General features: G+C 67.1%; 98 protein-coding genes, 6 tRNA genes and 3 pseudogenes (1 of these 107 running past the window's edge). 20 read left to right on the top strand and 87 right to left on the bottom strand.

From position 1 onward, the window contains the following. From B1A74_RS02655 to rpsO, 6 genes are all read right to left on the bottom strand, one after another. Window positions 1-3,229, bottom strand: partial view of a response regulator gene (locus B1A74_RS02655; protein ID WP_143592223.1) — the 5' portion only. 1,220 nt of this gene lie to the left of the window's left edge; the window shows 3,229 of its 4,449 coding nt (coding positions 1-3,229); the start codon lies at window positions 3,227-3,229; the stop codon falls past the left edge of the window. A gap of 15 nt (window positions 3,230-3,244) precedes the next feature. After that, window positions 3,245-4,165, bottom strand: coding sequence for a diguanylate cyclase (locus B1A74_RS02650; RefSeq protein WP_018946339.1), 921 nt, complete (start codon window positions 4,163-4,165; stop codon window positions 3,245-3,247). Further along, the gene (locus B1A74_RS02645) at window positions 4,162-7,422 is read right to left on the bottom strand and encodes a hybrid sensor histidine kinase/response regulator (protein ID WP_077243683.1); all 3,261 of its coding nucleotides are present in this window, start codon (window positions 7,420-7,422) and stop codon (window positions 4,162-4,164) included. Before B1A74_RS02645 ends, B1A74_RS02650 begins: the two co-directional genes overlap by 4 nt. 107 nt (window positions 7,423-7,529) lie before the next feature. Next, the gene (locus B1A74_RS02640) at window positions 7,530-8,147 is read right to left on the bottom strand and encodes a class I SAM-dependent methyltransferase (protein ID WP_077243682.1); all 618 of its coding nucleotides are present in this window, start codon (window positions 8,145-8,147) and stop codon (window positions 7,530-7,532) included. Between the two features lie 58 nt (window positions 8,148-8,205). Further along, complete coding sequence (pnp, locus tag B1A74_RS02635) at window positions 8,206-10,293, bottom strand: polyribonucleotide nucleotidyltransferase (RefSeq protein WP_077243681.1); 2,088 nt, start codon at window positions 10,291-10,293, stop codon at window positions 8,206-8,208. A gap of 127 nt (window positions 10,294-10,420) precedes the next feature. Continuing rightward, complete coding sequence (gene rpsO, locus B1A74_RS02630; protein WP_018934781.1) at window positions 10,421-10,690, bottom strand: 30S ribosomal protein S15; 270 nt, start codon at window positions 10,688-10,690, stop codon at window positions 10,421-10,423. Between the two features lie 172 nt (window positions 10,691-10,862). On the opposite strand from rpsO, the gene B1A74_RS02625 reads away from it, so the two are divergent. Then, entirely contained in the window at window positions 10,863-13,496 is a 2,634-nt protein-coding gene (locus B1A74_RS02625; RefSeq protein WP_018946343.1) for a bifunctional diguanylate cyclase/phosphodiesterase, read from the top strand. An 18-nt stretch (window positions 13,497-13,514) separates the two neighbouring features. On the opposite strand, the gene truB is transcribed toward B1A74_RS02625, so the two are convergent. From truB to rlmE, 28 genes and pseudogenes are all read right to left on the bottom strand, one after another. Further along, window positions 13,515-14,474: a tRNA pseudouridine(55) synthase TruB gene (gene truB, locus B1A74_RS02620; protein ID WP_077243680.1), complete on the bottom strand. Its 960-nt coding sequence runs from the start codon at window positions 14,472-14,474 to the stop codon at window positions 13,515-13,517. A gap of 11 nt (window positions 14,475-14,485) precedes the next feature. After that, window positions 14,486-14,938, bottom strand: coding sequence for a 30S ribosome-binding factor RbfA (gene rbfA / locus B1A74_RS02615; protein ID WP_018946345.1), 453 nt, complete (start codon window positions 14,936-14,938; stop codon window positions 14,486-14,488). After that, the gene (gene infB, locus B1A74_RS02610; protein ID WP_026288906.1) at window positions 14,938-17,769 is read right to left on the bottom strand and encodes a translation initiation factor IF-2; all 2,832 of its coding nucleotides are present in this window, start codon (window positions 17,767-17,769) and stop codon (window positions 14,938-14,940) included. Before infB ends, rbfA begins: the two co-directional genes overlap by 1 nt. A 66-nt stretch (window positions 17,770-17,835) precedes the next feature. Next, window positions 17,836-19,329, bottom strand: a complete 1,494-nt coding sequence (nusA, locus tag B1A74_RS02605) for a transcription termination factor NusA (protein WP_018946347.1) — start codon at window positions 19,327-19,329, stop codon at window positions 17,836-17,838. Window positions 19,330-19,377: 48 nt separating this feature from the next. Next, window positions 19,378-19,848: a ribosome maturation factor RimP gene (rimP, locus tag B1A74_RS02600; RefSeq protein WP_018946348.1), complete on the bottom strand. Its 471-nt coding sequence runs from the start codon at window positions 19,846-19,848 to the stop codon at window positions 19,378-19,380. Between the two features lie 174 nt (window positions 19,849-20,022). Beyond that, window positions 20,023-20,099: transfer RNA gene (locus B1A74_RS02595), tRNA-Met, on the bottom strand. A gap of 55 nt (window positions 20,100-20,154) precedes the next feature. After that, window positions 20,155-20,499, bottom strand: coding sequence for a DUF2818 family protein (locus B1A74_RS02590; protein WP_077243679.1), 345 nt, complete (start codon window positions 20,497-20,499; stop codon window positions 20,155-20,157). An 18-nt stretch (window positions 20,500-20,517) separates the two neighbouring features. Beyond that, complete coding sequence (gene nuoN, locus B1A74_RS02585; protein WP_018946349.1) at window positions 20,518-21,966, bottom strand: NADH-quinone oxidoreductase subunit NuoN; 1,449 nt, start codon at window positions 21,964-21,966, stop codon at window positions 20,518-20,520. A 13-nt stretch (window positions 21,967-21,979) separates the two neighbouring features. Beyond that, the gene (locus B1A74_RS02580; protein WP_018869951.1) at window positions 21,980-23,494 is read right to left on the bottom strand and encodes an NADH-quinone oxidoreductase subunit M; all 1,515 of its coding nucleotides are present in this window, start codon (window positions 23,492-23,494) and stop codon (window positions 21,980-21,982) included. Window positions 23,495-23,546: 52 nt separating this feature from the next. Further along, window positions 23,547-25,476, bottom strand: a pseudogene (gene nuoL, locus B1A74_RS02575) (NADH-quinone oxidoreductase subunit L). A gap of 6 nt (window positions 25,477-25,482) precedes the next feature. Further along, on the bottom strand, window positions 25,483-25,788 hold the full coding sequence (gene nuoK, locus B1A74_RS02570; RefSeq protein ID WP_018869953.1) for an NADH-quinone oxidoreductase subunit NuoK: 306 nt from the start codon (window positions 25,786-25,788) through the stop codon (window positions 25,483-25,485). Window positions 25,789-25,861: 73 nt separating this feature from the next. Beyond that, window positions 25,862-26,500 carry an NADH-quinone oxidoreductase subunit J gene (locus B1A74_RS02565; protein ID WP_018946351.1) on the bottom strand — a complete coding sequence of 213 codons (639 nt, stop codon included), beginning with the start codon at window positions 26,498-26,500 and terminating at the stop codon, window positions 25,862-25,864. A 14-nt stretch (window positions 26,501-26,514) separates the two neighbouring features. Further along, the gene (gene nuoI, locus B1A74_RS02560) at window positions 26,515-27,003 is read right to left on the bottom strand and encodes an NADH-quinone oxidoreductase subunit NuoI (protein ID WP_018946352.1); all 489 of its coding nucleotides are present in this window, start codon (window positions 27,001-27,003) and stop codon (window positions 26,515-26,517) included. Between the two features lie 10 nt (window positions 27,004-27,013). Next, complete coding sequence (nuoH, locus tag B1A74_RS02555) at window positions 27,014-28,078, bottom strand: NADH-quinone oxidoreductase subunit NuoH (protein ID WP_077243678.1); 1,065 nt, start codon at window positions 28,076-28,078, stop codon at window positions 27,014-27,016. Between the two features lie 14 nt (window positions 28,079-28,092). Then, window positions 28,093-30,498 (bottom strand): NADH-quinone oxidoreductase subunit NuoG, encoded by a 2,406-nt coding sequence (gene nuoG, locus B1A74_RS02550; protein WP_077243677.1) that lies wholly within the window; start codon window positions 30,496-30,498, stop codon window positions 28,093-28,095. Between the two features lie 34 nt (window positions 30,499-30,532). Beyond that, window positions 30,533-31,813 carry an NADH-quinone oxidoreductase subunit NuoF gene (nuoF, locus tag B1A74_RS02545; protein WP_077243676.1) on the bottom strand — a complete coding sequence of 427 codons (1,281 nt, stop codon included), beginning with the start codon at window positions 31,811-31,813 and terminating at the stop codon, window positions 30,533-30,535. Window positions 31,814-31,817: 4 nt separating this feature from the next. Further along, the gene (locus B1A74_RS02540; protein ID WP_018946356.1) at window positions 31,818-32,348 is read right to left on the bottom strand and encodes an NADH-quinone oxidoreductase subunit NuoE family protein; all 531 of its coding nucleotides are present in this window, start codon (window positions 32,346-32,348) and stop codon (window positions 31,818-31,820) included. Continuing rightward, entirely contained in the window at window positions 32,348-33,601 is a 1,254-nt protein-coding gene (locus tag B1A74_RS02535; RefSeq protein WP_018946357.1) for an NADH-quinone oxidoreductase subunit D, read from the bottom strand. Before B1A74_RS02535 ends, B1A74_RS02540 begins: the two co-directional genes overlap by 1 nt. Then, window positions 33,594-34,319, bottom strand: a complete 726-nt coding sequence (locus B1A74_RS02530) for an NADH-quinone oxidoreductase subunit C (RefSeq protein WP_018946358.1) — start codon at window positions 34,317-34,319, stop codon at window positions 33,594-33,596. The genes B1A74_RS02535 and B1A74_RS02530 overlap by 8 nt, the downstream gene beginning before the upstream one ends. A gap of 17 nt (window positions 34,320-34,336) precedes the next feature. Next, window positions 34,337-34,813, bottom strand: a complete 477-nt coding sequence (locus B1A74_RS02525) for a NuoB/complex I 20 kDa subunit family protein (RefSeq protein ID WP_018869962.1) — start codon at window positions 34,811-34,813, stop codon at window positions 34,337-34,339. Next, a complete protein-coding gene (locus tag B1A74_RS02520) occupies window positions 34,804-35,160 on the bottom strand; it encodes an NADH-quinone oxidoreductase subunit A (protein WP_018869963.1) in 357 nt (118 codons plus the stop codon). The genes B1A74_RS02525 and B1A74_RS02520 overlap by 10 nt, the downstream gene beginning before the upstream one ends. Before the next feature lie 266 nt (window positions 35,161-35,426). Further along, a tRNA-Leu gene (locus tag B1A74_RS02515) sits at window positions 35,427-35,511 on the bottom strand. Between the two features lie 18 nt (window positions 35,512-35,529). Further along, entirely contained in the window at window positions 35,530-35,916 is a 387-nt protein-coding gene (secG, locus tag B1A74_RS02510) for a preprotein translocase subunit SecG (RefSeq protein WP_018946359.1), read from the bottom strand. Next, on the bottom strand, window positions 35,913-36,677 hold the full coding sequence (tpiA, locus tag B1A74_RS02505; protein WP_018946360.1) for a triose-phosphate isomerase: 765 nt from the start codon (window positions 36,675-36,677) through the stop codon (window positions 35,913-35,915). The genes secG and tpiA overlap by 4 nt, the downstream gene beginning before the upstream one ends. Window positions 36,678-36,797: 120 nt before the next feature. Further along, window positions 36,798-38,138, bottom strand: a complete 1,341-nt coding sequence (glmM, locus tag B1A74_RS02500; protein ID WP_077243674.1) for a phosphoglucosamine mutase — start codon at window positions 38,136-38,138, stop codon at window positions 36,798-36,800. A gap of 11 nt (window positions 38,139-38,149) precedes the next feature. Next, the gene (gene folP / locus B1A74_RS02495) at window positions 38,150-39,034 is read right to left on the bottom strand and encodes a dihydropteroate synthase (protein WP_099049984.1); all 885 of its coding nucleotides are present in this window, start codon (window positions 39,032-39,034) and stop codon (window positions 38,150-38,152) included. A 113-nt stretch (window positions 39,035-39,147) separates the two neighbouring features. Next, complete coding sequence (ftsH, locus tag B1A74_RS02490) at window positions 39,148-41,112, bottom strand: ATP-dependent zinc metalloprotease FtsH (RefSeq protein WP_077243673.1); 1,965 nt, start codon at window positions 41,110-41,112, stop codon at window positions 39,148-39,150. Between the two features lie 58 nt (window positions 41,113-41,170). Then, window positions 41,171-41,797, bottom strand: a complete 627-nt coding sequence (gene rlmE / locus B1A74_RS02485) for a 23S rRNA (uridine(2552)-2'-O)-methyltransferase RlmE (RefSeq protein WP_018869969.1) — start codon at window positions 41,795-41,797, stop codon at window positions 41,171-41,173. Between the two features lie 72 nt (window positions 41,798-41,869). Between rlmE and yhbY the strand changes: the two genes are divergently transcribed. Further along, complete coding sequence (gene yhbY / locus B1A74_RS02480; RefSeq protein ID WP_018946365.1) at window positions 41,870-42,172, top strand: ribosome assembly RNA-binding protein YhbY; 303 nt, start codon at window positions 41,870-41,872, stop codon at window positions 42,170-42,172. Here the strand turns inward: yhbY and greA are convergent. From greA to aroC, 6 genes and pseudogenes are all read right to left on the bottom strand, one after another. Next, the gene (greA, locus tag B1A74_RS02475; RefSeq protein WP_018869971.1) at window positions 42,165-42,644 is read right to left on the bottom strand and encodes a transcription elongation factor GreA; all 480 of its coding nucleotides are present in this window, start codon (window positions 42,642-42,644) and stop codon (window positions 42,165-42,167) included. The genes yhbY and greA overlap by 8 nt on opposite strands. Next, on the bottom strand, window positions 42,641-45,877 hold the full coding sequence (carB, locus tag B1A74_RS02470; RefSeq protein ID WP_018946366.1) for a carbamoyl-phosphate synthase large subunit: 3,237 nt from the start codon (window positions 45,875-45,877) through the stop codon (window positions 42,641-42,643). Before carB ends, greA begins: the two co-directional genes overlap by 4 nt. Window positions 45,878-45,950: 73 nt before the next feature. Then, entirely contained in the window at window positions 45,951-47,084 is a 1,134-nt protein-coding gene (gene carA / locus B1A74_RS02465; RefSeq protein WP_077243672.1) for a glutamine-hydrolyzing carbamoyl-phosphate synthase small subunit, read from the bottom strand. Between the two features lie 79 nt (window positions 47,085-47,163). After that, a complete protein-coding gene (gene dapB, locus B1A74_RS02460; RefSeq protein WP_077243671.1) occupies window positions 47,164-47,958 on the bottom strand; it encodes a 4-hydroxy-tetrahydrodipicolinate reductase in 795 nt (264 codons plus the stop codon). Window positions 47,959-48,013: 55 nt separating this feature from the next. Beyond that, the gene (locus B1A74_RS02455) at window positions 48,014-49,180 is read right to left on the bottom strand and encodes an MFS transporter (RefSeq protein WP_026288908.1); all 1,167 of its coding nucleotides are present in this window, start codon (window positions 49,178-49,180) and stop codon (window positions 48,014-48,016) included. A gap of 128 nt (window positions 49,181-49,308) precedes the next feature. Then, a pseudogene (gene aroC, locus B1A74_RS02450) lies at window positions 49,309-50,400 on the bottom strand (chorismate synthase); the annotation flags it as partial. A gap of 94 nt (window positions 50,401-50,494) precedes the next feature. Here aroC and B1A74_RS02445 point away from each other — a divergent pair. Together B1A74_RS02445 and B1A74_RS02440 are read left to right on the top strand one after the other, a co-directional pair. After that, on the top strand, window positions 50,495-51,043 hold the full coding sequence (locus B1A74_RS02445) for a GlcG/HbpS family heme-binding protein (RefSeq protein ID WP_077243670.1): 549 nt from the start codon (window positions 50,495-50,497) through the stop codon (window positions 51,041-51,043). Window positions 51,044-51,065: 22 nt separating this feature from the next. Continuing rightward, entirely contained in the window at window positions 51,066-51,527 is a 462-nt protein-coding gene (locus B1A74_RS02440) for a rhodanese-like domain-containing protein (RefSeq protein WP_077243669.1), read from the top strand. Window positions 51,528-51,549: 22 nt separating this feature from the next. Here the strand turns inward: B1A74_RS02440 and prmB are convergent, their stop codons facing one another. Beyond that, window positions 51,550-52,443 carry a 50S ribosomal protein L3 N(5)-glutamine methyltransferase gene (prmB, locus tag B1A74_RS02435; protein ID WP_018946373.1) on the bottom strand — a complete coding sequence of 298 codons (894 nt, stop codon included), beginning with the start codon at window positions 52,441-52,443 and terminating at the stop codon, window positions 51,550-51,552. 84 nt (window positions 52,444-52,527) lie between these two features. Here prmB and asd point away from each other — a divergent pair, with 84 nt between their 5' ends. Next, window positions 52,528-53,391, top strand: a complete 864-nt coding sequence (asd, locus tag B1A74_RS02430) for an archaetidylserine decarboxylase (RefSeq protein ID WP_018946374.1) — start codon at window positions 52,528-52,530, stop codon at window positions 53,389-53,391. Between the two features lie 18 nt (window positions 53,392-53,409). Here asd and epmA read toward each other — a convergent pair whose 3' ends face one another. After that, window positions 53,410-54,390 carry an EF-P lysine aminoacylase EpmA gene (epmA, locus tag B1A74_RS02425; RefSeq protein WP_077243668.1) on the bottom strand — a complete coding sequence of 327 codons (981 nt, stop codon included), beginning with the start codon at window positions 54,388-54,390 and terminating at the stop codon, window positions 53,410-53,412. 10 nt (window positions 54,391-54,400) lie between these two features. After that, entirely contained in the window at window positions 54,401-54,964 is a 564-nt protein-coding gene (gene efp / locus B1A74_RS02420; protein WP_018869982.1) for an elongation factor P, read from the bottom strand. A gap of 100 nt (window positions 54,965-55,064) precedes the next feature. On the opposite strand from efp, the gene epmB reads away from it, so the two are divergent. The 3 genes from epmB to B1A74_RS02405 all read left to right on the top strand — a co-directional run bounded on the left by epmB (window position 55,065) and on the right by B1A74_RS02405 (window position 60,145). Beyond that, the gene (epmB, locus tag B1A74_RS02415; RefSeq protein ID WP_425274668.1) at window positions 55,065-56,087 is read left to right on the top strand and encodes an EF-P beta-lysylation protein EpmB; all 1,023 of its coding nucleotides are present in this window, start codon (window positions 55,065-55,067) and stop codon (window positions 56,085-56,087) included. 104 nt (window positions 56,088-56,191) lie between these two features. Continuing rightward, complete coding sequence (locus tag B1A74_RS02410; protein WP_077243666.1) at window positions 56,192-58,060, top strand: hypothetical protein; 1,869 nt, start codon at window positions 56,192-56,194, stop codon at window positions 58,058-58,060. Between the two features lie 18 nt (window positions 58,061-58,078). Further along, on the top strand, window positions 58,079-60,145 hold the full coding sequence (locus B1A74_RS02405) for an EAL domain-containing protein (protein WP_077243665.1): 2,067 nt from the start codon (window positions 58,079-58,081) through the stop codon (window positions 60,143-60,145). 24 nt (window positions 60,146-60,169) lie between these two features. On the opposite strand, the gene dnaJ is transcribed toward B1A74_RS02405, so the two are convergent. The 4 genes from dnaJ to hrcA all read right to left on the bottom strand — a co-directional run bounded on the left by dnaJ (window position 60,170) and on the right by hrcA (window position 65,250). Next, entirely contained in the window at window positions 60,170-61,315 is a 1,146-nt protein-coding gene (dnaJ, locus tag B1A74_RS02400) for a molecular chaperone DnaJ (protein ID WP_028491342.1), read from the bottom strand. Between the two features lie 137 nt (window positions 61,316-61,452). Further along, window positions 61,453-63,387, bottom strand: a complete 1,935-nt coding sequence (dnaK, locus tag B1A74_RS02395; RefSeq protein WP_077243664.1) for a molecular chaperone DnaK — start codon at window positions 63,385-63,387, stop codon at window positions 61,453-61,455. Between the two features lie 123 nt (window positions 63,388-63,510). After that, complete coding sequence (gene grpE, locus B1A74_RS02390; RefSeq protein ID WP_018869988.1) at window positions 63,511-64,089, bottom strand: nucleotide exchange factor GrpE; 579 nt, start codon at window positions 64,087-64,089, stop codon at window positions 63,511-63,513. Between the two features lie 99 nt (window positions 64,090-64,188). Then, window positions 64,189-65,250 (bottom strand): heat-inducible transcriptional repressor HrcA, encoded by a 1,062-nt coding sequence (gene hrcA, locus B1A74_RS02385; RefSeq protein ID WP_077243663.1) that lies wholly within the window; start codon window positions 65,248-65,250, stop codon window positions 64,189-64,191. Window positions 65,251-65,365: 115 nt separating this feature from the next. On the opposite strand from hrcA, the gene B1A74_RS02380 reads away from it, so the two are divergent. Both B1A74_RS02380 and recN read left to right on the top strand, forming a co-directional pair. Beyond that, entirely contained in the window at window positions 65,366-66,244 is an 879-nt protein-coding gene (locus B1A74_RS02380; protein ID WP_077243662.1) for an NAD(+) kinase, read from the top strand. 1 nt (window position 66,245) lies between these two features. Next, window positions 66,246-67,910 carry a DNA repair protein RecN gene (gene recN, locus B1A74_RS02375; RefSeq protein ID WP_018946384.1) on the top strand — a complete coding sequence of 555 codons (1,665 nt, stop codon included), beginning with the start codon at window positions 66,246-66,248 and terminating at the stop codon, window positions 67,908-67,910. Window positions 67,911-67,933: 23 nt separating this feature from the next. On the opposite strand, the gene fur is transcribed toward recN, so the two are convergent. Further along, on the bottom strand, window positions 67,934-68,359 hold the full coding sequence (fur, locus tag B1A74_RS02370; RefSeq protein WP_018946385.1) for a ferric iron uptake transcriptional regulator: 426 nt from the start codon (window positions 68,357-68,359) through the stop codon (window positions 67,934-67,936). A gap of 101 nt (window positions 68,360-68,460) precedes the next feature. Here fur and B1A74_RS02365 point away from each other — a divergent pair, with 101 nt between their 5' ends. Beyond that, window positions 68,461-68,820: an outer membrane protein assembly factor BamE gene (locus B1A74_RS02365; protein WP_018869993.1), complete on the top strand. Its 360-nt coding sequence runs from the start codon at window positions 68,461-68,463 to the stop codon at window positions 68,818-68,820. A 28-nt stretch (window positions 68,821-68,848) separates the two neighbouring features. On the opposite strand, the gene B1A74_RS02360 is transcribed toward B1A74_RS02365, so the two are convergent. The 3 genes from B1A74_RS02360 to B1A74_RS02350 are packed head-to-tail and all read right to left on the bottom strand — an operon-like array spanning window position 68,849 to window position 70,969. After that, window positions 68,849-69,178, bottom strand: a complete 330-nt coding sequence (locus tag B1A74_RS02360; protein WP_018946386.1) for an RnfH family protein — start codon at window positions 69,176-69,178, stop codon at window positions 68,849-68,851. Continuing rightward, entirely contained in the window at window positions 69,171-69,611 is a 441-nt protein-coding gene (locus B1A74_RS02355; protein ID WP_018946387.1) for a type II toxin-antitoxin system RatA family toxin, read from the bottom strand. The genes B1A74_RS02360 and B1A74_RS02355 overlap by 8 nt, the downstream gene beginning before the upstream one ends. Next, window positions 69,611-70,969, bottom strand: a complete 1,359-nt coding sequence (locus B1A74_RS02350) for a sodium-dependent transporter (protein WP_018946388.1) — start codon at window positions 70,967-70,969, stop codon at window positions 69,611-69,613. Before B1A74_RS02350 ends, B1A74_RS02355 begins: the two co-directional genes overlap by 1 nt. Window positions 70,970-71,079: 110 nt before the next feature. On the opposite strand from B1A74_RS02350, the gene smpB reads away from it, so the two are divergent. After that, entirely contained in the window at window positions 71,080-71,559 is a 480-nt protein-coding gene (smpB, locus tag B1A74_RS02345; RefSeq protein ID WP_024328995.1) for an SsrA-binding protein SmpB, read from the top strand. Between the two features lie 7 nt (window positions 71,560-71,566). On the opposite strand, the gene dnaQ is transcribed toward smpB, so the two are convergent. Genes dnaQ through B1A74_RS02330 form a run of 3 tightly spaced genes read right to left on the bottom strand, consistent with a single transcriptional unit; the run spans window position 71,567 to window position 73,449 of the window. Next, entirely contained in the window at window positions 71,567-72,283 is a 717-nt protein-coding gene (dnaQ, locus tag B1A74_RS02340) for a DNA polymerase III subunit epsilon (RefSeq protein ID WP_018946390.1), read from the bottom strand. A 37-nt stretch (window positions 72,284-72,320) separates the two neighbouring features. Further along, complete coding sequence (gene rnhA / locus B1A74_RS02335; RefSeq protein ID WP_018946391.1) at window positions 72,321-72,782, bottom strand: ribonuclease HI; 462 nt, start codon at window positions 72,780-72,782, stop codon at window positions 72,321-72,323. Further along, window positions 72,775-73,449, bottom strand: coding sequence for a hypothetical protein (locus B1A74_RS02330; protein WP_077243661.1), 675 nt, complete (start codon window positions 73,447-73,449; stop codon window positions 72,775-72,777). Before B1A74_RS02330 ends, rnhA begins: the two co-directional genes overlap by 8 nt. Window positions 73,450-73,540: 91 nt before the next feature. Between B1A74_RS02330 and B1A74_RS02325 the strand changes: the two genes are divergently transcribed. Both B1A74_RS02325 and B1A74_RS02320 read left to right on the top strand, forming a co-directional pair. Then, window positions 73,541-75,136 carry a lytic transglycosylase gene (locus tag B1A74_RS02325; RefSeq protein ID WP_077243660.1) on the top strand — a complete coding sequence of 532 codons (1,596 nt, stop codon included), beginning with the start codon at window positions 73,541-73,543 and terminating at the stop codon, window positions 75,134-75,136. Between the two features lie 88 nt (window positions 75,137-75,224). Continuing rightward, on the top strand, window positions 75,225-76,025 hold the full coding sequence (locus tag B1A74_RS02320) for an enoyl-ACP reductase FabI (RefSeq protein WP_018870002.1): 801 nt from the start codon (window positions 75,225-75,227) through the stop codon (window positions 76,023-76,025). Window positions 76,026-76,153: 128 nt separating this feature from the next. Here the strand turns inward: B1A74_RS02320 and B1A74_RS02315 are convergent, their stop codons facing one another. From B1A74_RS02315 to B1A74_RS02180, 28 genes are all read right to left on the bottom strand, one after another. Further along, window positions 76,154-78,043 carry a SurA N-terminal domain-containing protein gene (locus B1A74_RS02315; protein WP_077243659.1) on the bottom strand — a complete coding sequence of 630 codons (1,890 nt, stop codon included), beginning with the start codon at window positions 78,041-78,043 and terminating at the stop codon, window positions 76,154-76,156. A 118-nt stretch (window positions 78,044-78,161) separates the two neighbouring features. Next, window positions 78,162-78,238 (bottom strand) — tRNA-Asp (locus tag B1A74_RS02310). Window positions 78,239-78,278: 40 nt separating this feature from the next. Then, a tRNA-Val gene (locus B1A74_RS02305) sits at window positions 78,279-78,354 on the bottom strand. 11 nt (window positions 78,355-78,365) lie between these two features. Beyond that, entirely contained in the window at window positions 78,366-78,653 is a 288-nt protein-coding gene (locus B1A74_RS02300; RefSeq protein WP_255349426.1) for an HU family DNA-binding protein, read from the bottom strand. A 232-nt stretch (window positions 78,654-78,885) separates the two neighbouring features. Further along, window positions 78,886-81,366 carry an endopeptidase La gene (gene lon / locus B1A74_RS02295; RefSeq protein ID WP_018946395.1) on the bottom strand — a complete coding sequence of 827 codons (2,481 nt, stop codon included), beginning with the start codon at window positions 81,364-81,366 and terminating at the stop codon, window positions 78,886-78,888. Between the two features lie 87 nt (window positions 81,367-81,453). After that, window positions 81,454-82,734, bottom strand: a complete 1,281-nt coding sequence (clpX, locus tag B1A74_RS02290; RefSeq protein WP_077243658.1) for an ATP-dependent Clp protease ATP-binding subunit ClpX — start codon at window positions 82,732-82,734, stop codon at window positions 81,454-81,456. A 91-nt stretch (window positions 82,735-82,825) separates the two neighbouring features. Beyond that, window positions 82,826-83,479, bottom strand: coding sequence for an ATP-dependent Clp endopeptidase proteolytic subunit ClpP (gene clpP / locus B1A74_RS02285; protein WP_018946397.1), 654 nt, complete (start codon window positions 83,477-83,479; stop codon window positions 82,826-82,828). After that, window positions 83,476-84,783, bottom strand: a complete 1,308-nt coding sequence (tig, locus tag B1A74_RS02280; RefSeq protein WP_077243657.1) for a trigger factor — start codon at window positions 84,781-84,783, stop codon at window positions 83,476-83,478. The genes clpP and tig overlap by 4 nt, the downstream gene beginning before the upstream one ends. Window positions 84,784-84,859: 76 nt before the next feature. Beyond that, window positions 84,860-84,946 (bottom strand) — tRNA-Leu (locus tag B1A74_RS02275). Window positions 84,947-85,041: 95 nt separating this feature from the next. Then, window positions 85,042-85,117, bottom strand: a tRNA-Lys gene (locus B1A74_RS02270). Window positions 85,118-85,220: 103 nt separating this feature from the next. Beyond that, window positions 85,221-86,492, bottom strand: a complete 1,272-nt coding sequence (locus B1A74_RS02265; protein WP_019021230.1) for a YeeE/YedE family protein — start codon at window positions 86,490-86,492, stop codon at window positions 85,221-85,223. 168 nt (window positions 86,493-86,660) lie between these two features. Then, window positions 86,661-87,347, bottom strand: a complete 687-nt coding sequence (queC, locus tag B1A74_RS02260) for a 7-cyano-7-deazaguanine synthase QueC (protein ID WP_077243656.1) — start codon at window positions 87,345-87,347, stop codon at window positions 86,661-86,663. Then, window positions 87,347-88,045 (bottom strand): 7-carboxy-7-deazaguanine synthase QueE, encoded by a 699-nt coding sequence (gene queE, locus B1A74_RS02255; protein ID WP_077243655.1) that lies wholly within the window; start codon window positions 88,043-88,045, stop codon window positions 87,347-87,349. Before queE ends, queC begins: the two co-directional genes overlap by 1 nt. Beyond that, complete coding sequence (gene ybgF, locus B1A74_RS02250) at window positions 88,042-88,869, bottom strand: tol-pal system protein YbgF (protein ID WP_077243654.1); 828 nt, start codon at window positions 88,867-88,869, stop codon at window positions 88,042-88,044. The genes queE and ybgF overlap by 4 nt, the downstream gene beginning before the upstream one ends. Continuing rightward, window positions 88,869-89,438 carry a peptidoglycan-associated lipoprotein Pal gene (gene pal, locus B1A74_RS02245; RefSeq protein WP_077243653.1) on the bottom strand — a complete coding sequence of 190 codons (570 nt, stop codon included), beginning with the start codon at window positions 89,436-89,438 and terminating at the stop codon, window positions 88,869-88,871. The genes ybgF and pal overlap by 1 nt, the downstream gene beginning before the upstream one ends. Window positions 89,439-89,491: 53 nt before the next feature. After that, window positions 89,492-90,781 (bottom strand): Tol-Pal system beta propeller repeat protein TolB, encoded by a 1,290-nt coding sequence (gene tolB, locus B1A74_RS02240; RefSeq protein WP_077243727.1) that lies wholly within the window; start codon window positions 90,779-90,781, stop codon window positions 89,492-89,494. 43 nt (window positions 90,782-90,824) lie between these two features. Beyond that, the gene (gene tolA / locus B1A74_RS02235; RefSeq protein WP_077243652.1) at window positions 90,825-91,784 is read right to left on the bottom strand and encodes a cell envelope integrity protein TolA; all 960 of its coding nucleotides are present in this window, start codon (window positions 91,782-91,784) and stop codon (window positions 90,825-90,827) included. Window positions 91,785-91,794: 10 nt separating this feature from the next. Next, window positions 91,795-92,244, bottom strand: a complete 450-nt coding sequence (gene tolR, locus B1A74_RS02230; RefSeq protein ID WP_018946406.1) for a protein TolR — start codon at window positions 92,242-92,244, stop codon at window positions 91,795-91,797. Window positions 92,245-92,247: 3 nt separating this feature from the next. Next, window positions 92,248-92,925, bottom strand: coding sequence for a protein TolQ (gene tolQ / locus B1A74_RS02225; protein ID WP_026300757.1), 678 nt, complete (start codon window positions 92,923-92,925; stop codon window positions 92,248-92,250). A 30-nt stretch (window positions 92,926-92,955) separates the two neighbouring features. Beyond that, a complete protein-coding gene (ybgC, locus tag B1A74_RS02220; protein ID WP_077243651.1) occupies window positions 92,956-93,393 on the bottom strand; it encodes a tol-pal system-associated acyl-CoA thioesterase in 438 nt (145 codons plus the stop codon). Next, a complete protein-coding gene (ruvB, locus tag B1A74_RS02215) occupies window positions 93,390-94,418 on the bottom strand; it encodes a Holliday junction branch migration DNA helicase RuvB (protein WP_018946409.1) in 1,029 nt (342 codons plus the stop codon). Before ruvB ends, ybgC begins: the two co-directional genes overlap by 4 nt. A 98-nt stretch (window positions 94,419-94,516) precedes the next feature. Next, complete coding sequence (gene ruvA / locus B1A74_RS02210; protein WP_018946410.1) at window positions 94,517-95,128, bottom strand: Holliday junction branch migration protein RuvA; 612 nt, start codon at window positions 95,126-95,128, stop codon at window positions 94,517-94,519. Next, a complete protein-coding gene (gene ruvC, locus B1A74_RS02205) occupies window positions 95,125-95,637 on the bottom strand; it encodes a crossover junction endodeoxyribonuclease RuvC (RefSeq protein ID WP_018946411.1) in 513 nt (170 codons plus the stop codon). The genes ruvA and ruvC overlap by 4 nt, the downstream gene beginning before the upstream one ends. Before the next feature lie 29 nt (window positions 95,638-95,666). Beyond that, window positions 95,667-96,410: a YebC/PmpR family DNA-binding transcriptional regulator gene (locus B1A74_RS02200; RefSeq protein ID WP_018870022.1), complete on the bottom strand. Its 744-nt coding sequence runs from the start codon at window positions 96,408-96,410 to the stop codon at window positions 95,667-95,669. Between the two features lie 57 nt (window positions 96,411-96,467). After that, complete coding sequence (locus B1A74_RS02195) at window positions 96,468-97,097, bottom strand: esterase/lipase family protein (protein ID WP_077243650.1); 630 nt, start codon at window positions 97,095-97,097, stop codon at window positions 96,468-96,470. A gap of 19 nt (window positions 97,098-97,116) precedes the next feature. Continuing rightward, window positions 97,117-98,904: an aspartate--tRNA ligase gene (gene aspS, locus B1A74_RS02190; protein WP_077243649.1), complete on the bottom strand. Its 1,788-nt coding sequence runs from the start codon at window positions 98,902-98,904 to the stop codon at window positions 97,117-97,119. A gap of 100 nt (window positions 98,905-99,004) precedes the next feature. Next, complete coding sequence (locus B1A74_RS02185) at window positions 99,005-99,655, bottom strand: DUF502 domain-containing protein (RefSeq protein ID WP_077243648.1); 651 nt, start codon at window positions 99,653-99,655, stop codon at window positions 99,005-99,007. Window positions 99,656-99,660: 5 nt separating this feature from the next. Next, on the bottom strand, window positions 99,661-99,957 hold the full coding sequence (locus B1A74_RS02180; protein ID WP_018946415.1) for an FmdB family zinc ribbon protein: 297 nt from the start codon (window positions 99,955-99,957) through the stop codon (window positions 99,661-99,663). Window positions 99,958-100,127: 170 nt separating this feature from the next. On the opposite strand from B1A74_RS02180, the gene B1A74_RS02175 reads away from it, so the two are divergent. Genes B1A74_RS02175 through B1A74_RS02165 form a run of 3 tightly spaced genes read left to right on the top strand, consistent with a single transcriptional unit; the run spans window position 100,128 to window position 102,751 of the window. Beyond that, entirely contained in the window at window positions 100,128-100,505 is a 378-nt protein-coding gene (locus tag B1A74_RS02175) for a DsrE family protein (RefSeq protein WP_018946416.1), read from the top strand. A 16-nt stretch (window positions 100,506-100,521) separates the two neighbouring features. Beyond that, on the top strand, window positions 100,522-101,382 hold the full coding sequence (locus B1A74_RS02170) for an SDR family oxidoreductase (protein WP_077243647.1): 861 nt from the start codon (window positions 100,522-100,524) through the stop codon (window positions 101,380-101,382). Window positions 101,383-101,401: 19 nt separating this feature from the next. Continuing rightward, window positions 101,402-102,751 carry a nucleoside recognition domain-containing protein gene (locus tag B1A74_RS02165; RefSeq protein ID WP_077243646.1) on the top strand — a complete coding sequence of 450 codons (1,350 nt, stop codon included), beginning with the start codon at window positions 101,402-101,404 and terminating at the stop codon, window positions 102,749-102,751. Here B1A74_RS02165 and B1A74_RS02160 read toward each other — a convergent pair. The 5 genes from B1A74_RS02160 to B1A74_RS02140 all read right to left on the bottom strand — a co-directional run bounded on the left by B1A74_RS02160 (window position 102,742) and on the right by B1A74_RS02140 (window position 111,619). Next, a complete protein-coding gene (locus B1A74_RS02160; RefSeq protein WP_077243645.1) occupies window positions 102,742-106,602 on the bottom strand; it encodes a PAS domain-containing protein in 3,861 nt (1,286 codons plus the stop codon). The genes B1A74_RS02165 and B1A74_RS02160 overlap by 10 nt on opposite strands. Next, window positions 106,586-106,792, bottom strand: coding sequence for a hypothetical protein (locus tag B1A74_RS02155; protein WP_018870031.1), 207 nt, complete (start codon window positions 106,790-106,792; stop codon window positions 106,586-106,588). The genes B1A74_RS02160 and B1A74_RS02155 overlap by 17 nt, the downstream gene beginning before the upstream one ends. Window positions 106,793-106,811: 19 nt before the next feature. Next, a complete protein-coding gene (locus tag B1A74_RS02150) occupies window positions 106,812-107,030 on the bottom strand; it encodes a hypothetical protein (protein ID WP_018870032.1) in 219 nt (72 codons plus the stop codon). A gap of 243 nt (window positions 107,031-107,273) precedes the next feature. Then, on the bottom strand, window positions 107,274-110,573 hold the full coding sequence (locus tag B1A74_RS02145; RefSeq protein WP_077243644.1) for an efflux RND transporter permease subunit: 3,300 nt from the start codon (window positions 110,571-110,573) through the stop codon (window positions 107,274-107,276). Next, the gene (locus tag B1A74_RS02140; protein WP_018946421.1) at window positions 110,570-111,619 is read right to left on the bottom strand and encodes an efflux RND transporter periplasmic adaptor subunit; all 1,050 of its coding nucleotides are present in this window, start codon (window positions 111,617-111,619) and stop codon (window positions 110,570-110,572) included. Before B1A74_RS02140 ends, B1A74_RS02145 begins: the two co-directional genes overlap by 4 nt. Before the next feature lie 287 nt (window positions 111,620-111,906). On the opposite strand from B1A74_RS02140, the gene B1A74_RS02135 reads away from it, so the two are divergent. From B1A74_RS02135 to B1A74_RS14445, 3 genes and pseudogenes are all read left to right on the top strand, one after another. Beyond that, the gene (locus tag B1A74_RS02135) at window positions 111,907-112,248 is read left to right on the top strand and encodes a phenylpyruvate tautomerase MIF-related protein (RefSeq protein ID WP_018946422.1); all 342 of its coding nucleotides are present in this window, start codon (window positions 111,907-111,909) and stop codon (window positions 112,246-112,248) included. A 49-nt stretch (window positions 112,249-112,297) separates the two neighbouring features. After that, the gene (locus B1A74_RS02130) at window positions 112,298-114,016 is read left to right on the top strand and encodes a proline--tRNA ligase (RefSeq protein ID WP_077243643.1); all 1,719 of its coding nucleotides are present in this window, start codon (window positions 112,298-112,300) and stop codon (window positions 114,014-114,016) included. A 1,164-nt stretch (window positions 114,017-115,180) separates the two neighbouring features. After that, window positions 115,181-115,343, top strand: a pseudogene (locus B1A74_RS14445) (Hsp20/alpha crystallin family protein); the annotation flags it as partial.

Below are 115,343 nucleotides of genomic sequence, written 5' to 3'. Positions count from 1 at the left end.
CCGCACGCCCCAGAACCTCCTCGCGGGCAAAGCCGGTGACCATCAGAACCGCGGGCATTCGCGCCCCTTCGTGGGCCTTGATGCGCTGCGCCACTTCAATGCCGTCGACGCCCGGCATGCGCCAGTCGGTCAGCACAAGATCGTAGGGACGTCCCTCTTCCAGTGCCTGATCGATCTGCGCCAGTGCGGCAGCACCGGAGGGCACCACCTCCACCTCCATCCCGAGGTAACGGCACATCTCCTCCAGCGTCTCGCGCGCGCTGGCGTTGTCATCCACCACCAGCGCGCGGCGGCCGGCCAGCTCCGCGCCGGTAAGCCGTTCACCCAGGGTCTCGTGCGGATCCCCGGCGGCCGTATTCAGCCCCAGGCGCACACTGAAATGGAAGGTACTGCCCCGTCCCGGCTCGCTCTCGACACCGATTTCGCCCCCCATCATCTCCACCAGCTGCCTGGAGATCGCCAGACCCAGGCCCGTGCCCTCCTGCTGGCGGGTCACGGAGCCGTCGAGCTGGGTGAAGGACTGGAACAGCCGCCGGGTCTCCTCCCGGCTCATGCCGGGGCCAGTATCGCGCACTTCGAAACGCAGCACGGCTTCGTCCTCTTCCATGCGTTCGCAGGTCGCGCCCACCACCACCTCGCCTTCCTCGGTAAATTTCACCGCGTTGCCAACCAGGTTGGTGAGGATCTGTCCGAGCCGCAGGGCGTCCCCCGTCAGGTGGTGCGGAAGAGCGGGATCCACCCGGTGCACGAGCTCCAGCCCCTTGTCCTCGGCCTTCAGACCGACGATGTCCCAGACGTTGCGCAGCACGTCTTCCAGCGCGAACGGGCTTTCCTCCAGCTCCAGCTTTCCGGCCTCAATCTTGGAGAAATCCAGGATGTCGTTGATCAGTCCCAGCAGAGCCTGGGAAGCACTGTCAATACGGTCCAGATAGCCACGCTGCTTTGGAGTCAGCTCAGTGCGCCGAGCCAGGTGCGTCATGCCGATGATCGCGTTCATCGGCGTACGGATCTCGTGACTCATGTTGGCGAGAAATTCGCTCTTGGCCCGGGTGGCGGACTCGGCCTCGTCACGGGCCCGGGTCAGAGCCTCCTCGGCCCGGATACGATCGGTGATGTCGTAGTTGGCCGCCCGCTGCCCCATGTACAGCCCGCTTTCCGCATACACCGGGGTGCAGTGATGGCGCAGCCAGCGCTCCTCGCCCGCGCGCGTGACGATGCGGAAATCAAACGCGCCGTCCACATGCTTCTCGTGGATCTCGTACAAATGCTGATCGAACCCCTCGCGATCCTCCACGTGCACGATCTCGCGCAACAGGTCGGGGTTCCGGTAGAACTCGGCATCGCCGTAGCCGGTCACCGCCTGACAGGAAGGCGAGCAGTAGCGGAACTCGAACTCGGGAGTCAGCCAGTAGATCCAGTCAGTCGCCAGATCGCTGATCAGGCGAAAGCGCTCCTGACTCTCGCGCAGCTCGGCCTCGCTTTCGCGCCGGCGGGTCACATCCAGCATGGAGCCCACCGTCCCGCGCGCCCGACCCTGTCGATCCCGCAGCACCCGCGCGGTGACGTCCATCCAGCGCACCGCACCCTCGCTGGTCCGCACGCGCAACTCCTCGTTGTACTCGGCCAGCCGGTCACCCACGAAGGCGTCGCACTGGTTGCGACCGTACCCCTGATCCTCCGGGTGCAGCAGATCCATCCAGCTGTGCCCGATGAACGGCTCCCGCGCCAGGCCCGTAACTTCGCTCCACGACGGACTCAGATAGGTGATGCGATGCTCGAGATCCGTCTGGAACACCACCTCCTTGAGATTCTCGGCGATCACCCGGAAATGATAGTCGGCCGCGGCATCCTCTCCTCCGTCGCCCGGGATCACGGCATCACGCCCGGCCGGTCCGGCGGTGTCGGTGGCTGCGGGCGGGAGATCGCAGGTCACCGGCTGCGCGGACTCAATGGCGGCCCCGCCGGGACGGTTGCCCTGGCGCGGGACGGTGTCGCCATAGAGATCCAGGCTCGTGTCCCCGGTGATGGACTGAAAGGTCTCGACGATCTGGCCCAGACCGACCGGCAGCACGAACCCGGGGCTGCGTCCGTAACTCTTGCGCCCGAGCACGAAAAGCCCCGGCTCGGGATTGCCCACGGTGGACACCCCGAGGCTGTGCCACAGCTCGTGCGAATCCTCGACGGTCGCGAGCATGGCCGCAGCCAGCCCCATGGGCGCGCCGGTGGCATAACAGGCGTGGAACTGCAGCGTTTCCAGCCAGGCGTTGTCCGGGACATGGCCGGTCAGCGCGTGCACCCGGTCCACGCTCATGCGCCGGGTCCCGTCAGGTCCGCGGAGCTCCACATCCAGCCCGCCACGCACGCCCGGGCCGTGCTCCAGCCGTACCACCTGCGTCTGCGGCAGCCGCCGTGCGCCACGGTCACCGGCGGTCGCCTCCAGGACCCGCGCGAACCGAGCCCCGCGCTCGGGAAACGGATCCCGCTGCGGCCAGTCGGGCGGCAGGGGGACCGGTTCCTCGAAGGCCCACAGAAGCTCCACGGGCGGCGAGCCCGTCGGCGGATCCAGCCAGTATTCGACCGCCAGCGCGGCCTCGGCTCCGCCGCCGGCCACCAGGATGCATTCGGCGGGCGGCAGGGCTTGACCCTCCTCGCCCTCCGGCGCCCGGGGTCCGTACAGGATGCGTCCGCCCAGCTCGCGCTCCCCCGAGGCCGGCAACCCGCCGGGCCCCAGCCACTGTGGGTGTCCCGCCACGCCGGTGGTGTCGATCAGCAGATCGGCCTCCAGCTGGCGCTCACGTCCCTGCTCGTCCACCAGCACGCGGAACGGGTGACGGGCGCGTTCCGGATCGCCAATGCCGGTATTCGCCCGCATGCCGTCGCGACTTGCCGCCAGCACTCGCGTCTCGAGCAGAAGGTCGCAATCCCGGTGTGCCAGCACCCCGGCGAGCCGCTCGCAGTACTCGCGACGAAACTCGCCGGCGGTCGGGAAAGCATCCGGATCGGGAAGAGCGTGTCCCTGCCCGCGCAACGCGTCACGCCCCAGCGGCGAGGTGCACTGTTGCCAGGAGGTGAACATCCGTATCCCGGCCCAGTCGCGCAACGCGGGAGCGACCGCGCGGGAACGCTCGGCCAGCAGCACACGATAGCCCAGGCGCGTGGCATACAGGGCCGCTTCCAGCCCGACAGGGCCGGCTCCGGCAATCAGTACGGTCTTTCTGGAAGCCCCCACTTTGCGCTGCGTTGCTCAGCGCTCCGCGGAGCCGGCAGCACAGACCCGGTTCCGTCCCTCCGCCTTGGCGCGGTAGAGCTGCTCATCGGCCCGCGCCACCACCCGCAGGGCGGACTGGCGCGGCTGGCAATGCAGCGTGGCCACGCCAAGGCTGGCGGTCACGTGATCCGCCACTTCGGACGCCGGATGGGGGACACCGAGTTCGACGATCGCCTCCCGCACCCGCTCGGCCACTGCCGCGGCATCCTCCAGCGCGGTTTCCGGCAGGATGCAGCCGAACTCCTCCCCCCCGTAACGTGCGGCCAGGTCGGCGGGACGCGAGATGGTCTCGTCCAGCACCCGCGACACTTCGCGCAGACAGTCATCCCCGCGGACATGGCCCAGGGTGTCGTTGAAGGGCTTGAAATAATCGATGTCCATCAGGATCACCGAAAGGGCGTCCCCGGTCCGCGCCAGACGCGCATTTTCACGCTCCAGGGTCTCCTCGAACTGGCGCCGGTTGGCCAGGCCGGTCAGTCCGTCGGTCACCGCCATGCGGGTCAGTTGATCGCGGGCGCGCTTGAGCTCGATCTGATGCTGCACCCGCAACCGGACCACCGGCGGATTGATGGGCTTGTTCACGTAGTCGACCGCGCCCAGTTCCAGACCCCGGGCCTCGCCCTCGGTATCTCCCACCCCGGTAATGAAGATCACCGGGACGTTCGCCGTCGCGCGCTCGGACTTCAGCCATTCACAGACCTGAAAACCGTCCGTTCCCGGCATCATCACGTCGAGCAGGATCACGTCCGGACGCGCCGAGGCGGCAAGATCCAGCGCGCGTTTCCCGTTCGTGGCGAACAGCACCTCGTGTTCGTCCTCGAAGATCCCGGCCAGCAACTCGATGTTGGCAGGCTCGTCATCCACCACGAGGATACGTGCCCGATGGTCACTGTTCATAAGCCTTCTCCACTTTCCCTCAGCAGCCGGTCCACCGCCACCAGCGCCTGTTCGAAATCCAGTTCTTCAATGCGGGACCCCAGTTCCCGCACGAGGGCGTCCTGGCCGTGCCCGAGGAGCCGTCCGCTCAGCTCGCGGAAATGCGCCCGGGCACGCAGGTTGTTGCCTTCGATCAGCACACGCAGCTCGCGCAGCTCATCCTCTGGCAGGGGGCCGGTCTCCATATCGTGAAGGGGCCCGTCCCCGGAACCGCTCTCCGGGGCATCCTCCGCGTCCCCGTCGGCAACCAGACCACGGGCCGCTTCCAGTGCCGGCGCCAGGTGCTCGTCCAGCTCCGCAAGGCGCCCGAACGCGGCGCCCTCGTCTCCCTGCGCGAGTTCATTCTCGATCCGCTGCGCGCAGGCCTGCACTTCGCGCAACTCCAGGGAACCCGCGACGCCCTTGAGCGAGTGCGCCAGTCGATGCGCCTCGTCGCGGTGGCCGGTTTCCAGCAGCGACCGCAATTCCTCGACCACCCCGCTGTAACGCTCCTCCAGGCTGAGGATCATGCGCCGCAGCAGCGACGCCTTGCCGTTGCAGCGCGCCAGTGCCGCCGGGAGATCGAACGGCGGCAGCTCCTGCGGCAGCCCGTCGCCGCCCGACGCACCGGAACCGGTGGTCGCAGACGGCATTGGCGAGCCCGTACTGTCATCGCCCGCCCCCCCGGACGCGGCTCCCTGGTGCACGCATCCGATCCACTCGGAAAGTGTCCGGGCCAGGGCAGCGGGGTCGATCGGCTTGGTGACATGGTCGTTCATCCCCGCCTCCAGGCTCTTCTCGCGATCGCCGGCCATCGCATGGGCCGTCATCGCGATCACCGGAAGGTCCCGGAAACGCGCGTCCCACCGCAGCTCGCGCGTGGCACTCAGCCCGTCCATTTCGGGCATCTGGATGTCCATCAGCACCGCGTCGAAGGATGCGGCCTCAACGGCCGCCAGCGCCTCGCGACCGTCCTCCACCGTGGTGACGTCACAGCCCAGATCCTCCAGGAGCTCCACCGCCAGATCCCGATTGATGGCGTTGTCCTCCGCCAGCAGGATGCGGCAGCCGTCCAGGCGCGGCGTGTCGGCCGTCATGCCGGGGGCCGCTTCGCGCACCCGGTCGCCTTCATCATCCGCATTCAGGAGTTCGACCAGGGTGTCGTGCAGCGTGGATTCGGTCACCGGCTTGAGCAGGAGACCATCCACGGTCTCTTCCGCCTTCTGCAGGATTTCATCGCGGCTGAACCCGGTCACCATCAGAACCGAAGGGACCTGTCGCTTGCGTTCGGCATTGATGTTCTGCGCCACCTCCAGACCATCCATCCCCGGCATGCGCCAGTCGGTCAGCACCATATCGTAATGCACGCCCTTTTCCACCGCCCGGTCCAGCATGCCCAGGGCATCCGGGCCGGAGGGCGCCGTATCCGCCTCGATTCCCAGATCGCTCAGCATCGCGGCCAGGGTTTCCCGGGCCGCGTCCGAGTCATCGACCACCAGCACCCGGCGCCCGCGCAGTGATCGGGACACGACCGGACGCGCGGGCTGTACCTGCTCCGTCTCCACGCCCAGACGTGCGGTAAAGCTGAATGTCGCCCCCTCGCCGGGCGTGCTTTCCACCCCGATGTCGCCGTGCATCATTTCCACCAGCTGCTTGCTGATCGCCAGCCCGAGCCCGGTGCCTTCCTGGCGCCGGGTCACCGAGCTGTCCAGCTGCGTGAAAGAACGGAACAGCCTGCGGGCCTCCTCCTCGGACATCCCCGGTCCTGTGTCGCGCACCGAGAAGCGCAGGGTGGCATAGCCGTCGTCGATCGCCTCGGCCGAGACATGCACCACAACCTCGCCCTGCTCGGTGAACTTGACCGCATTGCCGGCGAGATTGGTCAGAATCTGCCCCAGCCGGAGGGCATCCCCTCGCAGCAGGCGCGGTGTACCCGGCGCGACGTGGTGCACCAGTTCCAGTCCCTTCTCCTCGGCCCGGTGGCCGACCACGTCGGTGACCCCGTTGAGCACGGAATCGAGGTGGAACGGAGCATCTTCCAGTTCGAGCTTGCCGGCCTCGATCTTGGAAAAGTCGAGGATGTCGTTGATCAGGCCGAGCAGGCGCTGGGCGGCGTTGTCGATCTTGTCCATGTACCCGCGCTGGCGCGGGGTCAGCTCGGTCCGCCGTGCCAGATGGCTCATGCCGATGATCGCGTTCATCGGGGTGCGGATCTCGTGGCTCATATTGGCAAGAAACTCGCTCTTGGCACGCGTCGCGCTTTCCGCCTGCTCGCGGGCGCGACGCATCTCGGCCTCGAGATCACGACGCACCCGCACCAGACGATTCAGGATCAGCGTGGTGACCCCGCCCACGATCAGGACCACCAGCACGGTCCAGGCCGCGAACTGGATCAGCAGATTGCGCAGGGGCTCGGTGACCGCCGCCCGATCCAGACTGAGCACCTGATGCCAGTCGGTTCCGGGGATCCGGGTGACGTGCAGCAGGCGCTGCTCTCCGTCAACCGTCACCTCCCGGAGCTCGCCCTCGCGATCGGGATCCAGCGGATCGAAGCCCCTGCCTTCGTCGATGCTGTCGACCAGCGGGCGGAGAACCCGCGAGGAGTCCGGATGGGCCACCACCATGCCATCCTCGTCTACCAGCACGATCTCGCCGTCCCAGCGCAGATCCAGACCGGTCACGCTTCGCGTCACTTCCTGCAGACCGATGTCCCCCGCGGCGACCCCGTAAAGCCCTCCGGTATCGCGATACACCGGCATGCCCATGGAGATGATCAGCCGATCCTGGGCGGCATCCTCGAAAGGCGCGGTGATGTAGAGATCATCCGCTTCCACCGATCCCTGGTACCAGGGGCGGGTGCGCGGATCGAAATCGTCCGGCAGGGTGGCCTCGGGGTCGGACATGATCATGCCGCCCTGCTGATCCCCGATGTAGGTCAGATCCACCTCGCCCATGCGTTCGAACTGCTGCAGGACGGGACGCGGATCCCGCCCCTGCGGGATCTCGCCGGCGAGCCCCCGGATCAGGCGCGCATTGGACGTGAACCAGTGAGAAACGTACAGGGCAGTGGAATCGGAGGTGGAGGCGACCTCCGAACGGACGGCCTCGCGGGTTTCGGTCTCCAGCATCTGGTAGGCGACGGCCGCCAGCACCGCGCCCAGCAGCACGATGGCGGCAAGCACCAGCAGCAGAAGCCGATAATGGAAGGACTGAAAGGAGGCCTGATCGCGCTGTGTCATCCGCGGTTCCCCGGGGTGGGCATGTCATGCTGCGGCCGTCGGATTATTCCAGCAAAACCCTAAGGGTCTTGCCCCTCGTACCGCAACCACCGCCGGATGGCCGGGAATCAGGCGGGTTTGCGGAAAGCCACCTGTTTCCAGTAACCGAACAGGCTGGCGGGTTCCACCGCCTCGGGCTCGCAGCCGGTCAGGTGCACGAAGTGGTCCAGCTCCATGTCCGGACGAAAGCCCACCGCCCGCGAAAGAGGCCGCAGGCTGCGTTCCACCCCGCGCAGCAGCCATTGCCGGGACGCGAAATGGTTGACCAGAAGGATCTGTCCGCCCGGGCGGCACACCCGCCACATCTCGGCGAACATGCGGTCGGGATTGGGGACCACGGACGCCACGTACATCCCGACCACGGCGTCGAAGCTGTCGTCGCGGAAACCGAGTGCTTCGGCGTCCATCTCGGCCACGCCGCGCACCCCCGGCAGACCGCCGTTGATGCGTTCCTGCGCGACCTGCAGCATCTCGCGCGACACGTCGATCCCGACCAGATCCACGCCGTCGGGGTATTCCGGAAACGAAATCCCGGTTCCGACCCCGACCTCGAGGACCCGTTTGCCTTCCAGCGGCGCGAGGGTCTTCTGCGCGCTGTGCCGCCCGGTGGCGAACACTCGCCCGAAGGTCGCGTCGTAATGCCGCGCATAGCGCCGATAGCTCTTGCGAATACTGACCAGATCCATGCCTGTCGCCCCCGAAGGAAACCGCCGCCCGGCCCGGGCCAGGCCCGCCGACCCGCCCTCAGGCGTCTTCTTCGACCGCCTTCATGCTCAGGCGGATACGGCCCTGCTTGTCGACCTCCAGCACCCGCACGGTGACCGAATCCCCCTCGGAGAGGAAATCACTCACGTTCTCCACGCGCTCGTCGGAGATCTGCGAGATATGCACCAGACCGTCACGCCCCGGAAGGATCGACACGAATGCGCCGAAGTCCATGATCTTGGCGACCTTTCCGGTGTACTGACGCCCCACCTCGATGTCCGCGGTCAGCTCCTCGATGCGGCGCTTCGCCTCGTTGCCGGCAGCCGCATCGGTGGAGGCGATCTTGACCGTGCCATCGTCACCGATGTCGATGGTGGTGCCGGTCTCCTCGGTCAGGGTACGGATGGTCGCCCCGCCCTTGCCGATCACGTCGCGGATCTTGTCCGGGTTGATCTTCAGGGTGATGAAGCGCGGCGCATGCTCGGACATCTCCTGGCGATGGGTGTCCAGTTCCGCGTTCATGCAACCCAGGATGTGCAGCCGGCCCTCGCGCGCCTGCTCCAGGGCCTTTTCCATGATCTCTCGGGTAATCCCGTCGATCTTGATGTCCATCTGCAGCGCGGTCACGCCGTCATGGGTGCCGGCCACTTTGAAGTCCATGTCGCCGAGGTGATCCTCGTCGCCGAGGATGTCGGAGAGCACGGCGAAGCGGTCGTCTTCCTTGATCAGGCCCATCGCGATGCCCGCGACCGGGGCCTTCAGCGGCACGCCGGCGTCCATCAGCGCCAGCGAGGTGCCGCACACCGAGGCCATGGAACTGGAACCGTTGGACTCGGTGATCTCGGAGACCACACGCACCACGTAGGGGAAGTCCTCGTCGTTCGGCATCACCGCGGCCACGCCGCGCTTGGCCAGACGGCCGTGGCCGATCTCGCGGCGCTTGGGCGAGCCGACGAAACCGGTCTCCCCGGTGCAGTATGGCGGGAAGTTGTAATGCAGCATGAAGCGGTCGCGGCGCTCGCCCTCGATCGCGTCGATCACCTGGGCGTCGCGGTCGGTGCCCAGGGTGGCCACCACCATCGCCTGGGTCTCGCCCCGGGTAAACAGCGCGGAGCCGTGGGCACGCGGCAACAGGCCGGTCTGCACGTCGATCGGACGGACAGTCTTCGTGTCACGTCCATCGATACGCGGATGCCCGTCAAGAATGCGATCACGCACTAGACGGTATTCCAGATCGTGCAGGGTGGTCTTGACCGCATCGGCATCGGGGCCGGAACCGTCGTCGCTCACCAGCGATTCAACCAGGCGGCTGCGCAGTTCGCTCAGGCGCTGGCTGCGGGTCTGCTTGTCGGCGATCTGGTAAATCTCGGTCAGCTCATCGCGCGCGGCCGCGGCCACGCGGTCTTCCACCAAGGCCTCGCTCTCCGGCGGCTGCCAGTCCCAGGCGGGTTCGCCCGCCTCGGCCGCCAGTTCGTTGATGGCGCGGATCGCAGCCTGCAGCTGTTCGTGGCCGTACATCACCGCGCCCAGCATGGTTTCCTCGGACAGCTCGCTTGCCTCCGACTCCACCATCAGGACCGCGTTTTCGGTCCCCGCCACGACCAGGTTCAGCTCGGATTCCTCCAGCGCGCTGAAGCTCGGATTCAACTGGTACTCACCGGCGCGGTACCCCACGCGGGCGGCGCCGATGGGCCCGCCGAACGGCACACCCGAGAGTGCCAGCGCCGCGGAAGCACCGATCATCGCGGGGATGTCGGGATCCACCTCGGGGTTGATCGAGACCACCGTCGCGATGACCTGGGTTTCGTTCTTGAAGCCTTCGGGAAACAGCGGCCGGATCGGACGGTCGATCAGGCGCGAGGTCAGGGTTTCCTTCTCGCTCGGACGCCCTTCACGCTTGAAGAAACCGCCCGGAATCTTGCCGGCGGCGTAGGTCCGTTCCTGGTAGTTGACGGTCAGGGGGAAGAAGTCGCGGCCCGGATCGGCTTCCTTGCGGGCGACCACGGTGACCAGGACCACGGTTTCGGCCATGTTCACCAGCACCGCGCCGCTGGCCTGGCGCGCGATGTCCCCGGTTTCGAGCGTGACGGTGTGATTTCCGTACTGGAACGACTTCTTGTATGACACGTTTTTTCCCGTTTCCCTTTGAATCCCGATGTGACTCGTCGGTGGACGAGCCGCTGAAAGTTCTCTCCGCAATCAATGCCCCAAACAAACAGGCCCGCACCAATGGCGCGGGCCCGGGGGGCGGGGCCTAGCGGCGCAGGCCCAGTTCCTTCACGATCGACTGATAGCGTTCGACGTCCTTGCGTTTGAGATAGGACAGCAGCTTGCGACGCTGGCTGACCATCTTCAGCAGGCCACGCCGGGAATGGTGGTCCTGCTTGTGCTTGTCGAAATGACCCATCAGATGCTGGATACGCGCCGTCAGGAGCGCAATCTGCACTTCGGGCGATCCGGTATCACTGGCATCGCGCTTGTGCTTCTCGACGATAGCCGATTTCTCTTCGGTAGTGAGCGACATGTAAGGCTGACTCCTGATTCCTGAACCGTCTGTCTGAGTGGCCAGTGGCGCTGGCGAACAGGCGCGTATGTTAGCACGCGCTCAAGCACCGTGAACAGCGAACGGACGAACGGCTGCCCCTGACCTGTTTCTGTTGTATTGTGAACTCCATCACTCCCCGACAGGGACAGTCATGACCACGCAGGAAACCCGCCGCCTCCAGGCCCGCATCCTGCTGCTGGCACTTGCGGTGCTGGTGCTGCTGGGCCTGATTGCGGCCAGTCTGACGGCCCACGCCTACTACCAGCAGGCGCGCGACCGCGCGGACCTGGCGCAGCAGGCCGCGCTGCAGCATCACGGGCAGGCGGTGGCGCAGTATTTCGACCGCCTGGAAGACATCGCCTGGCAGGTCGCCAGCCGCAGCCGCATCCGCGACGAACTGGCCGCCTACAATCGCGGCGCGACCGATCTCGAAGACCTGCAGGACTTCAGTCACGACAAGCTGGAAGATGCCCTGCGCCCCTCCGGCGCGGCCGGCATCATCCGCCTGGATGCGGAAGGCCGCCAGGTACTGGCGGTGGGCGACGCCAACCCGGACCCGATCTACTGGCCGGACATCGACCCGGCGATGCGCGAGACCCGCATGCGTGATCACCTGGCCTGGGAGGGCCGGGCCTGGATCATGATCGCGGTGCCGATCCTCTCCCGCGAGGACGAATGGCTGGGCGCCGACATCCTGGTGTTCCCCGCCGAGGCCCTGGTCGGCGTGCTGGAGTCCGCCGCCGAGGGCGGCAAGGCCGCCTGGCTGGAGGGCCCGCAGGGAGTGGTGCTGCGGGTGGACGACATCACCTGGAGCCTGAAGCCGACCGGCGCCGGGAACCTGGTGGCCCCGGCACTGCAGCAGGCCCGCGGAGGATCGCAGGCCCTGCAGCGCACGGACGGCGAGGTGGTCTTTGCGGTGCCGGTACGCCCGGGCTGGGGGCTGTCGATGGCCGTACCGGAGGAGGAACTCTACGCCGGCATGATGGCCCACCTGGCGCTGCCGGTCGGACTGGTCCTGGGCATGGCATTGCTGTCGGGACTGGGGCTGATCGGCGTGATCCGGCCGCTGTCACGCCAGGTGGTGGCGCAGTCCGAGGCCCTGGAGCGCGCGTCCGAGGAGCAGGAGGATCTGCTGGAGTACGCCAGCGGCTTCGTCTATCGCTTCGACCGCTCGGGTCGGGCGCGCTACATCTCGCCGGGCGTGGAACGGGTCCTCGGCCGCAGCATGGACCGCCTGCCAGAGACCACCCTGCGCGCCCTGGTCGAACCCTTCCTGCCCTATCTCGAGGGCACCGCCGTGCCCATCGACGGCGGCACCGATTCCGAGCTGCCACCGGCCCGCGCCGAGGTGACTGACAAGGCGGGCAACCCGGTGGTGCTGGAACTCAACGCCCGTGTCCGATACAACAGCGGCCACGTAGTGGATATCTTTGGCGTGGCCCGCGACGTCACCAGCCGCGAGGAGGCCCGGCGCCGGGTCAGTCACCTGGCCAACTACGACCCACTCACCGACCTGCCCAACCGCACCCAGCTCGACGAGCGCCTGGCGCGCGCGATTGAACGCTGCCGGCTCCACGACGAGCGCCTGGCGGTACTGTTCGTCGACCTGGACGGCTTCAAGTACGTGAACGACAGTCTGGGCCACCATCGCGGAGACGAGCTCCTGGAAGCGGTCGCCCGGCGCCTGCTGGGCGCCATCGACCGGCACTCCACCATCGCGCGCCACGGGGGCGACGAATTCGTGGTCCTGACCGAACACATTGCCGGCACCGACGATGCCGAACGGGTCGCCGATAATCTCCTGCGTGCGCTGGAGGCCCCCTTCCACGTGGCAGGTCAGGAACTGTTCATTGGGGCGAGTATCGGCATCAGCCTGTTTCCCGATGATGCGGCCTCCTCGGACATGCTGATCCGCAACGCGGACTCGGCGATGTACCGCGCCAAGGCTCGCGGACGCAATAACGTCCAGCTCTACACGGCGGACCTCACCGATGCCAGTCAGCGCCGGCTGGCGATCGAGGCCGGCCTGCGCCGCGCAATCGAGGGCAACGAGCTGGAGGTCGTGTATCAGCCACAATGGTATCTGCCTGGCGAAGGCCTGTCCGGCGCGGAGGCGCTGGTCCGCTGGCGGCATCCGGATTTCGGCATGATCAGCCCGGCCGAATTCATCCCGGTGGCGGAAGAGAACGGCACCATCGGACTGCTGGGGCGGTGGGTCCTGCGGGAGGCAGTCCGCAGGACCTGCGAATGGGGACCGCAACGACTGGGGCGAATCGGCGTCAACGTCTCCGGGCACCAGGTCCTGTTCGGCGACATCGCCGGGGACGTGCGGGCGGTGCTGGAAGAGACCGGCCTGGAGCCGTGGCGCCTGGAACTGGAGATCACCGAGGGCTTCGTAATGGACCATGCCGAACGCGGCATCGCGGTACTCGAAGAGCTGCGGGCCATGGGCGTGCAGCTGGCGATCGACGACTTCGGCACCGGCTATTCGTCGCTGAGTTATCTCAAGCGCCTGCCCGTCCAGCGCCTGAAGGTCGACGCCTCGTTCGTCCAGGGGGCCGACACCGACGCCGCCGACGCCGCGCTCACCGCGTCCATCATCGCCATGGGCCACAAACTTGGCCTGACGGTCATCGCCGAAGGTGTGGAAACCGCCACTCAGCGCGACATGATCATCCTGGACGGTTGCGACGAGGCTCAGGGTTATTACCTGGCCCGCCCGATGTCCACCGAGCAGATGGGGGCCTTGATCGAGGACCCCGTCCCGGCCTGTCGCCGGGACTGAACCCGGCTCGGACAAGCCTCAGGCCGTGGTGAACAGGCGCCGCGGCCGGACCGCCCCCTTCGCGTCCTGCAAACCCACGCCCAGGAACTCGCCTTCAGGGCCGTGCATGCGCACCAGTATCCCGGCCGGCCCGGCCTCGTCCGGCACCGGCGAGGCCCCCGTGACCTGCCGGTCCACCGTCTCCGCGTCCGCCGTATTCCCGTGACGCAGCGCCGCGGCGCCGGTTGCATTCAGGTGCACCTGCGGCCAGCCCGCCAGGGCTGCCTCGGCCGGCAGAAGACAGGCCTCGATCGCCGCCGGCCCACCGGCCTCGAATCGTTCCTCCAGGGCTTCGCGGGTCCACATCGCCTCGGCATCGAAGACGCCGTGCGCCGTACGCCGCAGCTCTTCCACCGCCGCCCCGCAACCCAGGGCATCCCCGATGTCGGCCACCAGCGACCGGATATAGGTGCCCTTGCTGCAATACACCTCCAGCCGCAGACGATCATCCGCCAGCCGTTCGATGTTCAGCGAATGGATCCGCACGGGCCGGGGCGGACGGTCCACTTCGACCCCTTCGCGCGCCAGTTCATACAGCCGCCGGCCGTCCTTCTTCAGGGCTGACACCATCGGGGGAACCTGCTCCAGATCGCCGGTGAAGTCGCGTTCCAGCCGCGCAAGATCCTCGTCCGTGATCACGGGGACCGGAGATTCGGCGAGAATCTCTCCGTCCATGTCCGCCGAGTCGGTCTCCACGCCCAGCCGCGCGACGGCGACGTAACGCTTGTCCGCGTCCAGCAGCCAGCCGGACACCTTGGTCGCCTGCCCGAAACACAGAGGAAGAAGCCCGGTCGCCCGTGGATCCAGGGCGCCGGTATGGCCCGCCTTGCGCGCACCGAGGAGGTATTTCACCCGACCCAGCGCCTGGCTCGAACTGAGCCCCTGCGGCTTGTCGAGCAGCAGGATGCCGTCGACGTTACGCCCCTTCCTGCGCGCCACGGGGAGTCGGTTTACCGGTCTTCCGGGACGTCGGGACCACCGGAGCCATCCGGATCCCCGCCGCCTTCCGGATCGGCCTCCCCATCGCTGTCGCCGTGCCGCTCGCGATCCTCCGCCAGCGCCTGACTGATCAGCGAAGACATGCGCGCGCCCCGTTCGGGCGTGTCATCGTAGATGAACCGCAGTTGCGGGATGCTGCGCATGCGAATCCGGCTACCCAGCGCCCGCCGCAGGAAGCCGGCCGCGTTGTTGAGGCCCTGCTGCGCCTCGCGGCCACCCTCCTCGCCACCCAGCCGGGTAAAATACACCCGGGCGTGGGCCAGGTCCTTCGAGACCTCCACCCCCGAGATGGTCACCATGCCGACCCGCGGGTCCTTCACCTCGACACGCACCAGCTCGGCGAGCTCGCGCTGGATCTGCTCGCCGACCCGATCACTACGCTGAAAGTCGCGGGGTCCGGGCATTACAGCGACCGCTGGACCTCGACGCGCTGGAAGACCTCGATCTGGTCTCCGGCCTTCACGTCGTTGTAGTTCTTCACCGCGATGCCGCACTCGGTACCGGCGCGAACCTCGTTCACGTCGTCCTTGAAGCGGCGCAGGCTTTCCAGCTCGCCCTCGTACACCACCACGTTGTCACGCAGCACGCGGATCGGGTTGCCCCGCTTGACCGAACCCTCGACCACCAGGCAGCCGGCCACCTGGCCGAAGCTCGAGGCCTTGAACACCTCGCGCACCTCGGCCAGGCCCACGATTTCCTCGCGGGTCTCCGGCGCCAGCAGCCCGGACAGGGCCTGCTTCACGTCCTCGATGGCCTCGTAGATGACCGAGTAGTAGCGGACGTCGATCCCGTTTTCCTGCGCCACACGCTTGGCGCCGGCGTCGGCACGCACGTTGAACGCGATCACGATCGCATCCGAAGCGGTCGCCAGGTTGATATCCGACTCGGAGATACCGCCGACCCCGGTGGAAATCACCTTGACCCGGACCTCCTCGTTGGACAGCTTGACCAGCGATTCGCGCAGCGCCTCGGCGGATCCCTGCACGTCGGCCTTGATCAGGATGTTGACCGTGCCGACGTCGCCTTCCTGCATCTGGTTGAAGATGTTTTCCAGCTTGGCCGCCTGCTGCGCCGCCAGCTTGCGCTCGCGCTGCTTGGTGTCGCGGTACTCGGCCACTTCGCGGGCAGTCTTTTCGTCCGCGACCACCAGCATCTCGTCGCCGGCCTCCGGCACCCCGGAGAGCCCCAGGATCTCCACCGGCATCGACGGACCGACTTCCTTTACCGCCGTGCCGGTGTCGTCGAACATCGCCCGCACACGGCCGTATTCCTTGCCGGTCAGCACGATGTCGCCATGTTTCAGGCTGCCGGACTGCACCAGCACCGTGGCCACCGGGCCACGGCCCTTGTCCAGCCGCGACTCGATCACCACGCCGCGCGCCGGCCCCTCGTCCGGGGCCATCAGCTCCATCAGCTCCGCCTGCAGACCCAGGCCTTCCAGCAGCTCGTCGATGCCTTCCCCGGAATGCGCCGAGACCCGGATGAACTGGGTGTCGCCACCCCATTCCTCGGGGATTACCTCGTGCTGGGCGAGATCGTTGATCACCCGGTCGGCATCCGCCTCCGGCTTGTCGATCTTGTTGACCGCGACCACGATCGGTACGCCGGCGGCCTTCGCATGGTTGATGGCTTCGAGCGTCTGCGGCATCACGCCGTCATCCGCCGCAACCACCAGGATCACGATGTCCGTGGACTGGGCACCCCGGGCACGCATCGCGGTGAACGCCGCATGTCCCGGCGTATCGAGGAACGTCACCCCGTCATGCCCGTTCTCGACGTGATAGGCCCCGATGTGCTGGGTGATCCCGCCGGCTTCTCCGGAGGCCACGCGCGTCTTGCGGATATGGTCCAGCAGCGACGTCTTGCCATGGTCCACGTGGCCCATCACGGTCACCACCGGCGGACGGGCCTTGGGCTCGGCGGTCTGCTCCTGGGCAACCTCGATCTGATCCTCGATGGTCTCTTCCCTTGCGGGCACCGCGGTGTGGCCCATTTCCTCGACCACCAGCATCGCCGTTTCCTGATCGATGGACTGGTTGATGGTGGCCATCACGCCCATGCCCATCAGGGTCTTGATCAGCTGCGGTGCCTTGATCGCCATCGCCTGCGCCAGATCGGCCACCGTGATGGTCTCCGGCACTTCCACCTCGCGCACCACCGGTGCGGTCGGCTTGGCGAAGCCGTGCTTGCCGGCCACGGCCTGGGCCGCCTGCGACTGCCCGGCGCCCTTGCCCTTGTCACCCTTCTTGCGCCGACCACGACGGTCGCCGGCGACATGCAGTTCCTTGCGGTCGTCCTTGCGGCCACCCTTGCGGCCCTTGCCGGACTTGGCGGGTTCCGCCGGTGCCGCGGCGGGGGCCGGTGCCTGGCGCTGCTGCGCGGCCTCGCGTTCCAGGCGCGCCTGTTCTTCCTTCTCGCGCTTCGCCTCCTGCTTCTCCTGCTCTTCCTGCTTGCGCTTCTGGCGCTCCTCGCGTTCGACCTCTTCCTGCTTGCGCGCTTCCACAGCCTTGCGCTGAGCTTCCCGCTCGGCTTCCAGCTGCATGGCCAGCTGCTGCGTGCGGCTCAGCGGCTTCTTCGGGGCGGCCGGCGCTTCTTCCGCGGCTGCGGCCGGCTCCTCGGCCGCCTCTTCCGCCTCGGGTGACTCCGGTGCCTCGGCTGCGGCCGCCTCCGCCGCTTCGGGCTCTTCCTCGACGTCCGCCGGTTCCTCCGCCGCGGCCTCGTCGGCCGCCGGTTCAGGTTCCGGTTCCGGCGTCTCGGCCACCACCGGCTCATCCGCCGGTGCTTCCGCCTCCGACGCCTCGCCGGCTGCGGCCTCCTCGACTTCCGGGGTCACCGGCGATTCTGCATCGGGACGGGTCTCTTCCGGTGCCGCAGCGGCTTCGGATTCCACATTCTCGGCCGCCTCCGGGCGATCCTCCGGCGCCGGTGTTGCATCCGCCGGCTTGCGCTTGAGGGTGCGCTTCTTGCGCACCTCCACGTTAACCGTCTTGGTCTTGCCCTGGCCCGAGCTGACCTTCAGCGTCTGCGCCTGGGAACGCCGCCGCAAAGTCACGCGGTCACTCGCCCCGCCGGAGGAACCCTGGCGCAGATGGTCCAGCAGCTGGCGCTTCTCGGCATCGGTGATGGGCGCCTCGGGCCCGGCCACCTCGACACCCGCCTCCTTGAGCTGCTCCAGGAGACGATCGACGGGCTTGCCCACCGATTCCGCGAATTGCTGCACTGTCATTTGCGCCATGGCGCTACCTCCATTCCAGATTCTGTTCCGGCGTGCCGCTGCCCGACCACCGCCGCTGCGTCGCGATCATTCCCCGGTTTCGAACCAGGGGGCGCGCGCGGTCATGATCAATTCGGACGCCTCCTGCTCGGAGATGCCCAGCATTTCCACCACGTCGTCCGCGGCCTGCTCGGCGAGGTCCTCCATGGTGCACACCCCGCTGGCTGCCAGCCGATTCGCCAGCGCCACGGTCATGCCATCCATGTTCAGCAGATCCTCGGCCGGCTCGCCACCCCCGCCGTCCTGTGCCGCGATCGCCCGCGTCAGGAGCGCGTCGCTGGCCCGGTTGCGAAGTTCCGCGACCACGTCCTCATCGAATTCCTCGATCGACAGCAGTTCCGCCTCGTCCACATAGGCCACCTCGTCCAGGGTGCTGAAGCCTTCCTGCACCAGGATCCCGGCCACCTCCTCGTCGACGTCCAGCGCCTCCATGAAGTAGGTCACCAGCTGCCGGGCCTCGGCCTCGCTCTTCTCCTCGGCCTGCTCCTCGGTCATCACGTTCAGCTCCCAGCCGGTCAGCTGCGAGGCCAGACGGATGTTCTGCCCCCCGCGACCGATCGCCAGCGAAAGCTTGTCCTCGGCCACCGCGATGTCCATCGACTGCTTCTCTTCGTCGACCACGATCGAGAGGACTTCCGCCGGCGACATCGCATTGATCACGAACTGGGCCGGATTCTCGTCCCATACGATGATATCGATGCGTTCGCCCGCGAGCTCGTTGGAGACCGACTGCACACGCGAACCGCGCATGCCCACGCAGGCCCCCACCGGATCCAGCCGCGGGTCATTCGAGCGCACCGCGATCTTCGCCCGCATGCCCGGATCGCGGGCCGCCCCGAGGATGTCGATGATCTCCTGTCCCACCTCCGGGACCTCGAGTTTGAACAGCTCGATGAGGAACTCCGGCGCGGTGCGGCTGAGGATCAGTTGCGGTCCGCGAGCGTCCGGCCGGATCTCCTTGAGATAGCCGCGCAGGCGATCATTGGTGCGTACCGTCTCGCGCGGAATCATGTGCTCGCGCGGGACCAGGGCCTCGGCGTTGTTGCCCAGGTCCACGTAGGTCCCGTTGCGGTCGGTACGCTTGACGATCCCCATCACCAGCGAACCGACCCGGTCCTCGTACTCCTCGACGACCTTCTGCCGCTCGGCATCACGCACCTTCTGCACGATCACCTGCTTGGCGGTCTGCGCGGCGATACGCCCGAAGTCCACGGCCTCGACCGGTTCCTCGATCACCTCTCCGATCTGAATCTCCGGGTATTTCTGCTGCGCGTAGGACAGCAGCATCTGATAGTCGGGAGACTCGAACTCGGGATCCTCGTCGTCCACCACCGTCCAGCGGCGATAGGCCTCGTAATCGCCGCTTTCGCGGTCGATGCTCACGCGCACATCCATGCGCCCACCGTGATACTTGCGCGTGGCCATCGCCAGGGCCGATTCCAGGGCCTCGAAGATAACGCCCTTCTCGACGCCCTTCTCGTTGGAAACGGCGTCGACGACCAGCAGGATCTCCTTGTTCATGTCATGCCTCTTCGCAGCCTCGACAGTCGCCTGTCGACATCAGGTTGTTCATGATTGCGTCCCCGGGTCTTCTTCCAGCACGCGCGCATTGTGAATCGCGGCCAGCGGCAACTCGTAGGCCGTGCCATCGACCGCCACCTCGATCATGGTGTCGTCCGCGGACAACAGCTGCCCACGGTAGTTCCGCCGCCCGTGCTCCGGCCAGGTCAGACGCACCTTGACCGCACGTCCGACGTACTCGCGGAACTGATCGGGAGTAAACAGGGGACGTTCGATGCCCGGACTGGACACCTCGAGCGTGTAGTCCGCGCGGATCGGCTCTTCCACATCGAGGACCGCGCTGACCTGCTCGCTGACGCGCGCACAGTCATCCACGGTCACGCCGGTCGAACGATCGATATAAATGCGCAGCATCTGCGGCTTCGAACCCGCATGGTGTTCGATACCCCAGAGCTCACAACCCTGGCCTTCGACCACGGGTCCCAGTAGCGCCTTCAGTTGTTCAACCTGCTCGGACAAATGCCTGTCGACCTCGATTCCACTGCACCGGTGCACGGAGCCCGGAAACAAAAAAAGGGCGTTGAACGCCCCTTTACACCTTCCGTCATGGAAACAGGCTGCAGCTCGAAGCCTGTCGGCGCGCGGGAGCGCGGCCCCAAGAAAAAGGCCCCGCGAAGGGGCCCTTTCGAAAACTGGTAGCGGGGGCAGGATTTGAACCTGCGACCTTCGGGTTATGAGCCCGACGAGCTGCCAGACTGCTCCACCCCGCATCCGAGAAAACGTACTTTACCAAGCCGCGGGCCGGCTTGCAAGCCCCGATCGGAATCAGCGAGAACGGCGCGCCCGCTGACGCAAATGCGGGCGAAGATCATGCCGCCAGATGAACCCGGGGATCGCGAACACCGCAAACATCGACAGCCCGATCACGTAGAACTCCCAGCCCTGTGCATGAACACTGCCCGTCGCCTGATGTTCGAGACCCTTGCCGATCAGCCCCACCAGCAGGAACAGCACCAGCCATTCGAAGACCCGGGTCCAGCCTCCCTTGGTCCCGGTCGCCGGGAGGAACATCAGCGCGATGCGATCGGTCAGCCACGGCAGGTTGGCGGCCACGAAGGCAAACGCCACAAACCCCCAGACCAGGACTTCAAACGGGACCAGTTGATTCAAGACATCCTCCGGGGCGGATCAGCCAGCAATGGCGTAGTGGGTAACGGACAGCAGAAGGCCCGGAAAAATTCCCAGCAACAGCACTGCCAGGCCATTGATGCTCAGCGCCGTGGCCAGCGCACCCGAAGGCTGCACCGGCTCGCTGGCCTCCTCCTTCGGCTCGTCGAAGAACATGATCTTCACCACCCGCAGGTAGTAGAACGCACCGATGATGCTGAAGATCACCGCGACCACACCCAGCCAGACCAGGCCCGCACCCACGGCCGCCTGAATCACGGCCAGCTTGGCGTAGAAACCGACGGTCGGCGGGACCCCGGCCATGGAGAACAGCAGCAGGAGCATGATGAAGGCGAACCACGGGTTGCGTTTCGCCAGCCCGGCGAAGTCGTCCAGGCGATCGGCCTCGTAACCCCGGCGCGACAGGAACACGATCATGCCGAACCCGCCGGCCGCAGTGAGGGCATACACGATCACGTAGAACATCGCCGAGGCGTAGCCCGAATCGGTCCCCGCGAGGATCCCCATGAACAGGAACCCGACATGCGCGATGGTCGAATACGCGAACATGCGCTTGATGCTGGTCTGCGCGATCGCAATCACGTTGCCCACCGCCAGCGACAGCACGGTCAGGATGATGAGCATGCCCTGCCAGTCGGCATGCATCGGTCCCATGCCCTCGACCAGCAGCCGCATCAGGAACGCGAAGGCCGCGATCTTCGGCGCGGTCGCGATGAACAGCGTCACCGCCGTCGGCGCCCCGTCATAGACGTCGGGCACCCACATGTGGAACGGCACCGCCCCCAGCTTGAACGCGATCGCCACCACCAGGAACACCAGACCGAACACCAGCGGGACGTTCAGGGCCTCGTCGGCCGTCGTCAGTTCGGAGGCGATCACCGCGATATCCAGCGAGCCGGTCATGCCGTAGATCATGGACATGCCGTACAGCAGCAGTCCGGACGCCAGCGCCCCCAGCACGAAGTACTTCATCGCGGCTTCGCTGGCCCGGGTGTTGTCGCGCCAGAACGCCACCAGCGCATACGAGGACAACGACAGCAGTTCCAGGCCCAGGTACAGGGTCAGCAGATTGTGCCCCGAGATCATGATCATCATCCCCAGGACCGCGAACAGCCCGAGGATGTAGAACTCCCCCTTGTGGATGTCGCGCGCCATCAGATACGGCCGCGAGTAGAGGAAGACGAAGAAGCTCGTGACGTACACCGCCAGCTTCAGCACGTCGCTCATCGGGTCCTTGATGAAGCTGTCGCTGAAGGTCAGCACCACTTCCGGACCGGCCAGCCACAGCGTCAGCACCGCGGCTCCCGCGAGCGTCGCCTGCACCAGGCCGTAGGTGATGTCGCGGCGCGAATCCGGCAGGAACGCATCCAGTATCAGGATGAAGCACGCCATCCCGAGGACGAACATCTCGGGAACGGCGGGCAGAAAGGCAGGAATCTCGAAATTCATGTCAGGCGTCCGTTCAGAGCTTCGAGTGCGCGATATGCGCCACGAGGTTGTCGATGGTCGCGTTCATCACTTCCAGCAGCGGTGCCGGCCACACGCCCAGCAGCAGCGTGAAAAACGCCAGCAGCCCCATCAGGAAGAATTCGCGCCGGTTCATATCGGACAGGCCGGCCACGTTCTCGTTGGCCACGGTGCCAAAGATCACGCGCTTGACCAGCCACAGGGTGTACCCCGCCGCCAGGATCAGCGTGGTCGCGGCGAGGAAGGCAATCCAGAAATCAGCCTTGAAGGCAGCCAGGATCACCATGAATTCCCCCACGAAGCCCGAGGTGCCCGGCAGACCGGTATTGGCCATCGCGAACAGCACAAAGAACGCGGCGAACCACGGCATGGTGTTGACGACGCCGCCATAATCCGCGATCTGCCGACTGTGCAGCCGGTCGTAAAGCACGCCCACCGCGAGGAACATCGCCGCAGAGATGAAGCCGTGCGAGATCATCTGCACCATGCCGCCGGCGATACCCAGCGACGCGCCCTGCCAGTCGCCGGTATTCGAGTAGATGTAGAACGCCAGGAAGAAGCCCAGAGTCACGAAGCCCATGTGGGCGATCGACGAGTACGCGATCAGCTTCTTCATGTCGCTCTGGATCAGCGCCACCACCCCGATGTACACCACCGCGATCAGCGACAGCACGATCATCAGCGTGTCCAGCACCGCGGACGCATCCGGCGTGATCGGCAGCGAGAAACGCAGGAAGCCGTAGCCGCCGATCTTCAGCATGATCGCCGCCAGGATCACCGACCCCCCCGTCGGCGCCTCGACGTGCGCGTCCGGCAGCCAGGTATGCACCGGGAACATCGGGATCTTGACCGCAAACGCCAGGAAGAACGCGAGGAAGATCAGTATCTGCGCGGTCATCCCGATCTGCAGGGCATGGAAGTCCTGGATCAGGAAGCTGCCGGACTGGATGTACATCCAGATCAGTGCGACCAGCATGAACACCGACCCGAGGAAGGTGTAGAGGAAGAACTTGATCGTTGCGTACACGCGGCGCGGCCCGCCCCAGATCCCGATGACAAGGAACATGGGGATCAGCATCGCCTCGAAGAACACATAGAACAGCACCGCGTCCATCGCCGCGAACATGCCGATCATCAGTCCTTCCATGACCAGCATCGCGGCGAGGTAGTAGGCGATGCGATCCTTCACCGACTCCCATGCGGCGATGACCACGACCACCGTGATCAGCGTGGTCAGGAGGATCAGGGGCATGGAGATGCCGTCGACCCCGAGGTGATAGTTCACGTTGAACGCAGGGATCCAGGAGGCCACCTCCTGGAACTGCATCTCCGCGGTGCCGCGCTCGAACATGAACCACAGCGGCAGGCTTGCCACGAAAGTGGCCACGGCCACGCTGAGGCCCAGGCGCCGGGCCACCACCGGCGCGTCGCGCCCGGCGGCAAGCGTCAGGAAGCCACCGAGGATCGGCAGCCAGATCAACAGACTCAGAATGGGCCAGTCAGCAAACATGGTCGTTCCTTGAAACAGCGGTGGGCTTCGCAGCGGTCATCGTCGAAACCCCTCAGATCACGAAGGCGAACATCAGGACCAGCAGGCCGATGATCATCACGAATGCATAGTGATAGAGGAAGCCGGACTGCACATGGCGCACCCGGGCCGACACCCAGCCCACCGAACGCGCGGCGCCGCGTGCCACCGGCGAAGAACCAGTCGTTGAAGCGGTCAAACCCGTACTTGTCCTCGAGGATGCGCACACCCGGCCGCAGACGGTCGGCGATCACCGCCGGCAGATCGGGCCGTTTGATGTAGAGGTACCAGGCGGTCGCCAGCCCGGCCATCGCGAACCAGAACGCCGGCGCCACGAGCCCGTGCAGCACGAACCCGAACACCCCGGTGTAGCTCTCGCCCTTCTGCGCCAGTACGTCCTTCGCCTCGCTGACGAAGATCGAATCGGCAAAGAAGTCGCCAAACAGCATCGGGCCGATGAAGTACCCGGCCACCACCGACGGGATCGCCAGCAGGATCAGCGGCAGCGTAACCACCCACGGGGTCTCGTGCGGATGCGGGGTACCGTGATGATGGTGATCTTCACCGTCCCCGTGATCCGGCATGTAGTGATGTGCCTGGTCGTAGCGTTCCTCCCCGTGGAACACCATGAAGAACATGCGGAAGGTGTACAGCGCGGTTACGAACACGCCCAGCAGAACCATCCAGTAGGCAAAAGTCGCCCCCGGAATCTCGGAGTACCCGACTGCTTCGATGATCGCGTCCTTGGAAAAGAACCCGGAGAAGAACGGGAACCCGATCAGCGCCAGCGACCCGATCAGCGCGGTCACGTAGGTGATGGGCATGTGCCGGCGCAGCCCGCCCATCGCGCGCATGTCCTGCAGATGGTGCATCGCAATGATCACAGAGCCGGCGGCCAGGAACAGAAGCGCCTTGAAGAACGCGTGGGTCATCAGGTGGAACACACCGGCCGCATACGCCGAGGCCCCCAGGGCGACGGTCATGTATCCGAGCTGCGACAGCGTCGAATACGCGACCACGCGCTTGATGTCGTTCTGCACCAGACCGATCAGACCCATGAAGAAGGCCGTGATCGCCCCGATCACCAGGATGAACGACAGAGCCGGCACGGAGAACTCGTACAGCGGCGACATGCGCGCCACCATGAAGATGCCCGCGGTCACCATGGTCGCCGCGTGGATCAGCGCCGAGATCGGGGTCGGGCCTTCCATGGAGTCCGGCAGCCACACGTGCAGCGGCACCTGGGCGGATTTACCCATCGCACCAATGAACAGGAAGATCAGCGCCAGATCCAGCAGACCGAAGGTCCAGCCCGGCCAGATGGTGATGGTCGCCTCGCTCATCGCCTGCCCTTCGGCGAACACCTCGGTGTAGTTGAGGCTGCCGGTGTAGAACACCAGCGCGGCGATCCCGATCAGGAATCCGAAGTCCCCGACGCGGTTGACGATGAACGCCTTCATGTTGGCGTAAATGGCCGTGGGGCGTTTGTACCAGAAGCCGATCAGCAGGTAGGAGACCAGCCCCACGGCCTCCCAGCCGAAGAACAGCTGCATGAAGTTGTTCGCCATCACCAGCATCAGCATGGAGAAGGTGAACAGCGAAATGTACGCGAAGAACCGCTGGTAGCCGGGATCGTCCTGCATATAGCCGATGGTGTAGATGTGCACCATCAGCGACACGAAGGTCACCACCAGCATCATCATGGCGGTCAGGTTGTCGACCAGGAAACCGACCTCGAACCGGATCCCGTCAGAAACCATCCAGGTGTACACCGATTCGTTGTACACCCCGACTCCGCCGAACACGTGCTGATAGAACACCACCACGGACAGCAGGAAGGAGATGGCCACCCCGGCGATCGTCACGCTGTGCGCGCCCACCCGGCCGATCTGACGCCCGAACAGACCGGCGACGATCGCGCCCGCCAGCGGCGCCAGGACAAGAAGGAGATAGATCGTATCCATGGCCCGTTATCCTTTCATTTCGTCCAGATCCTGGACGTTGATCGTCCCGCGATTACGGAACAGCAACACCAGGATGGCCAGCCCGATCGCGGCTTCCGCCGCGGCAACGGTGAGGATGAAGAACACGAAGACCTGCCCGGCCAGATCCTGCAGGAAGAACGAGAACGCAATGAAGTTGATGTTCACCGCCAGCAGCATCAGTTCGATGCACATCAGCAGCACGATCACGTTCTTTCGGTTCAGGAAGATCCCGGCCACGCTGATCGAAAACAACAGCGCGGCCAGCACCAGGTAGTGCTCTAGCGTAATCATTGTCTGGCCCTGAATTCCGTTGGGGGACGGTCATCCGCCCCGCGGTGGCTCGGCACCGGCGCTCCCGCCGGCGTCACTCTTGGTTCGGGTCGTCGTCGCGTTCGGCCCCGCGGGCCCGGCGCGCCTTGTCCTCCGACTTCATCGACACCATGCGCACGCGCCCCTCGCGCGAGACCTCGATCTGGCGCGCCGGGTCGATCCGCTTGTTGTCCGGCCGCCGGCGCATGGTCAGGGAGATCGCCGCGATGATCGCCACCAGCAGGATCACGGCGGCAATCTCGAACGGGTACACGTATTCGGTGTACAGAACCGCCCCCAGCGCCTCGGTGTTGGCGTACTCGGGGCCTGCCCGTTCCGGTGCATCCATGGTGATGTAACGCGTGATCACCAGCACCAGCACGGTCGCCATCGCGGCAGCGACCACCAGGCCAACCGGGAGGTATTCACTGAAGCCCTCCCGCAGCCGGGCGATGTTGATGTCCAGCATCATCACCACGAACAGGAACAGCACCATGACTGCGCCGACATAGACCAGCACGAGTACAAGTCCGAGGAACTCGGCCTCCGCCATCAACCACAGCGCCGCAGCCGAGACAAAGCACACCACCAGAAACAGCGCGGCATGCACCGGATTGCGCACACTGATCATCGCCAGCGCGGCACCCAGCAGGATGGCGCCAAAAAGATAGAACAGAAAGAGCTCGAAGGTCATCGTTGCGTCCCTGATTACCGGTACGGGGCGTCGATCGCACGGGCCTCGGCGATCTCCTTCTCGAAGCGATCACCGATCGCCAGGAGTTTGTCCTTGGTCATGATCTGCTCGCCCCGATTCTCGAAGTGGTATTCGAAGATGTGCGTCTCGACGATGGAATCCACCGGGCAGGCCTCTTCGCAGAACCCGCAGAAGATGCACTTGAACAGGTCGATGTCATACCGCGACGTCCGCCGCGTACCGTCCTCGCGCTCTTCCGAATGAATCGTGATCGCCAGCGCCGGGCACACCGCTTCGCACAGCTTGCAGGCGATGCAGCGCTCCTCGCCGTTGGGATAACGGCGCAGCGCGTGCAACCCGCGGAAACGCGGCGACATCGGGGTCTTCTCGTCCGGGTACTGCACGGTGAACTTGCGGCGGAACAGGTACCGGCCGGTCAGCCGCAAGCCCAGCAGCAGTTCGAAGAACAGGAAGCTCTTGAAGAAATGACGCACGGATTTCATGGCGAACTCCTTACGCGAACCACGGGCCGACGTCGAACGCGACGAACACGCCCAGCACGAACAGCCATACGATGGTGACCGGGATCAGCACCTTCCAGCCCAGCCGCATGATCTGGTCATAGCGATAGCGCGGGAAGGTGGCACGTAGCCACAGGAAGATGAACAGGAACAGCGCGGTCTTGATCAGAAACCAGTGCAGACCGTCGCCCAACAGGGTACCGATCACCGGCCAGTCGAACATCGCCGCCGGCAGGATGCCCTGGAACGGGGACAGCCAGCCGCCGAGGAACAGCACCGCGGTCAGCGCCGAGATCAGGATCATGTTGGCGTATTCGGCGAGGAAGAACACCGCGAAAGCCATCCCGGAGTATTCCACGTGGAAGCCGGCCACGATCTCGGATTCCCCTTCGGCCACGTCGAAAGGCGCCCGGTTGGTCTCGGCAACCCCGGAAATGAAATACACGAAGAACAACGGCAGCAGCGGCAGCAGGAACCAGTGGTAGACGCTGCCCGACTGGGCCTGGACGATGTCGCCGACGTTCATGGAACCCGCGGCCATCAGTACGCCCACCAGGGCGAAGCCCATCGCGATCTCGTACGAAACCAGCTGCGCCGCCGATCGCAGCGAGCCCATCAGGGCGTATTTCGAGTTGGATGCCCATCCCGCAATGATGATCCCGTAGGCGCCCAGCGACGTCAGCGCCAGGAGATAGAGAAGACCCGCATTCACGTCCGCCAGCGCACCGCCCTCGAAGAACGGAATCACGGCCCAGGCCGCCAGCGCCGGTGCGATCGTCAGCACCGGTGCGCTGAAGAACAGGAACCGGTTGGCATTCGACGGGACGATCACCTCCTTCATGAGGAGCTTCAGCGCGTCCGCGATCGGCTGCAGCCATCCGCGCGGTCCCACGCGATTGGGCCCGACGCGCACCTGGATATAGCCGATGATCTTGCGCTCGGCGAAGGTCAGATAGGCGACACCCAGCATCAACGGGATGATGATCAGCTGGATGCCGATCAGGATCTGCATCACCGTTGGCAGCGAATGGAACAGGTTGAGAATCCAGTCGAACATGGTTCAGTCCCTTGTCAGGCGCGTGCGAGCGTGACCGGCTCGCCCGGGGCACCAAGCGGGGCGGCGGCACCACCGGTGAGGGTGATGGCCAGGCCCGGCGGTACGGAATCGTCAAGCACAAGCGTCAGTTCGGCCTCGGCCCGTCCCTGCTGCACGCGAACCCGGCTGCCGTCGGGGATCCCGCCGGCCGAGTCGGGGTGCACCTGCACCGCGTTCGCCAGCTGCCCCTCGGGGCTGCGCTGCAGCGGTTCGGCCCGACGCACGAGCGGATCGGTGGCGTACAGCGAACGCGAGGCGACGCGCCGCAACCCTTGTTTGCCCGGGTCTGCGATTTCCGGTTCCTCAACGTGCACACGGTTCAGGTTGACCGTGTTGTCGAAGCTGACATCCGCGAGGAGGCCCTTCAGCTCGTCGCGCACTGCGGGCGAATCGAGGTAATCGAAGCCCTTCTGCGCGAACAGGTTGCCCAGCACGCGCCAGACCTTCCATCCCGGACGAGCCTCGCCCGGGGCGCGGCTCGCCGCGCGGAAGCTCTGCCAGCGTCCTTCGGCGTTCACGAAGGTCCCGGAGGATTCGAAGCTGGTCGCGACCGGCAGCAGAACGTCGGCCGATGCCTGCAATTCGGCGTCGGCAAACGCGGTCAGTGCGACCACGAATCCCGCGTCGCGCACTGCCTGCTGGAAAGCGACCGGATCATGTCCGTCGCGGCCGGGCTCGAGTCCGGCAACGACGAACGCGTCGCGGCCTTCGTTCAGCATCTCCGGCGCCGGGCGTCCGCTGGTCTCGAGCGCCTGACCGGCCACGCCGCGATGCGGCAGCACCCCGGCCAGCCAGGCACCGGCCGCATTCGCGCCCTCGGGCATGTACCCGAGACGGGCCCCGGTATGGCGGGCGATCCAGCCGGCCAGGGCCCGGAGGGTTGCAAACGCCGGGCTGGCCATGGCGTCCGCACCCAGCAGCACGTGGCCCTGTTCCCCGTCCAGCAGCGAGCGTGCGGCCCGCTCGAACGCTTCGCGGGTGTCCGGATCGTCGCTTTGGGCGGCCTTGACGATCTTTTCCAGGCGGGGCGGCAGCCCCTCGCCGGCCGCCGCGATACGCCCGGCAATCCCGGCCAGGGCCATGACCTGGTCGTGCTCGTTGCCGACCAGCTGGGCCGCCACCGGGTAGGTCAGGTCCAGCAGCTGGTTATGCACCAGGGTAACCCTGGCGTCGTGGTTGAGAGCCGCCTTGCGCAGGCGATGCGCCAGCAGCGGCTGCTCGCGCCGCGGATTGGTGCCGACCAGCAGGATCGCATCGGCGCGGTCCAGCTCGGCGATCGGGCTGCCCAGCCAGGGGAACAGGGGCGCGGCGTCGTCGTCGCGGAAATCCTGCTGGCTCATGCGATGGTCGATGTCGCGCACGCCCAGCCCGCGAAGTAGTTTCTGGCCGAGGTAGTGTTCCTCCAGCGACAGCGACGGAGAAAACAGCCCGCCGATCCGCTCGGGGGCCACCTTGCGCAGGCCTTCCACCGCATGCTGCAGGGCGGTCTCCCAGTCCACGTCCTGCCACTGCCCGTCGCGCCTGATGCGCGGCGTGGTCACGCGGTCCTCGGCATACAGCCCCGCGTAGGAGAAACGGTCCCGGTCCGAGATCCAGGTCTCGTTGACCGCTTCGTTGTCGCGCGGGACCATCCGCATCACGCGCCCGTCATAGGTATGGGCGGCAATGTTGGAACCCACCGCGTCGTGCGGGGCAATACTGGGGGCCTGGGCGTATTCCCAGGCACGTGCGCCGTAGCGCGACGGCTTGGCGGTGAGCGCGCCCACCGGACACAGATCGATCACGTTCCCGGAGAGCTCGTGCGCGACGGTCTTCTCGACATAGGTCCCGATCCGCATGTCTTCGCCGCGCCCGGTCGCACCCAGTTCGCGCACGCCCGCGATCTCCTCGCCAAAGCGCACGCAGCGGGTGCAGTGAATGCAGCGGGTCATCTCGGTTTCGATCAGCGGACCGATATCCTTGTCGTGCACGACCCGCTTGGCTTCGGTGTATTGCGAAACGGACTCGCCATACCCCATCGCCACGTCCTGCAGTTCACACTCGCCGCCCTGATCACAGATCGGACAATCCAGCGGGTGATTGATCAGCAGGAATTCCATCGTGCCCTTCTGTGCGGAAATGGCGAGGGGCGACTGCGTGTACACCTTCATGCCGTCCATCACCGGCGTGGCACAGGCCGGCAGCGGCTTGGGCGCTCGCTCGACCTCCACCAGGCACATCCGGCAATTGGCGGCCACGGACAGTTTCTTGTGATAGCAGAAGCGCGGAATCCGGATATCGGCCTCGTCCGCAACCTCGATGAGCATGGTGCCCTTGGGCGCCTGCAAGGTCTGCCCGTCGATCTCGACGGTGACCAGATCCTGTGGCTGATCCTGACTCATGTTCGATTCCTGCTGCGTGTGCGCGACGGGGCGATCAGGCGGCGCTGGCCACCGGGCTCCGGCCGTGCTGGATGTAGTGTTCGAATTCGTGACGGAAATGCTTCACGAAACTGCGCACCGGCATCGCGGCGGCATCCCCAAGGGCGCAGATGGTGTGCCCTTCGATCTTGCTCGCAACGTCGTCCAGGCGTTCGAGGTCCTCGGGACGACCCTTCCCTTCCACGATGCGGGTCAGCATGCGGTACAGCCACCCGGTGCCCTCACGGCACGGCGTGCACTGACCGCAGGATTCGGAATAATAGAAGCGCGAGATCGTCTGCAGCGCCTTCACCATGTCGGTGGTCTCGTCCATCACGATCACCGCGCCGGAGCCGAGCATGGATCCGGCCTGCGTGATGGAGTCGTAATCCATGTTGGTCTGCAGCATCGTGTCGCCCGGCACCACCGGCACGGACGAACCGCCCGGGATCACCGCCTTGAGCTGGCGGCCATCGAGCACGCCACCGGCCATCTCCAGCAGTTCCCGAAACGGCATGCCCAGGGGCACTTCGAAGTTGCCGGGTTTGTTGACGTGTCCGGAAACCGAAAACAGTTTCTCGCCCCCCGACTTGGGCACGCCCAGGTCCGCGAACCACTGGCCGCCGTTGCGGATGATCGACGGGATGGAAGCCAGCGACTCGGTGTTGTTGACCGTCGTCGGCTTCCCGTAGACGCCGAAGTTCGCCGGGAATGGCGGTTTGAAGCGCGGCTGCCCCTTCTTGCCCTCGAGCGACTCCAGCAGCGCGGTTTCCTCGCCGCAGATATAGGCGCCCGCGCCCAGCGTCGGATACAGCTCGAAGTCCACGCCCGAGCCAAGGATGTCACGCCCGAGGTAGCCGGCCTCGTAGGCCTCCTTCAGGGCGGCCTCGAAGCGTGTATTGACCTCGTCCATGAACTCGCCGCGCATGTAGTTGTATCCCACCGTCGCGCCGATCGCGTAGCCGGCGATCGCCATCCCCTCGATCAGCGCATGCGGGTTGTACATCAGGATCTCGCGATCCTTGCAGGTACCGGGCTCCGATTCGTCGGAGTTGCAGACGATGTATTTCTGCCCCGGGGAATTGCGCGGCATGAACGACCATTTCATCCCGGTCGGGAACCCCGCGCCTCCGCGGCCGCGGAGGTTGGAGGTCTTGACCTCCTCGATCACGTCTTCCGCGGCCATCTTGCCGCCGAACACCTTTTCCAGCGCCTGGTATCCGCCGACGCTACGATAGGTCTCGAGCGACGACGGGTCATCCAGGTAGCGGGTCGCGAAACAGATCTGGTTGGCCATCGTTTCAGGACTCCAGGCCGTCGAGAATCTCGTCCACGCGCTCCGGCGTCAGATTCTCGTAATAGACGTGGTTCACCTGCATCATCGGCGCCCCGCAACAGGCGGCGAGGCATTCTTCTTCCTTCTTCAGGTAGAACTTCCCGTCGGGCGTGGTTTCGCCCAGGGTGATGCCGAGCCGGTTTTCCAGATGCTCGATAATCCCGGCCGAGCCGCGCAGACTGCAGGAGATGTTGTTGCACACCGCGATGGTGTGCTTGCCCACCGGCTCGAGCTCGAACATCGAGTAGAACGAACCCACTTCGTAGACGGCGATCGCCGGGAGCCCCAGGTAGTCGGCAACCGCGTCCATCTTCGCGGTGGAAACGTAGCCGTCCTCGTGCTGGACCACCCGCAGCGCGGCGAGTACCGCCGAGCGCTTCTGGTCCTCCGGATAGCGGGCCAGCCAGTGATCGATCTCCTCGCGCTCGTGGTCGCTCAGGTCGACCTTGTGCTCGGCCGGCTTGTGAAAGGCAACGGGTTTGGGTTCGGCAGCCATCAGCGATCAATCTCCCCGAAGACGATATCCTGGGTTCCGATAATGGCCACGACGTCGGCCAGCATGTGGCCGCGCGCCATCTCGTCCAGGGCGGAAAGGTGGACAAAGCCCGGCGGGCGCACCTTGAGGCGATACGGTTTGTTGGCGCCATCCGACACCAGATAGCAGCCGAACTCGCCCTTGGGATGCTCGATGCCGGCGTAAGCTTCGCCCTCCGGCAGGCACATCCCTTCGGTAAACAGCTTGAAGTGATGGATCAGCGATTCCATGTCCGCCTTCATCTCTTCGCGCTTCGGCGGCGTGATCTTGTGATCCTCCAGCAGCACCGGGCCGGGATTCCTGCGCAGCCAGTCGACGCACTGCCGAATGATGCGGTTGGACTGGCGCATTTCTTCCATGCGCACCAGGTAACGGTCGTAGCAGTCCCCATTGACCCCGACCGGGATGTCGAAATCCAGCTGATCGTAGACCTCGTAGGGCTGCTTCTTGCGCAGGTCCCATTCCACTCCGGATCCGCGCAGCATCGGGCCGGTGAAACCGAGCTGTTTCGCCCGGTCGGCATCCACCACGCCGATACCGACCGTCCGCTGTTTCCAGATACGGTTGTCGGTCAGCAGGGTCTCGTATTCGTCCACGCACCCCGGGAACCGCTCGGTGAACGACTCGATGAAGTCCAGCAGCGAGCCCTGGCGATTGGCATTAAGCTCGTCGACCGTTTCCTGGGACTTCCAGGCCGATGGCTGGTATTTCGGCATGGTGCCGGGCAGGTCGCGGGCGACCCCTCCGGGCCGGTAGTAGGTGGCGTGCATGCGCGCGCCGGAGACCGCCTCGTAGCAGTCCATCAGGTCCTCGCGCTCGCGGAACGCGTACAGGAACACCGTCATCGCGCCGATGTCGAGAGCGTGCGCGCCCAGCCACATCAGGTGATTCAGGATTCGGGTGATCTCGTCGAACATCACCCGGATGTACTGCGCCCGCAGCGGCGCTTCGATACCAAGCAGACGCTCCATGGCGAGCACGTAACCGTGCTCGTTGCACATCATGGACACGTAGTCCAGACGATCCATGTAGCCGATCGACTGGTTATATGGCTTGCTCTCGGCAAGTTTCTCGGTCCCCCGATGCAGCAGGCCGATATGCGGATCGGCGCGCTGCACCACCTCGCCGTCCATCTCCAGGACCAGCCGCAGCACGCCGTGTGCAGACGGATGCTGGGGGCCGAAGTTCAGGGTGAAATTGCGAATCTCAGGCATGATCGGCTCCTTCCGCCGGCGCGTCGCCATCGGTGTAGCGATGGTCGTCGCGGATCACCTTCGGCACCAGCACGCGCGGCTCGATGGTCACCGGCTGGTACACCACGCGCGCCTGCTCGGTGTCGTAGCGCATCTCCACGTGCCCGATCAGCGGGAAGTCCTTGCGGAACGGATGGCCGACAAAACCGTAGTCGGTCAGGATGCGACGCAGGTCCGGATGCCCCGAAAACAGGATCCCGAACAGATCGAAGGCCTCGCGCTCGAACCAGTTGGCCGACGCCCAGACGTCCACCAGCGACTCCAGCTCCGGGAATTCGTCATCCGGCAGCCAGGCACGCATGCGCAGGCGACGATTGTTCTGCACCGACAGCAGATGCACCACCACGGCGAAGCGCGGACCGTCCCAGCACGATTCGCCGGGCGCATCATCGAACGTGAACCGGCCGGAGGTGGCGGACTGGACGCCCCGACTGAAACCCTCACTGGAGGCGTCATCGGTGGCCCATTCGGTCTGTCCGTACTCGAGATAGTCCACGCCGCACAGGTCGATCAGGATTTCGAATCCGAAATCCTCGTCGTCGCGCAGGGTCTCGGCGATCTCGCGCCAGGCGTCCGCCGGTACTTCAATGGTCGCCTCACCGTTGACCACCCGCACTCCGTCCAGGCGTTCGCCCAGCTTCGCGCGCAGCACGTCAATCCAGGTCTGTTGTTCAGCCATCTGCCACCCCGGGTCGCTCAGCGCGCGATCGTGTTCGTGCGCCGGATCTTGTTCTGAAGCTGGATGATGCCGTAAAGCAGAGCCTCGGCCGTCGGCGGACAGCCCGGCACGTAGATGTCCACCGGCACGATGCGGTCGCAACCCCGAACCACGGCATACGAATAGTGGTAGTACCCGCCGCCGTTGGCACAGGAGCCCATGGAGATCACCCAGCGCGGTTCCGACATCTGGTCGTACACCTTGCGCAGCGCCGGTGCCATCTTGTTGACCAGCGTACCCGCCACGATCATCACGTCGGACTGACGCGGACTCGGACGGAATACCACTCCGAACCGGTCCATGTCGTAGCGCGCGGCACCCGTGTGCATCATCTCCACCGCGCAGCAGGCCAGGCCGAAGGTCATCGGCCACAGGGAGCCGGTGCGGGCCCAGTTGATGAGCTTGTCAGCCGAGGTGGTGACGTAGCCCTTTTCCAGAACGCCTTCTATTCCCATTCCAGCGCCCCCTTCTTCCATTCGTAGACAAAGCCGACTACCAGAATCAGCAGAAACAGCGCCATCGCAAGAAGCCCGAACAGGCCTACGGCATCGAGGGAGACGGCCCAGGGAAACAGAAAGGCGATCTCGAGATCGAAGATGATGAAAAGGATGGCGACCAGATAGAACCGAACGTCGAACTTGAGGCGCGAATCCTCGAACGCCTCGAAGCCGCATTCATACGGCGAATCCTTGGCGGCATCCGCCTTGCGGGGCCCCACGGCCATGCCGATCACCAGCGGCACGATACCGATCACGATGCCTACTGCAATGAACAGCAGGATGGGCAGATATCCTTCCAGCATGTCTCTCTCCCGTACGCCGCCTCGGGCGGGCAGGTCCACGGGTCGGCCGAACAGGAGGGCCGGACCATGGGCGGTTCAGCGTTGCTGGGTGAATGCGCCGGGGCCGCGGCCCTCGGGCGATCGGGCCGGTGCGCTCACCGGTGAGGCAGTCTAGGTGAAGCCGGAAAACGGTGTCAAGCTCACATAAAACGCCAAGTTATTGTTTATAAAGGCTTTACAATAAAAAGGTTCCGCCCGGACCTCCGGACGGAACCTTCCCTGAAAAATGGTGCAGATGGTGGGACTCGAACCCACACGGCTTGCGCCACTACCCCCTCAAGATAGCGTGTCTACCAATTCCACCACATCTGCGTATTCCTGACTGAAGCCCTATTGTGGCACGTCCTGCGGCCGCGAGGGCGGATCCGCCGGCTCGTCGGCAGGGGAATCGTCCGGCGCCATGCCCGGAACATCCCCGATCGGGATATCGTCCTCGACCGCCTCTTCGGGCGTCGGTTCATCCATCAGGCTGCGCGCCTCGGGTTCCGACGCAGCGATATAGGCCAGCGCCAGCCCGTTGATGAAAAACACCGCGGCCAGAAAGGCCGTGGCGCGGCTCAGGAAGTTGGCCGACCCCTGGGCACCGAACACGGTGGCCGAAGCCCCGCTGCCAAATGCGGCCCCGGCATCCGCGCCCTTGCCGTGCTGCATCAGCACCAGCGCGATGATGGAGATCGACACCACCACCTGAACAACCAGGAGGATCCCGTAGATCATTCGCCCGCCCCGGTCGCGGCCCGCGCAATCCCGGCGAAATTCGCGGCATCCAGCGAGGCTCCGCCCACCAGGCCGCCATCGATGTCATCGTGCGCCAGCAGCCCCGCGGCGTTGTCGGCCTTCATCGAACCGCCATACAGGATGCGCAGGTCGGCAGCCACGCGCGGATCGCGGCCGGCGACCCGGTTACGGATGAAGGCATGCACCTCGGCCGCCTGCTCCGGGGTGGCCGTCAGGCCGGTGCCGATCGCCCAGACCGGCTCGTAGGCGATCACGGCGCGGTCCAGCGATTCGACTCCGGCGGCATCCAGCACGGCATCGAGCTGCTCGCCCACCACCGCTTCGGTGCGGCCGGCTTCGCGCTCTTCCTTCTGCTCGCCCACGCACAGGATCGGGGTCACGCCGGCGGCCAGGGCCGCCTGATACTTGGCCGCCACCCAGGCGCTGTCCTCGGCCTGGCGGTCGCGGCGCTCGGAGTGCCCCACGATCACGTAACGGCAGCCCACATCCTTGAGCATGGCCGCGGCGACCTCGCCGGTGTAAGCGCCGGAAGCCTGATCGGAGCAGTCCTGCCCCCCGACCTCAATGGGGCTGTCGGCCAGGGCCTCGACGACTTCGGGCAGATAGACCGCAGGCGGGCACACGGCCAGCTCGACGCCGGCCAGCCCGTCCAGCTCCGACTGGAGCGCGGACAGAAGCTCGCGATTGGCGTCGCGGGAGCCGTTCATTTTCCAGTTTCCGGCGACCAGCGGCTTGCGCATGCGGTGGTTCCTCCTGCGATGGCCAGGGTTCCATGATTGAGCGGCGGGATGTTACCGGCGCGTTCCCGGCAAATCAACCGACCACCCGGGCGCCGCGTCACGCGCACCGGGTGGCGGGAGTCAGGCGACCGCGCGGATCGCGTCCGCAATGCGTTCCGCGGCAGCCTGCGTGGCGCCTGCGTCTTCCGCCTCGACCATGACGCGGATCAGGGGTTCCGTGCCCGACGGTCGCAACAGCACCCGGCCGCGGCGACCCAGCTCGGATTCCACTTCGGCCACGGCGGCGCGGACCGGCGGCGCATCCAGACGCTCGTCTGCTCCCTCGTCCAGGCGCACGTTGACAAGGGCCTGCGGGAACTGCGGGATGGCCGCGGCCAGTTCGGCCAGGGACCGGCCGCTGCGCTGCATCAGGTGCGCGATCTGCAGTCCGGCCACGGTGCCGTCACCGGTGGTGGTGTGATCCAGACAGATGATATGTCCGGAACTCTCACCGCCCAGCAACCAGCCGTAGCGCCGCAGTTCCTCGAGGACATAGCGGTCCCCCACCCGCGCGCGCACGAACGGCACTCCGACCTCCGCCAGCGCGTTTTCCAGGCCGAGATTGGTCATCTGGGTGCCGACCACGCCACCGCCCAGCGTACCCAGGTGCAGGCGTTCCAGGGCGAGGATCCCGAGGATGCGATCACCGTCCACGATCTGGCCGGCAGCGTCCACCAGGATCACGCGGTCACCATCCCCGTCCAGAGCGATGCCCAGATCGGATCCTGTCGCGCGTACACGTTCCGCGAGGCGGTCGGGGTGCAATGCCCCCACACCCTCGTTGATGTTGTAGCCATCGGGCATGGCGCCGGTCAGCTCGACCTCCGCCCCCAGCTCCTCGAAGACATGCGGCGCGACGTTGTAGGTCGCCCCGTGGGCACAGTCGAGGACGATGCGCATGCCGCGCAATTCGGACCGCGCGGGTATGGCGCTCTTGCAGAATTCGACATAGCGCCCGGCAGCGTCGGAGATGCGTACCGCCTTGCCCAGGCGCCGCCCGTCGATGGCCTGCGCGGGTTCGTCGAGGCGCGCCTCGATCGCGGCCTCCACCGCGTCCGGCAGCTTGTCGCCTTCCGGGGTGAAGAACTTGAAGCCGTTATCGTTGAAAGGGTTGTGCGAGGCACTGATCACCACGCCCGCCGTCGCGCGGAAGGTCCGGGTCAGATAGGCGATGGCCGGCGTGGGCATCGGGCCCAGCAGGGCCACGTCGAGCCCGGCCGCCGACAGGCCCGCCTCCAGCGCCGATTCGAACATGTAGCCGGAGACCCGGGTATCCTTGCCGACCAGCACCGGCCCCTGGGCATATCCGTTCTCGCCCAGGATCTCGCCCACGGCGTAGCCCAGGCGCAGGGCAAACTCCGGCGTCATCGGCCATTCGCCGGTTCGCCCGCGGATGCCGTCGGTCCCGAAATAACGTCCCATGCGGTTCCTCCCTAAGACATGACCCCGTCAGTACCGCGGGGATCCAGCGCGGAGTATATCGCGAGGGCGTCCGCCGTGGCCGCGACGTCGTGCACACGCAGGATGCGCGCCCCCTGCTGTGCGGCGAGCAGCGCGGCGGCCACGCTCCCGCTGCCACGCTCCGTCACCGGCCGCTGTCCCAGCAGGGCCCCGATCATCGACTTGCGCGAGACCCCGACCAGCACTGGCCAACCATCACCGACCAGGTCCGGGAGATGGCGAAACAGTTCCAGATTGTGCTCCAGCGTCTTGCCGAAACCGAAGCCCGGATCCACCACCAGACGGTCCGGCGGCACCCCCGCGGCCTGCAGTGCACTGCAGCGTGCGTCGAGGAACGCCCGGACCTCGGCGGTCACGTCGCCGTAATGCGGGGCGTGCTGCATGGACTGCGGCTCGCCCTGCATGTGCATCACGCACAGGGCCACGCCGTGCTCCCGGGCGGCCGCCACCGCCTCCTCCTCGGCGCCCGGCCGACGGAAGGCATTCACGTCGTTGAGCATGGCCGCGCCCGCCCGCACCGCGTCGCGCATGATCTCCGGCTTCATGGTATCGACCGAGACCGGCAAGGAAACCTCCGCCGCCAGCGCCTCCAGCACCGGCAGCACGCGACAACGTTCTTCCGCGAGCGACACCGGTTCGGCCCCCGGGCGGGTAGATTCCCCGCCCACGTCGATCAGATCCGCGCCCTCGTCCTGCATCTGCCGCGCACGGGCCACGGCCCGATCCACGCGGTCATGTGCGCCACCGTCCGAGAAGGAATCCGGCGTCACGTTGAGGATACCCATCACCCGCGGGCGATCGAAGGCCAGCGGACCGGCCGGGCCATACAGCAGTGTGGGTGCCGTTGGAGCCGTCATCAGTCCTCCCATGAAAGCGAAACACGGCAACAGAAAAGGCCGCCGCGACAGAGCCACGGCGGCCATGATGATGCGCGGGCAGCCCCCCGGAGTGCGGCGGAGCCGAACGTCGATCAGGACTGCGGCGCGGGCCCGCCGACCACCCCACGGTCGCTGTCGCTGTCGCGAGAATCGTCAGAGCCGTCCCCGGCCTCGCCTTCACCGGCCGGAGTGCCGGCATCGTCGCCGCCGGAGGAACCATCGTTCCAGTCGGCGGGTTCACGCGGCTCGCGACCGGCCATGATGTCCCCGATCTGCTTGTCGTCGATGGTCTCGTACTTCATCAGCGCGCCCGCCATCGCGTGCAGCTTGTCGAGATTGTCTACCAGGATCTGACGCGCATGGTTGTAATGGGTATCGATAATCTTGCGCACTTCCTCGTCGATCGCGTTGGCGGTGTCGTCCGACATCTGCTTCGGCTTGCCCATCGACGGTCCGAGGAAGGACTGCTGTTCGTCTTCGCCATAGTCCAGCGGTCCCAGCTTCTCCGACAGGCCCCACTTGGTCACCATGTTGCGCGCGATCTGCGAGGCCTTCTCAATGTCGTTGGATGCCCCCGTGGTCACCGATTTCTCGCCGAAGATGATCTCCTCGGCCAGGCGCCCGCCGAACAGGCTGGCGATCTGGCTCTCCAGCTTGGTCCGGGAGTGACTGTAACGATCCTCCTCCGGCAGGAACATGGTGACACCCAGTGCCCGGCCGCGCGGAATGATGCTGACCTTGTACACCGGGTCGTGCTCGGGGACCGTCAGCCCCACGATCGCGTGCCCGGCCTCGTGATAGGCGGTCAGCTTCTTCTCGTCCTCGGACATCACCATGGAGCGGCGCTCGGCGCCCATCATGATCTTGTCCTTGGCGCGCTCGAAGTCGCTCATGTCCACCAGGCGCTTGCCGGCGCGGGCAGCGAACAGCGCCGCCTCGTTGACCAGGTTGGCCAGGTCCGCACCGGAGAAGCCCGGCGTGCCGCGCGCGATCTTGTGCGGGTTCACGTCTTCCGCGATCGGCGTCTTCTTCATGTGCACGTTGAGGATCTGCTCGCGACCGCGCACGTCCGGCGGCGGCACCACGACCTGACGGTCGAAGCGGCCCGGACGCAGCAGCGCCTGGTCCAGCACGTCGGGACGGTTGGTCGCGGCGATCACGATCACGCCCTCGGTGCCCTCGAAGCCATCCATCTCGACCAGCAGCTGGTTGAGGGTCTGCTCGCGCTCGTCGTGACCGCCACCGCCCATGCCGCCGCCGCGCTGACGCCCGACGGCGTCCAGCTCGTCGATAAAGATGATGCACGGGGCGTTTTTCTTGGCCTCGGCGAACATGTCGCGCACGCGCGAGGCGCCCACGCCCACGAACATCTCGACGAAGTCGGAGCCGGAGATGCTGTAGAACGGCACCTTGGCCTCTCCGGCGATCGCCTTGGCCAGCAGGGTCTTCCCGGTACCCGGGGAGCCGACCATCAGCACGCCGCGCGGGATCTGGCCGCCGAGCTTCTGGAACTTGCCCGGGTCCTTGAGGAAGTCGACCAGCTCCACGACCTCGTCCTTGGCCTCGTCGCAGCCGGCCACGTCGGCGAAGGTAACCTTCACCTGATCCTCCGACATCAGCTTGGCCTTGGACTTGCCGAAGGACATCGCGCCCTTGCCGCCGGCACCACCGCCCTGCATCTGCCGCATGAAGTAGATCCACACGGCGATCAGCAGCAGGATCGGGAACCAGCTGATGAGGATACTCATCAACAGGCCGCGCTCGGCCTCCTCCTCGGCGTTGATCTCCACGTTGTGGTTGAGGAGATCGCCGATCAGCCCCGAATCGTTGGGGTTAACAGTGGAGAAGCGCTCGCCGTCAGCCATCTGCCCGGAGATCTTGTCACCTTCGATGGTGACGCTGTCCACGCGACCGCTCTGCACCTGCTGGATGAACTCCGAGTAGGTGATGCTGCGCGTCGCCTGCTGCTCGGGATCGGGCGCGAAATTGTTGAAGATGGACATCAGGACGACGGCAATCACCGCCCAGATGATCAGATTCTTTACCAGGCCATTCAAAACGACACCTCAAAAGCTGTGCTGGGCCGAACGCGTATGCGTGGATACTAATGGATCGTTACACATCCCGTGGGTTCCGCGCCAATACGTACACTTCGCGTGAGCGGGGCCGCGACGCCTTCGGCTTGCGCACCTTCACCTGTGCGAAACACCGGCGCAGCTCCGCAAGGTAGGCATCCGAGCCTTCCCCCTGGAACAGCTTGACCAGAAACGCGCCATTCGGTTTCAGGACGCGCAGCGCCAGATCCAGCGCCAGCTCGCACAGATGGATCGAACGCGGCTGGTCAACGGCATCCGTACCGGTAAGATTGGGGGCCATGTCGGAAAGCACAAGATCCGCACCCTCGCCGCCCAGGGTCTCGAGGATGCGGTCCAGCACTTCGTCCTCGCGGAAATCCCCGGTCACGACCTCCGCGCCGGGGACCGGGTCCATCGGCAGGATGTCGGAGGCGACCAGCACGCCCTTGCGCCCGATGCGACCGGCCGCGTACTGGGTCCAGCCCCCGGGAGCCGCCCCCAGATCCACCACGCGCATCCCGGGCCGCAGGAGACGGTCGCGCTGGTCCAGCTCTTCCAGCTTGAAGACCGCGCGACCGCGATACCCCTCCTGCTGCGCGCGCTGCACGTACGGGTCATCGAAATGCTCCTTCAGCCAGCGCTGACTGGAGCGACTGCGCTTAGGCATCGCCCGCACCCCGGTTTCGTGCCGGCGGCGGCGTGCTACACTCGTACCGTTTCAAAACGAAGCAAGCCTCCCGTGAATCTGACTGACGCGCAACGCCGCCATCTGCGCAGCCTCGCCCACCCGCGCAAGCCCGTCGTGACCCTTGGTCGCCACGGCCTGTCCGAGGCAGTGCTGGCCGAACTGGAACAGGCGCTGGCCCATCACGAACTGGTCAAGGTAAAGGTCGGGATCGGCGACCGTGACGCCCGCGCCGAGGTCATCCACGACATGTGCGAGCGCACCGGCGCGGAGCTGGTTCAGCGCATCGGCCACGTGGCCACGCTGTTCCGGCGCAACCCGGAGGCGCCGAAGGTCAGCCTCGAGCCCGTCAGTTGACGTAACGCACCTCGAGAATCTCGTATTCCGTCTCGCCGCCGGGCGCCTGAACGGTCACGATGTCGCCCTCTTCCTTGCCGATCAGCGCCCGGGCGATCGGCGAGGACACCGAAATCATGTTCTGCTTGATATCGGCCTCGTCGTCCCCGACGATCTTGTAAGTCACCTCGCGCCCGTCCTCGGTGGCCTCCAGCACCACCGTCGTGCCGAACACCACCTTGCCGGTCTGCGGCAGGGCGGTCACGTCGATGATCTCGGCATTGGACAGGGTCGCCTCCAGCTCGCGGATCCGTCCCTCGATGAAACTCTGCTGCTCGCGCGCCGCATGGTACTCGGCATTTTCCTTGAGGTCCCCGTGCTCACGCGCCTCGGCGATCGCGTTGACCACTTTCGGCCGGTCTTCGGCCTTCAGGCGCCGCAGCTCTTCCTTCATCTTCTCGGCGCCGTTCAAGGTAAGCGGTGTCTTCTTCATGAACCCAACCCTCCTGCTCGGTTCTCCTGGTGGAGCGACTGCAAGCGGAACACCTCGCTGCCCTCCAGATGGTCCAGTGCCTGGACCGTGGCCCGGGCCCCGGCGATGGTGGTGGTATAACCCACCTTGTGCATCAGGGCCTCGCGCCGAATGGTGTAGGAATCGGCAGTCGACTGCTTGCCTTCCACCGTATTGATGATAAAGCTGACCTCGTCGTTCTTGATCATGTCGACGATGTGCGGGCGCCCCTCGGTGACCTTGTTCACGCGGGTCACGGCGATGCCCTGTTCTTCCAGCAGCCCGGCGGTGCCCCGGGTGGCCAGCACCTCGAAGCCCAGCTCGACCAGCCGCCGGGCGATCCCGGTAACCTCCGGCTTGTCGATGTCGCGCACTGACACGAAGGCCTTGCCGGTGGACGGCAGCAGAACGCCCGCACCCAGCTGGCTCTTGGCAAAGGCCTCGGCAAAACTGCGGCCCACCCCCATCACTTCGCCCGTGGACTTCATCTCCGGCCCGAGGATCGGATCCACCCCGGGGAACTTGGCGAACGGGAAAACCGCTTCCTTGACCGAATAGTAGTCGGGGAACACCGCGCCGCCGACGCCCTGCTCGGCCAGCGAGGTTCCGGCCATGCAGCGCGCGGCGATCTTGGCCAGCGGCAGACCGACGCTCTTGGACACGTAGGGCACGGTGCGCGAGGCACGCGGATTGACCTCCAGGACGTAGATGTCGTCGCCCTTGACCGCGAACTGGGTGTTCATCAGACCGACCACGCGAAGGCCCACGGCCATCTTGCGCACCTGATCCACCATGCGCTCCTGCAGCTCCAGCGACAGCGAGAACGGTGGCAGCGAGCAGGCGGAATCTCCGGAATGGACACCGGCCTGTTCGATGTGTTCCATCACCCCGCCGATGAATACGTCCTGGCCGTCACAGACGGCGTCGATGTCGACCTCGATCGCGTCGTCGAGGAAACGGTCCAGCAGCACCGGCGCCTCGTTGGAGACCGAGACCGCGCTTTGCATGTAGCCGCGCAGGTCCTCGCGGTCACGCACGATCTCCATCGCGCGCCCGCCCAGCACGTAGGACGGACGCACCACCAGCGGATAGCCGATCTCGTCGGCCAGCTTCTCGGCCTCTTCCTCGCTGCGCGCAGTGCGGTTGGGCGGCTGCTTGAGCCCCAGCTTGTTCAGCAGGGCCTGGAAGCGCTCGCGGTCCTCGGCCAGGTCGATCGAGTCGGGGCTGGTGCCGATAATCGGGACCCCGGCATCCTCCAGGTCGCGCGCCAGCTTCAGCGGGGTCTGCCCGCCGTACTGCACGATCACGCCGGTGGGCCGTTCGGTCTCCACGACTTCCAGCACATCCTCCAGCGTCAGCGGCTCGAAATACAGCCGGTCGGAGGTGTCATAGTCGGTGGAAACCGTCTCCGGGTTGCAGTTGACCATGATGGTCTCGTACTGGTCCTCACGCATGGCGAGTGCGGCATGCACGCAGCAGTAGTCGAACTCGATGCCCTGGCCGATGCGGTTGGGACCCCCGCCCAGCACCATGATCTTCTGCCGGTCGGTCGGCTCCGCCTCGTTCTCCTCCTCGTAGGAGGAATACATGTATGCGGTGGTGGTGGCGAACTCGGCCGCACAGGTGTCCACCCGCTTGTACACCGGGCGCACGCCAAGACGATGACGGTGCTTGCGCACGGCCTTCTCGGTCTCGTTCAGCAGCCGGGCCAGGCGCAGGTCGGAAAAACCGCGCTGCTTCAGCCGATACATCTCCTCGGCATCGATCTCACCGAGGATGCGGTCGCGCACCGCCTTTTCCAGATCCACCAGCTCCTGGATCTGCGCCAGGAACCAGGGGTCGATGGCAGTCAGTTCGAAGATGTCCTGCACGCTGAAGCCATGGCGGAAGGCGTCGGCCACGTACAGCAGCTGGTCGGGCGTCGGGTTGGCCAGTGCGGTGCGCAAGCGTTCCACCACATCCTGCGCATCGAGATCGATGCGCTCGTCCAGTCCGTCCATGCCGGTCTCCATTGAGCGCAGCGCCTTCTGCAGGGACTCCTGGAAGGTCCGGCCGATGGCCATGGCCTCGCCCACGGCCTTCATCTGCGTGGTCAGCTGCGCCTCGGCCTGGGGGAACTTCTCGAACGTAAAGCGAGGGATCTTGGTGACCACGTAGTCAATCGACGGCTCGAACGACGCCGGGGTGAGCCCGCCGGTGATCTCGTTTTTCAGCTCGTCGAGGGTGTACCCCACCGCCAGCTTGGCGGCGACCTTGGCGATCGGGAAGCCGGTCGCCTTGGAGGCCAGCGCGGAGGAACGCGACACCCGCGGGTTCATCTCGATCACGATCATGCGCCCGTTCTCCGGGTTGATCGCGAACTGCACGTTGGAGCCGCCGGTCTCCACGCCGATCTTGCGCAGCACCGCCAGCGAGGCGTCGCGCATGATCTGGTATTCCTTGTCGGTCAGGGTCTGCGCCGGGGCCACGGTGATCGAGTCGCCGGTATGGATCCCCATCGGGTCGACGTTCTCGATCGAACAGATGATGATGGCGTTGTCCGCCTGGTCGCGGACCACCTCCATCTCGAACTCTTTCCACCCCAGTGCGGATTCCTCCAGCAGCACCTGATTCACCGGCGAGAGGTCGAGCCCGTTCTTGACGATGTACTCGAACTCCTCGCGGTTGTAGGCGATGCCGCCGCCGGAACCACCAAGCGTGAACGACGGCCGGATGATCACCGGGAAGCCGATGCGCGGCTGGATCTGCTGCGCCTCTTCCCAGGAATGCGCCAGCTCCGCGGTGGGGGTGTCCAGGCCGATGTCGGCCATCGCGGCCTTGAAGTGATCGCGGTCCTCGGCCATGTCGATGGCCGCCTCGTTGGCGCCGATCATCTCCACGCCGTGCTTCTCCAGCACCCCTTCGCGCGAGAGGTCCAGCGCGCAGTTCAGCGCGGTCTGTCCGCCCATGGTCGGCAGCAGGGCATCCGGCTGCTCGGCGGCGATGATCTTCTCCACCGTCTTCCATTCGACCGGTTCGATATAGGTGGCATCCGCCATCTCCGGATCGGTCATGATGGTCGCCGGGTTGGAGTTCACCAGGATCACCCGGTAGCCCTCCTCGCGCAGGGCCTTGCAGGCCTGGGCGCCGGAGTAATCGAACTCGCAGGCCTGGCCGATCACGATCGGGCCGGCCCCGAGGATCAGGACGCTCTGGATATCGGTACGCTTGGGCATGAGGCCCTCTCGCTGGCTGTCGGGTCAGGATTCGGGTTCGGCGGACGGCACGCGGGGCGCGCCGCCGGGATTCTCAGGCGCGGACGGCGCGCATCATCTCGACGAAATCGTCGAACGCCGCGGACACGTCATGCGGCCCCGGGCTCGCCTCCGGGTGGCCCTGCAGGCTGAACGCCGGACAGTCCGTCCGTGCGACCCCCTGCAGAGTACCGTCGAACAGCGAACGGTGGGTCGGCGTCAGGGTCCCGGGCAGACGGTCCTCGTCGATCGCGAACCCGTGGTTCTGCGAAGAGATCATCACGCGTCCGCTGGCCTCGTGACGAATCGGGTGGTTGGCGCCGTGGTGGCCGAATTTCATCTTCACGCTCTGCGCCCCGCTGGCCAGCCCCAGCAGCTGGTGCCCCAGGCAGATCCCGAACAGCGGCACACGGCGTTCGCAGAAACCGCGAATCGCCTCGATTGCGTAGGTGCAGGGTTCAGGGTCCCCCGGCCCGTTGGACAGGAACACGCCATCGGGGGACAGCTCCATCACCTCCTCCACCGAGGTCTCGGCCGGGACCACGGTCACCCGGCAGCCCCGGTCCACCATCATCCGCAGGATGTTCTGTTTCATTCCGAAGTCGTAGGCGACCACGTGATACTCGGCCGCGTCCGGGCTCAGCTGCCGCGGCTCCCCGCCCAGCTGCCAGGTGCCCTCCAGCCACTCGTAGCGCTTGCGCGTGGTGACTTCCCGGGCCAGGTCCATGCCCTTGATGCCGGGGAACTCGCGGGCGGCGGCCAGGGCCGCGGACTCGTCCACCTCGCCTGCCTGGATACAGCCGTTCTGCGCGCCCTTCTCTCGCAGCAGACGGGTCAGCCTGCGGGTATCAATGCCGGAAATGGCCACGATCCCGTGGCGCAGCAGGTAATCCGGGAGCGATTCGCGCGAGCGGAAATTCGACACCAGCGGCGGCACGTCGCGCACGATCAGCCCGGCGGCCTGCGCCCGCGACGACTCGTCGTCCTCCGGGTTGGTCCCTGTGTTGCCGATATGCGGATAGGTCAGGGTCACCATCTGCCGCGCATACGAGGGATCCGTCAGGATCTCCTGATAGCCGGTCATGGCGGTGTTGAACACCACCTCGCCAACCGTCTGGCCGAGGGCGCCGATCGCCTGACCATGGAACACGGTGCCATCTTCAAGGACGAGCAGGGCGGGCGCGGGCACGGGCGAACCTCCGGCAGGGGATCATCAAACGGGATGTAACAAGTGTACGCCAGGGCCCAAATCCCCGTCCAACGCGGCGTCACAGCTCGCGCAGGCCGAGGACATCCTGCATATCGAAAAGCCCGGGGCCGCGTTCGCTGGCCCACACCGCCGCACGTACCGCCCCGGATGCGAAGATCCCGCGGTCCGAAGCCTTGTGGGTAATCTCCACCCGCTCGCCCTCGCCGGCGAACAGCGCGGTGTGCTCGCCGACAATGTCGCCGCCGCGCACCGTGGCAAAGCCGATGGTGCTGCGCTCGCGCGCGCCGGTGTGACCCTCGCGGCCGTACACCGCGTCCTGCTCCAGGTCGCGCCCCAGGGTGTCGGCCACGATGCGCCCCAGGCGCAGCGCGGTGCCCGACGGGGCATCCACCTTGTGCCGGTGATGGGCCTCAAGGATCTCCACATCAGTGCTGTCGCCCAGGGCGCGCGCCGCCAGCTCCACCAGCTTGAAGGTCAGGTTGACCCCGACGCTCATGTTGGGGGCATACACGACCGTATGCTCCCTGGCCGCCTCGCGCAGCGCCGCCTCCTGCGTCGCATCCAGGCCGGTGGTGCCGACCACCAGGGTGCGCCCCGCCCGGCGGCAGATCTCCAGGTGCTCCATGGTGGCCTCGGGGCGGGTGAAATCGATCAGCACGTCGAAATCCCCGGTCACCGTGCCCAGATCCTCCACCAGGTGCACGCGGCCGGCCGTATCCACCGGCTGGCCGATGGCCTCGCTGCCGGGGCGTTCGCTGGCCGCACCCAGCTCCGCCTGCGGGTGTTCCTCCACCGCGCGCACCAGGTTCTGGCCCATGCGCCCGGCGGCGCCCGCGACTGCTACTCGGATCATGATCGTTGCGTCCTCCTGTCAGTTGCACAAAGCCTACGCGAGCCCCGGCGATGCGTCAGCCCGCCCGGGTCCGGGCCGCCACTCGCCGGTGGCGCCAGTGGCCGAACAGCGAGGCCACTACCCCGGCTGCCGCCAGCCCCGCGGCCAGCACGTAGACCGAGGCCGAGCCCACGCCGTCCCACAGATAGCCGGCGGCCAGACTGCCCAGCGCACCTCCGATGCCGAAGGCCAGCGACGAATAAAGCGCCTGTCCGCGCCCCTGCAGCCGGCCGGGGAAGAAATAATGGATCAGCGAGATCGCCGCCGCGTGATACACCCCGTAGCTGAAGGCATGCAGGGTCTGGATGAACAGCAGCATCGGCAGTGACTCCGGCACCGCCGCCAGCAGCGACCAGCGCAGCGTGGTCAGCACCAGCGCCAGGGTCACCAGGAACCACGCGCCGAAACGCAGGATCAGTCGCGGCGTGATCAGAAACAGGAACACCTCGGCCAGCACGCCCAGGGCCCACAGCTGCCCGGCCATCGAGCGGGAGAAACCCGCCTCCTCCACGTACAGGGTGAAGAATGCATAGTACGGCCCGTGACTCGCCTGCATGAAGAAACACGCCAGGAACAGCCCGATGACCTCGGGCCGCCGCAGCACGCTCCCGATCGACGGCACGTTGTTCTCGGCCACCTCGTCACGCGGCGGCTCCGGGACCTGCAGCGTGCTGACATACAGGCCGACGAACAGCAGCAGCACCAGCCACGGCAGCCAGGCCACGTCGATGTAGTCGAACAGCCAGCCCAGCGAGGCCACCGCCACGATGAAGCCCACCGACCCCCACAGCCGCACCAGCGCGTAGCGGTGGCTGTCGCGCCCCAGGGTGCGCAGGGTGGTGGCCTCGAACTGCGGCAGGATCGCGTTCCAGAAGAAGCTGAACACCGCCATCACCGCCGCCAGCCACCAGTAGCCGGAATACAGCAGCACCCCGGTGAAGGCGATCAGCCCCGCCAGCGCCCCCGAGCGCACCAGCGGCATGTGGGTGCCGGTACGATCCGCCAGCCATCCCCACACATTGGGCGCGATGATCTTGGTCGCCAGCACGATCGCCATCAGCTCGCCGATCTGCGAGCCGGAGAACCCCAGCTCGGACAGATACGGCCCCCAGTAGGGCATGAACGCCCCGATGGTGGCGAAATAGAAGAAGTAGAAGCTGGACAGGCGCAGATTGGGCGTCACGACCGGAACCACGGATAACGCTCCGTGCCGGATCCGGCACGGAGGGTGAAAACGCTGAAAGGAGCCGGGACTCGACCCCGGGCATCGACGCCGGAGCCGGAGCGATACCCGGACTCGGGTCCCGGGCCTTCCCCGGGATGCGGGCCGCGGTCCGGCACGTCGGCATTCTGACCGCGATGGCGCAACGCGTGATCGGCCAGCACCAGCGCCGTCATCGCCTCGGCGATGGGCGCGGCGCGGATGCCCACGCAGGGGTCATGACGCCCCTTGGTCACCACCTCCACCGGCTCGCCGGCGGTGTCGATGCTGCGGCCCGGCAGGCGGATCGACGAGGTCGGCTTGAGCGCCAGGTTCGCGCGCAGCGCCTGACCGGTGGAGATCCCGCCCAGCACGCCACCGGCATGGTTGGACAGGAAACCGTCCTCCGGGGTGATTTCGTCGCGGTGCTCGGTGCCGCGCTGGGCCACGCTGTCAAAGCCGGCCCCGATCTCCACGCCCTTGACCGCATTGATGCTCATCAGGGCGTGGGCCAGCTCGGCGTCCAGGCGGTCGAACACCGGCTCGCCCCAGCCGGCCGGGACCCCCCGGGCTTCCACCGTCACCTGCGCCCCGATGGAATCCCCCGACTTGCGCAGCTGGTCCATGAATTCTTCCAGCTCCGGGACCCGGTCGGGATCCGGGCAGAAGAACGGGTTATCTTCGGTGCGTGCGAGGTCCTTCTCCTCCAGCCCCAGCGGCCCCAGCTGCGACAGCCAGCCCTGGATCACGATGCCGTAGCGCTCCCCCAGGAAGCGCCGGGCCACCGATCCGGCCGCCACCCGCAGCGCGGTCTCGCGCGCGGAACTGCGTCCGCCCCCGCGATAGTCGCGAACGCCGTACTTGCGGTGGTAGGTGTAGTCCGCGTGTCCCGGCCGGAACTGGTCCTTGATCTCGCCGTAGTCCTTCGAGCGCTGATCGGTATTCTCGATCAGCAACCCGATGGGGGTGCCGGTGGTCACGCCCTCGAACACCCCGGACAGGATGCGCACCTGGTCCGGCTCGCGCCGCTGGGTGGTATGACGCGACTGACCCGGACGCCGCCGGTCCAGGTCCTTCTGCAGATCGGCCTCGGTGAGCGGGATCCCGGGTGGGCAGCCGTCCACGACCCCGCCCAGGGCCGGTCCGTGACTCTCGCCGAATGTGGTGACGACGAACAGTCGTCCAAAGCTGTTTCCTGACATGGCGCCAGTTTACCGCCAGCCGCCGGGGATGTCGCCCGCCCATGGAAGCGACCCGGGTACCACCACCGGAATCCGCGTCGCCGTCCTTTCGTCTATGCTCCTGTCACTCAACCGCAAGGAGTTCTCCATGACCCGTCTGCAATCGCTCCGCCGCACCGCCCTGGCCACCGTCCTGAGCGGGATGCTGGGCTTCGGCGGCTCGGCCGCGGCCGACGTCTACACCGAGCTGCCCAGCCTGAACCTGGACCTGGCCCAGGAGCTGGCGATGGCCACCGTGCAGTCCTGCCGCGACGACGGACACCAGGTCAGCGCCGTGGTGGTGGACCGCAGCGGCAACGATCGCGTCGTCATGCGCGACGACCGGGCCGCACCGCAGACCATCTCGATCGCCGGTGACAAGGCCCGCGCCTCGGTCATGTCCGGCCTGGACTCCGGTGACTTCGTGGCCAACCGCGAGGATATCCGTGACGAAATGAACAACGTCGACGGCATCCTGATGCTGGACGGGGCCATCCTGATCGAGGCCGCCGGCCGCATGCTCGGTGCGGTGGGGGTCTCCGGCGCCCCGGGCGGCGATCTGGACCGCGCCTGCGCCGAACAAGGCATGGAGGCGATCCGGGAAGAACTGGACTTCGCCATGTAACCCTGCAACCGGAGACCATCGCATGAGCGAACATTCCGACCCGCACGGACACTCGCCGGACACCGGCGCCAACGTCCCCCGCATCCACCCGGTGGAGGCCCGGGAGCGCCTGCGCGAACGGCCCCGGGATCTGCTGGTCGATGTTCGCTCGACCATGGAATTCCTGTTCGTCGGCCACCCGGTGGGGGCCGTGCACATCCCGTGGATCGACGAACCGGACTGGACGGTGAACCCGGACTTCGTGCCGCAGGTGCGCAAGCTGCTGCTGGGCGGGGCCATGGACACCGCCGAGGACGCCCCGTCGGTGTACCTGATCTGCCGCAGCGGAAAGCGCACCCTGGCGGCCGCCGAGGCCCTGCTGCAGGCCGGGGTGCACAACGTGTATTCGGTGGAAGAGGGTTTCGAGGGTCCGCTGGACGAGCAGCACCACCGTTCCACCGTGGGCGGGTGGCGTTACCACGGCCTGCCCTGGGAGCAGTGCTGATCCGCGCCCCTCCGGTGCGGCTTCAGTCCGCGGGCAGGTCCTCTGCCCGCACCACGAACACCCCGTGACCGCCGGCCTCGAAATCCAGCCACACCATCGGGATGTCGTGGAACGCATCCTCTACGGCCTCCTGGCTGTTGCCGACCTCCACCATCAGCACCCCCTCGTCGGTCAGATGCCGGCGCGCGCCGGCGAGGATGCGGCGCACGATGTCGAGACCGTCTTCCCCGGCCGCCAGCCCCAGTTCGGGTTCGTGGCGGTATTCGTCCGGGAGTTCGGCCATGTCGCGGGCGTCCACGTACGGCGGATTGGTCACGATGAGATCGTAGCGATCCTCCGGCCCCAGCCCTTCGAAGACATCGCTCTCGACCAGCCGGACCCGGTCCTCCAGCTGGTAACGCGCCACGTTGTCGCGCGCCACCGCCAGCGCATCCGGCGAGATGTCGGCCAGATCGACGCGCGCCTGCGGCAGCACCAGCGCCACGGCGATGCCGATGCAGCCCGCGCCGGTGCCCAGGTCCAGCACGCGCTCCACGGCGTCCGGATCCACCCACGGTTCGAACCCCGACTCGATCACTTCGGCGAAGGGTGAACGCGGTACCAGCACGCGCTCGTCCACGTGGAAGGGCAACCCGGCGAACCACGCCTCGCGCGCCAGATAGGCCGCCGGCTTGCGCGACTGGATGCGCTCGCGCAGCAGGCCCTCGACCCGTTCGCGCTCCGCCTCGGTCAACCGGCTGTCCCACCAGTGCGCCTCCAGGTCCAGCGGCAGGTGCAGCGCGTGCAGGGTCAGCCAGGCGGCTTCGTCAAAGGCGTTGTCGGTGCCGTGCCCGAAGGACAGCCCCGCCGCACGGAACTGCGACGCGCCGTAGCGAATGAAGTCGCGCAGGGTGAGCAAACCGGTACCGGGTTCCATTTTCACACTCCGGGAGGGGTTGAAGGGTCGTCATGATAAACCGCGACCGGCATCATGCACCCGATCCCACGCCACGAGAACCCCATGAGCGCCGTCGATCCCTGGCTTGCCCGCCTGTCCCACGCCCTGCCCCATCACGCCCTGTCGCGGCTGGTGCACCGGCTGGCCCGCATCGAGTCCCCGCGCGTGCAGCCGCTGCTGCGTGCCTTCGTCCGCCGGTTCGGGCTCGACATGAGCGAGGCCGCGGAGCCGGACATCGCCGCCTACCCCAGCTTCAACGCCCTGTTCACCCGCGCCCTGCGCGACGGGGTACGCCCGCTGGAGGGCGATCCCGCCACCGTGGTCAGCCCGGCGGATGCGCGGGTCAGCGCCAGCGGGCGCATCGAGGCCGGGCGCATCTTCCAGGCCAAGGGGCACGACTACTCGGTGGAAGAACTGCTGGGCGGCGAGAACGACCTCGCGGTGCCATTTCGCGACGGGCATTTCGTCACCCTGTACCTGTCCCCGCGCCACTACCACCGCCTGCATATGCCGCTGGACGGCACGCTAACCCACGCGATCCATGTCCCCGGGCGGCTGTTTTCGGTGGCCCCGCGTATCGTGCGTCACGTGCCGCGCATCTACGCCCGCAACGAGCGCGTGGTGGCGCTGTTCGACACCCGCTTCGGCCCTATGGCGACGGCCCTGATCGGCGCCCAGAACGTGGGCTCGATCGAGACCGTATGGGCCGGGGAGATCACGCCGCCCGCGGCCCGCGAGGCCAGCTGCGTGACCTGGCCGGAACGCGACATCGCACTGGAGCGCGGCGCGGAGATGGGCCGCTTCAACCTGGGGTCCTCGGTGGTCCTCCTGCTGCCCCCGGGCCCGCTGGAACTGGAACCGGCGCTGACGCCCGAAACCGAGGTGCAGGTTCGCAGCGCCCTGGGCCGTTACACCGGCCGGGACTGAGCCAACCCCGCGGGCACTTCAGGCGCGTCCCCAGGGGAAATCGATCACCCGCCGGATATCGTCCTCGCCCAGCAGGCGCATCAGCAGGCGGTCCACCCCCAGCGCCACCCCGGCGCAGTCGGGCAGTCCCGCCTCCAGCGCACCCTCCAGGAACGGATCGGCCGCGGGTTCCGGCTGGCCGCGCGCGCGCCGCCGCGCCCGGTCCTGCTCGCGGCGCCGGCGGAATTCCACCGGGTCGGTCAGCTCGAAGTAGCCGTTGGCCAGCTCCAGATCGCCCCAGTAGACCTCGAAACGCGCGGCACAGCCGGGACGCTCGCGACTGCGCCGCGCGAGGATCGCCTGATTTTCCGGATAGTCGTGCAGGATGGTGATACGTCCCGGCGGGAACCCGGGCACCACGCACAGCGACATCAGCGCATCCAGCCAGGCATCGCGGTCCAGTTCGCCGTGGACGGTCAGGCCGCGCTGCGCGGCCACGGCCTGCAGGCGCGCCGCGTCGTCGTGCAGCGCATCGACGCCCAGCGCCTCGTCAAGCAGGTCCGGGTAGGCGACGACCCGCGGCTCCGGGGCGGGCGCGTGCCAGGCCGGGTCCGCCGCAGCGACCTCCTGCAGCAGGGTCACCACCTCGTCGGCCAGCGTCCGGTCGTCGAACCCGAGGCGATACCATTCCAGCAGGCTGAACTCGGGGTTGTGGCGGGCACCGCTTTCGCCGCCGCGGAACACCCTGGCGATCTGGTAGATGTCCCCGGAGCCGTCTGCCAGCAGGCGCTTCATCGGGTATTCCGGCGAGGTCTGCAGCCAGCCCCCCTCGCGCCCGCCGGCGCCATCGCCGGCCTGCGCATGCCAGCTCTCCATGGCGGGGTCGAGGACCGTGCCCCGGCCGAGGATCGGGGTCTCCACCTCCAGCACGCCGCGGCGCGCGAAGAAGCCCCGCAGTTCGGCCAGCAGGCGGGCCCGGGCCACGCGCGACCCGGCGGCCCGCGGCCGCCAGTCCGACACGGACGCCGGATCAGACGCGCGAGACGTATTCACCCTTGCGGGTGTCCACCTTGATGGTTTCACCCTCCTCGACGAACAGCGGCACCTTGACCACCGCGCCGGTCTCCAGGGTGGCCGGCTTGGTCCCGCCCTGGGCGGTGTCGCCGCGGATGCCCGGGTCGCACTGGGTGATCTGCAGCTCGACGAAGGCCGGGGCCTCCACCGACAGCGGCTCGCCGTTCCACAGGGTCACGGTGCACATGTCCTGTTCCTTCAGCCACTGGTCGGAGCCGTTGAGCGCGGCCTTGCTCACCGCATACTGCTCGAAGCTCTCCGGGGTCATGAAGTGCCAGAACTCGCCGTCGTTGTAGAGATACTGCATCTCGGTCTCGAGCACGTCGGCGGCCTCCACCGACTCGCCCGACTTGAAGGTCTTCTCCACCACGCGCCCGGTGCGCAGGTTGCGCAGCTTCACGCGGTTGAAGGCCTGCCCCTTGCCCGGCTTGACGAACTCGTTCTCCACGATCGACATCGGATCGCCGTCCAGCAGGAGTTTGAGACCGCCCTTGAATTCGTTGGTACTGTAGGTTGCCATTGCGCGTAGTCCTCGAGGGTTTCCAGCCAGTTCTTCCAGCCGTTCAAACAACGCGGGCCGGCCGTCCCGCCGGGAACCGACCATGCCCAAAAATCCGATCATGATAACGCGTACGCCGCCGGCAACCCATACGCCCCCCTGGCAGCGCGCGCTGGCCACCGCAATCCGCGACCCGGCCACCCTCGCCCGGCGCCTGTCCCTCGCCCCGGAGCACCTGCCCGGGATGCACGCCGGCCACGCAAGTTTCCCGATCCGCGTGCCCGAGAGCTGGCTCGCACGCATCGCGCCCGGCGACCCGGCGGACCCGCTGCTGCGCCAGGTGCTTCCGCTGGCGGAGGAGGCCGACGAGGTGCCCGGCTTCGTCGCCGACCCGGTCGGCGACCATGACGCGCTGGCGGCTCCGGGCGTGGTGCACAAGTACGCCGGACGCGCCCTGCTGCTGACCACCGGGGCCTGCGCCATCCACTGTCGCTACTGCTTCCGCCGCGAATTCGACTACGCCGACCACAACCCGGCGCGCGACGACTGGGGCCCGGCGCTGGACTATCTCGCGGCGCACCCCGACATCCACGAGGTCATCCTCAGCGGTGGCGATCCCCTGAGCCAGTCCGACACCCGGCTGGCGCGTCTGGTAGCGCGTCTGGAAGCCATTCCTCACGTCGAACGCCTGCGCATCCACACTCGGCTCCCGGTGGTGTTGCCGGAGCGGGTGGACGACGCCCTGCTGGACTGGCTGGGCCGGGGACGCCTGCAGCACGTGCTGGTGCTGCATGCCAACCACCCGCGTGAATTCGCGGCCCCCGCCGATCGCGCCCTGGAACGCCTGCGGGCGAGCGGCATCGCCCTCCTCAACCAGGCCGTACTGCTCGCCGGCGTCAACGACGACGCCGACACCCTGGTCGACCTGCAGGAAACCGGGTTCCGCCACGGCGTGCTGCCCTACTATCTGCACTGCCTCGATCGCACCCGCGGCACCGCCCATTTCGAGGTCGGAGCGGAGCGTGCTGCCGTGCTGTACGCGGAGATGCACCGCCGTCTGCCGGGCTACCTGCTGCCGCGCCGGGTCCGCGAGATCCCCGGCGAGCCGGGAAAGACCCCGCTCGGGGGGAACACGCCTGAATAATCCCCCGACAGACGCCAATGCGAAACAATCGTCATTCCCCGACTTTTACCCCGACTTTTGATCGGGTACCTTCTGGGGATATCCCACTATTGCCGGAACAGGCCATGATCGATTCGGATGCCGTCTTTCCACCCCTGCCCGAGACCGAACCCGAGCCGGAGGGTTTCCCGCCGCACACGGTCAGGGCCCTGCGTACGTGGTGCGAAGATCTGCCCCGCGCCGACCGCGAGGCGGCCATCGAAAAGCTCTGCGCCGTTCTCGGCTCCCTCAACCGGGTCGCGCTCAAGCCCGGCGTGCGGGACGAACTAGCAGACCTCATCGAAGAACATCTGCTGCCGCTGATCCCGGAAGTCGAACGCGGCCTGCGTCGCCGGCCGCTGCCTCTGGCCAACCGCAGTCTGCATCGTGCCCGGATCTTCGGCGACGCCCTGCGCGAACTGGCCAACATGCACCTTCTGCTGACCCCGGTCAGCGTGCCCAGCAACAAGGCATCGCGCGAAAAGGCCGTTCCCCACCTGCAGGCCGCCGTGGATGCCCTGGCCGCGCTGGCCATCCATCACTGGCGCCTGTACCAGCCGCTGCCGCGGGGGCTGTGGCGACAGATCTACGGCCTGCTGTTCTTCGCCCGTGAGCTGGGCGTGGATCAGCAAAAAGCGCTGCGCCGGGAGGCCATCAGCCCGCTGGACCCCGACACCATCGACGCCACCACGGCACGCCTGTTCGTGCTGGGCAGCACCGGCGTCAACGCGCTGGAGATCGGCGACATCGACCTCCTGGCACGCTGGATCGCCGAGCTCCCGGTGCACGGCAGCGCGACCCCGAATCCGGAGGAGCACCCGGATCTTCCGGTGCTGCGCGCGGACCTCGATACCGATCACCCGCCCGGCCTCGTACTGCGCAACCTGCCGGCCGGAGAAAACAGCACGCATGTTGAACTCGGCCCCCTGCTCGAAGCCCTGCGCAACCAGCCCGAATCGCTGGACCCCGCACGCCGGGCCGACGGTCGCACTCTGGCCGAGCGCATGCTGCGCCTGTGGTCGCGCCTGCCCACCCGCCGCCACTCGCGCGAAAGCGTCAACGAACAACGCTACTGCCTGTTCGGCCTGACCCGCATCCAGGCCTACATGCAGGCGGCACTGGACAGCCGGCAGGGCCCTGCCCGGCCGGCACCCACCGATACGGCGACAACCGAGGCCCCGCAAGACGACGACGTTCATCCCGATGGACGACCGGCCACGGTTAACGTGATTCAGATGTCGGATGCTGCGCGCGCCGACAGCGGACTGAGCCTCAGTGACGGCCACCGTTCCACGGAGCCCGACGACGATCCGCACCCCCTGGCCGACCAGGGTACCGACCGGGCCGGCCACGCCTGGGAGGACGTTGGCCGGGGCCTGGAAATCGCAGACCACGAAGAGCCAAAGGCCCCGATCGTCAAGCGCCAGCAGCCGGAGCACTGGCAGGTCGAGGACATCGGCGCCGGCGGTGTCCGCCTGCGCCTGCAGAATCCGCAGCAGACACTGTTGATCGGGGATCTGGTCGGACTGCGCGAACAGGACCCCGGTCAGATCGGGTGGACCGTGGGCGTGCTGCGCTGGATCCGCTTCGAAACCGACGACGAGATCAGCATCGGCGTGGAATATCTCGCCCAGCGCTGCATGCCGGTCCTGGTCCAGCTGTATCGCGCCGGCCGTGCCGTGCGCGAGCCACGACCGGGGCTGTTCGCGCCGGTCCGCATCGGTCAGGAGGGGGCGGCACTTATGCTGCCGGCACAGGAACTGGATCACGAACAGCGCCTCGTGGTCTGGCTCAACGGCCGCGCACGCGTGCTGGCTCTGGACGCAGAGCGCACGGGCACTACACTGTTCACGGAAGTCGGCTGCCGCATGACCGATATCGAGCTGGACGAGGCCCCGACGGACGAACCGGGAACCCCGGATGCGGGAGATGCGCTCTCCCTGGACCCGCATTAACCGAGTGCCCCCACTTCCATGATCGAATCCATTCGCGTCCTCTTCGTGACCGCCAATCCCAACCTGGCGGAACAGGTCATCAGCAGCATCCGGTCCCGCGGGTGCGCGGTGCGCCCGGAACAGGTCGATGACGGCGAGGGTCTGACCACGGCGCTGCGGGAAACCCGCTTCGAGGTCGTCGTCTTCACCGAACCTGGTCTCAATCTGGCGCGCAGCGACGTGGATGCGGCCCTGCAGGCCAGTGGCCGCCGCACCCCCCTGGTCCTGATGACGGAACGCCCGGAGGAGGAACGCCTGCCCGACTACGAGGCCGGTGTATTCGCCGTGGTGGACCATCAGCTGGTGGAGCTCACCGCGATCCTGACCCTGCGTGCGGCCGACTCGCTGCATTTGCGACAGCAGATCAAGCGCATGGAGAACTCGCTGCAGGAGTCCGAGCGGCGCAGCCAGCTGCTGCTGGACAACTCGCGCGACGCCATCGCCTACATCCATGACGGCATGCATGTGTACGCCAACGCCTCCTGGCGCGAACGCTTCGGCGTTGACGATCCCGACGACATCGAGGGTCTGCCGCTGATGGATCTGGTCGCGCCGGACAGCCGCGACGACCTCAAGCGCTTCCTGCGCAGCTACCAGGAGGGCAGCGAGGAGGCCATGGCGCAACATTTCCAGTTACGCACGCTGGACGGCGAGGCCTTCGAGGCGGAGCTGCACCTGTCCTCCACGACCGTGGAAGGCGAGGCCGCGACCCAGGTCCAGCTCAGCTCCGGCGAAGACAAGGAGCTGGCGCAGAAGATCGATTATCTGTCACAGCGCGACCTGGTCACCGGCCTGTACAACCGGCAGTACTTCCAGGACGCCATCGAAACCACGCGCACGCGGGCCGCGGAAACCGAAAAGCCCTTCGCCCTGCTGACCGTGGCGGTGGACCATTTCCCCGAAATCCGCGCCAACGCCGGGATGTCCGGGGCCGACCTGATGCTGGCCGACGTCGGCCAGATCATCGAGAGCCATTTCCCGGAAACCGCGGTGATCGCACGGCTGGAGGCCGAACGCTTCGGTGTGCTGCTGCCCGAAGCCCAGCAGGCCGCCGCAGAAGAACGCCTGAATGCGCTGCAGGAGGCCATCGCCTCGCGGGTGTTCGAGGTGGGCACGCTGTCCACCCACGGCAGCGTTTCGGCCGGCGGGGTCATCGCCGACGAGACCGCGCCGGACACCGAGGAACTGCTGGCGCAGACCGACCGTGCACTGGAAGACGCGGTGAAGGCCGGTGGCGGCACCCATCGCTTCTACCGCCCCGCCGAGGGCGAGCTGACCCAGGCGCAGCTGGATCAGCAATGGAAGAACCGCATCCTCGAGGCGCTGGAAGAGAACCGTCTGGAGCTGCGCTATCAGCCGGTGGTCAACCTGCACGGCGCCGACCGGCCGCGCTACAGCGTGTTCGTACGCCTGCTGGACGCCGACGGCACGGTACACGAGCCAGTGGAATTCCTGCCCAGCGCCGAACGCACCGAGGTGGCGACCCGGATCGACCGCTGGATCCTGCGCCATGCCCTGGCGGTGCTGGCCCGGCAGCTGAAGAAGGACTCGCGCACGCAGTTCTTCCTCAAGCTGACCAACGGTTCGCTGGGCGACCCGTCCGTCCTGACCTGGCTGAACGACGACCTGCACGCCCTGCGCATCCCCGCGGACAACGTGGTGGTGGAACTCAAGGAACCGACCATCGTCACCCATCTCAAGCCGGCGATGAACGCGGGCCGCGGGCTGAAGGAAATGCACAGTCACCTGTGCGTGGACGATTTCGGCAACGGCCTCAAGCCGTTCCAGCTGCTGCAACACCTGGATGCCGACCACATCAAGCTGGACGCCTCGTTCGTCAAGAACCTCGCCGAAAGCGAGGAAAACCAGGAGACGATCCGCGAATATACCGAGGCCGCCCACGCCAAGGGCAAGCAGGTCATCGTCCCGCACATCGAGGACGCCTCCGCGCTTGCCGTGCTGTACGGCCTCAACGTCAACCTGGTGCAGGGCTTCTTCCTGCAGGCCCCGATGCCCGAGCCGGACTTCGACTTCGAGTCCGTCTGAGGCAATCGGGGCCGGCTCGCGCCCCTATTTCGACCAGAACTTCAGGTCGTCGAAGAACGAGCGCACCCCGTCGAAGAAGGAGTGTTCCTTGGGGCTGTGCTTGGTGCCGCCGGCCCGGGTCTCTTCTTCGAATTCCTGCAGCAGTTCCTTCTGCCGTTTGGTCAGGTTAACCGGCGTCTCCACCACCACGCGGCAGATCAGATCGCCCACGCCGCCACCGTGCACCGATTTCACGCCCTTGCCGCTGACGCGGAACTGCTTGCCGCTCTGGGTCTCCGGCGGGATCTTGAGGTTCACGCGGCCGTCCAGCGCCGGCACCTCCAGCTCGCCGCCCAGAGCGGCGGTGGCGAAGGAGATCGGGACCTCACAGTGCAGGTCGTTGCCGTCACGCCGGAACAACTGATGCGGCTTGACCCGCACCTGCACGTAGAGATCCCCCGGCGGGCCCCCGTTGAGTCCGGCCTCGCCCTGCCCGGACAGGCGGATGCGATCGCCGGTGTCCACTCCGGCAGGGACCTTGACGTCCAGGGTGCTCTGTTCCTGCACCCGGCCCTGGCCGCCGCAGGCCTTGCAGGGCGTGGGAATGATGCGTCCGCTGCCGTGGCAACGCGGGCAGGTCTGCTGCACCGAGAAGAACCCCTGCTGAATACGGACCTGGCCCATGCCATTACAGGTCGGGCAGGTTTCGGTGGAGGTCCCGGGCTCGGCCCCCGACCCGTCGCAGGCCTCGCAGGAACTGGTGGTCGGGATCCGGATCTGCACTTCGGTCCCGAAGACCGCTTCCTCCAGCGTCAGCTCCAGGTTGTACTGCAGATCGGAGCCGCGGTAGGCACGCTGCCCGCCGCGACCACCGCCGCCACCGAAGATGTCGCCGAAGATGTCCTCGAAGATATCGCTGAAGTTGGACCCTCCGGCACCGCCGCCGAAGCCGCCGGCGGCCGAGCCGTCCACACCCGCGTGGCCGTAACGGTCGTAGGCCGCCCGTTTCTGATCGTCGCTCAGGACGTCGTGCGCCTCGCGAGCCTCCTTGAAACGGGCCTCGGCATCTTCATCCCCGGGGTTGCGGTCGGGGTGATACTTCATCGCCAGACGGCGAAAGGCTTTCTTGATGTCGGCGGCAGAGGCGTCCTTCGACACCCCCAGCACCTCGTAGTAATCGCGTTTTGCCATGATCGTTTTCCTGCGGATGGTCCGGGGCGTTCAGCCGTTGCCGGGAACGAAAGCGCCCGGGTTCGCGCATGCGCGGGCCCGGGCGTGGTAGCTGGCAAGGGAAACCGGCCGGCGCGTGGCCGGCCGGCCACGGCCGATCAGCCGTTCTTCTTGTCGTTGTCGTCGACTTCCTCGAACTCGGCGTCGACCACGTCGTCGCCCTGCTGCTGGCCACCGGCTTCCCCGGAGGCTTCGGCCGCCCCGGCGTCACCGCCCTGCTGCGCGTAGGCCTTCTCGGCGATCTTGCCGGAGGCTTCGGTCAGCTTCTGCGTGGCCTGCTCGATCGCCTCGGCGTCGTCGCCTTCCATCGCGGTCTTGACCTCGCTCACCGCCGACTCGATCTCGGAGCGTTCCTCGTCGGAGACCTGATCGCCCAGATCACTGAGCGACTTCTCGGCGGAGTGCACCATCGCATCGGCCTGGTTGCGCGCCTGCACCAGCTGCTGGAACTTCTTGTCCTCTTCGGCATGGGCCTCGGCGTCCTTGACCATCTGCTCGACCTCGTCCTCGGACAGGCCGGAGGAGGCCTTGATGACGATCTTGTTCTCCTTGCCGGTCGCCTTGTCCTTGGCCGAGACGTTCAGGATGCCGTTGGAGTCGATGTCGAAGGTGACCTCGATCTGCGGAACGCCGCGCGGCGCGGCCGGGATGTCCTGCAGGTCGAAGCGGCCCAGCGACTTGTTGGCGCTGGCCATGTCGCGCTCACCCTGCAGCACGTGCACGGTCACCGCGGTCTGGTTGTCCTCGGCGGTGGAGAACACCTGCTGCGCCCGGGTCGGGATGGTGGTGTTCTTCTCGATCAGCTTGGTCATCACGCCGCCCATGGTCTCGATGCCCAGCGACAGCGGGGTCACGTCCAGCAGCAGCACGTCCTTGACGTCGCCGCCCAGCACGCCGGCCTGCACCGCGGCGCCGACCGCGACCGCCTCGTCCGGGTTCACGTCCTTGCGCGCATCCTTGCCGAAGAAGCCGGAGACCGCTTCCTGCACCTTGGGCATGCGGGTCTGACCGCCGACCAGGATCACGTCGTCCACCTCGGAGGCGGACAGGCCGGCGTCTTTCAGGGCGACCTTGCAGGGCTCGATGGAGCGCTGGATCAGGTCCTCGACCAGGCTCTCCAGCTTGGCCCGGGTGACCTTGATCGCCAGGTGCTTGGGCCCGGTATTGTCGGCCGTGATGTACGGCAGGTTGACCTCGGTCTGCTGCGCGGAGGACAGCTCGATCTTCGCCTTCTCGGCGGCTTCCTTCACGCGCTGCATGGCCAGCGGATCGCCCTTGATGTCGATGCCCTGGTCCTTCTTGAACTCGTCGGCCAGGTAGTCGATCAGGCGGTTGTCGAAGTCCTCGCCACCGAGGAAGGTATCGCCGTTGGTCGCCAGCACCTCGAACTGGTGCTCGCCATCCACCTCGGCGATCTCGATGATCGAGATGTCGAAGGTACCGCCACCCAGGTCGTACACCGCGATCTTGCGGTCACCGCGCTGCTTGTCCATGCCGTAGGCCAGCGAGGCGGCCGTCGGCTCGTTGATGATGCGCTTGACCTCCAGCCCGGCGATCTTGCCGGCGTCCTTGGTCGCCTGGCGCTGCGAGTCGTTGAAGTAGGCCGGCACGGTGATGACCGCTTCGGTCACCTCTTCCCCGAGGTAATCCTCGGCGGTCTTCTTCATCTTCTGCAGCACGCGCGCGGAGATCTCCGGCGGGGCCATCTTCTTGCCCTGCACCTCGACCCAGGCGTCGCCGTTGTCGGCCTTGACGATGCTGTAGGACACCAGATCGATGTCCTTCTGCACTTCGCCTTCGTCGAACTTGCGGCCGATCAGACGCTTGGCCGCGAAGATCGTGTTCTGCGGGTTGGTCACCGCCTGGCGCTTGGCCGCCTGGCCGACGAGCACCTCGCCGTCTTCACTGAAGGCGACGATGGACGGCGTGGTGCGCGCGCCCTCGGCGTTCTCGATGACCTTGGCCTGGTCGCCTTCCATCACGGCGACGCAGGAGTTGGTGGTCCCGAGGTCGATTCCGATCATCTTGCCCATGGCTGAATTCTCCTGAAATTGAAAGTTCGCGGCACAGGGGACGCCCTGCCCGTTTGTACGGTGATCTGGGGGCCGTGGCGGCCTTTTCAACCGCCCCGGCCGGAATTCGTGACCGGCGAGTGGTCAGGCGTTCTCGTCGATGCCCGGGGAACTGGGCGCCTTCGAGACCATGACCATCGCCGGACGCAGGACCCGGTCCTGCAGCATGTAACCCTTCTGCATGGTCGCGACCACGGTGTTCGGCGGCTGCTCGGGATCCTCCTGCATCGACATCGCCTGATGGCGCTCCGGATCGAAACGCTCGCCGGTGGGCTCCTCGGCCTGGATGCCGAACTTGTCGAAGACCTTGTGCAGGTTCTTGAGGGTCAGGTCCACGCCCTCGATGACGCGGTCCACGTCCTGCGACTCGCGCGCGGCCTGCAGCCCCATCTCCAGGGAATCACAGACCTCCAGCATCTCGGAGGCGAATTTCTCCATCGCATACTTGTGCGCGTTCTCCAGCTCGCGTTCGAAGCGCCGGCGCTGGTTCTCCAGTTCGGCCTGCGCACGCAGAGCCTGATCGCGCCGCTCCTCGGCCAGCGCCTCCAGCTCCTGGATGCGGTCGGCCTCGCCGGCCGCCGCGGCCGCTTCCTGCTCCTCGGGGGAGGGCGACTCCTGCGCTTCGTTTTCGGGGGTTTCCCGGGATTCCGGCTGTTCGGACATGCTTCCCTCGCGTTCGTATCGAGTGTTGTTCGGACGGGCGCCGCCTGTCGCCGGCGCACAAGCAGGAAGGCGGGGCTCGCGGCCCCGCCTTCACGGTGTTTACTGGGAGTCTGGGGATTCCCCGCGCACATTCAAGGCCGAGCCCAGCAATCGTGCGGTGACGTCCACGATAGGCACGACCCGGTCGTAGGACATGCGCGTCGGGCCGATCACGCCCAGCACACCGACCACCTCGCCGTCCACGCTGTAGGGCGCGGTCACCACCGAGCAGTTCTCGAACCAGTCGAGGCCGGATTCGCGGCCGATAAAGATCTGCACCCGGTCGCCACGGATGCACTGGTCGAGGATGCCGAGGATCTCGCGCTTCTCGTTGAACGCTTCCAGCAGCTGCCGCAGGCGCTCCATGTCGGCAAGTTCCTCGTAGCCCAGCAGCTGGGTCTGGCCGGCCACGACGACATCGTCGGGGTCCTCGTCGCCCAGCGCCTGTTCGCCCAGGTCGATGGCGGCCAGCATCTGCGCGTCCAGGTCGTCGCGCACCTCGCGCATTTCCCGCAGGAGTTCGGCGCGCACCGTGTGCAGGCTCTTCCCGGCGAGATGCGCGTTGAGATAATTGGCCATGCGCTGCAGATCGTCCTGGCTGAAGTCCCGCTCCAGTTCGAGGACACGATTCTGCACCTCGCGGCCGTCGATCACCAGGATCGCCAGCACCCGGCCCTCGCCCAGGCGCAGGAATTCGATCTGCGACAACGCGACGTTGCGATGCCGTGGCAGCCGCACCATCCCGGCCATGCGCGTCACCTGGGACAGCACGCTGCTGGCGCTGTCCAGCAGGTCCTGGGTGGAGGCGCCGGGATCGAAGCGCGATTCGATCGCATCGATCTGCTCGCGACTGGGCTTGCGCACCTCCAGCAGGCTGTCGACGAACAGCCGGTAGCCGGCGGTGGTCGGAACCCGCCCGGCCGAGGTGTGCGGCGCCTGGATCAGGCCACGATCCTCGAGATCGGCCATCACGTTGCGCACCGTCGCGGCGCTCACCTTGAGGCCCGATGCGCGCGCGAGGTTGCGGGACCCCACCGGCTGACCGTCGCTGATATAGCTCTCGATCAGCGTCCGCAGCAGGGTCCGCTCGCGGGAATCGAGCTGGATCGACGAGTCATTCATGCTGGTATCAGCGCTCCTTCCGGACGAGTGCCACAACCGTCCAAGTTTTCGGGGGCGTTGCGCCAGCGTCAAGCGGCTGGATGCAGGACCACCCCGTTTTCCGGATAATGCCGGCATGATGCCAGAGTTCAAGACCGTCGGCCTGATCGGCAAGGCCAACGACCCGCGCACCGCTCCGCTGGTGGACCGGCTGGTGCAGCTGCTGTGCGAGCGCGAGCGACACATACTGATGGAGGCCGACATCGAGGGTTTCCAGCGCCCGGCCGATGTACCGATCCGGCCGGTCGGCGAGCTGGCGCGCGAAGCCGACCTGCTGATCGTGATCGGCGGCGACGGCACCCTGCTGGCGACCGCCCGGGTCACCGCCGGGATCGGCACGCCGCTGCTGGGGATCAATCTCGGCCGCCTGGGCTTCCTGGTCGACGTATCCCCCGATACCGCGCCGGAGGAACTGGGGGAGGTCCTGGACGGCGCCTACGTGCTGGAACCGCGCTCCATGCTGGAGGCCGAAGTGGTGCGCGACGGCGTGACCGTGCACACCGGGGTCGCGGTCAACGACGCCGTGCTGCACGTACTCAGCGTGGTGCGCATCATCGAGTTCGACACCACCATCGATGGCGTGGACGTCGGGCGCCTGCGGGCCGACGGGCTGGTGGTAGCCACACCCACCGGCTCCACCGCCTACGCCCTGTCGGCCGGCGGCCCCATCCTCACCCCGCAGATGGACGGCATGGTGATCGTCCCGGTCGCGCCGCACAGCCTGAACCACCGCCCGCTGGTGGTAGGCGGTGATTCGGTCATCGAGATCCAGCTGTCCCCCGACAGCCGCTCGCCGGCACAGGTCGCGCTGGACGGTCAGGAGAACGTCGACTTCGGGCCCGGCGACCGCCTGCGCATCCGCCGCCGCGAATACGGCATGACCCTGATCCACCCGCACAACCACCAGTTCTTGCGCATGCTGCGCTCCAAGCTGCGCTGGGGAGAACAGCCCTGACATGCTGCGCCTGATCCACATCCGCGATTTCGCCATCGTCGACGAACTCGAACTCGAGCTCGACGACGGCCTCAACGCCCTGACCGGCGAGACCGGCGCCGGCAAGTCCATCCTGGTCGACGTGGTCGGCCTGCTGCTGGGCGACCGGGCCGACGCTTCCATGGTGCGCGAGGGCGCCGAACAGGCGGAACTGGGGGCCGAATGCGAACTCCCGGACAACAGCCCGGCGCATGCCTGGCTCGCCGAGGCCGGCCTGGCCGGCGAGGACGGCGACCCACTCCTGCTGCGGCGCGTGCTCACGCGCCAGGGCAAGAGCCGCGCCTGGATCAACGGGCGCCCCGCGACCGTCACCCAGCTGCGGGAACTGGGCCAATGGCTGGTCGACATCCACGGGCAGCATGCCCATCAGCAGCTGCTCGGGCGCGATACCCAGCGGGCCTGGCTCGACGGCTTTGTCGAGGCGCCCCTGCGCCACGCAGTCACCACGGCTTTCCAGCAATGGCGCGAGGCCCGCAGCGCCCTGGAAAAGGCCCGCGCGGAACTGGCCGAGGCCGGCGACCGGCTGGACCTGCTGCGCTTTCAGACCGGCGAACTGGCCGAACTGGCGCCGGAGCCCGACGAATACCCCGAGCTATCCACCGAACAGAGCCGGCTGGCGCACGGCACCGAGGTCCTGCAGGCCCTCCAGGCCGCCGACGACACCATCGGCGAGGACAACGGGCTGGATGCCCTCCTCGGCCAGATGCTGCACCGGCTGCAGGAGGCGGCCCGCCATGACAACCGCCTGCAGCCCGGGATCGAGCTGCTGGAATCGGCCCGCATCCAGATCGACGAGGCCGGAGACACCCTGCGCCGTCTGGCCGAGGACATCGACCCCGACCCGCAGCGCCTGGCGGAGCTGGATACGCGACTGGGGGAATACCTGCGTCTGGCGCGCAAGCACCGGATGGAACCGGAGGAACTGCCCGGGCTGCAACGGCGTCTGATGGACGAACTGGAGCGTCTGGAATCCGGAGACCGCACGGTAGAAGAACTGGAAACCCGGGCCGCACAGACGCGTTCCGCGCTGGAGGACGCCGCGGCGGAACTCACCCGCGCACGCGAACAGGCCGCGCGGCGCATCGAGACCGCTGTCACCGAAACCATGCAGGAACTGGGCATGGCCGGCGGGCGCTTCGAGATCGCCGTGGAACCCGACGACGAACCCCGCGCCCACGGCGCCGACCGGGTGGAATTCCGCGTCGCCGCCAACCCCGGCCAGACCCCGCAGCCACTGGCCCGGGTGGCATCGGGCGGCGAACTGTCACGTATCGGCCTGGCCCTGCAGGTGCTCGCGAGCCAGCAGCAGACCGTGCCCACCCTGATCTTCGACGAGGTCGATTCGGGCATCAGCGGCGCGGTGGCCGAGGTCGTCGGGCGCAAGCTGCGGCGACTGGGGGAACGCCATCAGGTGCTGTGCGTCACCCACCTCGCGCAGGTCGCCGCGCAGGCCCATCATCAGCTGGAAGTGGCCAAGACCACGGCCGAGGATCACACCTGCACTGGCATCCGCCGCCTGGATCACGAGGACCGGGTGGACGCCCTGGCCCGTCTGATCGGCGGCAGCGCCCTCACCGAGAGCAGTCGCGCCCACGCACGGGAGCTGCTGGAAACGCCCGGCGATTGATCCCCGCTCCCGGGGGAGAAGGTTCAGGCGGGGCGGCGAGGGCAGGCCTCGTCGCTGCAGTCGCCGTACAACACCAGGGCATGATCCCGGATCGAAAACCCATGGTCACTGGCGATCTTCTGCTGGCGCTGCTCGATGGTCTCGTCGTAGAACTCCTCGACCCGCCCGCACTGGTTGCAGACGATGTGGTCGTGATGACCGCCACGCTCCAGCTCGAATACCGCCTGATTGCCTTCCAGATGCAGCCGGCACACCAGGCCCGCGGCCTCGAACTGGGTGAGCACGCGATACACGGTGGCCAGGCCGATCTCCTCGCCGGAATCCAGCAGCTCGCGGTAGATCGCCTCGGCCGTGAGGTGCCGCGTCTCCGACTGATCCAGGATCTCCAGGATCTTCATCCGCGGCAGCGTGACTTTCAGGCCGGCCTTCTTGAGATTGCTCGTTTCCATGCACGATCCCTGCATCGCGTCGGGCTCCGGGCATTGAGAGCCACCGGATGCTTTGGTGTACCATGCGCGTTTCCAGACTCGTTCAAGGTCCCGCGCGCTTGATGTACAAGATTCTCATTACTATCGCGGTCGCCGCAAGCACGCTTACCGCGTGCAGTGGCTTTAACCAGTTCCGTCTCGACGTGCAGCAGGGCAACGTGATCGACGCCACCGACGTCGCGCGCGTCCAGCCCGGCATGACGCCCGGCCAGGTGCGTTTCCTGCTGGGGACGCCGCAACTGGACGCGGCCTTCAAGAGCGAGGACCGCTGGGATTACGTCTATTATCGGCGTCCGGGGATCGGCCCCACCGAACGCCAGCGCGTGAGCGTGTATTTCCAGGACGGCGTGGTCGCCTACATCGACTCCGACGTGCCGCAGCCGGTCGCCCTGGAGGACCACCCGGTGGACATGGACGACTGAGGGAGACGAGCGAGCTGCGTCACCGGGGTCACGCCTCCCCGCCCTTTTCTTTCGTCTTGCCCTTGCCGGCGCGCTGGCGCCGGACCTCCTTCGGATCCGCGATCAGCGGCCGATAGACCTCCACCCGGTCGCGCGGCCGCAGCACGGTATCGCGGCGGGTAATCTTGCCGAAGATGCCGACCTTCGCATTGTCCAGATCGATCTCCGGAAATTGCCGGTCGATCTCGGACTGGCGCAGCGCCTGCTCCACGGTCGTTCCGGGCGAGACCTCCAGCGCAAGGATCACCTGACGGTCGGGCCGCGCATAGGCGACCTCGACCGTCATCGGCCCCTCGCCGCCATCGTCTGCCTCAGCCATTCCCGTGCACCTCCTGCGCGCGACGGACGAAGGCGTCCACCAGGGAGTTGGCGATCTGGTGGAACACCGGTCCGATGGCGAACGACATCAGCCGGCTGGCGAACTCGAATTCCAGCTCCAGCGAGATACGCGTGCCGCCGCCCTCCAGCTCGGTGAAGCGCCAGGTACCGTGCAGGCGCTGGAACGGCCCCTTCACCAGACGGATGTCGATGGACTCCGGCCGCCGCAGCGTGTTGCGGGTGGTGAAGGACTTGTGCAGCGCCCCCTTGGCAAGCTCGATGGTGCCCTCCACCTGGGTCTCGGTCCGGTTGCGTGCGGACGCGCTGCGACAGCCCGGCAGGAATTCCGGGTAGGCGTCGATGTCGTCCACCAGGTCGAACATCTGTTCGCGCGAATGCGGTACGTCGGCCGAACGCTGGATCTTCGAGCCCATCAGATCAGCTCCACCGCACGCAGGAACACCAGCAGGATCGCGACCGGCGCGACGAAACGCACCAGGAAGTACCACAGCCCGAACAGCGCCGGGGAGCGCATCGCCAGCTCCGCACTCACCGACCCGCGAGTCATGCGCCAGCCGGCGAACACGGCAATCAGGAATCCGCCCAGCGGCAGCAGGATGTTCGCGGTCAGGTAGTCGAGGAAATCGAGTACGCCCATGTCGAACAGGGTGTAGTCCGACCAGACGTTGAGCGACAGCAGCGCGGCGAGCCCCAGAGTCCATGCCGCGATCGCCAGCACCGTGGTCGCGGCCACCCGCGTCATGCCCACGGTTTCCACCAGCCAGGCCACGGCCGGCTCGGCGATCGAGATCGCCGAGGTCCAGGCCGCGAAGCTCAAGAGAATGAAGAACACCGTGCCGAAGATCAGCCCGCCGGGCATCTCGCCGAAGGCCAGCGGCAGGGTCACGAAGATCAGCCCCGGCCCCTCGCCCGGCGACAGTCCGGCGCCCAGCACGATCGGGAAGATCGCCAGCCCGGCCACGATCGCGACCAGGGTATCCGCCCCCACGACCACCCCGGCGGTGCGCGGGATGGAGGCGTCGCTCTGCAGATAGCTGCCGTAGATCATGATCGCCCCCATGCCCAGGCTCAGGGTGAAGAAGGCCTGCCCCATGGCCAGCAGCACCGCGTTGGCCGACAGCTCGGAGAAGTCCGGCGCCAGCATGAACGCCAGGCCCTCGGCGAAGTTGCCCTGCACCACCGCGTAGCCGACCATCACCAGCAGCATCACGAACAGCAGCGGCATGAGGATGGTCACGGCCTTCTCCAGCCCCGACTGCACCCCGCGCGCGACCACAATGCCCACCATCACCATGAAGATGGTGTGCCAGGCCAGCAGCGCCTCGGGCGATGCCAGCATGCCGTCGAACATCGCCTCGGAGCCCCCGGCGTCCAGGCCGACAAAGCCGCCCGCCCCGCTCTTGAAGATGTACGACAGGGCCCAGCCCGCGACCACCGAGTAGAACGACAGGATCAGGAAACCGGTCACCACGCCGATCCAGCCGATGGACGACCAGCCGGCCGACACCCCTTCCTCGCGCGACAGGCTGGTCATGGTGTTGATCGGCGACTGCCGCCCGCGACGGCCCAGCATGATCTCGGCGATCATCACCGGCAGGCCAATGAGCAATATGCAGCCCAGATACACCAGCACGAAGGCGCCACCGCCGTTCTCGCCGGCGATGTAGGGGAAACGCCAGATATTCCCGAGCCCGACGGCCGAGCCCGTCGCCGCGAGGATGAAGGCCAGACGGGTGGTCCATTGACCATGGATCGATGCGGTGGGTGGCATGCGGATCTCCGTGTTTTTGCCCGTGGATTGTGAGCCAAGGCCGGCCGGCACTCAACTGAGTGCCGGTCCATGGATGCCCGACGTTGACGCCTGGAGTACACTCCGCCCCCATGGGCAAGAAGAAGAAAACCGCCGGGGACGGCTCCAGTACCATCGCGCTCAACCGCCGCGCGCGTCACGACTACCACATCGAGGACCGGCTGGAAGCCGGGCTGGCCCTCGAGGGCTGGGAGGTCAAGTCGCTGCGGGCCGGCCGCGCACAGATCAGCGAGGCCTATGTCCTGCTGCGCAACGGCGAGGCATACCTGTTCGGCGCCCATTTCACCCCGTTGCCCACCGCCTCCACGCACATCAATCCGGATCCGAGCCGCACGCGCAAGCTCCTGCTGCACCGCTCCGAGATCAACCGACTGATCGGTGCGGTGGAACGCCGCGGCTTCACCCTGGTCCCGCTGGCCCTGTACTGGAAACGCGGTCGGGCCAAAGTGGAGATCGGCCTGGCCAAGGGCAAAAAGTCCTACGACAAGCGCGCCGACAAGAAGGAAAAGGACTGGCAGCGCGAACGCGCGCGCATCATGAAGAACGGCTGACGCGGCCTCACTCGCGGGCCGCGCGCCAGCGGCAGGCACCCCCGGCCGCCTCGTCCAGCACCGCCAGCAGCTCGGCATGGGCGGCCGCCTCCTCCGCCGACGGCTCCACGACCGGCAGGGGCTGCCCCGACCGCCGCGCCCGCGCCGGCGCCTGATCCCCCGCATCCTGCTCGCTGTCGCTGTCCAGGGTCAGGCTCACCTGCCCGCCGGTCATCGCCAGGTAGACATCGGCGAGCAGCTCCGCGTCCAGCAGCGCGCCGTGCAGCGTCCGGTCCGAGGCATCCACCCCGTAGCGCTTGCACAGCGCGTCCAGCGAATTGCGGCTGCCCGGATGCATGCGCCGCGCCAGCACCAGCGAATCCAGCACCCCGCAGATCTCGCCGATGGAGCCCGCCGGCGCCTGCTCGCCCAGCAGCGCCAGCTCGTGATCGAGGAAGCCGATGTCGAACGGGGCGTTGTGAATCACCAGTTCCGCCCCGCGCACGAACTCCACGAATTCCCCGGCCAGATCGGCGAAACGCGGCTTGTCCGCGAGAAACTCGTTGTCGATCCCGTGCACCGCCACCGCACCGGCGTCGATCTCCCGGTCCGGCTGGATATAGTGATGCCACACCCGGCCGGTCGGCCGGCGATTGTCCACCTCCAGACAGCCGATCTCGATGATGCGGTGCCCGTCCGCCGGTTCCAGGCCGGTGGTCTCGGTGTCCAGCACGATCTGGCGCATGTTGCGTTCCCTTCGGTTCGGTCGTCCCGCGGATGGCTCAGCTGGCCGCCCCGCTCAGGAGTTCATCGATGCCGGCATTCGCCAGCTCGTCGGCGCGTTCGTTCTCCGGGTGCCCGCTGTGGCCGCGGACCCAGTACCACTCGATCGAATGGCGCGCCGCCTCGGCATCCAGGGCCTCCCAAAGATCCCGGTTCTTCACCGGCTGGCCGCTGGCCGAGCGCCAGTTGCGCCGTTTCCAGCCGGGCAGCCATTCGGTCACGCCCTGCTTCACGTACTTGGAATCGGTGACCAGCTCCACCCGGCAGGGCCGCTGCAGGGTCTCCAGCGCCCGGATGGCCGCGGTCAGCTCCATGCGGTTGTTGGTGGTCTCGGCCTCGCTGCCGTACAGCTCGCGCTCGTGCCCGCGGTAGCGCAGCACCGCCCCCCAGCCGCCGGGACCGGGGTTGCCGCGGCAGGCGCCGTCGGTATAGATGTACACCTGCTCGTCGTCGTCACTCATTGCCGTCCCTCGTTCGGCCGCGTTCGCCGGCGCATGATACGCGCGAAACGGCCACGCCGGGAGCACCCGTCGGCGGCGCGAAGCGCAGCGCACGTGCCGGCCGCAGGGGCTCCTCCACCCGCTTGTGCGCGATGGTCAGGATGACCCCGGCCAGCGGGGGAAGTCCACGCAGGGCCCAGCGGTCCAGTCGTGCCAGCCGGCGCTGCCAGGCCACCGACAGGCCGGGCGGCAGCACGCTGAGATTCCACTGCTCCAGCACCTCCAGGCCGGCGGCCGCCAGCATCCCGCGGTAGCGCACGCTGCGCAGCCCCTCGGGCAGTGGGGACGGCCAGAGGCCCGCCTCCGGATCGCCGTGCAGCCGGTTGGCCTCCAGCATGAACAGATGCCCCTCGGGCTCCAGCACCCGGGCAGCCTCGTTGACCACCACCTGCGGCTCCGGACTCCAGCTGCAGGGATGGCCCAGCACGATGATCCGTGCCCCGGCGGATTCCAGCGCCCAGGCCTCCGGATCGATCCGGACCTGCGCCCCCGGATCCGCCACGCGCAGCACCCGTGCCTGATCCGGGGCGTCGGGATCCATCAACGGCGCCGGCGCCAGCTCCACCGCGACGTTCAGCGGGCTCCCGGTCGCGTGGCGGCGCATGCGGTCCAGCAGGCGCGCGCGCACCCGCTGGCCCTGAGGCTGGGCATACCACCGGGCGAGGCAATCGCGTGCGCGTGCTTGGTGCTCCGGGTTGGCTGGTTTATCCTTCGTCCCCATGAAACTTCGATGCCCCGCTGTCCCCGTTCGCCCGCTGGCCCTCGCCGTTACCGTGGCCCTGTTCTCCGGTTGTAGCCTACACGACCGCGAGCGGTCACTGGATACCGCCGACACCGGTACCGGGAGTCCGGCCGAGGCGCGTACGCCACAGGCGCGCACCTACGACACCGAAGACGTCGAATCCGCCATGCAGCGCCAGGCCGAAAAGGCGGAAAAGCGTGCTGCCGAAACCGACGACCTGTGGGAACGTGCCCGACTGAACTACGGTTTCAGCGACGAACTCGACCACGATCGCGTCCAGCGTTATCTCGACCATTATCGCGATCAGCCGCGGATCATCGAACTCTCCACGCGGCGGGCCGAACCCTTCGCCTATTTTATCCTGTCGGAGCTCGAGGCTCGCGACATGCCGGCGGAACTCCTGCTGCTTCCCATCGTGGAGAGCGGCTATGCCCCGGAAGCCACCTCCAGTGGACGTGCCGCCGGGATCTGGCAGTTCATACCGTCCACCGGGGATCATTTCGACCTGCACCGCGACGACTGGTACGACGGCCGGCGCGACGTCTACCAGTCGACCCTGGCGGCACTCGACTATCTCGAATACCTGCATTCCCGCTTCGACGACTGGTACCTCGCCCTGGCCGCCTACAACTGGGGCCAGGGGAACGTCCGCCGGGCGATGGATGCCAATGCCGCGCAGGGCCGCGACACCGACTACTGGAGCCTCGACCTGCCGGCCGAACCGCATGCCTACGTTCCCCGCCTGCTGGCCCTGCGCGAGCTGTTCCGCGCCCCGGATGAACACGGCGTGACCCTGACCCCCGTGGCCAACGAACCGGCACTCGAGATCATCCGCCCGGAACGCCAGGCGGATCTGGCCCTGGTCGCGGACATGGCCGAGCTGGACCGCGCCGAGCTGGAACGCCTGAACCCCGGCTACCACCGGCACGCCACGCATCCCGAACATGCGCGGCACCTGTTCGTGCCGGCCGAAGCCGCGGACCGTCTGGAAACCGCGCTGGCGGAACACGGCGACGATCCGCTGCTGCGTTTCCGCGAATACACCGTGCGCGCGGGCGACAACCTCGGCCGTATCGCACGCGACGCCGGCACCGAGGTCGCGGTCGTACGGCAGATGAACGATCTCAATGGCGACCTGATTCGCGCGGGCCAGACCCTGCGCCTGCCAGTGGGCGGGGACGACGCCGGGGCCACCACCGCCGTCGCCGAGGCCGGCGATGCGGATTCACTGACGGAATACGAAGTCCGCCGCGGCGACAGCCTCTGGACCATCAGCCAGTCCACCGGCATGAGCCTGAGCGAACTGCGCCGGGTCAACGACCTCGGGCGCGACACCACCCTGCAGCCCGGGGATGTACTCCAGGTCGCGGCGGCACACGGCGATGAAGGCACGGTGCAGTACGAGGTCCGCCCGGGGGATTCGCTGTCCGGCATCGCCCGGCGCTTCGAGGTCTCGGTGGACGACGTGCGGCGCTGGAACGGCCTTAACGGCGACCGCATCCGCGCCGGCGAGACCCTGGTCCTGCACATCGAGCGCGACGATGACGCGACCGTGGCCCGCGCGGACACCTGACGCGCTGGCCCGACCCGGGGCACATCGGTATGATCCCGGAAACACGCGTCCGCGACGCCAATCGCATCAAACCAGCAAGGAGAGTTTCATGGGCTTTCTCACCGGCAAGCGCGCCCTGGTCGTCGGGGTCGCCAGCAACCGTTCCATCGCCTATGGCATCGCCGCGGCGCTGCACCGGGAGGGCGCGGAGCTGGCCTTCACCTATCAGAACGAACGGATGCGCGACCGCGTGGAAAAACTGGTCGCCGATTTCGACTCGGACATCCTGATCCCCTGCAACGTCGAGAGTGACGAAGAGATCGAACAGGTCTTCGAACACCTGGACGACTACTGGGACGGCGTCGACATTCTGGTTCACTCCGTGGCCTATGCGCCCAAGGAGGAACTGGACGGCGATTTCCTCGACAACATGACGCGCGACGGCTTTCGCACCGCGCATGATGTCAGCTCCTACTCGCTGGCGGCCTTCGCCAAGGCCGGACGCGCGATGATGAAGGATCGCGATGCCTCCATCCTGACGCTCAGCTACCTGGGCGCCCAGCGATCCATGCCCAACTACAACGTGATGGGTCTGGCGAAGGCGAGCCTCGAAGCGAATGTCCGCTATCTGGCCTACACCCTCGGTCCGGAGGGCACCCGCGTGAACGCCGTCTCCGCCGGCCCCATCCGCACCCTCGCGGCATCCGGGATCGGGGATTTCAAGCGCATCCTCGACCATGTCGAGAGCAACGCCCCGCTGCGGCGCAACGTCACCATTGATCAGGTTGGCAATGCCGGGGCGTTCCTGTGCTCCGACCTGGCCTCCGGAATCACCGGCGAGGTGATGTACGTCGACTCCGGCTACAACACCGTCGGCCTCGGCCAGCACGAGATCGGCCTCGACAGCTAGGCCACGCACGGGCGGCCTGCCAGCCGTTTCGTTCGGAACCCGAAAAAAGGCCCGGCCAGATGACTGGCCGGGCCTTTTTTGTCCGCGAGCGGGCGACCTGCCGCCGCCCGACTCTTTCCCTGCTTCCTCTACTCCAGGTTCTCCGGATACCGCTGAATATCCGCCTCGGCCTCCAGCCACGCCAGATAGGCACGCATCTCGGCACCGCCGTAGGCGTTGCGCAGCTGATCGCGGGCCTGCTGGCGCAGAGCCGGGTCCTCCTGCATGCCCCCGGCCTGCACCGCCTCCAGGGCCACCACGGCAAAGTCACCACCGGACAGCGTCAGGCCCGCCAGCCGCGGTGCGTCCTCCTCGGCTGCGGCCAGACGGAACACCGGTGCCACCAGGCCGTCCGGCACGTCACCGTCGCGGGTATCCCGGCGCAGCTCGCGCGAGCGCGTCCAGCTGCCCTCGTCTTCGATGGCGGCCGCCCAGTCGTCGGCCTCGCGCAGATCTTCCAGCAGGGCCTCGCCGGCTTCGCGCGCCGCGTCGGCGGCCGCTTCGGCCTGCAGCCGGGCCCGAATCTCGTCCTCGACCTCGGCCAGAGGACGCAGCTCCGCCTCTTCCCGCTCGGCCACGCGCAGCACGATCGTCGAGCCATCATCAAGATCCAGCGCATCGCTGTTCTCTCCGCGCTCGCGCACCCGCTCGCCGAAGGCCGCATCGCGCACGGAACGCGAGTCCGCGATCCCGCTGCCCAAGTTGCGGGTGAACCAGTCGCTCGTGCGGATCTCCAGCCCGGTCGCCTCGGCCGCGGGCTCCAGACTTTCCGGGAACTCGACACTCAGCGACATCAGGTCGTCCAGCGCATCGATCTGCATCTGCTCGGCACGCCGGTCGCGCAGGTCGGATTCCACGTCGTCACGCACCTGCTCCAGCGGCTGTGCGCGGGCATCCTCGACCGCAGTCACCTGGATGATGTACCAGCCCTGATCGGTCCGCACCGGCTGGCTCACCATCCCCTCGGGCAGACTGAAAATCACCGTCTCCAGGGTCGACGATCCCAGATCCCCGCGGGCCAGCTCACCCATGCGTCCGCCCCGCGGCGCGCTCAGGGAGTCCTCGGAGTATTCCTCGGCAAGCTCTGCAAAATCTTCGCCGTCCTCGACCCGTTGATGCAGCTCGCCAATCCGTGCCTCGGCGTCATCCTCGTCCGCCAGGCGAATGACCCGGACATCACGCAGTTCCGGTTCCTCGTAACGCGACCGGTTGGCACGGTAGTGCTCCTCGATGTCTTCCTCGCTCAGCTCGACGGCCTCTTCCAGCGATGCCGGATCGAGCTGAAGATACTCCACCCGCAGACGCTCTTCGGTCGTGAACTCGTCCGGATTCGCCTCGTAGTACGCCTCAACGGCGTCCTCATCCACCACGCCGGGGCGATCGAAGTCTTCCGCCGCGAACACCCGCCAGCTCACCGTGCGCACCTGATTGCGCAGCGCGGCGTACTCGTCCACCAGGGCTTCATCGAAACGCCCCGACTCGCGAATCCCGGTCTGGATCTGCGACATCACCAGCGAGCGACCGATGTCATCCTCGAAATCCGCGGGGCTGATGCGCTGGGCCGACAACAATTGCGAATAGCGCTCGGCACTGAACTGCCCGCCCTCCTGAAACACCGGCATCGCACGGATCTCGCGGCGCACGGATTCGCTGGCGGCGGTAAACCCGAGATCAGCAGCCGCCTGACGCAACAGGGTCTCGCGAATCAGGCTCTCCAGCGCCTGCAGCCGAATCCCCTCGTCGTCGAATTCGTCCGGGATCTCGCCGCCGAACATGCGGCGGAGCTCATCACGCTGGGCGCGCGCCTCCTGATGCACGGACCGGGTATCGATGTCCACGCCGTCGACCTCGGCAGCCACGATGTCGCCGGCTCCGCCGAAGTATTCGCCCACGCCCCACAGGGCGAAGGGGACCGCGATCAGGCCGATGATTACGTAGGCGAGCCAGCCGGTCGCCCGATCTCGAATTGCTTGCAGCATGCTGGTTTTGTCCGTTCGGGTTCAGCAGGAAAAACAGATCAATGGTAGCAGGCGCGTCCTCCGCCGTCTGTCGGACGCACCAACAAAAAAGGCGCCCCGGAGGGCGCCTTTCGAAATATGGCGGAGCGGACGGGACTCGAACCCGCGACCCCCGGCGTGACAGGCCGGTATTCTAACCAACTGAACTACCGCTCCGTATTCTTTTCAGCGCAGCCGAATCGAGCAGGTCTGCGCCTGGTGGGTGCTGACGGATTCGAACCGCCGACATTCGCCTTGTAAGGGCGACGCTCTACCAACTGAGCTAAGCACCCGGTAAAGCTCTTTAGTTTACCCGATCCTTCAACGCTTTGCCAGCCTTGAAACCGGGCGTTTTCGACGCGGCGATCTGAATCGTCTCGCCGGTGCGCGGGTTGCGCCCCGTGCGCGCCTCACGCTCGCGGACGAGGAACGTCCCGAAGCCAACCAATGATACCTGATCACCCTTGGCAAGGGAATCCCCGATTACGCTGACCATGGCATCGACCACCTTGCCGGCCTGAGCCTTGGGAACATCGGCTTCCGCGGCGATCGCGTCGATCAATTCGGATTTATTCATGAAACGGTTCCTTATCGTTTTGGTGACTCGGGCGTGCAGCCGGCAGAGCCAAGCTTACAACAATCCGGGCCGATGCCGCCACGGCCTGTGCAGGGAACGGGAATGGGTTCGACAGCCGGATCCGGACAATGCGATCAGGGTTATAGCAAGGCTGCGAAAATGGTGTCAAACGCCGGTCGCCGCTCCCTGCGACCGGCTCGACAAAAGCCCTCTCCCCCGGGCCCTCTCCCCCGGGTGTGCGGACCGATCAGTGATGCCGGACTCGACCACGCCCCCGCGACGGTTTCTTCTTGCCGGAGACGACTTCTTCGGCGGGCTCCTCGCCCTCCGCCGGCTCGCCGGTACGGGCTTCCGGCATCTCGGCCAGGGCGACTTCCAGCACCTCGTCGATCCAGCGCACCGGGCGAATATCCAGCTTCTGCTTGATGTTCTTCGGGATATCCACCAGATCCTTCTCGTTTTCCTCGGGGATCAGGACCGTACGGATACCCCCGCGATGCGCCGCCAGCAGTTTCTCCTTGAGCCCGCCGATCGGCAGCACCTGCCCGCGGAGGGTGATCTCGCCGGTCATGGCCACATCGGCACGCACGGGGATGTCGGTCAGGGCGGAAACGATGGCCGTGCACATACCGATACCTGCAGACGGTCCGTCCTTGGGCGTGGCCCCCTCGGGAACGTGGATGTGGAGGTCCTTGTTCTCGTGGAAATTCTCTTCCAGACCGAGGGCGGCAGCGCGGGACCGGACCACTGTCAGCGCGGCGTGGATGGACTCCTGCATCACGTCCCCCAGCTTGCCGGTCTGCTGGGTCTTGCCCTTGCCGGGCACCGCCGAGGCCTCAATGGTCAGCAGTTCACCGCCCACCTCGGTCCACGCCAGCCCGGTAACCTGGCCGACCCGGTCGGCCTCGTCGGCCTGGCCGAAGCGGTAGCGCCGGACACCCAGGTACTTGTCCAGGGTCTTGGGCGTCACCGAAGTCATGCGGTCGGCGTCTCTGCCCTTCGACAGGGTGCGCTGCTTGACCACCTTGCGGCAGATCTTGGCGATCTCGCGCTCCAGCGCACGCACCCCGGCCTCGCGGGTGTAGTAGCGGACCACGTCGCGCACCGCCGCATCGGAGATGTTGATTTCGCCCTTCTTCAGACCATTGGTCTTGATCTGCTTGGGGATCAGGTAGGTGTGCGCGATGTTGACCTTTTCGTCCTCGGTGTAGCCGGACAAGCGGATCACTTCCATGCGGTCCAGCAGCGGCCCGGGGATGTGCATGCTGTTGGCCGTGGCCACGAACATCACGTCCGAGAGATCGAAGTCCACCTCCAGGTAGTGGTCACTGAAGGTGTGGTTCTGTTCCGGATCCAGTACCTCGAGCATCGCCGAGGCCGGATCGCCACGGAAATCCATGGCCATCTTGTCGATCTCGTCGAGCAGAAACAGCGGGTTGCGCACCCCGACCTTGGACAGGTTCTGGATGATCTTGCCCGGGAGCGACCCGATATAGGTGCGCCGGTGACCGCGGATCTCGGCCTCGTCACGCACCCCGCCCAGCGCCATGCGCATGAACTTGCGGTTGGTGGCCCGCGCGATGGACTGCCCCAGCGAGGTCTTGCCGACGCCGGGCGGCCCCACCAGACACAGGATCGGGCCCTTCAGCTTGCGCACGCGCGACTGCACGGCGAGGTATTCCAGGATGCGCTGCTTGACCTCTTCCAGCCCGTAGTGATCCTCGTTGAGGATCTTCTCGGCACGCTTGAGATCCTTGGAGACGCGGGTCTTCTTCTTCCACGGCAGCGACACCAGCCAGTCGATGTAGCTGCGCACCACCGTGGCCTCGGCGGACATCGGCGACATCATCTTGAGCTTGTTGAGCTCGGCGGTCGCCTTCTTCTTCGCCTCTTCGGACATCCCGGCGTTTTCGATCTTTTCCGCCAGGTCCTCCTGCTCGTTGGGTGCGTCCTCGAGGTCGCCCAGCTCCTTCTGAATGGCCTTCATCTGCTCATTCAGGTAGTACTCGCGCTGGGACTTCTCCATCTGCTGCTTCACGCGGCCGCGGATCTTCTTCTCGATCTGCAGCACGTCCATCTCGCCCTCGATCTTGGCGACCAGATGCTCCAGGCGCTCGCGCACGTTGGCGATCTCGAGGACCTGCTGCTTCTCCTCGAGCTTCAGCGACATGTGCGCGGCGATGGTGTCGGCCAGACGCGAGGTGTCGTCGATCCCGGCGAGCGAGGTCAGGATCTCGGGCGGGACCTTCTTGTTCAGCTTGATGTACTGCTCGAACTGGTTCAGCGCGGAGCGCCCGAGGACCTCGAGTTCCTTGTCCTCGGTATCGAATTCCTCGTCGATCAGCTTGATGTCGGAGACGAAGTAGTCTTCTTCCTGCTCGGGATCCCCGGTGGTGGAGACATCCATCACGCGGGCACGCTGCGCGCCTTCCACCAGCACCTTGATGGTGCCGTCGGGCAGGCGCAGGAGCTGGAGGATGTTGCCGAGGGTCCCGATCTCGTGGAGATCCCCGGCGTCGGGTTCGTCCACCTCGGCGCTCTTCTGCGCGACCAGGAGGACCTGCTTGTTCTCTGCCATCGCCGAATCCAGCGCGCGAATCGATTTCTCGCGCCCGACGAACAGCGGAATGACCATGTGCGGATACACCACGACATCGCGCAGCGGCAGCACCGCAACGCGCTTGACGGGCGATTCCACCTCGTTCTGGGAAGGACGGTCGTCGGTCATGTGGCCCCCTCAGGGCTGGGCGAATGTAGGGGGGAAATGGGGGCGACCCGCGCGGTTTTCAAGGGTCGCCCGGCCGATGTTTCCCGCTCAGGAGTCCGCGGCGGCCTGCCGGGTGTACGGGGTGTTGTCGTAAATCAGATAGGGCTCGGCGTCCCCGCGGATCACCGCCTCGTCGATCACGACTTTGGTAACCCCCTCCATGGACGGCAGTTCGTACATCGTATCCAGCAGAATGTTCTCCAGGATGGTCCGCAGGCCGCGGGCACCGGTTTTGCGCTCCAGCGCCTTCGCGGCGATCGCGTGCAGTGCATCGTCGCGAAACTCCAGCTCGACGCCCTCCATCTCGAACAGCCGCGCGTATTGCTTGATCAGCGCATTCTTCGGCTGCGTGAGGATCGTGATCAGCGCATCCTCGTCGAGCTCGTCCAGGGTCGCCTGCACCGGCAGACGCCCGACGAATTCCGGGATCAGGCCGTAACGCACCAGATCGTCGGCCTCCAGCTGCTTCAGCCAGCGGTCCGAGGAGGCGTCCTCGTCCTTGCTCGCCAGCGCCGCGGAAAAACCGATGCCGGTCCCTTTCTCCGCCCGCTGCTGGATCACCTTGTCCAGGCCGGAGAAGGCACCACCGCAGATGAACAGGATGTTGCTGGTGTCGACGTTCAGGAATTCCTGCTGCGGATGCTTGCGTCCGCCCTGCGGCGGGATCGAGGCGGTCGTGCCCTCGATCAGCTTGAGCAGGGCCTGCTGCACGCCCTCGCCCGAGACATCACGGGTGATCGAGGGGTTGTCGGCCTTGCGCGACACCTTGTCGATCTCGTCGATGTAGACGATCCCGCTCTCGGCCTTCTCGACGTCGTAATCGCACTTCTGCAGCAGCTTCTGAATGATGTTCTCGACGTCCTCGCCAACGTAGCCCGCCTCGGTCAGGGTGGTCGCGTCGGCGATGGTGAACGGGACGTTGAGCACCCGCGCAAGGGTCTCCGCCAGCAGGGTCTTGCCGGATCCGGTCGGGCCGATCAACAGGATGTTGGACTTCGACAGCTCCACTTCGTCCTTGCCGGCCCGCGCCTCCATTCGCTTGTAATGGTTGTAGACGGCGACGGAGAGGATCTTCTTCGCGTCGTTCTGGCCGATCACGTAATCATCCAGGGTGTCCCGGATTTCACGGGGCCGCGGCAGCGAGGCATGTTCGGTCTGGCCGGCCTCCTGCATTTCCTCGCGGATGATGTCGTTGCACAGCTCAACGCACTCGTCGCAGATGAACACGGAGGGTCCCGCGATCAGCTTGCGCACCTCGTGCTGGCTTTTCCCGCAGAAGGAGCAGTACAGCAGCTTGCCGTCCGCGGGAGGGGTCTTGTCGTCGCTCATCCGTTGCCCTCGATTGGATTGCAATTCCTTTCGAACATGCCCCGTTTCGCCGACCGGTGCAAACGAGCCAAGTGTTCGTGCGGTCTAGGCATCAGGATCCGGCTTTCTCGCCGGCTTCCGCACGATCGGCCAGCACGTTGTCGACCAGGCCGTATTCCTGCGCTTCGGCCGCGGTCATGAAGCGGTCGCGATCCGTGTCCTGCTCGATCTGTTCCACCGTCTGACCGGTGTGCTTCGCCAGCACGCGGTTGAGCTCTTCCTTGATCTTGAGGATCTCGCGGGCATGGATGTCGATGTCCGTCGCCTGACCCTGGAAGCCACCCAGCGGCTGGTGGATCATCACGCGCGAATGCGGCAGCGCATAGCGCTTGCCCTCGGCGCCCCCGGCCAGCAGCACCGCCCCCATGCTCGCCGCCTGGCCCACGCAAAGCGTGGACACCTGCGGCTTGATGAACTGCATGGTGTCGTAGATCGCCATGCCGGCGGTGACCGCACCACCGGGCGAATTGATGTAGAGGCTGATTTCCTTGTCCGGATTCTCGGATTCCAGGAACAGCATCTGCGCGACGATCACGTTGGCCATGTAGTCCTCGACCGGCCCCACGCAGAAGATCACCCGGTCTTTCAGCAGCCGGGAGTAGATGTCATAGGCGCGTTCCCCGCGGGCGGTCTGTTCGACCACCATCGGCACCAGGTTCAGGCCCTGGGTATGCTGCGCGCCCTGATCGCCCATGTCGTGCGTCATTCGCTCGACTCCTTGTTCGGATTCATTACGTCCTGGAAGGTGGTGGGCTTGTCGGTGACGTTGCCCTGTTCCACCACCCAGTCCACCACCTGGTCTTCCAGGACGATGGACTCCAGGTTCTGCATGGCCTGGGGCTGCGTGCGGTAGTACTGCTTGACCTCTTCGGGGTCTTCGTAGGTCGCGGCCATGTTGTCGAGCTCCTGCTCGACCCGCTCGCGATCCACCTCGAAGCCCTTGTCGTCGATCAGATGCCGCAGCACCAGGCCCAGGCGCACCCGCCGTTTCGCCTCTTCCTCGAACAGGCTGTCCGGCAGCGGCTGCGTCTGCTCCGCCCCGCCGAACCGCTTCTCGGCGTCTTCGCGCAGGCGGTTGATTTCGGACTTCACCAGGGCATCCGGCAGGTCGAAGCCGTGGCGTTCCACCAGCGCATCCATGACCTGCTGCTTGATCTTGCTCTTCAGAGCCTGATTCAGCTCCCGCTCCATGTTGGACCGCACATCCTCGCGAAGTTTCTCCACCGAGCCGTCCTCGATGCCGAATTTCTCCGCGAAGGCCGCGTCGACCGCGGGCAGCCGGGCCTCTTCCACCGCCTTGACCGTGATATCGAAGGTCGCGGTCCGGCCCTTGAGGACCTCCGCCGGGTAATCCTCGGGGAAGGTGACCTCGATGGTCTTTTCCTCGCCCGTTTTCACGCCTTCGAGCTGGTTCTCGAACTCCGCCAGCAGCCGCCCGCTGCCGATCTCCACCTGAAAGTCCTCGGCCTGTCCGCCCTCGAAGGCCTCGCCGTCGAGCTTGCCGAGGAAGTCCAGGGTGATGCGGTCGCCCGAGGCCGCCGCACGCTCGACCGCCTGCCATTCCTTGTGCTGTTCGCGCAGGGTGTCGATCACGCGATCGATGTCCTCGTCACCGATTTCGGCCACCGGGCGTTCGATCTCGACCCCGGACAGGTCGGCGACCTCGATCTCCGGGAAGACCTGAAAGGACGCCTCGAACTCGATCGGCTGACCGTTTTCCACCGATTTCGGCTCGATGCTCGGGCTGCCGGCCGGCTCCAGGCCCTCCTGCTGCACCGCCTCGCGGTAACTCTCCTGCAGGACTTCGCTGAGCACCTCCTGGTACACCCCGGCCCCGTAGCGCTGACGCACCACCTTGAGCGGCACCTTGCCCGGGCGGAACCCGTCGAGCCGGACCCGCTTGGCGAGGTTCCTCAGGCGGTTGTCGACCTCGGTGTCGACGCGTTCGGAGGGGACCTGGACGGTCATCTTGCGGTCCAGGTTGCCAGTGGCTTCAACGGAAACTTGCATGGAGGGCCTCGTCAAATGGTTCGGAAATCGTCGTGTCCGGGCGCGGGGCCGTCGTCTCGCGGCCGGACGGGGTTCCTGGTGCGAAAGGAGAGACTCGAACTCTCACGGGTGTTACCCCACTGGGACCTAAACCCAGCGCGTCTACCAGTTCCGCCACTTTCGCCGTTGGTTTCGTAACCCGACATTGTAGCGTGTCTGCATGCCGGAAACACAAAAGGCCCGCTGAACGGGCCTTGAGCCGGTCCGGGACCGGGGAGATGGTGGGTCGTGTAGGATTCGAACCTACGACCAATGGATTAAAAGTCCACTGCTCTACCAACTGAGCTAACGACCCGTGTGATCTGCAACGGGGGCGTAGTGTACGGCCCCGTCACCAAAACGCAAGGCGGGCCGCGATCGCGGCCCGCCCGGGCAGAAGGTTCCCGCCCCGCCGGCGATCAGATCGCCTCGAGGCTGCGCATCTTCGACGGCAGGAGCTTCATGTCCACCAGCGAGGTGATCAGCGCCTTGCCGAAGCTGGCTTCGTCTTCGTAGACCATCTTGTAGTACTGGATCTTCATGGTCAGGGCCGCGCCGAACACGATGAAGATGAAGGTCAGGAACCCGCCGATGGCCAGCGTGGAGACCCCGGTGATGGCCTGCCCCACGGTACAGCCCATCGCGAGGATGCCGCCCACGCCCATCAGGATGCCCCCGGCGAAGTGATTCCAGAAATCGCGCAGGGACGAGAACCACTCAATGCGGAAGCTGCGCGACACCAGCGACCAGAAGAACGAGCCCAGGATCACGCCCGCCAGCGCCATCACGCCGAAATACAGGAAGCGGCTGTCGAAGCCTTCCTTCACGTAGGCCGCGCTCTGGCCCATCGGCGCGATGAAGGTGAAGGACTGGTTGTTCCAGAAACGCAGCTGGTCGGCCGGGCGCTCTTCACCGGGCTCGCCCAGGAAATCCCAGTCGGCCAGATAGGCCGTCGGGGTGTAGGTGTCACCCATCTCGTCGGCGACCTGCACGTTGCTGGTCAGCCACCAGGCACCGATCACCACCAGGCCGATCACCAGCCCGCCCAGGATGTTGTCGAAGCTCTTGCGGAAGTCCGCCGCCTTGAAGATCAGCGCCAGCAGCAGCACGCCGATGACCAGGCCCAGCACCAGACGCGCGGTGCCGTCGGCATCGCCCGCGACGATCGAGCCGAGATCCTGGCCGCCGGACAGCGTGATCGCGGTGGCGTCCATCCAGCCGAACAGCAGCTGGTTGAGGGTCTCGCCGGTGCCGAACACCGACTGCGTGCTCAGCAGGAAGTAGGCGACGATGCCGATCAGGACCATCACCATCACCGACTTGATGTTGCCGCCGCCCACGCGCACCAGGGTCTTGTTACCGCAGCCCGAGCCGTAGGTCATGCCGATCCCGAACAGGAAACCGCCCAGCACGTGCCCGAGCCAGTTCAGGTTATCCATGCGGTAGGGAGGAAACGAACCTTCGGCGCTCAGCACGCCAAAGAATTCCAGGGTGCTCACGCCCAGCATGGCCACGGCGATGGCCAGCAGCCAGGAGCGCATGCGCCCGGTGTCACCCATGTTCACCCAGTCGGAGACCGCGCCCATGGTGCAGAAGTTGGTCTTGTTGGCGACCGCCCCCATGATGAAGGCGAGGATGAACGTCCCGACCAGCACCGCCGTGGCGGCTGCGGAAAAGCTGGAGAATTCCATGCGTCAAACCCTCTTGATCAGTTGTCACTCGGGCTGCACGACCGACCGGAGCAAGGCATCCGGTTTCGCCGTTCAGGGCCGCGCAGCATACATCGACCACCAGACGAGATCGAGAGAGGTTTCATTCCGTGCTTCCCCGGGCGAACCTGCCGGGCCCGGGGCCGGGCCTCATCCGGCATAACGGGTGGGATCGGGGATCCCGGCCGCCGCGAAACCGTCGGCACGCAGGCGGCAGGAATCGCAGGTGCCACAGGCGCGCCCGTCCGCGTCGGCCCGGTAACACGACACCGTCAGCGAATAGTCCACGCCCAGACGCGCCCCTTCGCGGATGATCTGCGCCTTGCTCAGATGCATCAGCGGGGCCTCCACCGACCATGGCGCGCCCTCCACGCCGGTGGCCGTCGCGACGCGCGCCAGCGACTGAAAGGCCTCGATGAACGCGGGGCGGCAGTCGGGATAGCCGGAGTAGTCGACCGCGTTGGCGCCCACCACCAGGCGGTGGGCGCCCAGGGTCTCGGCAAACCCCAGTGCCAGCGACAGAAACACGGTGTTGCGCGCCGGCACGTAGGTCACCGGGATACCCTCGCCGCCGGCCTCGGGCACCTCGATGGCCGAGTCGGTCAGCGCGGAGCCGCCAATGGCAGCCAGGTCGACATGCACCACGCGATGGTCGGCCACCCCGGCGGCCGCGGCCACACGCCGCGCCGCCTGCAGCTCGGTGGCGTGGCGCTGCCCGTAGTCCACCGACAGGGCGTGGCATTCCAGCCCCTGCTCCTGCGCCAGCGCCAGGCAGGTGGCCGAGTCCAGTCCGCCCGACAGCAGGACCACGGAGCGTTCATTCACCCCCGTGGCCATCAACGCCCCGGCTCGTCGCCCCACAGCCACTTGTGCAGCTGCACCTGAAAACGTACCGGCAGGCGTTCGGCCACGATCCAGTCGGCCAGCAGCCGCGGCTCCAGCTCGCCATGTACCGGGGAAAACAGGACTTCCACCGCCGGATCCAGGCCCATCCCGGGGAGGGCGTCACGCGCCCATTCGAAATCCGCCCGGTTGGCGAGCACGAACTTCAGCTGGTCGCCCTCCCCCAGATATGCGAGGTTTTCCGCCCGGTTACGCCCGGACTCGCAGGACGCGGGTGCCTTCCAGTCCATGACCAGCCCGGCGCGCGGATCCACGTCGCTCACGTCCATGGCACCGGAGGTCTCGATCGTGACCGCCAGGCCGGCATCGCACAGGCCCGTGATCAGGGCACGGCTGCCCGGCTGGGCCAGCGGCTCACCCCCGGTGACACACACGTGGCGCGCCCCCTCGCCCGTCACCCGCTGCAGCACCGTGGCCACGTCGGTGGTCTCGCCACCCTCGAAGGCGTATTCGGTGTCACACCAGCGACAGCGCAGCGGGCAGCCGGTCAGGCGCACGAACACCGTGGGCCAGCCCACCTGCGCGGCCTCGCCCTGCAACGAAACGAACATCTCGCTCAGGCGCAGCCGGAGCGCGCCCCCGGACGCGGAGGCCGGTGCCGAGGTGCGGCGCAGCGGTGCTTCCACGCTCACGAGCCGTCCATCCGCTGCAGGCGTTCGCGCGCGAGGCGATCCAGCGTGGTGCCGCCGTATTCCTCGCGCACCTGTTCCAGCGCCTCGCTTGCGGCCTCGAAATCCTCGAGCTCGTAATGCGAGTAACCGATCTTCAGCAGGGCATCACCCTGCTTGTCGCTTTCCGGGAACTGCTCACGCAACCGCTCGAAGTCTTCCAGCGCGGCCTCGAAATCGCCACTGGCGTATTTGGCTTCGGCCAGCCAGTACCAGGCGTTGGCGGCAAAATCCCCGTCCGGGAACCGCTCGATGAACGCCTCCAGCTGCCGGATCGCCCCGGCATAATCCCCGTCCATCAGGACCGAGAAGGCCTCCTGGTAGGCCTCCTGCTCGCCCGCGTCCGGCAGATCGAAATCCACCACTTCTTCTTGCGGCGCCTCGCCTTCGCTGGCGACACCGCCGGCCTCCAGCGTCGCCAGCCGCTCGTCGAGATGAGCAAACTGGTCCCGCTGGCGCTCTTCCAGGCGGTCAAGGCGGTGATTCAGGGTATCGACTTCTCCGCGCAGATTGCGCAGATCCCGCTGCATCTCCTCGACGCCGCGCAGCATGTCCGCCAGCGCACTGGAATCCAGCCTGCGTTCGATGCGATCCAGCCGGCGGTCCAGCTCCCGCACCTGCGACTGCGTCGCCACGATGCCGTCTTCCTGCGCCAGCACCGGGGGCCCGGCCAGCAGCAGGACCGGAAGCATCCCGGCCAGCAGGGCGCCCCGAAGGGCACCCTGCGGGAAACGCTGCCCGGCCCGCCGCCGAATCGCCTGCATGGGACGCGTATCCATCACCATCATCACTGCCGACGGTCGTATACCAGTTCCACGCGCCGGTTCTGCGCCCAGGCCTCTTCGGTCTGTTCGAAGGCCACCGGCATTTCCTCGCCGTAGCTGACGACCTCGATCTGCTCGTCCGCGGCCCCGTTGAGGTTCAGCACCCGACGCACGGACTGCGCGCGACGCTCGCCCAGCCCCAGGTTGTATTCACGGGTACCCCGTTCGTCGGTATGCCCTTCCAGACGCAGCCGCGCACCGGGGTTGGCCGCGAGATACTCGGCATGCGCCTCCAGCATCTCCTCGTACTCGCGCTTCACCTCGTCACGGTCGAATTCGAAATACACCAGACGGTCGGCCAGCAGGCTGTCCGGGTCATCCAGTGCCGCGGCGTCCAGGCGCCGGTCCTCGCCCAGCCCGCGTGCCTCGCGCTCGCGCCGCTCGCGGGCCTCACGCTCGGCCTCGGTTTCGGCTTCGGCCGCCTCACGTGCCTCACGCTCGGCCGGATCCTCGGCATCGCGCACCGGCTGGGCGCAGGCCGCCAGCGAGCCCACGACAAGGGCCAGAATGCCCCAGCGAATCAGGTGGTTCATCGTTTGTTTCCTCAGGGTGTTGTCAATCATCAAAGAATCCGGGCAGACCCTCATTATTCGCCGAGTGGCGACCAGGCCGGTTCACGCACCTCGCCGTCCCGGCCCTCCAGCCGCTGGTGTACCCGGCCATCCCGGCTCACCGAGCCCAGGACGCCACGAGTGCCTTCGCTGATGGCGTAAAGGATCATGCTTCCGTTGGGAGCAAAGCTCGGGGATTCGGCGTTACCGGAATCGGTCAGTCGCGTGACACGACGGTCGCCGAGATCCAGGCGGGCCAGACGGAAGCCGCCATCGCCCCCCTCGACATACACTACCGAATCGCCATCCGGGGACACCGTGACACCCGCCGCATATCCGCTCTCGAAGGTCAGCCGCCGGACATCCCCGCCGTCGGCGTCCATGCGGTAGATCTGCGGTGCCCCGGCACGGTCGGAGGTGAAATAGATGGTCCCGCCGTCCGGCGACCACGCCGGCTCGGTCTCGATCGCGGAGGACCGCGTCAGCTGCTCCAGGTCCCCGCTCTGCAGATCCAGCCGATAGATATTGGGACTGCCGTCGCGCGAGAGGCTCAGCGCCAGGTAGCGTCCGTCCGGCGACCACGCCGGCGCACTGTTGATTCCCCGGAACCGGGCCAGGCTCACCCGCTCGCCGCTGCGCACGTCGTGGCGGAAGACCTCGGACTGGCGGTTCTCGAACGACACATACACCAGTTCGTTGCCATCCGGCGACCAGGCCGGCGACATCACCGGATCCGACGAGCGGTACAGGGTGCGCGGGTTCGCGCCGTCCGAATCAGCGACCTGCAGGCGGAACTCACGTTCGTCGCCGTCGCGCTGCACCTGCACGAAGGCGATGCGCGCACTGAACGCCCCCGGATCGCCGGTGATGGCCTCGAACACGAGATCCGACACTCGGTGCCCGCCGCGCCGCAGCATGTCGGCCGGCACCGGGATGCGCCAGCCGCCGAGGCGTTCCTCGGCAAGCACGTCGAACACATGGAAATCCACCACCACGCGGTCGCCGTCCGGGCGCTTGCTGCCGACCACCACGTACTCGGCCCCGGCCGCACGCCAGGGCTCCGGAATGAAATCCCCGGGCCCGGTGGCTCCCGAAGGCAGGTCCTCGCGCAGCACCTCGAACAGCCCGCTGCGGTGCAGGTTGTCCCCCAGGATCCCGCTCATGCGGGTCTCCGGTTCACCCTCTCCGCGCCACTCGAACGGCGCCACGGCTACCGGGATCGCCCCCGACACGCCCTCGGTCACCGTGACCTCCAGCACCGCGTGCGCCTGGGAGGCCCCCAGCATCAGGGCGATCCCGAGCAGGCCCGTCAGGGGCCGCAACATCTTTTTCATCATTGGTGCCTGCAATGCCATTGAAACCTCACCGTCATTGCGGTTCGAACTGGATCCGGACTCCGCGCGCCGCGGCCTCGGCATCCGGTGGCTCCGGCAGGGCACGCAGGCGCTCGATCGCCTCCTCCACGGACGCGCAGAAGGCCGGCCCTCCGGCACAGCGCTCCACCTCGAAACTGATGATACGCCCGGTCTCGTTGACCCGCACCTGCACCGTGGCCCGGTCCGACGCACTGACGTCCGCCGGCTCTCGCCAGCGTTCCTGGACTGCCGCGCTGGCCCGTGCCTGCCACTCCTCGATCGCCTCGCGGCGTTCGGCCGCCGCCTGCGCCGCCTCGCGCCGTTCCGCGGCCTCGGCCATGCGCTGCATCTCCTCTTCCATGCGTTCGCGCCGGCGCTGCTCCTCGAGTTCGCGCTCGGCTTCGGCGCGCCGCTCGGCCTCTTCACGCTCGCGCCGTTCGGCCTCCTCCTGCTCGCGACGCTCCTGCTCTTCCCGTGCCCGACGCTCCGCTTCCTCGCGTTCGCGCCGTTCCTGCTCCGCGCGCTCGCGTTCCGCTTCCGCCTCGCGCCGGGCCTGTTCAGCGGCCTCGCGCTCGCGCTCCAGACGTTCGGCTTCTTCCTGTGCCTGCCGCCGCGCCCGTTCCGCCTCTTCCAGTGCCTCGCGTCGGGCCTGCTCCTCGGCCTCGCGCCGGCGTTGTTCTTCCAGCCGCTGCTGTTCCTCGGCGCGGCGGCGTTCCTCTTCCTCGCGCAGGGCCTCGGCGATCGCCTCCTGCTCCGCGACTTCGCGTTCATGCTGGATGCGGTCGAAGGTCTCGGCGTCCACCGCCTCGGCCTGAACCACTTCCACCTCGTCGCCGGTCGTGATCTCCAGGGGCTCCCCGGAACGGCTGTCCGGCGCAAGGTTGACGTTCAGCAACAGCGCCGCGAACAGCACGCCATGCAGCGCCAGCACCAGCAGCAGGGCAAACGGATGTTGTCGCAGCAGTTCGAACACGGCGGCCGGTTCAGTCGTCGCGCGGCGGTTCGGTGATCAGGCCCACGCGGCCGCCCCCTGCCCGCTGCAGCGCGATCATCGCGTCGATCACCCGTCCGTAGTCCACGTTGCGGTCGCCGCGCACGTAGGTCTGCGTGCCCGGGTGGTCCTCGAGGAACTGGATAACGATCTCGGTCATCTCCTCGGGCGCCAGCGGTTCATTCACCCGCGGCCCCTGGTTGAGGCTCAGCGCGCCCGCGGCGTCCACCGTGACGACCAGCGGTTCGGCCGCCTCGGTCCCGTCATCCAGCGCCTCGGCCTGAGCCTCGGGCAGATCCACTTCCACCCCCTGCTGCAGCATGGGCGCGGTGATCATGAAGATGATCAGCAGCACCAGCATCACGTCGATGAACGGCACGACGTTGATCTGCGACATCGGCCGCCGGCTGCGACGCTGACTGCGGAGCGAGGTCTTCGCCATGGTTTATTCGCCGGTCGTGGCGACCGACGCCTCGCTTGCGCGCGGATGGGACTGGCGGTTGAGCAGGCCCGCGAACTCCTCGCTGAAGTTCTCCAGCCGCCCGGCAATACGATCCACGTCCCCGGAGAAACGGTTATAGGCGATCACCGCCGGGATCGCCGCGAACAGCCCCAGCGCGGTGGCGATCAGGGCTTCGGCAATGCCCGGGGCGACCATTGCCAGGGTCGCCTGCTGCACCCCGGAAAGCCCGAGAAACGCGTGCATGATGCCCCAGACGGTGCCGAACAGGCCGATGTACGGGCTGGTCGACCCGACCGTGGCCAGGAACTGCAGATAGCGTTCCATGCCGTCCAGCTCGCGCGAGATCGCCACCCGCATCGCGCCCTGGGCCGGCTCGGCGGGCGGCATGCCGTGCTGGCGCGCACGCAGGAACTCCTTGAACCCGGAGGAGAACACATGCTCCATCGGGTTCAGCACGGTCTTGCGCCGCAATCCCTCGTAGAGATGGGACAGATCCGCGCCCGACCAGAAACGTTCCTCGAAGTCATCGGCCGCCCGGTCCACACCGCGCAGCGTGCGCGCCTTCACGATGATGGCCAGCCACGAGAACACCGAGGCCAGGACCAGGATGATCATCACCAGCTGGACCACCAGGCTGGCCTCCATGATGAGCTGGTACATCGAAAAATCGACTTCCACGGATCTTCTCCCTCAGCCTGTTGCTTCGGTATCGGTTGCGATCGCCGCGTGCATCGCGCGGTAAACGGATTCCGGCACGGCGGCCGGCACGGCCCGCTCGGGATCCACGCAGGCAATCATGATCTCGCCGATAACCAGCGGCACGCCCTCGCGGCGCACGACCTGGACGAACTCGACGCTGGCGCGGCGCAGGCGACGCGGTTCGCAGGTCACTTCCAGTGCCTCGTTGAAACGCGCCGGCCGGCGCATGTCCAGGCTGGCGCGGCGGACCGCGAACACCACGCCGCAGTCGGCCCTCAGACGGTCCTGTTCGAAGCCAAGTTCCCGCAACCACTCGGTGCGCGCACGTTCCATGAATTTCAGATAATTGGCGTGATAGACCACGCCACCGGCATCGGTATCCTCGTAATAGACGCGCACCGGCCAGTGAAAATCCGTGGCTGCCGTCATGCACGCCCTCCGCCGGCCAGCAGGTCCCCGTCCCCGCCGGGCAGGTCGAACATCGCCAGCGTGCGCCGGGTCGCCTGGCGGCCGCGCGGGGTGCGCTGCAGGTAGCCCTGCTGGATCAGGAAGGGCTCGACCACGTCCTCCAGGGTCCCGCGATCCTCGTTGAGCGCGGTGGCCAGGCTCTCCACGCCCACCGGCCCGCCGTCGAACTTGTCCACCAGCACCTCCAGCAGTCGCCGGTCCTGGGCGTCCAGGCCACCGGCGTCGATCGCCAGCAGATCCAGACCGTGCTCCGCAACCTCGGCGGTGATCACCCCGCTGGCGCGCACCTCGGCATAATCGCGCACCCGCCGCAGCAGGCGATTGGCCAGCCGCGGGGTGCCACGCCCGCGCCGCGCGATGGCCTCGGCCCCGGCGGCATCGATGCCCACGCCCAGCAGCCCGGCGGCCCGCTCGACAATATGCGCCAGGTCGGTGACGGAATAATGATTGAGGCGTTGCACGATGCCGAAACGGTCACGCAGCGGCGCCGACAGCAGCCCCGCGCGGGTGGTGGCCCCGACCAGCGTGAATGGCGGCAGATCGACCTTGATGGAGCGCGCGGCCGGCCCTTCGCCGATCACGATGTCCAGCTGCGAGTCCTCCAGCGCGGGGTACAGCACCTCTTCCACCACCGTGGGCAGGCGGTGGATCTCGTCGACGAACAGCACATCGCGCGGTTCCAGCGCGGTGAGGATCGCGGCCAGATCCCCGGCGCGTTCCAGCACCGGGCCGGAGGTCTGGCGCAGCCCCACCCCCAGTTCGTGGGCGACGATGTGCGCCAGGGTCGTCTTGCCCAGCCCCGGCGGACCGGCCACCAGGGTGTGATCCAGGGCCTCGCCCCGGCCGCGGGCGGCATCGATGAACAGACCCAGCTGTTCCACGACCTGCGGCTGGCCGGTGTAGTCCGTCAGCCGTTTCGGCCGCAGGCTCACTTCGGCGCCGGCGTCCTCGGACTGATGCTGCATGTCGACCAGGCGGGATTCCATGCGCTGCAGTATGCATCCTGCCGGGAACCATTTACAGGGGCTCCCGGCTGTGGTTTTCGCGGAATCCGGGCCGGATCACGCCCGCCCGGCATGCAGCCTCAGGAACGCACGGTCGCACGCAGGGCGAGGCGCACCAGGGTCTCCACCGAATCCGCCTGTTCGCGCACCGCGGCCACCATCTTCTCCGCGCTGGCACGCGCATAGCCCAGGGCCTCCAGCGCCGCCAGGGCCTCGTCCTCCATCGACGGGCCGGCCGTAACCGGCGCCGCATCGCCCCCCGCCTCCGGAGCCGACCCGCCAAAGCCGAGTTCGCCCAGACGCTCGCCCAGCTCCAGGGCCACGCGTTCGGCTGTGCGCTTGCCGATCCCGGGCACCTTCGCCAGCCCGGTGGTGTCGCCGGACCGGATCAGCCCGGCGAGCTCGTCGCCGGCATAGGTCGACAGCATCGCCAGCGCCAGACGCGCACCGATGCCGTTCACCCGGATCAGCCGGCGGAACAGGTCACGGTCGCGGCGATGATGGAACCCGTACAGCTGATGGGCGTCCTCGCGCACCACCAGATGGGTGGCCAGCACCACGGTCTCGCCCGGGTCCGGTAACAGGGCCAGCGTGGACACCGGCACGTCCACCTCGTAGCCGACGCCGCCAACGTCCAGCAGCACGCCGCCGGGCTCGCGACTGATCAGGGTCCCCTCCAGACGCGCGATCATGTGCGGCCTCCGCCGATGGCGGCGGCCGGCTGCAACCGCGCCTGGCTGGCATCGGTATGCGCATGGCACAGCGCCACGGCCAGGGCGTCGGCGGCGTCGCTGGACGCCGGTTCGCCGAGAGAAAGGATCTGCTGCGTCATGTGCTGTACCTGCTCCTTGCCGGCACCGCCAACCCCGACCACGGCCAGCTTGATCGCGCGCGGGGTGTATTCGTGGACGGGCAACCCCGCCCGGGTAGCGGCACAGATTGCCGCCCCGCGCGCCTGCCCGAGCTTGATCGCGGACTGCGCATTGCGTGCGACGAACACGCTCTCGATCGCGAGCACGTCGGGGGCCAGCTCGGCGATCACCTCCTCGATCCCCGCAAAGATCTCGCCGAGGCGCTCGGGGAACGCCTTCGCCCGCGGGCGCACCACGCCGTGCCCCAGCGAGCGCGACTGCCGCGACCCGGTTTCGATCACCGCGAAACCGGTCAGGCGCGAACCGGGATCAATGCCGAGGATGCGCACCGCTTCAGCCCCGCCGCCGAATCCGGAGCTCAACCATCGCCGCCCACCCCTTCGGGAAAGTTGGCGTTGGTGTAGACGTTCTGCACATCGTCCAGATCGTCCAGCATGTTCAGGAGCTTCAGCACCGTCTCGGCGGTTTCCTCGTCCAGCGGGGAAAGGGTCTCCGGACGCATGGTGACCTCCGAATTTTCCGGCTCCAGACCGTGATCCAGCAGGGCCTGACGCACGTCCTGATAGGCGTCCGGGTCGGTGAGGACCTCGATGGAACCGTCATCGTCCACCAGCACGTCCTCGGCACCGCCCTCCAGCGCCGGCTCCATCACCGTCTCCTCGTCCAGCCCCGGAGCAAAGCTGATCACGCCCTTCTTCTCGAACAGATAGGCCACCGAACCGTCGGTGCCGAGATTGCCGCCCATCTTGTTGAAGGCATGGCGCACCTCCGACACCGTACGATTGCGGTTGTCGGTCATGCAGTCGACCATGATCGCCGCCCCCCCGGGGCCGTAGCCCTCGTAGCGCAGCTCCTCGTAGGCCTCGCCCTCGGTCTCCCCGGCACCCCGCTTCGCAGCGCGCTCGATGGTGTCGCGCGTCATGTTGTTCTTGAGGGCGTTGTCAAAGGCCAGACGCAGCCGCGGATTGGTCTCCGGATCCGGCCCGCCATGGCGCGCGGCGACGGTGATTTCGCGGATCAGCTTGGTGAACAGCTTGCCGCGCTTGGCGTCCTGCGCACTCTTGCGGTGCTTGATGTTCGCCCACTTGCTGTGACCGGCCATGGTGTTCCGCCTCCTCGTTGCCTGTGCTCAGGGAAACGCTGCTCAGTGTAACGGGGTTCAGAGGTCGAATTCCCCGTGCTCCAGGAAATGCGCGACGGCCTGCGCGACCGGATCGCTGAAGAGCAGGCCCATGTGGGTGACCGGTGCCTGGAGATGCCGGGACACTTCCGGCCCCCGGGTCTCCTCCACCGCGACCAGGCCATCATGCGGTTCGGGCAGTTCGGTCAGCAGCGGCCCCGGAAAACGCCCGCGGGTACCGGCGATCATCCCCACCTGACGCCCGCGCAGCACCGGGCTGCCGCCCAGCAGACCGCGATCCAGCGCGCGCCCCAACCACCAGCGCCCGGCCCGGTTGGCGGCCAGCCGCGCGGCCACCCGACTGCCGGCGAGCGGGGAACCCAGCATCACCACGCGCCCCGGCCGCTGCACCGGCGCCACCGCGAACAGGTGCCGCAGGATCACCCCGCCAAGGCTGTGGCCGACCAGGTGCACCATGTCGTCCGGCAGGGTCTCCAGCCAGGCCGCCAGGGCGCGCGCGACTTCCTCGGGACTGGCCCGGCGCGACGGATAGCGAAACGCCCGCACCCGGTAGCCCGCCGCGCGCAGACGGCGCCGCAGCAGCACCATCTCCACCCCGGTCATGTGCCAGCCATGCAGGGTCACCACCGTGGTCCGCATGGCCGTCATCGCCGCGCTGCCCCCGGGCCTATTGCGCGCCGTCGCCGGCAACCCCGGCCCGCAGGCGGATGCCCAGTTCGCGCAGCGGCTTCTCGCCCACCGGCGCCGGGGCGTCGGTCAGCAGACAGGCCGCGGTCTGGGTCTTGGGGAACGCCATCACGTCGCGGATCGAGTGGGCGCCGCTCATCAACATCACCAGCCGATCCAGCCCGAACGCCAGGCCGCCATGCGGCGGGGCGCCAAAGTTCAGCGCATCCAGCAGGAAGCCGAATTTCTCGCGTGCCTCTTCCTCGCCGATGCCCAGCGCCTCGAACGCGGCCTGCTGCATCTCCGGGTTGTGGATACGGATGGAGCCACCGCCGACCTCAGTGCCGTTAAGCACCATGTCGTAGGCCCGCGACATGGCCTCGCGCGGGTTCTCGCGCAGAGCGTCGGGGCTGTCGGTGGCCGGGGCGGTGAACGGGTGATGCAGGGCGTACAGGCGTTTGTCGTCCGGATCCCACTCGAACATCGGGAAATCCACCACCCACAGCGGGCGCCAGCCGGGCTCGACCAGGCCGCGATCATGGCCGACCTGCACGCGCAGCGCACCCAGCGCCTCGTTCACCACGTCGGCGCGGTCCGCGCCGAAGAAGATCAGGTCGCCGGCGGCCGCGCCAGTACGCGCGAGAATCTCGCGGATCACGTCCTCGGGCAGGAACTTCAGGATCGGCGACTGCAGCCCGTTCGCAGGATCGGCGGGGTCGTTGACCTTGATGTACGCAAGACCCTTCGCCCCGTAGCGTCCGACGAACTCGGTGTAGCCGTCGATCTCCTTGCGGGTCAGCTCCGCCCCGCCCGGCACGCGCAGGGCGGCCACCCGCCCTTCGGGGTCGTTCGCCGGCGCGTTGAAGACCTTGAACTCCACCGCCTGCATCACCTCGGTCAGCTCGGTGAACTCCAGCGGGATGCGCAGATCCGGCTTGTCGGAGCCGAAGCGGGTCATCGCCTCGGCATGACTCATGCGCGGGAACGGATCGTCCAGCTCGATGCCCATGACCTCGCGGAACAGATGACGCATCAGCTCCTCGGTCACGCCCATCACGTCGGCCTCGTCGACGAACGCCATCTCCATGTCCAGCTGGGTGAACTCCGGCTGGCGGTCGGCACGCAGATCCTCATCGCGGAAGCAGCGGGTGATCTGGTAGTAGCGGTCCATGCCGGACATCATCAGCAGCTGCTTGAACAGCTGCGGCGACTGCGGCAGGGCGAAGAAGCTGCCCGCGTGGGTGCGCGACGGCACCAGGTAATCGCGCGCGCCCTCGGGGGTCGCGCGCGTCAGCATCGGCGTCTCGAGATCGAGGAAGTCGCGCTCCTCGAGGAACCGGCGCATCGCCGCGGTGACCCGGCCGCGCAGGCGCAGGCGCTCCTGCATCACCGGGCGGCGCAGATCCATGTAGCGATAGCGCAGGCGGGTATCCTCGCCCACGTCCTCGTCATCCAGCGGGAACGGCGGGGTCTTTGCCGCGTTCAGCACCTCCAGTTCCAGGCCGAGGATCTCGACCGCCCCGGTCGTCAACTCCGGGTTCTCGGTACCCTCCGGGCGCCGGCGCACGCGACCGGTCATGCGGATCACGTATTCGCTGCGCAGCTGCTCGGCGCGCGCGAAGACCTCCTCACGGTCGGGATCGAACACCACCTGCACCAGTCCCGCGTGATCACGCAGATCGACGAAGATCACGCCGCCGTGGTCGCGGCGGCGGTTGACCCAGCCACACAGGGTCACTTCGGAATCGAGGTCGCTTTCGGTGACCTGCCCACAGAGATGCGTTCGCATTGCGCCGTTCCAGCTGCCGGGCGCGGCATGCCGGTGATGGCGGCCGCGCGGGTTGATCGGGGAAAACGGGCGCGTCACGCCCGTCAAAGGGGCGGAAATGTTACGGCCTGCCCCCGTCCCGCGCAACCGGAAGCGGCGCGCTGACGGGATCATCGGACGGTATCACCACCCCCAGCGACATCACGAACTTGAGCCCGTCCTCCACCGACATGTCCAGCTCGGTGACCTCGGTGCGCGGGGTCAGCAGGACGAAGCCGGAGGTCGGGTTGGGGGCGGTGGGCACGAACACCGTCACCATGTCCTCGCCGGTGCGTTCGCGGGTCTCCGGAGTGGCGGTACCGGTCAGAAACGCGATGGACCAGGTCCCCCGACGGGGATACTCGATCATCACCACCTTGCGAAACGACTCCCCGCCGTTGCTGAAGACCGTCTCGGTAACCTGTTTCACCGCGCCATAGATGGTGCTCACCAGCGGGATGCGCCGCACCACCGCCTCGCCCAGGTGCACCAGACGGCGGCCAACGATGTTGGCCACGATCATCCCGGTCACCAGCACGATCGCCACCGCCAGCACCACCCCGGCACCCGGCAGGTCGAAGCCCAGCCATGCCTCCGGGCGCCAGGCCTCCGGCAGCACCAGCACGCTGTAATCCAGCAGGTCCACCAGCAGCTTGATGACGTAGCCGGTCACCACCAGTGGCAACCAGACCAGCAGGCCCGCGATCACGTAACGCCGGAGCGCGGCCAGCATACGGCTCAGCCTCCGGACGCGGCAGCCTTGCCACCGCTGTCACCGGAACCCGAACTCCCCGAACTGTCCGCACCGGAACTCCCCCCGGAACCTGCACCGTCCTTCAGGTTGCGCTGCCCGCCCTGCTTGAAGTCGGTCTCGTACCAGCCGCCGCCCGACAGGCGGAACCCGGCGGCCGAGACCTGCTTGGTCAGGGCTTCGGCGCCGCACTGCGGGCAGGTGGTGGCGGGCGGGTCGGAGATCTTCTGCAGGATCTCGGAGACCTGGCGGCATTCCTGGCAGGCGTATTCATAGATCGGCATGACGGTATTCTCCCGAAGTCGGTTCATCGATCAACAGTGGATAGCCGTATTATGCGGGCGGCGGCCCGGATTAAAAGCATCCATGGCGATTGCTTCGCGCGGCCGGAGGTCGGATCATGCAGCGCATTGCGCAAACCGTATCCAACCCGCCCTGAAAAGCGAGAGAAGAGATGGCCGACAAGATCGTGATCATGCTCCTGAACCTGGACCTCGACCGCCCCGGCACCCTGGGCGCGCCGTTCTTCCAGGCCACCGTGGCCGCCGCCATGGATCTGGAAGTGGAGATCTATTTCGCCGCGCAGACCACCCGGTTGCTGCGCCGGGGCGTGGCCGAGCAGATGTACCCGGGCGAAGCGCAGGAAAAATCGGTCTACAGTTTCATGCAGGACGCCCACGAGGCCGGCGCGCGATTCTACGCCTGCGCCGGCGCGATGGACGAAAACGGCCTGACGCTGGACAACGCGGTGCCCGAGCTCGATGGCATGCGTGGCGGCGGGGCCTTCATCGGCGAGGTCGTCGAGGACGGTGTCGCCTCCCTCACCTACTGATTCCGGGGGATCCCTCGTGAGTGCCGCCGATACCGATGCCCGCGCCGTCCTGATCACCGGCTGCTCCTCCGGGATCGGGGCCCACGCAGCCCGTTCTCTGCGCGACCGTGGCTATCGCGTGTTCGCCACCGCGCGCGCCGCGGAAGACATCTCGCGTCTGAAGAACGATGGTTTCGAAGCCCTGCAACTGGACCTCAACGACTCCGCCAGCATCCGCAGCGCGGCGCACGAGGTCCTGCACCGCACCGGCGGGAAGCTCTACGGCCTGTTCAACAACGGCGCCTACGGCCAGCCGGGCGCGGTGGAAGACCTTTCGCGCTCGGCCCTGCGTGCTCAGCTCGAAACCAACGTGCTGGGCTGGCTGGAGCTCACCAACCTGGTGATCCCGGCGATGCGCCGCGCCGGCGAGGGGCGCATCATCCAGAACTCGTCGGTGCTGGGCTTCGCCCCGCTGCGCCTGCGCGGGGCCTACGTCACCTCCAAGTTCGCGATCGAGGGGATGTCCGACACCCTGCGCCAGGAACTCCACGGCAGCGGCGTCCGGGTCTCCATCATCCAGCCGGGTCCCATCCGCTCCGAATTCCGCGCCAACGCGCTGAAGGCCTTCCGCCAGCACATCCACCGGGCACACAGCCCCTGGGCGCGGACCTACGAGGCCGCCGAGGCGCGCATGGCGAACGCGGAGGCCGACGCCCCGTTCACCCTCGGGCCGGAGGCCGTGACCCGCTGCGTGATCCACGCCCTGGAGGCGCGGCGGCCGAAGCTGCGCTACCGCGTGACCTTCCCCACGCATCTGTTCGCCTTCCTCAAGGCGATCCTGCCGGCGCGCTGGATGGACGCCTTCCTGCGGCTGGTCTCGCGCGGCGAGAACCGCTGAACATCACGGCCCCCGGCGCATGAACGCGATCTTTCTTGCGCTGGTCGTCATCGCGTTCACCACCGCGGCGCTGCGCGAGCTGCGCTCCACCGATCCGGAGGAACGCCCCATGGCGGACCTCTCCGAAGGCGCAGTGGAGGCAGCCGGCGCCGCGGTGGAACTGGCGCTGGGGCTGGTCGGGGTAATGGCGCTGTTCCTGGGCCTGATGAAGATCGCCGAGGCCGGCGGCCTGCTCACCGTCCTCGCCCGCCTGCTGCGGCCGCTGATGGTGCGCCTGTTCCCCGATGTTCCGCCGGAACATCCGGCAATGGGCGCGATGATCCTCAACTTCTCCGCCAACATTCTGGGCCTGGGCAACGCCGCCACGCCCTTCGGCATCCGCGCGATGCAGGAACTGGAGAAGCTCAACCCCCACCCGGGCACCGCCACCAACGCGATGGCGCTGTTCCTGGCGATCAACACCTCCAGCATCACCCTGCTGCCCACCGGGGTGATCGCGCTGCGTGCCTCGCTGGGCTCGGAGGATCCGGCCGCCATCCTGCCGACCACGCTGTTCGCGACGCTGTTCGCGACGGTCGCCGGGATCACCAGCGCGCTGGTCCTGCAACGCTGGTTCCGCCCCCCGGCGGCCACCCGCGAGATCCCGCCCGGCGGCCTTGACGACCCCGACGCCGAAGCCGACCCCGCCGGGGACCGGCGTTCCGATGCGGACCGGGACACGGAGCCGGGCGAGCAGCCCCAGCCGATGAACATCGAGGTCCCGGCCGAGGGCTATCCCGCCTGGGTCTCGATCCTGGTCCTGCTGGGGGTGCTGGCGATCATCCCGCTGACCATCATCTACGGCCAGGCCATCGCCCCGTGGATCATCCCGGGACTGGTGGTGGGCTTCCTCACCTATGGCGTCATCCGCGGCGTGCCGGTATACGAGGTCTTCGTCGAGGGGGCGAAAGAGGGCTTCAACGTGGCCCTGCGGATCATCCCGTATCTGGTGGCGATCCTGGTCGCGGTGGGCATGCTGCGCGAGAGCGGCGCGCTGGGGATGTTCGTCGGGCTGGTCGGGCCGTGGACCACGCCCTTCGGGCTGCCCGCCGAGGCCCTGCCGATGGCACTGCTGCGGCCACTGTCCGGGTCGGGCGCCTACGGCATCATGGCCGGGATCATGCAGGACCCGGCCACCGGGCCGGATACCCACGTCGGCATGCTGGTGTCCACCCTGCAGGGCTCCACCGAGACCACCTTCTACGTGCTCGCGGTCTATTTCGGCGCGATCGGGGTCAAGCGGGTCCGCCATACCCTGGCGGCCGCGCTGAGCGCCGACGCGGTGGCGGTGGTCGCCGCGGTCGCGATCGTCGCCTGGCTCTACCTCTGAGCGCTGCCCGCGAACGCCTGGCGCACCCGTTCACGCAGTCCGGCCGGATCCACCGGCTTGGTGATCACCTCCGCGAAACCGGCCGCCAGCGCACGCTCACGCGTCGGGTCGGTGGCATCGGCGGTCACCGCCAGCACCGGGACGCCGGCCAGCAGGTCGTCGGCCCGCAGCGCGCGCAGCACCTGATAACCGTCCATGCCGGGCATCGCCAGATCCAGCAGAATCAGTTCCGGCGCCAGCCGCGCCGCCTCCTCCAGGCCCTTCAGGGGGGTCTCGGCCACCACCGTTTCCAGGTCCGACTCCGGTCCCAGGACCTCTTCCATCAGGCGCAGGTTGGCCGGCTGATCATCGATGCACAGCACCGTGCGCGGCGTGCCGGACGCCGGCAGTTCCGATGCGCCGGCCGCGGCCGGGTGATCGGGCCCGCCCCCGGGTGTTGCCCCGAGATCGCTGTCCGCGGCCAGCGGCAGTTCGAACCAGAAGCAGGAACCCTCGCCCGGCGTGCTCGTCACGCCCAGCCGGCCGTCCATCATCTCCACCAGGTGCCGGGTGATGGTGAGCCCCACGCCGCTGCCCTCCACCCCGCTGGAGTCCGCCTCCAGCCGGTCGAAGGGCTGGAACAGCCGTTCCTGTTGCTCGGCAGTCAGTCCGGGGCCGGTGTCGTGCACCTCCAGCTGCAGCCCCTGTTGCCCCGCAGCGCCCAGCAGCGTCACCCGCCCGCCTTCGCGGTTGTACTTGATGGCGTTGGACAAGAGATTCAGCAGGACCTGTTTGAGCCGGGTACGGTCGGCCTGCACGCGCGGGGCATCCGCGGTGGCCGCCCGCGCGCCTTCCAGGCGAACTTCGCGCTCCTGCGCCAGCGGCCGCAGCAGCGACAGGCACTCGTCCACCACGTCCGCCACGTCCACCGGTTCCGGCGTCACCTGCAGCCGCCCCGACTCGATACGCGCGAGGTCCAGGATCTCGTTGATCAGCTCCAGCAGGTGCCGGCCGGCGCGGGCGATCTCGTCCAGCTGACTCTGCTGGCGCTCGCCCAGCGACGTGTCGCGCTGCAACAGCTGGGCAAAGCCCAGGATGGCGTTCATCGGCGTGCGCAGCTCGTGGCTCATGTTGGACAGGAAGTCGGACTTCGCCCGGCTCGCCTGCTCGGCCTCCTCGCGGGCCCACTGCAGCTCGGCGCGCCGCTGCAGCTCCGCGGTGAAATCCCCGAAGATGTTGAAGATGTACTGCGGCTCGCTACGGCTGTCACGCACCACGCCGATGGTACTGCTGGACATGAACACCGCGCCGTTGCGGCAGCGGATCGGCAGCTGACCGGTCCAGGCCCCGCCAGCCTCGCGGATTTCGTCGATCTCGCGCGCCGACTGTTCCGCCTCCGCCGGGATCAGTTCGCGATAGGATCGGCCCGCCAGATCGGCCTCCTCGAAGCCGGTCATCTCCAGCACCGCGGGGTTGTTGTACACCATGCGGCCTTCCCGGTCGGCGACCGAGATCGCCTGTTCCGAGGCCTCGAAGATGCGCCGGAACAGCGACAGTTCCTCCTGGGCCTGCTGCAGTTCGGTGACATCCTGAACGGTTCCGGTCAGCCGGCCGTTCTGTTCCCGGCCCCCGGTGCTTTCGCCATGGGCAATCAGATGCAGGTGCCGCAGTTCGCCGTCATCGCGCCGGATGCGCAGAAACACCTCACCCCGCCCCTCGGCCAGCACCCCGGCATATTCGCGGTCGAGCCGCTCGCGATCCTCGGGGTGCACGAACGCACGAAAGCCCTCCATGCTCACCGGGGCGTCGCCCGGGGACAGGGCGAAGATCTCGTAGACCACGTCGGACCACCACAGCGCCCCGGTCACCGGATCGTGTTCCCAGTGCCCCACGCGCGCAAGGCGCTGGGCTTCGCGCAGCCGCGTGGTCTGACGGGTCAACGCCAGCTCGGACTGCTTGCGCTTGGTGATGTCCTGCGACACACCCAGCATGTGCAGCACGCCGCCACTGGCGTCGCGCTCGACGTCACCGCGCTGCAGCAGCCAGCGAACCGTGCCATCCGGCCAGACCACCCGGTGCTCCAGTTCGAGATAGGACCCGCGACGCAGGGAACTGCGGATGGCGTTTTCCACCCGCTCGCGATCCTCCGGGTGCACGGCACCGAGAAAGTTTTCCACCGTGGGCTCGAGGTCTCCGTGAGAGTGGCCCAGCAGGGGCGCGATACGCTCGGACCACTGCAGTTCCTCGCGTCCCGGGGTCCATTCCCAGGTCCCCATGTTGGCGAAGCGCTGGCTGCTGCGCAGGCGATGCTCCTGACGCTTCACCGTGGTGATGTCGGTGCGGATCGACACGTACTGATACGGCAGGCCGTCGCCATCCAGATAGGGAACGATGGTGGTCTCGACCCAGTACAGCGAGCCGTCCCGCGCGCGGTTGCAGAGCTCGCCCTGCCAGATGCGGCCCGCGGCAATGGTTTCCCAGAGTTCCGCATAGACCGAGGGAGTGTGCACCCCCGATTTCAGCAGGCGATGGTTGCGCCCCAGAAGGTCGGACACCGCATGGCCGCTGACCCGCGCGAACCGTTCGTTGGCATAGATGATGTCGCCGGCCACGTCCGTGATGCTCACCAGCGCGTGCTCGTTGACCGCGAGATGCTCGCGTTCGCGTTCATACAGCGCCTGACGATACGCGGAGGTGACCCCGTCGACCTGGCGCTGCTGACGGGCCCGGGCCACCACCGCGTCCGCCAGCCGGCGCGGCTCCACCGGTTTGAGGAACACCCCGCTCGCCCCGGGGTGCAGGGCCATCAGCTCGTTCACCCGTCCGGGATCGGCGGTCAGGACCAGCATGGGGATGGAGGAACCGTTGTCGCGGGTGCGCAGCAGGGCCGCGAACTCCTCGGCGCTGCACCCCCCTTCGTCCAGATCCAGCACCAGGACCTCGACCTCGCCGCCGTGGAGGCCGGCCAGCGCCGCATCGGGGTCCGGCTGGACCTCCACCGTCAGTCCGGCCTCCCGCAGACCCGCCACCAGGGTGTCGTCGGCAGCCTCGGGGCGGGCACTCGCCAGGAGAACCCGATACCCCGTATCCGCGACCACCCCGCCGATCTGCACCAGCTGCTCCAGCAGAGTATCGTCCGCCAGCGGGTAATCGAGGCAGCGGGCCGCTCCCTCGCGCACGGCCTGCAGGCGCGCCCCGGGGCTCCAGGAGCGCGCCACCACCAGGGTCGGCAAAAACCCGCGTCCCGGTTCCTGCAGTCGCGTGAGCACCGCGGACTCCGGGGTTACCTCGCCGACGCAGACCACCCGCGCGGTGACCCCGCCGGCGCCCGCCGCGTCCGGTTCGGCGCCGGTCAGCACCACGGCGAAGCCGTGATCACGCAGCATGCCCGCCACTGCCTCGCCGACTTCCGGGACCTCCGCGACCACCTGCACCCGGCCGCCACCCGCATCCGCCGACACCTGCGGCTGGAGGCGCGTCTCCGGCACCCCCTGTTCCTGACGCGCCCAGGCCTCCGCGGCGGCCTCCAGGCGCGCGAGGCCCAGACGCAGCAGTTCGCGATCGGCAGTGTTCGGACGGGCCCGCAGCCCGGCCAGGGTCGCCTGTAGTGACTCGGCCAGGCGCAGGATCTCCTGCACCCCGTGAGTCCGGGCCACGCGGGCCAGGGCGCTGACCTCGCGATACAGCCGGTCCACGCAGTCCCCGGAGCATTCACCCTGATCGAGCTCGCCCGCGGCGTCGCGCAGGCGTGCGAGGCGCTCGCTCAGAAAGGCCGGAAAAGCGGCCCGCGAGCGCCCGCCGGACACGGTGTCCGGGGTCTCGATACCGGCTGCCTGCTCCCCCGTCCGGGGGGCATCAGTTCGGCGGTCCACCGGGCGTTATGTCCTTGTCCTTCACGATGAAGTACACCCCCGCCGCAGCGAGGACCATCCACAGGAACAGGGCCACCACGCCGATCCGCTCCCACAGCGGAACGAAGAAGAACAGCATCAGGGCCGCCAGCCCCAGCAGGATATTGCCGATGACGAAATTCGAGGGGCGGCCGCCGGACGGATCGGACATGACAGTCTCCTGCAGTGGCTTACTGCTTCTTGTACTGACTGAAATCGAATTGACCCGCGGTCATCTCGTCCCACAGATCGCTTTGCAGCACGGCGAGCAGCTTGAACAGCTTGCGCAGCTCCGGATCCTCCATGAAACTCTGATCACTGCTGGCCTTCAGGGCCTCCACCAGGGTCGCGCACTGTTCGCGGCTGATCCCGGTGACATCCAGGCCCTCGTCTCCCATGTCCACATTCATCGAGCCACTCCGGTTCGTTCGGGCCCCCAATTGTATGCCGGTACCGTCGCCCGGCGAAAACGCCGGACTCCGGTCGTGCCATTGCCATGCAACAACGTGCCGGGGCCGCTACTCGCCCCCGCCTGCGTCATTGCGAGGAGCCGAAGGCGACGTGGCAATCGGTTGCTGCCCGCAGTGCACCGGGGCCGGGGGTCGCCATGGCGATTGCTTCGTCGCTACGCTCCTCGCAATGACGGGGCCGGCTTACGCCTCCTGTTCGCGGATCTGGTCCACCCGGTTGCGCACGTAGAGGTAGTACAGCACCGGGATGATGACCAGGGTCAGCACCGTGGAGACGAACACCCCGAAGATCAGCGAGATCGCCAGCCCGGAGAATATCGGGTCATCGAGGATGAACCCGGCGCCGACCATCGCCGCCAGCCCCGTCAGCACGATCGGCTTGGCCCGTACCGCACCGGCATGCACCACCGCCTCGATGGTATCCACCCCGCGGCGCAGCTCCTCGTTGATGAAGTCCACCAGCAGGATCGAGTTGCGCACGATGATCCCGGCCAGCGCGATCATCCCGATCATGGAGGTCGCCGTGAACTTGGCGTCCATGAAGAACGCGTCCACCAGGGCGTGTCCCGGCATCACCCCGATCACCGTGAGCGGGATCGGTGCCATGATGACCAGTGGCACCATGTACGAGCGGAACTGCGCGACGATCAGCAGATAGATCAGGATCAGCCCCACGCCATAGGCGATGCCCATGTCGCGGAAGGTCTCGTAGGTCACCTGCCACTCGCCGTCCCATTTCAGGCTGTAGTTATACGGATCGCCCGGCTGGCTGATGAACCGCTGTTCCAGCGGCTCGCCATGGACCATCGGCGTGTCGCGCAGCCCGAAGAACATGTCGAACATGCCGTACAGCGGACTGTCCAGACCCCCCGCCAGGTCACCCTGGACATAGACCACCGGCAGCAGGTTCTTGTGATGGATGGAGTGCTCGCGACTCGAATCCACCACGGTCACTACCTCGGACAGCGGCACCAGCTCCCCGCTCTGCGAGCGGACCTTGAGTCCCAGAACCGGCTCCAGGCTGCCCTTCTCCGCGCGATCGAACTCCAGACGGACCGGTACCGCGTACTTGATGTTCGAGCCGTAGAGGTAGGTGACATCCTCGCCCGACAGCGCGGTATCGATGGCCTCGACCACGGCCATCTGCGGCACACCCAGGTGCGCGGCGCGCTCGCGGTCCACCTGCAGGATCTTCTTCGGCCCCGGGTGTTCCACCGAGTCATCGATGTCGGTGAGACCCTCGGTGTCCTCGAACACCTCGCGCACCTGCTTCGCCACCTCGATCTGACCGTCGTAGTCCGGACCGTAGATCTCCGCGACGATCGGCGACATCACCGGCGGTCCCGGCGGCACCTCGACCACCTTGACCGCCGCGCCGTCATAGCGCCCGGCGATGGCATTGATCTCGTCGCGCACCGACAGCGCGATGTCGTGGCTGCGGCGGTCACGCTCGGAGTCGTGCACCAGGTTCACCTGGATGTCGCCGACATGGCTGCCCTCGCGCAGGTAGTACTGCCGCACCAGGCCATTGAAGTTGATGGGCGTGGCCGTGCCCGCGTAGGTCTGCACGTCGTGCACCTCGGGCACCGTCTTGAGGTAGTCGGCCATCTCGCCCAGCACCTGGCCGGTGCGTTCCAGACTGGTGCCCTCGGGCATGTCCAGCACGACCTGGAACTCCGACTTGTCGTCGAATGGCAGCATTTTCAGCACCACCAGCTGGTAATAGGCCAGCGACACCGAGCCCAGGATCAGCACGAGCGTGCCGCCCCAAAGCACCATGCGATTCACCTTCTTCCGCCCGCCGGTTCCCAGGAACGGAAGCAGGACGAAATTGAACAGGCGCATCAGGCCGGCAGAAGCAGCTTCGCCCTCGTGCGCACCATGGCCGCCGCCGGCCTCCAGCTGCTCGCCCTGACGCCGCAGCACCTTGTAGGTCAGCCACGGAGTCACCACGTAGGCCACCGCCAGCGACAGGACCATCCCCATGGAGGCGTTGATCGGGATGGGGCTCATGTACGGCCCCATCAGCCCGGTAACGAAGGCCATGGGCAGCAGCGCCGCGATCACGGTAAAGGTCGCGAGGATGGTCGGGCCGCCCACCTCGTCCACCGCCAGCGGGATGGATTCGAGGAACTTGCGCCCGCCCTGGACCATGTGCCGGTGGATGTTCTCCACCACCACGATCGCGTCGTCCACCAGGATGCCGATGGCGAAGATCAGCGCGAACAGCGACACCCGGTTGAGGGTAAAGCCCCAGGCCCAGGACGCGAACAGCGTGAGCGCCAGGGTAATGATCACCGCCACGCCGACGATGAAGGCTTCACGCCAGCCCAGGGCGATCCATACCAGAATGATCACCGATGCGGTCGCCAGCATCAGCTTCTGGATCAGCGTGGACGCCTTGTCCTCGGCCGTCTGCCCGTAATTGCGGGTAATCGAGACCTCCACGCCCTCGGGAATGTAACTCCCCTTCAGCTGATCCAGACGCTCGATGACCTGGTCGGCGATGTCAGGGGCGTTGGTGCCGGGCTGCTTGGCCACCGCCACGGTCACCGCCGGGTGACTCTGGCCGATGTGCCCGCCGCCCTCGGCCGCGGCACCATGGGCGAAGCGTACGTGCTCGCTCGGATAGCCGGGGCCCTGCTCGACCTCGGCCACGTCTTCCAGATGCACCGGACGTCCGTCATGCATCCCCACCACCAGCCGCGCGAACGCCTCGGGCTCGGTGATGAAATCGCCGGCCTGGATCAGGATCTCCTCGTCGTCCTGATACAGATGCCCGGCATCGCGCGAGAAGTTCGACACCGCCAGGGCCTCGCGCAGGTCGTCCACCGCGAGGTTGTGCGCCGCCAGCATCTCCGGCTTGAAGCGCACGTGAACCACGTGATCGGGCCCGCCCACGGTGTAGATGTCGCGCGTGCCGGAGACGCGCTTGAGCTGCGTTTCCAGCCCGTGGGCCACCCGCAGCAGGTCGTGTCCGCCGCGCTCCTCGTCCTCGGTCCACAGGGTCACGTTGACGATGGGCACGTCGTCGATGCCCATCGGCCGCACCATCGGCTCGCCGACCCCGAGGTTCTGCGGTATCCAGTCATCGTTGGAGAAGATCTGGTTGTACAGCCGTACCAGCGCCGCGGTGCGGTCCTCGCCGACCTCGAACTGCACGGTGATGTGCGCCATGTCCGGACGCGAGGTGGAGTAGATGTCATCCATCCCCTCGATCTCGGACAGCACCTGCTCCGCCGGCGTGGAAACCAGGTGGGCCACCTCCTCGGCGCTGGCTCCGGGGAACGGGATGAACACGTCCGCCATGGTGACGTTGATCTGCGGCTCTTCCTCGCGCGGGGTCACCAGGATGGCGAACAACCCCAGCAAAAGACCCACCAGCGCCAGCAGGGGCGTGATCTGGGTCGTCAGAAACGCCTTCGCGATGCGCCCGGAGATCCCCATGCGCTCCGGGGCCGCTTCCGCGCTGCCGCCGCTCATCGCGTCACCTGCTGGTGTTCCTTCATGAAGATCGCGGCATGCACCGGATCCAGGGCGACGCGTTCACCCTCGCGCAGACCACCGAGGATCTCGATCATGCCGTCATGCTCGCGCCCGGTCCGGACCTGACGAAAGCGCACCCGGCCCTGTTCGTCGATCACGTACACCGCGATCACCTCGGAGCGATAGGCCACGGCCTCCTGCGGCACCATCAGCCGCTCGACCTCGTCCAGCACGAAAGCCGATTTCACGAACATGCCGGGAAACAGACCACGATTGTTCTCGTCCTCGGGCAGGTTCACGCGCACCCGGAAGGTGCCGCTCCGCGGATCCGCGTAGGGGAAGAGGGTCAGATTCTCGGCGGCGATCCGCTCACCGGAATCCAGGATGACCTCGGCTTCGCGGCGATCCCGCAACCCGGGCATCAGGCGCTGCGGGACGTCCACCTCGACCCGCAGGCGATCCAGGCTCAGTCCCGCCAGAAGTGGCGATCCCGGCGACACCGATTCCCCGACCTCGACCATGCGCTCGGTCACGATCCCGGAGTACGGCGCATACACCTCGGTGTAACCCAGCTGTTCGCGGGCTTCGTCCACCCGCCCCTCGGCCGAGCGCAGGCGCGCACGGGCCGATTCCAGCTGGGCCTCGGCCCGCTCGAACTCCGAGCGCGACACCACGTTCTGCTCGAACACCTCGCGAATGCGTTCGAACTCCGAACGCGCCTCGCGGAAACGTGCCCGCGCATCGGCCAGGTCACCCTCGGCCTGACTCAGACGCGCCTGCTGCTGGACATCGCTGATGCGCAGCAGGAGCTCGTCTTCCTCGACAAAGTCATCCACGTCCACGTAGATCTCGCGGACCCGCCCGGAGGTCTGGGCCGAGATGGTGGAGCGCTGGACCGCCTCGACACGGCCATCCAGCACACGCTCCTGCGGCAGGGTCAGACGCTCGGCTTCGGCGGTTTCAAAGGGCAGATCATCGGCCTGGGCCGTCAGCGGCAGAGCCAGCGCAAGCAGCGCGGCCCCGAGGATCGGGAGTCGTGTCATGGTGTGGTCCTTCCGGATATTCGGCCCTCTCCTGCCACCCTTCTTGCGGGGCGGTCAGCCGTCACGGGGCCGTTCTTTAATATATTAGTTTTCCCTAATGTAACGGAGCCGGCCACGGGCAGGCAAATCCCCGACCGCAACCCCGGTAACTGCCCGGAGTATAGCTTTCCCCGTCGGTTTTGCAGCAAAGCCCTGCAACCCCCTGCACCGCGCCGCGTCTGTCCGTATCATGTCGGCACCCGCACGGGGACGTTCCCCGACCGCCGTTTCATTCCCGGGAGACCGCCATGCCACTGCTGCGTATCGAGACCAACGTTGCCCTGCCCGCCGATCCGGATGCCGTCACCGCCCGCCTGTCGACCGCGGTCGCCGAATGGCTGAACAAGCCCGAGGGCTACGTGATGGTCGCCCTCGGCCACAACGCCCACATGCGTTTCGGCGGCAGCACCGAGGCACTCGCCTACTGCGAACTCAAGAGCATCGGCCTGCCCGAGGGCCTGACCCGCGAGCTGTCACGCAAGCTGTGCGACGCCCTGCAGGCCGAACTGGGCGTGGAGCCGGCGCGCGTCTACATCGAGTTCGCCGACGCCCCGCGGCATTTCTGGGGCACCAACGGCACCACGTTCTGATCCCGAACCCCGTCCGCTCAACGACCACCGACCACAAGGCCCGAGCCCCATGCGCGTCTCGCAATTCCCGCTGAACACCCTGAAGGAAACCCCGGCCGACGCCGAGATCGTCTCCCACCAGCTGATGCTGCGCGCCGGCTACATCCGCCGCCTCGCCTCCGGGCTGTACACCTGGCTGCCGCTGGGCCTGCGCGTGCTGCGCCGGGTGGAGAACATCGTGCGCGAGGAGATGGACCGCGCCGGGGGCCTGGAGGTGCTGATGCCGGCCATCCAGCCGGCCGAGCTGTGGCAGGAATCCGGACGCTGGGACTTCTACGGGGCCGAGCTGCTGCGCATCAAGGACCGCCACGAACGCGATTTCTGCTATGGCCCGACCCACGAAGAGGTCATCACCGACCTGGTCCGCCGCGAGATCCGCAGCTACCGCCAGCTGCCGGTGAACTACTACCAGATCCAGACCAAGTTCCGCGACGAGCGCCGCCCGCGCTTCGGCGTGATGCGCGCCCGCGAATTCCTGATGAAGGACGCCTACTCCTTCCACCTGGATGCCGACTCGCTGGGGCAGACCTACCAGCAGATGCACGATGCCTACTGCCGCATCTTCCAGCGCTGCGGCCTCGACTTCCGTGCGGTGGAAGCCGATACCGGCGCGATCGGGGGCAACGCCTCGCACGAATTCCACGTGCTGGCCGCCTCCGGCGAGGACGCGATCGCCTTCTCCCCGGGCGGATTCGCCGCCAACGTCGAACTCGCGCCCTGCCCGTCCGCCGCGGCGCCGACCGCGCCCGCGCAGGAACTGCAGAAGATCGCCACCCCGGACGTGCACACCATCGCCGAGCTCGCGGCCTTCCTCGACGTGCCGACCGAACGCACGGTCAAGACCCTGGTGGTGGCCGCCAGCGACGCGGTCGACGCCGATCTGGTCGCCCTGGTGCTGCGCGGCGACCACGAACTCAACGACGTCAAGGCCGAGAAGCACCCCTGGATCGCCGAACCCCTGCGCATGGCGGAGGCGGGCGAGATCCGTACCGCGTTCGGTGCCGAGCCCGGCTCGCTGGGCCCGGTGGACAGCCCGATCCCGGTGCTGGCCGACCACGCCGTGCTCGCCATGGCCGACATGGTGGTCGGCGCCAACGAGGACGGCCACCACCTGACCGGCGTCAACTGGGAACGCGACCTGCCGCGCCCGGAAAGTGCCGACCTGCGCAACATCACCGAGGGCGAACCCGCGCCCGACGGCTCCGGCCCCCTCGAGATCCGCCGCGGCATCGAGGTCGGCCATATCTTCCAGCTCGGCGACAAGTACTCCGAGGCCCTGGGCGCCCGGGTGCTGGACGAGGACGGGCGCGAGCAGATCGTCACCATGGGCTGCTACGGCATCGGCGTCTCGCGCGTGGTCGCCGCCGCCATCGAGCAGAACTCCGACGAGCGCGGCATCTGCTGGCCCACCGCCATCGCCCCGTTCGACATCGCCCTGTGCCCGATCGGCGCGAAGAAGTCGCAGCGCGTGCGCGAGGCCGCGGAACAGCTGCACGACGAGCTGCAGGCGGCCGGCTTCGAGGTCCTGCTGGACGATCGCGAACAGCGCCCCGGCGTAATGTTCGCCGACATGGAGCTGATCGGCATCCCGCACCGGATCGTGATCGGCGAGCGCGGCCTGGACGCCGGCGAGCTCGAATACCAGGCCCGCACCGCCGGCGAGGCCGAACACCTGCCGATGGACGGGCTGGTGGCGGCCCTGCGCGAACGCACGGGGCACGGCGCGTAGGCGCCACCCGCACCGGCGCCCGGATGCGGCTGCAGGAGCTTGCAAGCAAGCGATCGGGCTGCTGGTGCCCGTGCTTGACCGCTGCCGCCAGGCCTTGAGCTGACGCTGCGGAGTCGGCGGTTTTCGGCTGCCGCCGGGGGTGTTGCGCTCTCTCGCGAGCGCGCCGCGAGGTCCTTTCTTGCTTGCCCAAGAAAGGACCCAAAGAAGTCACCCCGACTGCCGCATCCCGGTCCGCTGACGCGGCCCGGGATTCCCTCGCTCCGAGGCCGGGCGCGGGCGGCGCTGAACTCGCGAAGCTGCGCTTCGCTCAGACAAGCAGCGCCTTTTCTCCCGCACCCGACCTCTGCGCTCGGTGCGGCAAACGGGGCCGCCGGCCCACCGCCCGTTCCTTTTCCGCCAGGCGGGCAGGCCGCGGCTGTGAACGGCCCGGCCGAGAACAGGATCGTTGGCGACCGATCATGCCGGATCGGCGAGAGGGCTCGCCTCCCACAGCCACCTTTGCACACCCGGCACCGGGAGGGTGCCCGGGTAGGGCCATGGGCATGCCCTGCCGAGCCGCATGACCTTCTTCCATCAGGGCTTGGGGGTGGGTCCGGCCCCTGCCCGCACGCGATTCCTTTGCAAGGATGGACGGAAATGAGCTCTGCGAAGGGCCCGTACCAAAGCTTGAACCCGTTGGTGCACCGGGCCGCCCTTGCATCAGGAACCAGGAAACGCACGATTCGAGCGCCCCGCGATGAAGCGGGCCGGGACCCGGGCACCAATGGCCGGAACGCCTCCGGTTTACCCCCTCCCGTTGCGAGCCCCTTGCGGAGGGTGCCTCGCGCCGGAAACAAGGCGCCGGATGTCTGAGCGAAGCGCAGCTTCGCGAGTTCGGCGCCGCCGGCGCGAGGTGCCCGGAGCAAGGTTCCCGGGCGAGCTCCGGGTGCCCTTCTTTGGGTCCTTTCTTGGGCAAGCAAGAAAGGACCTCGCGGCGCGCTCGCGAGAGAGCGCACCCCCCGGCGGCAGCCGAAAGCCCCGGACTCCGCAGCGCCAGCTCAAGACCCCGCGGCAGCGGTCAAGCACGGGCATGGCCGTTCAGCCGCCACTCAGGCAGCCCCGGCACGATAGACTGACCGAGCCGCCCCGGCGGCCATCATGTTCCATCCGACAGGGATTGCCGCCATGACCATGACCCGATCCGTTGCCCGCTTCGCCCTGGTTTCCGCCGTGCTGGGCCTGGCCCTGATGCTGGCCGCCTGTGCCCCGCGCATCTACGGCGTGCCGGAGGAACACTGGGAGCAGATGAGCGAATCCGAGCGCCTGGAGGCGATGCGCGCCTGGGAGT

Origin of the sequence: Thioalkalivibrio halophilus, assembly GCF_001995255.1 — a bacterium.
In the GTDB taxonomy this organism is placed as follows: Bacteria; Pseudomonadota; Gammaproteobacteria; order Ectothiorhodospirales; family Ectothiorhodospiraceae; genus Thioalkalivibrio; species Thioalkalivibrio halophilus.
This window is presented reverse-complemented; position numbering and strand designations above follow the sequence as displayed.

What these genes read in the sequence shown, in the direction of transcription:
- B1A74_RS02580 (WP_018869951.1), bottom strand. Translation starts at nt 23,494, where the DNA reads ATGTTTGCTGACTGGCCCATTCTGAGTCTGTTGATCTGGCTGCCGATC.
- B1A74_RS02645 (WP_077243683.1), bottom strand. Translation starts at nt 7,422, where the DNA reads ATGACACAGCGCGATCAGGCCTCCTTTCAGTCCTTCCATTATCGGCTT.
- asd (WP_018946374.1), top strand. Translation starts at nt 52,528, where the DNA reads ATGAGCGCCGTCGATCCCTGGCTTGCCCGCCTGTCCCACGCCCTGCCC.
- grpE (WP_018869988.1), bottom strand. Translation starts at nt 64,089, where the DNA reads ATGTCCGAACAGCCGGAATCCCGGGAAACCCCCGAAAACGAAGCGCAG.
- pal (WP_077243653.1), bottom strand. Translation starts at nt 89,438, where the DNA reads ATGAACCACCTGATTCGCTGGGGCATTCTGGCCCTTGTCGTGGGCTCG.
- hrcA (WP_077243663.1), bottom strand. Translation starts at nt 65,250, where the DNA reads ATGAATGACTCGTCGATCCAGCTCGATTCCCGCGAGCGGACCCTGCTG.
- B1A74_RS02525 (WP_018869962.1), bottom strand. Translation starts at nt 34,813, where the DNA reads ATGGGAATAGAAGGCGTTCTGGAAAAGGGCTACGTCACCACCTCGGCT.
- B1A74_RS02520 (WP_018869963.1), bottom strand. Translation starts at nt 35,160, where the DNA reads ATGCTGGAAGGATATCTGCCCATCCTGCTGTTCATTGCAGTAGGCATC.
- ybgC (WP_077243651.1), bottom strand. Translation starts at nt 93,393, where the DNA reads ATGACGGCAGCCACGGATTTTCACTGGCCGGTGCGCGTCTATTACGAG.
- B1A74_RS02185 (WP_077243648.1), bottom strand. Translation starts at nt 99,655, where the DNA reads ATGCTGGCCGCGCTCCGGCGTTACGTGATCGCGGGCCTGCTGGTCTGG.
- B1A74_RS02640 (WP_077243682.1), bottom strand. Translation starts at nt 8,147, where the DNA reads ATGGATCTGGTCAGTATTCGCAAGAGCTATCGGCGCTATGCGCGGCAT.
- tolQ (WP_026300757.1), bottom strand. Translation starts at nt 92,925, where the DNA reads ATGTACCAGCTCATCATGGAGGCCAGCCTGGTGGTCCAGCTGGTGATG.
- B1A74_RS02140 (WP_018946421.1), bottom strand. Translation starts at nt 111,619, where the DNA reads ATGACACGACTCCCGATCCTCGGGGCCGCGCTGCTTGCGCTGGCTCTG.
- nuoI (WP_018946352.1), bottom strand. Translation starts at nt 27,003, where the DNA reads ATGAAATCCGTGCGTCATTTCTTCAAGAGCTTCCTGTTCTTCGAACTG.
- glmM (WP_077243674.1), bottom strand. Translation starts at nt 38,138, where the DNA reads ATGGGACGTTATTTCGGGACCGACGGCATCCGCGGGCGAACCGGCGAA.
- B1A74_RS02410 (WP_077243666.1), top strand. Translation starts at nt 56,192, where the DNA reads ATGATCGATTCGGATGCCGTCTTTCCACCCCTGCCCGAGACCGAACCC.
- dnaJ (WP_028491342.1), bottom strand. Translation starts at nt 61,315, where the DNA reads ATGGCAAAACGCGATTACTACGAGGTGCTGGGGGTGTCGAAGGACGCC.
- rnhA (WP_018946391.1), bottom strand. Translation starts at nt 72,782, where the DNA reads ATGAGTGACGACGACGAGCAGGTGTACATCTATACCGACGGCGCCTGC.
- nuoK (WP_018869953.1), bottom strand. Translation starts at nt 25,788, where the DNA reads ATGATTACGCTAGAGCACTACCTGGTGCTGGCCGCGCTGTTGTTTTCG.
- B1A74_RS02535 (WP_018946357.1), bottom strand. Translation starts at nt 33,601, where the DNA reads ATGCCTGAGATTCGCAATTTCACCCTGAACTTCGGCCCCCAGCATCCG.
- B1A74_RS02325 (WP_077243660.1), top strand. Translation starts at nt 73,541, where the DNA reads ATGAAACTTCGATGCCCCGCTGTCCCCGTTCGCCCGCTGGCCCTCGCC.
- B1A74_RS02625 (WP_018946343.1), top strand. Translation starts at nt 10,863, where the DNA reads ATGACCACGCAGGAAACCCGCCGCCTCCAGGCCCGCATCCTGCTGCTG.
- clpX (WP_077243658.1), bottom strand. Translation starts at nt 82,734, where the DNA reads ATGAGCGACGACAAGACCCCTCCCGCGGACGGCAAGCTGCTGTACTGC.
- B1A74_RS02650 (WP_018946339.1), bottom strand. Translation starts at nt 4,165, where the DNA reads ATGAACAGTGACCATCGGGCACGTATCCTCGTGGTGGATGACGAGCCT.
- nuoG (WP_077243677.1), bottom strand. Translation starts at nt 30,498, where the DNA reads ATGAGTCAGGATCAGCCACAGGATCTGGTCACCGTCGAGATCGACGGG.
- nusA (WP_018946347.1), bottom strand. Translation starts at nt 19,329, where the DNA reads ATGAACAAGGAGATCCTGCTGGTCGTCGACGCCGTTTCCAACGAGAAG.
- B1A74_RS02565 (WP_018946351.1), bottom strand. Translation starts at nt 26,500, where the DNA reads ATGACCTTCGAGCTCTTTCTGTTCTATCTTTTTGGCGCCATCCTGCTG.
- prmB (WP_018946373.1), bottom strand. Translation starts at nt 52,443, where the DNA reads ATGGAACCCGGTACCGGTTTGCTCACCCTGCGCGACTTCATTCGCTAC.
- tpiA (WP_018946360.1), bottom strand. Translation starts at nt 36,677, where the DNA reads ATGCGCAAGCCGCTGGTCGCCGGAAACTGGAAAATGAACGGCTCCCGC.
- nuoF (WP_077243676.1), bottom strand. Translation starts at nt 31,813, where the DNA reads ATGGCCAACCAGATCTGTTTCGCGACCCGCTACCTGGATGACCCGTCG.
- nuoN (WP_018946349.1), bottom strand. Translation starts at nt 21,966, where the DNA reads ATGAATTTCGAGATTCCTGCCTTTCTGCCCGCCGTTCCCGAGATGTTC.
- dapB (WP_077243671.1), bottom strand. Translation starts at nt 47,958, where the DNA reads ATGATCCGAGTAGCAGTCGCGGGCGCCGCCGGGCGCATGGGCCAGAAC.
- fur (WP_018946385.1), bottom strand. Translation starts at nt 68,359, where the DNA reads ATGGAAACGAGCAATCTCAAGAAGGCCGGCCTGAAAGTCACGCTGCCG.
- B1A74_RS02530 (WP_018946358.1), bottom strand. Translation starts at nt 34,319, where the DNA reads ATGGCTGAACAACAGACCTGGATTGACGTGCTGCGCGCGAAGCTGGGC.
- tolR (WP_018946406.1), bottom strand. Translation starts at nt 92,244, where the DNA reads ATGGCGAAGACCTCGCTCCGCAGTCAGCGTCGCAGCCGGCGGCCGATG.
- aspS (WP_077243649.1), bottom strand. Translation starts at nt 98,904, where the DNA reads ATGCGAACGCATCTCTGTGGGCAGGTCACCGAAAGCGACCTCGATTCC.
- B1A74_RS02165 (WP_077243646.1), top strand. Translation starts at nt 101,402, where the DNA reads ATGAACGCGATCTTTCTTGCGCTGGTCGTCATCGCGTTCACCACCGCG.
- B1A74_RS02320 (WP_018870002.1), top strand. Translation starts at nt 75,225, where the DNA reads ATGGGCTTTCTCACCGGCAAGCGCGCCCTGGTCGTCGGGGTCGCCAGC.
- B1A74_RS02200 (WP_018870022.1), bottom strand. Translation starts at nt 96,410, where the DNA reads ATGGCCGGTCACAGCAAGTGGGCGAACATCAAGCACCGCAAGAGTGCG.
- lon (WP_018946395.1), bottom strand. Translation starts at nt 81,366, where the DNA reads ATGACCGACGACCGTCCTTCCCAGAACGAGGTGGAATCGCCCGTCAAG.
- smpB (WP_024328995.1), top strand. Translation starts at nt 71,080, where the DNA reads ATGGGCAAGAAGAAGAAAACCGCCGGGGACGGCTCCAGTACCATCGCG.
- epmB (WP_425274668.1), top strand. Translation starts at nt 55,065, where the DNA reads ATGATAACGCGTACGCCGCCGGCAACCCATACGCCCCCCTGGCAGCGC.
- nuoH (WP_077243678.1), bottom strand. Translation starts at nt 28,078, where the DNA reads ATGTTCGACTGGATTCTCAACCTGTTCCATTCGCTGCCAACGGTGATG.
- B1A74_RS02350 (WP_018946388.1), bottom strand. Translation starts at nt 70,969, where the DNA reads ATGCCACCCACCGCATCGATCCATGGTCAATGGACCACCCGTCTGGCC.
- B1A74_RS02405 (WP_077243665.1), top strand. Translation starts at nt 58,079, where the DNA reads ATGATCGAATCCATTCGCGTCCTCTTCGTGACCGCCAATCCCAACCTG.
- rpsO (WP_018934781.1), bottom strand. Translation starts at nt 10,690, where the DNA reads ATGTCGCTCACTACCGAAGAGAAATCGGCTATCGTCGAGAAGCACAAG.
- greA (WP_018869971.1), bottom strand. Translation starts at nt 42,644, where the DNA reads ATGAAGAAGACACCGCTTACCTTGAACGGCGCCGAGAAGATGAAGGAA.
- ruvA (WP_018946410.1), bottom strand. Translation starts at nt 95,128, where the DNA reads ATGATCGCGCGTCTGGAGGGGACCCTGATCAGTCGCGAGCCCGGCGGC.
- tolB (WP_077243727.1), bottom strand. Translation starts at nt 90,781, where the DNA reads ATGTTGCGGCCCCTGACGGGCCTGCTCGGGATCGCCCTGATGCTGGGG.
- B1A74_RS02135 (WP_018946422.1), top strand. Translation starts at nt 111,907, where the DNA reads ATGCCACTGCTGCGTATCGAGACCAACGTTGCCCTGCCCGCCGATCCG.
- rlmE (WP_018869969.1), bottom strand. Translation starts at nt 41,797, where the DNA reads ATGCCTAAGCGCAGTCGCTCCAGTCAGCGCTGGCTGAAGGAGCATTTC.
- B1A74_RS02315 (WP_077243659.1), bottom strand. Translation starts at nt 78,043, where the DNA reads ATGCTGCAAGCAATTCGAGATCGGGCGACCGGCTGGCTCGCCTACGTA.
- B1A74_RS02175 (WP_018946416.1), top strand. Translation starts at nt 100,128, where the DNA reads ATGGCCGACAAGATCGTGATCATGCTCCTGAACCTGGACCTCGACCGC.
- efp (WP_018869982.1), bottom strand. Translation starts at nt 54,964, where the DNA reads ATGGCAACCTACAGTACCAACGAATTCAAGGGCGGTCTCAAACTCCTG.
- B1A74_RS02145 (WP_077243644.1), bottom strand. Translation starts at nt 110,573, where the DNA reads ATGAGCGGCGGCAGCGCGGAAGCGGCCCCGGAGCGCATGGGGATCTCC.
- B1A74_RS02380 (WP_077243662.1), top strand. Translation starts at nt 65,366, where the DNA reads ATGATGCCAGAGTTCAAGACCGTCGGCCTGATCGGCAAGGCCAACGAC.
- B1A74_RS02195 (WP_077243650.1), bottom strand. Translation starts at nt 97,097, where the DNA reads ATGACGGCCATGCGGACCACGGTGGTGACCCTGCATGGCTGGCACATG.
- ybgF (WP_077243654.1), bottom strand. Translation starts at nt 88,869, where the DNA reads ATGATGGTGATGGATACGCGTCCCATGCAGGCGATTCGGCGGCGGGCC.
- infB (WP_026288906.1), bottom strand. Translation starts at nt 17,769, where the DNA reads ATGGCGCAAATGACAGTGCAGCAATTCGCGGAATCGGTGGGCAAGCCC.
- B1A74_RS02440 (WP_077243669.1), top strand. Translation starts at nt 51,066, where the DNA reads ATGAGCGAACATTCCGACCCGCACGGACACTCGCCGGACACCGGCGCC.
- queC (WP_077243656.1), bottom strand. Translation starts at nt 87,347, where the DNA reads ATGGCCACGGGGGTGAATGAACGCTCCGTGGTCCTGCTGTCGGGCGGA.
- rbfA (WP_018946345.1), bottom strand. Translation starts at nt 14,938, where the DNA reads ATGCCCGGACCCCGCGACTTTCAGCGTAGTGATCGGGTCGGCGAGCAG.
- carB (WP_018946366.1), bottom strand. Translation starts at nt 45,877, where the DNA reads ATGCCCAAGCGTACCGATATCCAGAGCGTCCTGATCCTCGGGGCCGGC.
- dnaQ (WP_018946390.1), bottom strand. Translation starts at nt 72,283, where the DNA reads ATGCGCCAGATCGTGCTGGACACCGAGACCACCGGCCTGGAACCGGCG.
- B1A74_RS02265 (WP_019021230.1), bottom strand. Translation starts at nt 86,492, where the DNA reads ATGGAATTCTCCAGCTTTTCCGCAGCCGCCACGGCGGTGCTGGTCGGG.
- dnaK (WP_077243664.1), bottom strand. Translation starts at nt 63,387, where the DNA reads ATGGGCAAGATGATCGGAATCGACCTCGGGACCACCAACTCCTGCGTC.
- B1A74_RS02540 (WP_018946356.1), bottom strand. Translation starts at nt 32,348, where the DNA reads ATGGCTGCCGAACCCAAACCCGTTGCCTTTCACAAGCCGGCCGAGCAC.
- B1A74_RS02180 (WP_018946415.1), bottom strand. Translation starts at nt 99,957, where the DNA reads ATGCCGATCTATGAATACGCCTGCCAGGAATGCCGCCAGGTCTCCGAG.
- B1A74_RS02130 (WP_077243643.1), top strand. Translation starts at nt 112,298, where the DNA reads ATGCGCGTCTCGCAATTCCCGCTGAACACCCTGAAGGAAACCCCGGCC.
- B1A74_RS02445 (WP_077243670.1), top strand. Translation starts at nt 50,495, where the DNA reads ATGCTCCTGTCACTCAACCGCAAGGAGTTCTCCATGACCCGTCTGCAA.
- B1A74_RS02355 (WP_018946387.1), bottom strand. Translation starts at nt 69,611, where the DNA reads ATGGGCTCGAAGATCCAGCGTTCGGCCGACGTACCGCATTCGCGCGAA.
- B1A74_RS02150 (WP_018870032.1), bottom strand. Translation starts at nt 107,030, where the DNA reads ATGAATGTGGACATGGGAGACGAGGGCCTGGATGTCACCGGGATCAGC.
- recN (WP_018946384.1), top strand. Translation starts at nt 66,246, where the DNA reads ATGCTGCGCCTGATCCACATCCGCGATTTCGCCATCGTCGACGAACTC.
- tig (WP_077243657.1), bottom strand. Translation starts at nt 84,783, where the DNA reads ATGCAAGTTTCCGTTGAAGCCACTGGCAACCTGGACCGCAAGATGACC.
- B1A74_RS02360 (WP_018946386.1), bottom strand. Translation starts at nt 69,178, where the DNA reads ATGGCTGAGGCAGACGATGGCGGCGAGGGGCCGATGACGGTCGAGGTC.
- B1A74_RS02155 (WP_018870031.1), bottom strand. Translation starts at nt 106,792, where the DNA reads ATGTCCGATCCGTCCGGCGGCCGCCCCTCGAATTTCGTCATCGGCAAT.
- ruvB (WP_018946409.1), bottom strand. Translation starts at nt 94,418, where the DNA reads ATGGAATCCCGCCTGGTCGACATGCAGCATCAGTCCGAGGACGCCGGC.
- folP (WP_099049984.1), bottom strand. Translation starts at nt 39,034, where the DNA reads ATGACGGCTCCAACGGCACCCACACTGCTGTATGGCCCGGCCGGTCCG.
- clpP (WP_018946397.1), bottom strand. Translation starts at nt 83,479, where the DNA reads ATGACGCACGACATGGGCGATCAGGGCGCGCAGCATACCCAGGGCCTG.
- B1A74_RS02365 (WP_018869993.1), top strand. Translation starts at nt 68,461, where the DNA reads ATGTACAAGATTCTCATTACTATCGCGGTCGCCGCAAGCACGCTTACC.
- secG (WP_018946359.1), bottom strand. Translation starts at nt 35,916, where the DNA reads ATGATCTACGGGATCCTCCTGGTTGTTCAGGTGGTGGTGTCGATCTCC.